The sequence below is a fragment of the Psychrobacter sp. KFRI-CH2-11 genome (assembly GCF_038239325.1).
In the GTDB taxonomy this organism is placed as follows: Bacteria; Pseudomonadota; Gammaproteobacteria; order Pseudomonadales; family Moraxellaceae; genus Psychrobacter; species Psychrobacter celer.
This window is the reverse complement of sequence record NZ_CP151283.1, coordinates 1,153,428-1,268,770: the sequence shown is the minus strand read 5'-3', so window position 1 is coordinate 1,268,770 and position 115,343 is coordinate 1,153,428. Positions and strand designations below refer to the sequence as shown.

Sequence of the window (115,343 nt, the reverse complement as noted above, 5' to 3'; positions counted from 1 at the left end):
ACGGTGATACTTTAGCTGAACTTGAAGAATTATTCCGCTATAACGACGCGATCATTCGTAGTCTAGTTATGCGCCGTGACGAAGCTGTCACTGAAGAGTCGCAGTTAGCCAAGAATGCCGATGAAAAACGCGCACGCAAAGCAACTACTCGTCGTCCAGACAATCGTGAAAACGACGACAACGACAACAGTGAAGACTAATTAAAGGAGAATACTCATGGCACGTTTCTATCGCCGTCGCAAATTCTGCCGTTTCACTGCTGAAGGCATCACTCACATCGACTATAAAGATGTTGAATTGCTAAAACAGTACATCAGTGATAATGGTAAAATCGTACCAAGCCGTATTACCGGTACGTCTACTAAGTATCAGCGTCAACTAGCCACTGCTATCAAGCAAGCTCGTTACCTTTCACTACTTCCGTATACTGACAACCATCAGTAATTTAACCGTTAACTAGGAATGACTCATGCAAATTATTTTGTTACAGCGTATCGTCAACCTTGGTAAACTCGGTGAAACTGTCGATGTAAAACCAGGTTACGGTCGTAACTTTCTTATCCCTCAGGGCAAAGCGCTACCTGCGACCAAAGCTAACATTGAAAAGTTCGAAGCACGTCGTGCTGAGCTTGAAGCTGAAGAAGCAAAAGAAATCGCTACTGCTCAAGAGCGTGCTGACGCATTAACTGACGTTAATGTCATCATGCGTGCTAAATCAGGTGACGAAGGCAAGCTATTTGGCTCTATCGGTACTCGCGATATCGCTGAAGCATTGACTAACTCAGGTCTAGAAGTAGACCGTGCTGAAATCAAGCTACCTGAAGGCACTCTACGTCAAGTGGGCGAATACAATGTTGATATTCAGCTACACCATGACGTGACTGCTAGCATCTTGGTTACTATCTTATCTGAAGATGGCGACAATGAAGACGCAGCTGACGATGTAGCAGACGACAACGAAGATTACTCAGAAGAGTAAGCCTTTGTAGCAGTCTAAAGAAGCCAGTGACATCATGTCGCTGGCTTTTTTTATTGCTGATCGCTGCTAATCTCGCTTGACTTGTTTGTTGCGACCCGATGATATACTCTAGCAACTATCTGCAATAAAACCTTAAATATCTTATACTTAATGATAAGATAACCTCTATAAAACCCTCTATATATTTAATTATCTGACTGTTATGCTATAACCCTCTCATTTGTTGATAGGGTATGACGAATAGTATGCCAAATAACAATACGTTGAATGATAAAACATTAGACAGTCGTGTGATAAATACCAATGATAAATTGTTATGTATCCAAGGTAATAAGTTTTATGCAGAAGGTGAGATTTATACTGTCGGTAGAATTGTAAATAATAGGTATTTTCAACTGCTGACTGGCAGTAATGACGATCACTGGTATGCCACACTAGATGAAAGAGGTATTTATGTCAGCTTCGATTCTATGACGCCTGATAATAACAAAGCATGGTTTGATAAGATTGCTTAAATGATGCAAAAGCCCTTGTCCATCGCTGCAGAAGATAAAATAAACTGGTCATTACACATGGCCAGTTTTTTGCTATGAGCCTTTTTATTAGAGCATGTCATTAGGATATATTTTCAAATGTATTATCGTGGAAGCTGGCATTGAAAACACACTCAAAAAAGAAAAGGCAAGTCTTGGCGCTCCCCGTACGCCACTGAAGCTGGCCAATCTGCTGCTATCTTCGGTATATTTTGTCCAGCATCAATCATCTTGGCAGCAGTTATCCAGCCTGCATGACCGACTGCTAATATTGGTTTTTGATTACTATTTTGCGCAGCCATGTCATTTAACCAGTTCTCCACACGCTCAAATAACTGCTGCAAGCTCTCGCCACCATCAGACGCAAAGTGAGCAAAGTGAGTAAGCAAGGAAAATTTATACCAGTAGCGCGTCATAATACTTGTACTCTTTTCATTTAGGACTGACTATATACTTCAGACAAAAGGTATAGAAGCAGCCAGCCCCACATATATGGCGATTTCACTTACCTGCTGCGTCGCCCCTAGCCCATCGCCCGTATAGCCATCTAAACGCCTACGTAATAAGCGGCGCATATAGTCTGTCGCCAGCAGCGCCAATATCAGCGCTACTATCCATTGGCTCAGACCAATCTGCGGCACAGTGCTCGGAAACAAGTAAACAACGAGCGCGCCTGCCACCAATAGCCAACCACTACTAAACAGCACTTGGTATAAGAGAGTGGTTTTGTCGTTCTGGTAAAACGACCCATAATAGAGATGTTAATGGAGCAAAAAACATTCTCGCGGTCGGGCTTGACCGTCTTTAGTAGGAATTCCCGTCCTTTAGGTCGGGGAGGAAGTCAAAACGGATATTCAAAACAGGTCAGCTGTTATATCACTGATAAGCCATGCTATCATTTGGGTTTATGTCCCATTATCAAGGAAGATAAATGTACAACACCCATACGCCTGAGACCAATGAGCCGTTCGTTATCAGAGAAAACCATAAAGAGGCAAAAGGCGTCGTCACGCTTACTCTCAATCGCCCCAAACAATTCAATGCGCTATCAAGCGATATGCTCACCGCCATGCAGACAGAGCTGGACAATATCGCCCAAGACAGCAATATCCGTGTGGTCGTCATCGCGGCGGCTGGCAAAGCATTTTGTGCAGGTCACAATCTAAAAGAGATGCGCGCCCACTCGGATGAAGCATTTCACAGCGCTTTATTTAAACAATGCAGCCAAATGATGCTGACCATCAACCAGATGCCGCAAGTCGTGATTGCCAAGGTACAGGGCATTGCCACTGCCGCAGGCTGTCAACTGGTCGCCGCTTGCGATCTCGCCGTGGCGGCTGATGAAGCCAAGTTTGCCACCTCTGGCATCAACGTCGGGCTGTTTTGCTCGACGCCGGCTGTCGCTGTCAGTCGCAACCTCCCTCGCAAGCAAGCGTTTGAGATGCTCATCACCGGTGAATTTATCGATGCCCGTACCGCCTTGCAGCAAGGGCTTATTAACCGTGTCGCGCCAGCGGATCAGTTGGCGGCCAGCCTACACTCTTTAATCGATAGCATCACCGCCAAATCCTCTGTCGCGCTCAAAACTGGCAAGGATATGTTTTATCAGCAGTTGGAGATGGACTTGGCAGACGCCTATGACTATGCAGGCAAAGTGATGAGCTGCAATATGATGGCAGATGACGTGCGCGAGGGCATTGATGCGTTTATCGAAAAGCGCGATGCTGTATGGACGGGACGATAAGACTCACGCACCAGTGTGACTGGTCACCATAATGTGATTGAAAAGCATGACTAAACATGTGATTAAAAATCCACCTTGCCGCGTAACGCTTTTATTTTGCCGCGCTGCGTCTTTTGATCGACCCGTTTACGCTTAGCACTTTTGCTGGGTTTGGTCGGTTTACGTGTCGGCAGCGTTTTCGTAGATTGCAAAATAAAGGCTTTGAGGCGCTCAAGCGCATCTATCTTATTGCGCTCCTGCGTACGGTACTGCTGCGCTTTTAATACAAAGATACCATCTTTGGTGACACGGCTGTCTTTACTGTTTAATAAACGCTGTTTGTGCTCCTCGCTTAAGCTTGAGGCATTGATATCAAAGCGTAGGTGAATGGCCGAGGCGACTTTATTGACGTTTTGTCCGCCTGCCCCTTGCGCACGAATGGCATGCATCTCCACGTCGCTATCGCTCAGACGCATGGTATGGCTGATAAAAATCATAAGACTCTTTTTTGTTGTATATGATTTTTATGATATGGGGCTTAATTTAGCATTTATAAACCGCAGTAGAGTAATGACAAAAAAGCTAACAGCAAGAAGCCAAAGGACAATACTAATAAAAAATACCAATGAAAAAGGACACGATATCGCTATCATGTCCTTTTTGTTTGGCTCTGACTGCTTACTAATAGCAGCGCTACGCTCGTAGCAACGCTAAGTTACTCTGCGGCAGTGGCAATCATCTCGACGAGTAGCTCAGGACGCGCCAGTGCAGACTCGCCGCAAGCACGCGCTGGTGGCTGTATGCCTTCAAACCACTTATCCCATACTTCATTCATCGCGGCAAAGTCTGCCATGTCTTTAATCCAAACGGTCACTGAGAGTAGCTTTGATTTATCGCTACCAACCTCTTCGAGCAATGCTTGGATTTTTTCTAGGCAAGTGAGGGTTTGGGCTTTGATGTCGTCTTCTGCGTTACCCACCTGACCGCACAGATAAACGGTCTGGTTGTGTACCACGATTTTACTCATACGCTGATTGCTGTGTAGCTTTTTCATCGTATTTTATCCTTAATATCTAATGAAAGTTAAGTTGCGTTTGTCCGGTAAGCAGCTCTAACGCCTAGCGAGAGAAACGCTGAGCGCTAAATGGGGTGATATCGACCAATAGCGGCTTATCATGAATCATCTCTTCTACGATGCGCCCTGTCATCGGCCCCAAAGTAAAGCCTTGATGGCTGTGACCAAAGGCAAACCAGAGCTTGTCATGCTTAGGTGCAGGACCAATGACCGGCTTCATATCTGGCATACAAGGGCGCGAGCCTGCCCACGCTTCGCTCTCGACAGCGTCATCTAGCGGTAGAATTTTGCGCGCGAATTTTAGGACGGTCTGTAATTGACCGAAGTTTTTTGGCGCGTTCATAGTGGTCATCTCAGCACCGGTAGTGATGCGAATACCTTGCTGCATTGGCCCCATGACAAAGCCTTTGTCCATATCAAACATACTGTGATGGATGGTGTTTTTGTCCGTCACTTTAAAGTGCTGATGGTAACCGCGCATCGGGAACAACGGCAGGTTATAACCCAGTGGTTTGATCAAGTCGTTTGACCAAGGGCCGGCAGCGATGACCAGCTTATCACTATAGTAGGTCTCTTTATCCGTGATGATTTTCCAGCCTTCACCTTCTTTGACGATTTCTTTTACGTCACTTTCTTTGATCGTCCCTTGCATCTCTTCAAAGTTTTTGGCGTAAGCTTTGACCAAGGCGCTTGGGTTTGAAACTTGCCACGAGTTGAGCCAATGAATCGCGCCCACAAACCCATCAAAGTTGGCACTCGGCTCCATCGCTTTCAACTCTGCAAGACTCAGTACGTTGTGCTCGACGCCCTGCTCGCGAGCCGCAATGGCTGATTCGATTGCCTCTTTAAAGGTGTCTTCAGAGCGATGCAGCTGCAACCATCCATCACGCGTGATCAGCTCATCTGCACCAGATGCCGAAATCATGGTTTGATGCTCGCTGGTACAATGCGCAATCAGCGTCTGCCATTCAGCTTCGATTTTTTTAACCGTGGCTGGCGCCGAGTACTTCCAGTATTGCAGCAAGGCTTGATGATAACGCAAAAGAGCCGGTATCCGATAACGGATATCGGTACCTTGGTTGGGCAGTACGCGAATCATCTCTGTCAGCTGACGCGGGAAAGGATGAGTGTGGATGGCTTCACGCTGGATCAAGCCAGCATTTCCATAAGAGGTCTCTGACCCTGGGAGTTTTTTATCTAGTAACAGTACTTGCGAATTATTTTTTTGTAGATGCCACGCAATTGAGGTGCCAACCATGCCAGCACCAATAACAATAACCTCATAGCGCATAGAATATCCTTTCCTAACAGGTAGTAGAGTCTTGCATATCAGGGGGTGATAATAACGCGAACCTGATAATTAATAAACCCATATTTAACGGATTTTTTCGCCGAAAAATACTTTTGGTTATACGTTTTTAATAAAGGTATTTTTTTCAGGAATAACAGGCTATTTTATCAGACATAAAGCCCGCAAGCACCCCACTCGCCTGATATAGCGGCGCGCCTGCGCGCAAATCATACATGTGATATATCATAAGAGCGCCCATAACAAGGGCATCGTCATATGTGTATTTTAATGTCAGTACTAAGCACAGTCTTGCGATAGATATTTGAGTCCAAATACACCGCAACAACCTCACCCTTATCCTCGGAAAATTTGCTACAATATGCCCAATTTTGGCTGGCGCTTTCATCGAGCATCGGCCGACCTTATTTTATAATACTATCGAGAGAGCATTATGGGTTTTAATTGCGGCATCGTCGGCCTACCAAACGTGGGCAAATCCACCTTATTTAATGCGTTGACCAAAGCGGGCATCGCTGCTGAAAACTTTCCGTTTTGTACCAAAGACCCCAATACCGGCATCGTGCCTGTACCAGATCCTCGTCTCAAAAAACTGGCCGATATCGTCAATCCGGAGCGCGTGCTACCCACGACCATGGAGTTTGTCGATATCGCAGGTTTGGTCGCAGGCGCATCAAAAGGTGAAGGCATGGGTAACCAGTTTTTGGCCAATATCCGTGAGACCGACGCGATTGCACATGTGGTACGCTGTTTTGACGATGACAACGTCGTCCACGTCGACGGCCGCGTCAGCCCTATCGATGACATCGAAACCATCAATACAGAGCTGGCGCTCGCAGACTTAGAAGCAGTCGAGCGCGCTATTCAAAACCAAAGCAAAAAAGCCAAAGGCGGTGACAAAGACGCGCAGGCCATGCTTGAGGTATTCAAAAAAATCGAACCTTTACTAGCAGAAGGCAAAGCAGCACGCGCAGCAGGTCTGGATAAAGATGAGCAAAAACTGATCCGCAGCTATGGTCTGATCACTTTGAAACCGACCATGTATATCGCCAACGTGAGCGAGGATGGTTTTGAAAACAACCCTTATCTTGATGCGGTGCGCGACTACGCCACAGGCGAAGACTCGATCGTTATCGCTTTGTGCAACCAAATCGAATCTGAAATCGCGCAGCTCGACGAAGACGACAAAAAAGACTTTTTAGAAGACATGGGCATGGAAGAAGCTGGTCTTGATCAAGTGATTCGTGCAGGTTACGACTTACTTGATATGCAGACTTACTTTACTGCTGGGGTCAAAGAAGTGCGCGCATGGACGGTCGCTATCGGCGCTACCGCGCCGCAAGCTGCTGGCGTTATTCATACCGATTTTGAGCGCGGCTTTATTCGTGCTGAGGTCATCGCTTATGATGACTTTATCGAGTATAACGGCGAAAAAGGCGCTGCAGCCGCTGGCAAATCTCGCCTAGAAGGCAAAACCTATATCGTCCAAGACGGCGATGTGATGCACTTTAGATTTAACGTGTAACTTTCAATAGTATCGCTTGTTTAAAGTTAATTAGCCGATGTTGGATATTCTCCATCATCGGCTTTATTTTATCACTACATTGTTATACTATAACATATCTTTATTTTACTTATTTGAGGACTCATACTGTGAATAATTATTTTTCTAGACTTGCAGGTATTACTATATTAGGAAGTGTGATGGCAGGCTCTTTATTGGGCTGTCAGCCAAACAACGATACCGATACAGCGGTATCTGAAGAAGCACCAGTAGATAATCACGCCGATCATGAACAAGGTCATGAAATTCATGACAATAAAGAGCATGAAGAGCACGGCTACGAAGAGCATAGTGATATGGAACACGGTCATGAAGGGCCTAATAATCATGAAGATCACAGTCATGAGAGTCATAGTCATGAGGAACATGCGCACGCAGGTCACGATCATGCCGCTCATACCAGCAACAGCACTACTTTCTCTTGTGAGCCTGCGACGACTATTGAGGCTTTTTATCATCATGATGCCACCCCGCAGACAGCGCATTTGCTCATCGATGGTATCGAATACGACTTGACCGCCAGCGCTGAGCGCAATGACCAACAAACCTATATGAGCGATATCGGTCTTGATGACCGCCACGGCATCATCTGGCAAGTCAGTGATGATGAGGCGATACTACTGAGCAAAACCTTAGATGATGAGGTCGCCATCAGCGATGAGCAGATACTTTTTAACTGCCATACAGCCTAGCAATCATCACGCTGAGCGGTGGTATGAAATACGAAAGCGGTACTAAGTAGCAGCTGTGCCAAGGATGCTATTTTGCTATGCTAGAGGCTCCCTTGGTTTCGGATATTTTTATATGCTAGGCACCTCTATGTCTTTGTCGTCTGCCACCACCCAATGGTCTCATCTTCTAAACGCTCAGCGCCTCGGCGCTCATAAAAAACACCATGCCAATACCAGCACTCGCTCTCAGTTTCATAAAGACTATGACAGGCTGGTATTTTCGCACTCTTTTCGTCAGCTCAATCAAAAGACTCAAGTACATCCCTTGACCAATCAGCTGGGTATTCATACCCGTCTGACTCACTCTCTTGAAGTCTCTTGTATCGGGCGCTCTTTGGGTATGATGGCAGCAGAAAAGCTCCATGATAAGCTGTCCCACGGTCTGCCCGCTGGGGTCTCGCCTGCTGATGTCGGCGTCATCGTGCAAGCGGCATGTTTGGCCCACGATATCGGCAACCCGCCATTTGGGCACGCAGGTGAGTACGCCATTCGCGACTGGTTTGCCCATCCTGAGCGGCAGGCGGTTTTGCAGCATTTATCCTCCTCTGAGCAGTTGGATTTATTGGCCTACGAAGGTAACGCGCAAGGGTTTCGTTTGCTCGCACGTAACGAGCATCATCCTGATAAAGGCGGCATGCGTTTGACTTGCGCAACCTTGGGCGCTTTTATGAAATATCCTTGGCTGGCCACCCACAGCAATGACAGCTCGCAACTTACCTATCCGCAGCGCCCTGCTGCCACCTTACAAGCCTGTCCATCGCAAGCCAAAAAAGTACAAAAATTTGGCTGCTTTTATAGTGAAGCGGCGCAGCTAGAAACCTTAGCATCGTGTTTGAATCTGCCGCGCTCCAAGCAGCATGACGGTTTTGCCCGTCATCCACTGGCGTATCTATTAGAGGCGGCGGATGATATTTGTTACGCATTGATTGATTTAGAAGACGGCATCAATCTAAATATGCTGACCTATCAAGATGTGGCGGCGATATTTTATGAGCTGATCGGTGAGCGACCTTGTACCATCGAGTTACCTGCTCATATGTCTGTAAGGCAAAGTCTGGCATCACTGCGCGCGCGGGCGATGATGCGTTTGGTCAATACCGTAACGGATGCTTTTATTGCCAATGATGACGCGTTACTGGCCGGAACCCTCAGCGGTAGCCTGTTTGCCCACTGTGATACCAGCGTACAAAGCGGCATCCATCAAGCCAAACAGCTGGCGCGTGAGCAGATATTTAACCATCCAAGTAAAGTACGTATGGAGCTGATGGCCAATCAATGCCTGCATCGTCTTTTAGATGCCTTTATGCCGCTGGCGTGGACGGGGAGTACGATCATAAGCGCCGCGCAGCCTATGTCTTTTGAGCAGGAGCGTTTGCTAAAGCTGCTACAGCCGCACTTAGATGAGCAGCGCCGTACGTTATCAGACAATATTTATCATAATATTTTAAGCATTCTAGACTTTATTACGGGTATGAATGATCATGAGGCCTATCGACTGGCGCAAGAGTTGCAGGGGCATTGGGGGACGGTGGTATAAGACGCGTCCATTTGAAAAACCGCGATAAACAAAATGAGTGGGTGCGATATGGCGACTATTGAGTTAACAGTCGTTGCGTATTTTGGTCGTATTTGTGCGCTAAAATGCGTATGATAACCCTTTACTGGATAACTTTTGAAATACTATGAGTAGTCGCGAACAAAAAAAACTTCAAACTCGGCACGCTTTTTTTAATGCGGTGCTCGATTTATGTATGACAGGGCAAGCCTTTAGCTCTATTAGCCTTCGGCAGGTCACCCGCGAGGTGGGCGTGGTGCCGACGGCATTTTATAGGCATTTTGACGATATGGAATCGCTTGGTCGAGCCTTAGTGATTGAGGAGCTAGGCAGTACACTCGCTATACTGAGTGATAGCCTGCAGATTGGCCGTAAGCGCAGTTTTGATCGGCAAATCGCCAAAAGTATCCAGCTGTTTTTGTATATGGTCAGCGATCAGCCATACTATTGGCAGTTTTTGGTCAGTGAGCGCTATGGCGGCTCTGATGCGGTGCGCAAAGCCATCAGCGATCTGGTCAAAAACCACACGCAAAACTTAGCAGATGACTTAGCGTTGCAGCCAGCCTTTACTCACATCAATGCTTATGATCGACGGCTACTGGCTGAAGCTGGCATCAATATGTTTTTTTCTTGGATCATCGATTGGTTGGAGCTGACTTACACCGAAGATCATGATGACGAGATCGATCTAAACGAAGTCGAAAAAAACAAACAACTGATGCTCCATAACTGTACTCGGCAAGCACAGATGCTGTTTTATGGTGCGTACAACTGGAAATCAAGCGAAGAGACTCGTTTAAAAGATTAGCGGCTCTACAGCTTAAAAGCTAGGTCTAAAGGCCCACAAGCGCTGTGCCACCACCTGAATATGCTTAGCGGTTTTATCAGTCTCACTCGCAACGCTTTCGTTGTTGCCGCCGCTACTGTTTGCGGCATTGGCAGGCGTTTTGCTGATCAGTATGGTGGCAAAGCGTTGTTTTGCGGCACCAGTATCAGCAGCGGCCGTGATCAGCGCCATAAATGCTTGGCTTTCGGTAGCAAGCAGCGGAGTCAACGCTCGGCGCTCGTCAGCGCTCACCGTACCAAGCGCTGGTAGTTGCCACAGCGCATCAATCGCCGCTAATGCTTGCTGGCCGCGCATATCGACCAGCGCCTGCATCTGCTGACGATCAGCCGTCTCTGTCAGGGCAGCGAGCAAAACTGGACTGGCAGTATTGATATTGATAGGCAAATAATAAGGCACTGCAGTGATATAAGGACGTAGTGCTGCTAAATCCTCAGCGCTGACCTTTTCGATATCTTGTAGCTGCTCCACACTGACAAATGGCTGATTGGGCAGTGTGCTGGCCGCGCCCCTCGATTGCTGTTCATAGACCACACCTTCATCACCGCCATCTTGATAAACCGTGCTGTCACTATCTTGGTAGTCAAGCACAGCTATAGCAATCTCTGGTGCCAAATTTAACTGTACCAGCAACCTCTGAAATACCGCCAATGCGGTGTTATCCACTGCGCCGTCATGATATAAGTTATTGATATTAAATCGACTGGCTTCATCACGCACCTCGATGCTAATACTGTGCCCATCCAAGGTATACGGCGGGATCGGCTGCGCCCAAATATCTTGCTCACTATCCGTCTCATTTAGCGTATCATCAGCGCGAATCAGCGTCACGGCCAGCTGTTGACCAGCATGGATGTCTTGTAAAAGCTGGTTTTGCTCAAACAATAACCCACTGCGTCTAATGGCAATCTTTTGACTGGCCAGCATAGCACCTGCCACGACGGTGATGCTGACCACCAGTAGCAATATCGTCAATAAGGCAACCCCGCGCTGTGAGTTCGCTGTCATCGACATAACTGCCCTCTAGTATCGAATAAAGAATGCATTTAGACACCGCCCCCTGCATCATCGTTTTGGGCACCGCCATTATCATCATTGTTACTGTTGTTATTGCTGTTACCATCATTAACTGTATTTGCTGTTTTAAAGCTATCAACAGCTAGCGACTTAGGGGCGAGCGCCCATTGCCACGTGATTGGCATGTCTTGATAAGTAAAGCTCACCGCCACACCTTTTGGCAAAAGAGTGATTTTGGCCTGAGTATTGGCTACGCGGCTCGTTTGATTTGCCAATGTGCCCAAGCGCCCACCCTCTGTATTAGGGAACTGATCGCTTGGCTCTGGCATTAATGCCTGCCAGCGTCCTGCACTCACGCCTTTTAATAGGACACTATCTAAGCTTGTGCTCTCGCCATTCATACTATGGATACTATGATATTGACGGCGAATTAGCTGATCGTTAGCAAACACATAGGCGATCCGCTGCACACTAGCGCTACTCTGATAGCGTGGATCAGGATCGGCAAATCGTACAAAACTGACAGACTCACCATCCACGCTCATAAACGGCTGAGGCGGCGGAAGTGTTGCTTGCGGATCTGTGCTGCTGTTATTGGTTAAGTCGTCAGTCGTTGACGCTTCATTGGCCTGATAAGCAATGACTTGCCCCATATCTTGTTGCAACTGCAAATACGCGTATTGTAATACTGCCAAATCATCTGCATGACGCTGGGCGCGCTCACGCGACTTGCTGACACTGTCAAACACTTGCCACCCTGCGACTGCGAGCATGGCAAATATCGCCATTGCTAGCAGTAGCTCTAGTAAAGTAAAGCCCCGCTGCTGCCTCATGGCGCACCGCCAGATGCGGCCAAACCTGCTAAATCTAGGCTGCCGATGTCTTGCTCACTATTGCTTAGCATCACACTGATATCGGTCACAACCGTACGTGCTTGGCCATCTACTATCGGCGCAACTGAGATATTTACTTCTTTTAGCGCAGGCGTGATCGCCTCATTGACCGTCATGACCACCTGCCAATCTCGGCCTTGGGCATTGATCGTTTGGGTGCGATTGGCCGTCAGCCACGTCTCTTGAATACGTAAATCCGCCGCCGCGTTTTGTGCCACAAAATGCGCCAGTGTACGGGTACGCAGTATGTCAACTGAGCTTAAATAAGCACTACTGGCGCGGCTGGCTGCAACAGCAACCACGGCCAAAATTGCTAGCGCCACCATCACCTCTATCAACGTAAAGCCGCGCTGGCTCTGCTCTAAATGTGATGAGGCAGCTTTATCATAAGCGTTGGTGTATTGGCTCATCACTTATTGTCCTTGTCCAATCATCATACTGCCGTCGGGCATAATCGTAATCACATCACCTACCAGCCGCGCCTCATGCAGCACCTCGATGGTCACCGGCGTGGCCTGCCCTGTACCAAACCAAACCACCTGCGGCACTATCTGACCGACAAACCAAGGCTGCAATGTCTGAGCCTGCTGAGCGCTTGATACCTCTACAGCCGCCAAGCTCTGCACCCTGATATGAACACCAGATGGCAGCTCGGGCAGCGTCACCTCCGTCTCAGGCTCCCAGCTTGGCGTTGGCAAGGCGTCATCAGAACCACCGCTCATGGTAGACAATTCTGCCGACAGCTCCATGGCATTTTTGGGCGTACTATCATTGCTATCTGCTGAGACGCTCGCTGCCTGATACGCGGCATAGGGATTGGACAAGGTCACGATCACAGGCGTCACCTGACCGCGCTTATCGGCCTGCAGACTAAGACCCATCGGCTGCATACGCTCAGCGGACAATAACCGTACATAGCTGAGTAAGTCGGTCAAATGCTCATAAAACGCGCGGTTTTTACGCGCTTCACTACTGCCCACAGATAGGCTCATCATACCAGCGAATATTGACAAGATGACCACCACTACCACGATTTCGACCAATGTAAAGCCTGTTTGAGATTTAGAAGACATGAAGTGCGAGTGTGCCGAAGCAGAAGTATGAACACAAGACGTACGGGCGTTTTTTATGAAAGGAAGTGTAGGATCATCAATATTAGGCATAAGCGTCTTATCATACAGCCTATACTGACTAAATTCTGATTGAATCAACCTTAGAGAGCTAGTCGCTGAGCGAGTCTGAGTCTTGACAGTGACCGGCATATTGCACCTATAAGCTCATGATTGTATTAAGGTAAGTACAAAAACTCTCTGTGCTGCCTGCCAAGAGGCCACAGCACAGAGCGATGTGACTGCCTACATTGGGCACTGTTTTTATCTGTTGGGATATGTGCTCTTAACTCATGTAAGTCATCATTTTTAACACGAGAAACGCGCTAATAATTGGTGTTACGGTGTTCTTCTGATTCTGTATCGATTTGCTCTACCAACTCTTGCATATCCTCATCCATCAAGTCATCGTCAGCAGCTGGGTAGTGACTTGGCAACTCCAGCATTTGCTGCACAAAAGCATAACGCAAGGTGTCGCGGCGACCCAAATAACGCTGATAAAAACTTGAGTTTAATAACCCCGCCCCGCCTTGACCCATCGCCCAAATCGACGACAAATAATCACGAGTGCTCAAACTACTGTGCTCGTCTTTTAGATACGCGCTGATGATGTCGATCAAACGCTTCATACGCTGACGGCGAATGTCGTACAGCTCGCCAAATAAGCGGTTAAGACCTGTCACCGAGGCCGCCAGACGCTCTTCTATCTGGTTGAGCAGCATGGCTTTTTGGGGATTAAATAGTTGCTGCAAAATCATACGAGCCACCCCCGCTGATGGGCAGTCATCAATACGGTTGATCTCAAACAACTGCTCTTCATAACGAATAATAATACGCAGATACAGCTCATCTTTACTGGAGAAATGCTTATATAACGTGCCTTTGGCCAAATCCAGCTGATCTGCCAAACTGTCCAAAGTGATATCACCATCGCCGGACTCAAGTAACAGTTGCTCTGCCATCGCTAAGATATTCTCTTCTCGTGCTTTGAACTGATGCTGACGACTCATAATCTCTCCTAAAACTTGACAAGATTAAGCATATAACCATCGTTTATACGGATGTATCGGCAACAAGCGGATGCAACTATATGAAGACTGCTCGAGAACTGCCAAAGGGAATATGCTCGTGTTTGCTAAATAGTCATGGGTAACTGCCTGATTACGCTCGATATTAGAAATAAAAAAGAGACAAAACCCTCACATTACCCGATAAATGACTGAGTGGTCATAGCATAACCATTTTAGCAGTACTGTGCCAGCAAATTTTCAAAGTTTTTTGCTGTCAGTGCTCCAACCTCCTCACTGTCACACTCATACATCTGAGCCAGATAACGGGCGACATACGGCACATAGGCAGGCTCATTGGGTTTGCCGCGCTTGGGGACAGGAGCCAGATAAGGGCTGTCGGTTTCGATGAGAATTCTATCTTTGGGCATCTTGCGCGCCGCATCTTGAATCATCTGTGCGCTCTTAAAACTGACGATGCCTGAAAACGAAATATAAAACCCTAGATCCAGCGCTCGTTTGGCCGTCTCCCAATCTTCAGTAAAACAATGAATGATGCCATGCTCGGCGCCTTCTGCTTTTAAGATATCAAGGGTATCTTCTTTGGCATCGCGCATGTGCACCACCAAAGGTTTTTTGAGCTGCTGGCTGGCATAGATATGACGAGCAAGACTGGCTTGCTGCTCTTTTTTATTTTCTGTTGACCAGTAGTAATCCAGTCCCGTCTCCCCGATGGCCCAGACATGCTCAGCATCAGCGGTTTGTATCAGCCGCTCGGTTGTCGCAGATTGCAACACTGTGATATCTTCACAAGGATGAATGCCGACACTCATGCCCAGCTCTAACACCTCATCGCTATGAGTGCTGACAATATGAGCGATGTCATCATATTCAGCAAAATCACACATAATCGCCATCGCGCGCGTGACATTGGCCGCTCTCATCGCGTCAATTGCGCCGGACAGTTGACCATCATATTTGGTTAAATCCAGGCGGTTTAGATGGCAATGCGTATCAGTAAACATAAACACTCTCGTTAATTAAATACATAAGTGGTAAATTTTAAAATAAGACATGACACTTGAGAAATGACAGTTAAAAAATGACCTTAACAGTATAAAATGCCTCGTCTTTGTGCTATTTATTGCTCTGACTTGCACTGTTTTCAAGGCATAATCCATAAAGCCCCATAGAGCGCTGCGACCAGCGGCCTATCACGCCTAACATTCATCCACATAAGCCCTGCTATTATGACGCCAAAAAAGACAGTGACCCTGCCCCCTATCCTCAAAACTCTGCTACCCAAACAACTCTACAGACAGCGGTTTTTATTGACAGATAACGGACAGGACAATCATATCGATATCGCCTATGATGCGCGTATCATCGGCGGCCCAGCCATTACCATACGTAAAGGTCATGACAATCAAATCAGTATCGGCAAGCACGGGAAGTTTAACAAGCTCAATATCGATATCAATGGCAGTCATAATCATATTGCCATCGGTAAGCACGTCAAATTTTCAGGCCATCTGCTGATTGTGGGCGATCATTTGCACATTGATATCGGCGATCGGACCACAGCGATTGACTGCTATGTGTTGGCACGTGACAAAAGCGTGCGCATCGGCAAAGCATGCATGATATCGCGCGGGATAGAAATCCGTGCAACCGATGTCCACAAAGTCTACGATACCGAGTCCAACGAGCGCCTAAACCAGGCCCGCGCTGATGTGGTATTGGAAGATCATATCTGGATCGCAGCCAACGTCACTATCTCCAAAAATGTCACCATCGCTAGCGGCTGTATCATTGCCGCAGGGTCTTTTGTCAACAAACCCATTACCACCCCAAACTGCATGGTCGCAGGCACGCCCGCGAAAATCATGCGCCAAAATGTACGCTGGGAGCGCTAAGACGGTATGCAAACATGAAGGACAGCGGTCTATTTGCCGCATACGCTTAATGCAGCGGTACCACGCGCATCACCTCTTCTATGGTCGTCACCCCTTCACTGATACGCTTGGCACCCGATAATCGCAGCGGCTGCACCCCTTCGCGGTAGGCTTGTTTTTTTAGTGCCTCTACATTGGCATCGGTTGCGACCAACTTTTTTAACTCATTGGATAGCGGCATGATTTCATACAGGCCCACACGGCCTTGATAACCCGTTTGGCGGCAATGCTCACAGCCTGTTGCGCGGTAGATTTGCGCAGGCAAGGGCGCGCGCCAAGGCTGCACCAACTCCTGCCATTGAATGGCAACCTCACTCTCGGGGCGCACCTCTAACGCTTGCTTGCAGTGTGGACATAAGGTACGCAATAAACGCTGTGCCATGACTCCGAGTATGGTCGCTGAGGTCAAAAACGGCTGCACCCCCAAATCATGCAGACGTGTCAGTGAGCTTGGTGCATCATTGGTATGCAGTGTTGAGAGTACCAAGTGACCAGTCAGCGACGCTTGTACCGCCATATTGGCCGTCTCAGTATCGCGAATCTCCCCAACCATGATGATATCTGGATCCTGACGCATCAATGAGCGGATACCATCAGCGAAATGCAAATCCACTCCCGCATTGACCTGCATCTGATTAAAGCTTGGCTCAATCATCTCGATAGGGTCTTCGATGGTACACACGTTGACCTGCTCGGTCGCCAACTGTTTGAGTGTGCTATATAAAGTGGTGGTCTTACCAGATCCTGTCGGGCCGGTGACCAAAATAATACCGTTTGGATGGGCCGTCAGCTCATGCCATGTCTCGAGCTGCTTACCCGACAAACCAAGCTGAGCAAACGAGCGTACCAACACTTCAGGGTCAAAGACGCGCATCACCAGCTTTTCGCCAAAGGCGGTCGGCATGGTAGAGAGTCGCAGCTCGGTTTCTAGCCCCTTTGGCGTACGAGTCTTTAGACGGCCATCTTGCGGCTTGCGCTTTTCGGCGACATTTAGCCGCCCCAGGATTTTGATACGCGCAGTCACTGCGACGATGATGGCCAGCGGCATCTCATATACTGTGTGCAGCACCCCATCGATACGAAAACGCACCCTCCCCATCTCGCGCCGCGGCTCTAAATGAATATCGCTGGCACGCTGCTCAAAGGCATACTGCAGCAGCCAGTCGACGACTTTGACAATATGTTGATCATTGGCATCGGGGTTGGTGTTGTCCCCAAGCTGCAATAACGCCTCAACATTAGTCACATCAGCGGCAGCACGTTTATGTAAAGAGTTGGCACCCGCAATCGCTTGTGTCACTTGATAAAACTCTTGACGATAACGCTTGAGCTGATCGGGACTGATATAGACGGTGCGATAGGTTTTGGATTTGATCAGCTTTTCGATATTGGCGTGCCAATCGGTAAAAAACGGCTGGTCTGTACCAATGACGACCTCATCTAATGTGACCTCAATCGGCAAAATATGCTGCGAGCGAGCATATTCAAAAGACATCAGCTGCGTGACTGCTGGCACATCAACCTTTAGCGGATCAATACGCACCATCGCCATACCTGCTTTTGCCGCCAGCCATTGGTTGAGCCATGACAGCGTTAGTTTGGCTTCAGAGGTGCTGTCTAGCGCATGAGCATTGGGCAAACCAAACTCGCTAATGGTCAGTAGTGGGTGCTGCTCCTTGGCTCGGCGGCTGGTGATGACCAAATTATAGCTGCGTTGATCAATGACTCTATCCGCCAGTAACTCATCTAGACACCACCGTAAATCTATGACTATCGAATACTTCTGCTCAGACATATTTTTCTTCTTTTTTGGTCAGTACATGTGAGGCCATCGTCTAGATTGGCCAAGCTCAGCTGCAGCATTATATAAGCTCTTTAGCGTGATACTATGTTAGCGTTATACTATATAACGTTATGCTATGCTGGTAATCGCTGTGATCTGTAGCGCCCCTGATGCAAGCCGCCAAAACGCTACATCGACAGACTTGTAGCGCATCGTAAAGGTTTTGTGCACTTCCTTGCGGCGATAGGCAGGTCGCGGATCTTGAGCGATGAGTGCTTGAATGATGGCCATATCCGTATCGACAAGTTGCCAGCGCGCCTGATCGATTAACACTTGCCTGCCAGCACCTTGCGCAGTTTCTCTAGTAAGCGCATCAGACATTAGCTGCAAAAACTGCTGATAAGCGGCGTCAGTGACTGTGACCTCTAGCAGCTCAGGTGCCGTAGGAGCAAAGCCACTACGAGCATCGATCAGCGCATCGCTATACGCCACATAGGGCTTGATATCGATGATGGGCGTACCATCTATCATATCAGCGCCACTGATGATAAGAAACGCGCGACCTTGTACTACCTCGACGCGCTCAAGCTTGACCACAGACAGCCCCAGCGCTGATGGGCGATACATACTACGACTGGCAAACACGCCTATTTTTTGATTGCCGCCCAATCTTGGTGGCCGCACTTGCGGACGAAAATACCCTTTTGCTGTCGTGCGCGCCGCTGTCGCATCCTCTTCGCCGGCAGGTGCGGCTGCACTCACTCTGCCAGCTTTGGCCGTATCATTATGATGAAACTGCCAGCTCAGCCAGATATGACTAAACGCCTCTAAACCAACAAAAGCGGCGGGCGTATCATAAGGCGCAATCATCTCAACTACGCTCATCAGCGCCACCAAGTTTGGTTGTCTTGGCGCCCCAAACTTTTGCGAGAGCGGCGCCCGATGATAGCCAATAATAGGCGCCCGATGACAATCGGCGAGCACATCGTCACCTGATACAGGCATAAATTCTCCAAAAACACGCTTATTGCATGATACAAAATTATTTACTAACGATATTCTATTTTATCATGCCACATAGTCGCTGCCAGACGGATTTTTATTTTAAAGTTTGGTATTATGAGCGAGAGTTTGATGACCGCCCCTATTTTTATAAAAACAGTTTTATAGAAACGGCTTGATAAAAGCAATTTGATATGGGCAGATCAATAGAGGCGACTTGATAGGCTAGGCACGCTGACGAAACCGCTTTTGATGAAAATAATGATACCTTGTCGTGTTTTGCCTTATCTTAGCGGACAGATTTGGCTGAATGAACTGATTTTTACGGCTTGACGCCACAGGCATTCGCTGTCATTTATAACATTATATAAAATGATAAAATATATAAGTTAAAGTATATAAAAGGCTAAGATAGCGCTTTATATCGCCTATAAAAACCAGTACCTTATTAGCGCCGAAACGGTCATTGAAAAATTTTATCTTAATACCTATTTAACCCATACGATACCGATAATCACTTATTAACGAGGACTTTATGTCAAAACTTCGCACCGAAACGGTTACAGAGGTTCATCATTGGAATGACTCTCTATTTAGCATCAAAACCACTCGTGACGATGGCTTACGCTTCCGTAATGGCGAGTTTGCGATGATTGGAATCGTGGTCGATGGCAGACCGCTGCTGCGCGCTTACTCTATTGCCAGTCCCAACTACGAAGAGCATTTAGAGTTCTTTTCGATCAAAGTACAAGACGGCCCACTGACTTCACGCTTGCAACACATCAAAGTTGGCGATGAGTTATTGGTCAGTAAAAAACCCACAGGCACGTTAGTGTTGGATGACCTGTTACCAGGTAAGCACCTTTACATGCTATCGACTGGTACTGGACTTGCGCCCTTCTTGGCATTGTCACGTGACCCTGAGGTTTATGAGCGCTTTGACAAGATAGTCCTCGTGCATGGCGTGCGTAACGTCGAAGATTTAGCGTACCGTGAGATGTTCGAAAATGAGCTGCCCAACGATGAAATCTTCGGCGACTGGTACAAAGAGAAGTTTGTTTATTACCCAACGACGACGCGCGAAGAGTTTAGAAATATGGGCCGTATCACTGACTTGATGGAATCAGGCAAACTGTTTGAAGATGTCGGACTGCCACAAATGAATAAGGACGATGACCGTGTAATGATTTGCGGTAGCATGCCGTTCAACGCTGATGTCTCGAAAATATTAGATGGTTTTGGTCTTACCGTGTCGCCACGTATGGGCGTGCAAGCCGATTACGTTATTGAGCGTGCCTTTGTAGGCTAGGTCTGCATTTTTTGCTATATCGTCAAATAACTGCAAATTATTTAAAATAATTCTTGACGACAAAAAATAGGCTGCTATAATACGCAGCCTATACGGCGAACACCGTAGCCCAATTCGATAACTGTTGTTTTTATAAACGTTATCTACTTACATGCCAGTGTGATGGAATTGGTAGACATGACGGATTCAAAATCCGTTGCCTTTAAAAGCGTGTCGGTTCGAGTCCGACCACTGGTACCAATACTTCAAGCTAAGTGCTTGATAGCTAAAAGATTAATCACTAATTAGCTTTTAGCGTGTACACCACAGTGTACACTTTGATAAGATTTCGCACTTAACTTGATAAATCAGCCTCCTTAACTGGGGGCTTTTTTATGTCTGTAGAAAGTAGCTTAGTCATGCCAGCCATCAATCACGATTTGATACGCCCAATAGTGGACTGACTGCCTATTACTGAGCCGCTACAAAATATCGCTTGCCATCGGCGTGCATGGGGTTGAATTGTGAATAGCCGCACGCGCGCGATATTGGCGCTTAAAACCGCCAACATTTTCAACACCATTTTATATATTTAGCAGCAGTTTGCCATCCTGTTCACATAAAAAACCTTCGTCAACCAAAGACGCTATATCCCTGTAAAAAGTCCTGTCCGTGCGGTTGCTATATAACGCCTTAATCTGCGCGTTACGCAACAATGCCGCTGGCGTATAAACCTTATCTAGCCCCATCATGACCATAATCATATTAAACTGTCTCTCAGAGATCGTTTTTTCAAATTTTGCATTGTTTAGACTGCCTTGATAAAGCAAAAAACCAATCAGCTGATTACATTGGTCATGTAGATCATTAATCGTCTGTAGCATGCCATTCATCACAAAATCAATAAATGAGCTATGCTGAAGAAACCGTACAAGTAAACTTGGTAAACTAAGCATATTAATCGGAGTTTATCATGGTCAAGAAAATAAGAACCTATAGCACAGAATTTAAAGCTGAAGCCGTTAAGAAGATATCAGACAATAATGGCAATATCTCAGCAACCGCAAAGCAGCTTGGCATTGCCATGCAAACGCTATCGAATTGGCATAACAAAGCCAACCAAGGCAAGCTCAAAGGCACAGAACAATACGACCCTGATCTTATGACAGCTCTTCAAGAAATAAAGCAGCTCAAACGACAGCTCAAAGTTGCCGAAGAGGAGCGAGAGATATTAAATGAGGAGGGATAAAGCGAAGCACTGCTTCGCCCCGACGCAAGGGGAGAGCTATGCTCGAGTGGGCGACGGCGTACTTCGCGAAAAACAGCTAGTCAGGTACGCCTTCATCAAAGATAACCAGCACTTCTTTACCATCACCACTATAGTCAGTTTAAAATAAAAGTGTTATATCTTGGACACACATCATAAAACAATTTGGATAAGTCATTTTCCATCCAGCCTTGGCGTAGAAACTTCACTTGAGCCCATTTCTTTTCGATAGGGTTTAGGTCTGGGCTGTACGGCGGCAACCAAAGAATACGATGCCCGTGCCTGTTTAGTAGCTTTTGAATGCGTTTGCTCTTATGAAATCTGGCGTTATCCATCACAATCACGCATTTTGTTTTAAGACTTGGGATTAGTTTGTGTTTGCACCAGTGATAGAAGACGATGCTGTTGATGTTTGTCTCAAAGTAATCAAGCGCAAACAGCATCTTTTCATACAGAGCACCAATAACGTTGGTTCGCTTTTTACCTTGCCAGTTGTAGCTATCGATACAAGGCTTACCAATCGGTGCATAACCATGAGAGCGAGTGGTCTGACTCTCAAAGCCGCGCGCGTATATATAAACGATGGGATAGCCTTGCTGCCTAAAGCTATTAAGTTTGCTCTGATACTGTGCTCTTTTTATTGGGCAAGCTTTTGGATGCTCTAATGTCTTTTTTTTGACTGATACCAAGCCGCTTTAGGGCATGATGAATGCCTGTTTTACTACAGTTTAGACGACGGGCTCGCTCATACTGGTAATCATCAGGATGTTCTTTAACATAATTAAGTAGCACGTCATCTGGTATTTTATAGGGTTTGGTTTGCCTGGTTGTTTTACTATGAACACGCCGCTTCCAGTTTTGTATGGTGGTTGGGCTGAGATTGTAAAACTCAGCTGCCTCGGCAAAGGTCATACCATCATCTAAGCTTTTTAGCACTTGTTTGCGAAAATCTAGCGAGTAAGTCATGGTCTTTATAATAACAGTTGAATTTGATAATTAGTTTATAACATTTTTAAGTGGGATTTACTATAATATTTGATTTCTTATCTAAAAATTATTTGGCTATTTTATAGAATCATCAGACTCATCGTCTGTTAAAGAATCAGTAAAAATAGGTTGTTTATTTTTAATCCGCTTAAAAAACTTTTTATTACTATTACTAACAAAAATAGCAGCATTAAACATATTGTATATTATTACAACCATTGTTAGATAGAGAGTATATTTACCTATATCAGCGTAACCTATAAAATCGAAAAATATAGATAATAAAAATAATGTAAGTGCTAACAGTATACCTTTCTGGGCTTTTCTCAATCTTAACTTACTCATTGACTGACCTTTAATTATTTAGTGCATTGCGTCGAAACTTTTTTTGAACATATCATTGCGGCAGCACCACCTGCTGCACCTGCAGTGCCTTCAAGACTTCCTGTAATTGAACCATCAGCCCCTACAGCTCCACCCAAACCAGCACCCGTACCAATAGTTCCAGTTCCAGTTCCTGATAAACTCCAAGTGCGACTACCTGGTGTTAATGTTCCTGTAGTCACAGACCCTCCAGCATGGCTATAAGCACCAATCATAGGACCAATTAATGCACAAGTTGTAACAGTTGGACATGTTCTTCCTTGGGAATCTTTAGCAGCGCCAAATGTTTGTCTAACCCCTAATACTGCTATAGTCAGTCTTTTATAAATAAGATACAATGCTTTTAAAATAAAGAGAAAGATATAATCATTATGACTTACTCAGCAGACTTTCGAACGCAAGTTATAAAAAGCGTCAAAGACAAAGACATGAGCATTCGTCAAGCTTGTGTTTTCTATGACATCAGCAAAACCACTTTACAGCGTTGGCTGAAAAATCCAAGTATCAAACAAACTCGGGATAAGCCACCCAGTAAAATACCAAATGAAGCACTTCTCAAAGACGTCGCGCAGTATCCAGACGATTACATGTACGAGCGAGCTCAACGTTTAGGCTGTAGCAAGTCAGGCATTGATATTGCCCTAAAGCGCCTTGGTATCAGTCAAAAAAAAGACCTTAGAGCATCCAAAAGCGTGTCCAATAAAAAGAGCAGCGTATCAGAGTAAGTGTACCTATCCCCTAAAATAGCACAGCTCAAACGTAGAATTTCTTATAAAATACACATAAGGAGTTTTAATATGAGCAAACGAATGACTGAGACCCAAATCGTATCGATATTAAAAGAAGCAGATGCTGGGATACCTGCTAAAGCGCTGTGTCGTAAATACGGGATTGCTAGCTCGACTTTCTATAAATGGCGTTCCAAGTATGGTGGTATGGAAGCCTCTGATGTCAAACGCTTAAAAGAGCTTGAAGAAGAAAACCGTAGGCTTAAACAGATGTATGCTGATTTAAGCCTTAAAGCGCAAATGCAGGAAGATATCATAAAAAAGCTATAGCGCCTGCCCTTGAGCGCAAAGTCTGGGCGCAAGAATTGCAGGCGCAGTATGGTGTCAGTATTGCATTGAGCTGTCAGGTGGTCTGTATGAGTCGAACTGCTTACTACTATAAGCCTAAGCTATCTGATGATAGTGAGATTATTGATGTCTTAAATGAGCTAACAGATAAGCACAATCGTTGGGGTTTCCCAAAGTGTTTTAAGCGTATACGCAAGCTTGGCTATTCATGGAATCATAAGCGAGTACACCGTGTTTATACAGCGTTAAACTTAAACCTACGCCGTAAGTCTAAAAGACGGCTACCAGCACGTAACCCTCAGCCGCTAAGTGTGCCAGACGCATTGGGTCATACCTGGTCTATGGACTTTATGAGCGATAAGCTGCACAACAATATTCGCTTTCGAACCTTTAATGTGATTGATGATTATAACCGCGAAGTACTCGGCATTGATATTGGTACTAGTATTCCCTCACTCCGAGTAATTCGCTACCTTGATCAACTAGCTGAGTGGCATGGCTATCCTAAGCAAATTCGTGTGGATAATGGCAGTGAGTTTACATCTAGCACATTCACTGATTGGGCATCAGCTCATGGTGTCTATGTTGATTATATTGAGCCTGGCTGTCCTTATCAGAACGCTTACATTGAAAGGTTTAATCGCAGTTATCGCAATGAGGTTTTAGATTGCTACCTTTTCAACAATTTAAACGAGGTCAATATGCTGACTGAAGACTGGATCAAGGTTTATAACACCGAAAGACCTCATGATTCACTTAATGATATGACACCTGCTGAATACAGACAGGTGGCTTAACTATTCTACGATGATGTTGTGTTAAGAATGGGGTATTTACATAAGCTCAATAGTTTTATTCAGCAAGGCTATCCCATTGTGTACATGGATGAAAGCGGCTTTGAGGCTGAAACCATTCGTTCTCATGGCTATGCACCGATAGGTAAACCCTGTATCGACAGCTATAACTGGCAAGCAAGAAAGCGCACTAACGTTATTGGTGCGCTCTATGAAAAAATGTTATTTGCCTTAGATTACTTTGAGCAAAATATTAACAGCAGCATATTCTACCACTGGTGCAAACACACGCTAATACCAAGTCTTAAAACAAAATGTGTGATCGTGATGGACAATGCTAGATTTCATAAGAACAAATGCATTCAAAAACTACTGAACAGACATGGCCATCGTATTCTTTGGTTGCCACCCTACAGCCCTGATCTAAATCCCATTGAAAAGAAGTGGGCACAGGCAAAATTTCTACGTCAAGGCTGGATGGAGAATAATCTACCTAAGCTGTTTCATGATATGGGTTGTATCTCTTTTATTCTAGACTGACTATACTAATGTACCACCAGCTTCAGCTTCTACATTACCGCCTTTAGAGATATTATATCCAATATCCTTTATAAATTTATTTACTCTACTATTATTTGGGACACGCGATGGTGGGTTGCTAGCCATATAATTCATACTAGCTGCTGATTGGCCTGTTATCGCCCCTAAACCTGCCATACTATAATCAAGACCAAATGGATCAATCCAATTAACGGAATTAGGCGCATACTGAAAGACATTGAATCCGCCCTGTAACTGAATCGGATCTCTTGTAGTAAACATCCCCATATCAGGATCATAGTAGCGAAAACGGTTATAGCTCAATCCTGTTTCCTCATCAAAGTGCTGACCTTGAAACCTAATAGGCTGTAGCTCATTTTGACTGACTTGTATCTGACCAATCACCTGCTCATTCCAAACTAATTTCGCAGTATTGCCCCACGCCTCATAATCCGCCAACCATACCACCTCACCCTTCTCATTGGTCAGCTCATTCGGCGTACCGAGTTGGTCGTTATGATAATGATAGACCTGTATTGCGTTACTTTCATTATCTAAACTTTCTATATCATCATTAGCCACTTTTGGCAGATCATCACGTAGCCAAGCTAAGCGCGCAATAGGGACAAAGCTGCCTTGATCGTAGATGGTGGTATAGACATGCGTGTCCGTATATTCCTGAATAGGCAAATCACTGTCCCATAGCATATGGGTGTGCTGATGCTGGGTCTGACGGCTTTGTGTGAGCCGCTCTTTACTCTGAATAAAGTTACGAGTTTCACTGTGCTTAGCAATACGTCGACCAAAGGCGTCGTAGTGATACTCGGTGAAGGTTTTAACAATGCTGTTGTCTTGATATTGTGTCCTCAGGCTTTTCTCAAGCTCGTTGTTGGCGTTGTATTAATCTTTCCATATGGCTACAATTCATATAAAATATATTTATCTTAAATATCAAATATACTATGTTGGAAATATCACTCTTTTTTCAGTTTTCTTATTAATGACAAAACTCATTTTTTTAGTCTTATTTTCTATAATATATGTGACTTCAACATGCATCTGATTACTTCCATCAAAAAACCTCTCTAAATTTTTTCCATCTATATTGGTAAATCTCAATAAATTATTACGTGACTCGTATATTTTTTCACTTCCCTTTACTTTATTATTCAAAATAAACATTTTTTTTATTTCTATCTTCTTACTCAAACTATTACCAAAAATATATACATTACTAATATAAATCTTCTTCGTTGGATCCTTAGTATAGAACTCTACTCCTATATCATATACGTCATGATTAACACCCATAATATAAAGTGTGATTAATATCCCACTATCAACAAAAGGATTCAGTACTGAATTATTAATATCTAAATCTTTATAAAAGATTTCTGAAGGTCTATGTTCATATCTGATAGATTCAGATACACCACATCCTGTGATTGCAGTGCTAGCTACAATAGCCATGACAACACTTTTCATTTTATTAAACATTATGTGGCCTATTTCATGTAGTCAAAATTAAATTTTATAATATTACTTTTTAATAAATATCTTTATCGTATAGGTGGACCAGATACTGATTTTTTGAATGAAGGAAACTCTTCACTTGGAGGTACATACCTTTCAGGCTCGTCTCCTCTCACATTACCACCTCCAAGATATGGAAGTACATCTACAACGCCATGTCCAATCATATCTTTAACATATTTATCCCATCCAGGAATGTTGTACCAATTTTCAGGTACAACGCCAGGGTTTATGTAGTTGTATGTAGCTTTGTACTGAGGTCTAATCTCTGGACATAGACAATCACCATTGAAAACAGCTTCTCGACCATCAGGATGTACATATTTCAATTCTTTCTTTCCAACACCATCGTCATGAAATATAGATTGTTCCTCTGATAGAGGTGACCATCCATTTCTTTTATTTCTGACTTCATTATAAGTAGGATGAAGACCATTTCTAGCATCTCGTCCTTCAAAATGCCAAGCGGTCAATGCTTGAGCAACCTTTTTATCTATACCATTTTGTCTGAGAGTATTAGATTGGCTATATGGACCACTACCTAATCCATATGGTTCCAACCCCAACGGATCAACCCAATTAACAGGATTCGGTGCATACTGGAACACATTATCACCACCTCTTAACCCTATCGGATCTCTTGAGGTAAACATCCCCATATCAGGATCATAGTAACGGAAGCGGTTATAGTGCAATCCTGTTTCTTCATCGCAGTGTTGACCTTGAAACCTAATAGGCTGTAGCTCATTTTGACTGACTTGTATCTGACCGATCAATTGCTCATTCCAAACTAATTTCGCAGTATTGCCCCATGCCTCATAATCCGCCAACCATACCACCTCACCCTTCTCATTGGTCAGCTCATTAGGCGTACCGAGTTGATCATTATGATAATGATAGACTTGTATACCAGTTATGGGTTTATCCCGCTCACCTCCATGCGTGTAGCTATCATCTATATTTGTTTCGTCGTTAGCAGCGGTAGTCAGGTTTTCTTTTAGCCATACTAGCCTCGCTACAGGCACAAAGTTATTTTGGTTATAGATAGTGGTGAAAATATGAGTATCGGTATATTCTTGCATTTGTTTATCACCATCCCATAGATAATGACTATGTTTGTGTTTGGATTTTTGTTGTTGAATATGATGATTAGTCAAATTTACTGAAATTTTATTTGCTATTTCACTGTGCTTAGCGATACGCCGTCCAAAGGCGTCATAGTGATAGACCGTTTGGGTTTTGATAATTTGATTGCCTTGGTACTTGGTCCGCAAGCTTTTCTCAAGCTCGTTGTTGGCGTTGTATTGTAGTTGTAGTGCACTACGTGGGGCGGTATTAGGATGTTTAATGGCTTCTGTAGTTTTATAGAGTACGCGTCCATGAGAGTCATAGGTATAGCGAATTCTTTTGCCGTCTTGGATCAGCTCACGCGGTCTGCCCTGATCTGTTGTTGATGAATCTATAGCAGCATCAGCCTTTACAGGCACACGATTACTGGCAGGATCAAAGGCAAACACTTCGGTGATGCCCGTATGGTTTTGATAGTCGGTGAGCTTGTGTTCGGTGAGACGACCTTGGGCGTCATACTGATATTGATGATTGCGCTTAAAGCTGGTTTGAGTGTTTAGGCTTGGTTGGGTGTTTTTATTGCCTTGATTGATGACACTATGACCGCTTAGGTGTGTCAGTTGTCCTAGGGCGTCATAGTGATAGTCACGCTGTATGGTGAGGTGATTTTGAGGTGGTTGCCAAGCGCGTCATAGTCATGAGTGAGAGCGTGCTCGCACCTTCGACACTGACTTGCTTGGGTGAGATGATTTGTTAGAGCTTTATTAAGCGATATTATTTGAATAATTGATATAATCAGACTGACATCAAAGCCATAGTATATATTATCATTACGAATGCAGCTACTATAGATACAGTTAACTGAATAAAGAAAAGAGAATATTGTTTAATATCAATTATCTTTTTTAAAAGAATATAAATTGTATATCCAGTAAAAACTCCAAAAGCATATGAATAGAATATTGCTTTGAGAACATACTCATTTAAAAAGTTACCAGACTTAATAGCGTCGATTGAATTGTCAAGACCAGGAATAATCATAACTATTAGAATGACGCTAATAAATATACATATTTGTTTGAACATTTAGATTCCTTACCACATTTCGTATATTGTGGGTCTAACATCATAATAATCAGTTTCTCGACCTAATTTTTCAGCTAATTTCCATGTTTCAACATCATGATCAATATGTCCATTGCAGAAAGGAGGATTCGGACAGGCTCTATAATCTGCAGTACCAGCAGCAGGAATTTGATTAATAATTAGTTGTCCTTGTTCATCATAAGTGCACTGATTAGTATGTCCTCCTGCAGTTGGAGTAGATCTCACTTCAAAGGTTGCTCCTCTATGAAACCACCATACCTTAGCTCGACCAATAGCTCCTCTATCAATCTCTGACCCCTGCCGTCAATCCCGTATATATAAACTTGGGAGATTTTGATTACGCAGCCTGACGATAATAATCAAACCACACCTGTCTTGGCGATTTATAGCCTAAACCCTTTTGAATCCTAGTCTGATTATAATATAACTCAATATATCCAATGATATCTCTGATAGCTGCAAACCTTGTTTTATAGTCTTGGTGATATACTAGCTCGTTCTTCAATATGCCCCAGAAGCTTTCTATGGGTGCGTTGTCAAAGCAGTTGCCTTTACCGCTCATTGAACCTGTAAACTGATGCTGCTTGATGATCTTGTGGTAAGCATGGCTACAGTACTGACTGCCTCTGTCAGAGTGAACGACTAGCCCTTTGCTTGGTTGTTTATTCTTGATGGCCATGTTCAATGCTTTGCATACTAGATCTGCGGTCATTCGCTTATTGATCGCATAGCCGACCAGCTCTTTGGTATATAAATCTTTGACTCCCGCTAAATACAACCAGCCCTCAAGCGTCCAAATATAGGTGATGTCACTGGCCCACGCTTGGTTAGGGCGACTGGCATCAAACTCTTGATCCAACACGTTTGGATAGACCAGTTTGTTGTGATTGGAGTCGGTGGTGACTTTAAAGCGTTTGTGGCGACGGCATTTGATGCTTTATTCCTCTTTGATGCTTCTGACCATGTAGGGACTGATGTTATGACCTTGCTCACTTAGATGCGCATGCAGACGCTCAACACCATAGCGCTCATGAGTTTCACTGTGAGCGGCTTTAACGAGTAGCTCACAATGGTTGCGATGTATCTGCTGCTCGCTGATATCGCGACTCAGCCAGTCGTAGTAACTTGAATGCTTAACCCTTAGCACGCGGCACATAGTGGTGATGGTAAAGAAGTGCTGGTTATCTTTGATGAAGGCGTACCTGACTAGCTGTCACTGCGGACATAGCCCTTCGCCTTGCGTCACTAAAACAGTCTCCCAGACTGTTTCTTAACGTTCCTCATTCGCAAAGTACGCCGTCGCCTTTTTTAATATCTCTCGCTCCTCTTCGGCAACTTTGAGCTGCCGCTTGAGCTGCTTTATTTCTTGAAGAGCTGTCATAAGATCAGGGTCGTATTGCTCTGTGCCTTTGAGCTTGCCTTGGTTGGCTTTGTTATGCCAATTCGATAGCGTTTGCATGGCAATGCCAAGCTGCTTTGCGGTTGCTGAGATATTGCCATTATTGTCTGATATCTTCTTAACGGCTTCAGCTTTAAATTCTGTGCTATAGGTTCTTATTTTCTTGACCATGATAAACTCCGATTAATACGCTTAGTTTACCAAGTTTACTTGTACGGTTTTGTCAGCATAGCTCATTTTTATTCAAACCTATCTGGGGAGCAATCAATAAGATTAAGGTTATGAATTGTTAAGTCCTCAAAAATACAGTCAAGCCATTGACAGTTTTCAAAATCACTACTAATAAATTTAGTACCTTTAAACATACATTTTCTAAAAACCACATCTTTTGCGTTTACAGCGATAAATTCACTATCACTAAAATCGCATTTAACAAAGCTTGATTTTTCAAACGTTGCGCTTCTAAAATTAGCATTACAGAATAAGGCATTCTCACTATGTAATTTATTAAACCAAATTCTATGTAAATTCATGTTTGATAAATCGTAACCATTTAAACTTTCAAGTTCTATTGAGTCATGTTCATTATCTTTAATATAATTTAGTACTATCATCTGTTGCCCCAGTCAAATGAATCTACATTAATGTTTCTAACAGGATATGCTTTACTAGCATCGCTCATTGACATATTCCACTGTGTTTTTGGTGCGTTCATTTTGCAAAGTTTAGCAGCAATAAATCTATGATTTCCATCGACAATTGTATTACCACTCATTTTAACTGGAGGCATGCTAGTTTGCCCGGTAATCTCCCCTATAAATAAGAACACTCATAAATAGAGATTAACTGTTAAAATATATCAGCAGGAGAATCCTATGAAAAAGACCCGTTTTAGCGACAATCAAATCGTCAACATCTTAAAGCAAGCCGAACAAGGTATTCCTATTACCGAGCTCTGCCGAGAGCACAATATCAGTCAAAGCACCTTTTACAACTGGCGCTCCAAGTATGGCGGCATGGATGCTTCCTTAATTGCCCGTCTCAAAGCACTTGAGACTGAAAACGCCCGTCTTAAGAAGATGTACGCAGATGAATGTCTTAAGTCCGACATACTACAGGATGCCATGACAAAAAAGTGGTAGCGCCGCAAAGGCGCAGACAGCTCGTTTGTCACTACATTGAAGCGCGCAGCATTAGCATACGCCTTGCTTGCCTGATCTTTAATATCAGCGTCACTTGCTACTATCACAAGTCCGTGGCAACGGATGAGAATAAGCAAATAGCAGACTTACTTATCAAACTGACTGATGAGAATAAGAACTGGGGCTTTGGGCTGTGCTTCTTAACCCTGCGCAATGTCATGGGACTGCCATACAACCACAAGCGTGTCTATCGTATCTACTGTGAGCTTGAATTAAACCTTAGAATCAAGCCCAAGCGTCGCATTAAACGTGCTAAACCCATACCACTGGCTGTACCTGACCAGATCAACCACAGCTGGAGCATGGACTTTATGCACGACGGCTTAACAGATGGTCGCGGCTTTAGACTGTTTAATGTGATTGATGACTATAACCGTGAAGCCTTAACGGTCGAGGTTGACTTCTCACTACCGGCTGGGAGGGTGATACGTAGCTTGAACCAGTTAATCGAGTGCCGAGGTAAACCTGTCCAAATCAGATGCGACAATGGCCCTGAATACATTAGTAATGCGCTTAAAGACTGGGCTGAGCAGCAAGGCATCACTATTAGTTATATTGAGCCTGGCAATCCACAGCAAAATGCTTATGTGGAGCGCTTTAACAGGACAATGCGTTATGATTGGTTAAATCAGGAGTTGTTTGATAATCTTGATCATGTCCGGGAGCAAGCGGAAGCTTGGTTATATCACTATAATAACGAGCGCCCAAACATGGGCAATGGTGGTTTTACGCCGATACAGAAACTCAATCAGGCAGCTTAATTCTATTTATTAGGTGTCTTAAATTTGGGAGGGTTACCGCCCCATTTCAATCATATTAACATAGGCCTGAATTACTGGTGAAGATACGCTTTTTTGTATGGTTTTCTCATTGGTAGGCGATAATACTTTCCTAATATTAACCTCAGTAGCTGGAAGGCACTTCTTTTTACAATTAGCTGAGGTACAAGATTGTTCTTCAGCACTTGCCACTTCCCCTGCCACTTTCCCTATGACTCTTCCACTAGTTTTAGCACCTGAGCCTATTAAAGCTCTTCCAGCAGCCGCGAGAGCAGATAGAGCTCCAGCAGCAGCTGGATGTAATCCCAATGAGTCTGTCCAACCCGTAGGATTCGGCGCATAAGCGAACACATTTAAGTCACCTAATAACCCGATTGGATCTCTCGTAGTAAACATCCCCATATCAGGATCATAGTAGCGGAAACGGTTATAGTGCAATCCTGTCTCTTCATCGAAGTGCTGACCTTGAAAACGGATAGGCTGTAGCTCATTTTGACTGACTTGTATCTGACCAATCACCTGCTCATTCCAAACTAATTTCGCAGTATTGCCCCACGCCTCATAATCAGCCAACCAAATTACCTCACCCTTCTCATTAGTCAGCTCATTTGGCGTACCAAGCTGGTCGTTATGATAGTGATAGCCCTGTATACCTGTTTTAACATTTGGTTTATCTTTACCATACCAACCTTGTGAAAGTTCTAATTCATCATTAGCCACTTTTGGCAGATCATCACGTAGCCAAGCTAAGCGCGCAATAGGGACAAAGCTGCCTTGATCATAGATGGTGGTATAGACATGAGTGTCTGTATATTCCTGAATAGGCAAATCACTGTCCCATAGCATATGCGTGTGCTGATGCTGGGTCTGACGGCTTTGTGTGAGCTGGTCTTTACTCTGAATAAAGTTACGAGTTTCACTGTGCTTGGTAATACGCCGTCCAAAGGCGTCGTAGTGATACTCGGTGAGGGTTTTAATAATGTTGTTGTCTTGATACTGAGTCCGCAGGCTTTTCTCAAGCTCGTTGTTGGCATTGTATTGCAGTTGTAGGGCAGTACGCGGGGCAGTATCAGGATTATTAGCCGCCTCTGTGGTTTTATAGAGTACGCGACCATGAGAGTCATAGGTGTATCTGATGCGCTGGTTGTTCTGGATCAGCTCACGCGGACGGCCTTGTTCACTCTTAGGCGTATCGGTTTGTGTTGTTTTATCTGCAGTATCCACAACTTTTACAGGCACACGGTTACTCGCAGGATCAAAGGTAAACATTTCGGTGATGCCTGTCTGGTTTTGATAGTCAGTGAGCTTATGCTCGGTCAGACGACCTTGCGCGTCATACTGATATTGATGGTTGCGGGTGAAGTTATCCTTAAACTTCACGCTTAATTTTTAAATTCTTTTTAAAATCTAAACTTTCATGTATTTACTTTAATTTTATTCTTCCTATAAATTCTAATATCAACGAACATCATAAAACAAATATCATAGAAAATAATATTCTTATAATCTAGAAAATACTCTTTTGAAAATAATTCTGTAGGAAAAAATATTAATATGATAAGAATGTAAGTAACCAGTCTCAAAAAAAATAGGAACTTTTCATATTTTTTAAATATAGGTTTGTAGAAAGGGATTATAAATAATAGTATTAGACCTATAATTTGCCACCATTTATCTCCTAAAAACCAGACTATGCCTAAGTATAGTATCGGCAATAATAATATATGTAGAGTGCGAGAAATATGATATATGGCTTTATTTGATACAGTCATTACAACAACCTGCTTTGGATTGAGCATCTTTATATGCTTTAGTAGAATCTTTCTTGAACACTGTTTGTAAAGCTATTGATTGAAGTGGTGCCCCTGACCTGAAAAAAGCGCCGTCACACTGATATTTTGTCTTACTGCAATCTGAGTAACACCTGTCGTGCTCCGCACACTCATTTGTCCATACTGCATCTGGAACCCATGTTGCTGCTGTAGTTCCTTCGGCTCCACAAATACCTCCAAAAGGACCATGAGGATTTTTTCGCCAGTTTGAGATAGATTTTGATACCCCCCAATCAATTTTATTTCGTTTGATTGTATTATGCTGACTATAAGGGCCACCTCCTAATCCGTATGGACCTTTCTCTAACCCTAGCGGATCAATAAATCCTGTAGGATTAGGTGCATAAGCAAAGACATTATCGCCACCTCTTAACCCTATCGGATCACGAGTCGTAAACATCCCCATATCAGGATCATAGTAGCGAAAACGGTTATAGTGCAACCCCGTCTCTTCATCGAAGTGCTGACCTTGAAAACGGATAGGCTGTAGCTCATTTTGACTGACTTGGATCTGATCAATGACTTGTTCACGCCATAGCACTTCGCCTCCCACTCGAGCACAGCTCTCGTCTTGCGGCACTAACTTCACTGCACTATCGTTACGTCTTGCGCCGCTAAAACAGTTCCCCAAACTGTTTTTTACGCGACTCACCCAGCACATTTCTACACGCGCCTCACCCCAAGCTTCATAATCCGCGAGCCAAACCACCTCACCCTTCTCATTAGTCAGCTCATTAGGCGTACCGAGTTGATCATTATGATAGTGATAGACCTGTATTAAATTGCCGTCTTGCTCATTTTCATTATCTAAACTTTCTATATCATCATTAGCCACTCTTGGCAGATCATCACGTAGCCAAGATAAGCGCGCGACAGGGACAAAGCTGCCTTGATCATAGATGGTGGTATAGACATGAGTGTCTGTATATTCCTGAATAGGCAAATCACTGTCCCATAGCATATGCGTGTGCTGATGCTGGGTCTGACGGCTTTGTGTGAGCCGCTCTTTACTTTGAATGAGGTTACGCGTCTCACTGTACTTGGTGATACGTCGTCCAAAGGTGTCATAATGATATTCAGTGAGGGTTTTAATAATGCTGTTGTCTTTATATTGCGTCCGCAGGCTTTTCTCAAGCTCGTTGTTGGCGTTAAATCTACTATCTGATTTAAGACTAGCACTTATGTGCTTTAACAATAGATATTTATATCTTTCATAATAATTAAATATTATCACATAACTAGGAAAGATAAAAAATTAAAAGTAATTATATGTATAAAAACAAAAGCAGCGGTTAATATTATAATACTATACTTCATAAAAAAGTAATTTTTAGATTTATATATTTTATATATAAATAGCACATATAATATAGGAATAAACAAAAAAATAGGAAGTATGAAAAACATTTTTATAGAAGTGATTATACTACTATAAAAAGTCTCTGTAACTTTATATATAAAAGTAAAATTCAATTTAGTATCATAATTAATTCTACTTTCAGCCACATATGTATTAGATATATGAATAATCAGAGATATTATAGATCCTAATAAGAATGATACCAATATTCTAAATACCTTTAAATCAATAAATTTTTCTTTATCCATAGACACCCACCTTATTATTTAAATAAATAATTTTTGCATATTAGATCTCTTGTAAAAACACCAATTCGTTAACTTCCACCAACGGAATAGCGATAACTTATGCAAGAGGTTTATTAAAAACTTATAAGACATACTATAGTCGATCCTAAATAAAACAGATACATTATATATCAACGTGCAACTGGTCTAAATTTTCCTTGCGTGCTGTGCCTACGCAGATAGAGGCTGCGTAAAATTTATCCCAGTCCCACTGTATCGTTTTTATACTGAACTCACTATATCTAATTGGTGGAGTAGAAACTATCTTCGTGAAAATCATATTGTGATATCTCGCTGACTCTGCAAGAGACTCAACGGCTAAATTGGTATGAGATTTGCTAGGACCTAAAGTTCCGCCTGCATCTATTGTCGCATGTGGATTTCTTCGAGCATTATCCGCATCAGTACCTGTTCCAAAGAAAGGAAAGTAATCTGGTGTTCCCCTACAACCACCATACTCATGGCTTTCAGTAACTAAACTTCCACTATTATCATAGAAACATTCATTAGCTGGAGCAGGGTTGCAAACAGTTAAATAGAATATATACAAACCTACCTATTTATTACTATAATAGATAGATTGTATCTATAATATAGAGAGCAAGTTATGGGGAAACTGGTTAGTATTGGGGAGGCTGCCAAACATTTCGGGGTTGCTCAATCCACATTAAGACGTTGGGATGAGGATGGTACGTTAGTCGCCAAGCGAACCGAAAACGGGCATAGGCGATATGATTTAAGTGAAATCAGACCGCATTCCTTGAATACACCACCTAAATTGGACCGAAAAACCATTGCTTATGCTCGTGTGTCGAGTCGTGATCAAAAAGACGACTTACTTCTCCAGTCTCAAGTTTTGGAACTTTATTGTGCCAGGCAAGGCTGGACTTTTGAGACGATTACCGATCTTGGTAGTGGAATGGATTATAAAAAGAAAGGCTTAAAAAACCTGCTTGATGACATACTGAGCAATAAAGTTGAACGGCTGGTAATTACCCATAAAGACAGGCTTTTACGATTTGGTGCAGAACTGGTTTTCATGTTGTGTGAGGCTCGTGACGTTGAAGTGGTAATAATCAATCAAGGTGAAGAGTTGAGTTTTGAGCAAGAATTAGCCCAAGATGTATTGGAGATTATCACCGTATTTTCAGCGAGGCTATACGGCTCTCGCAGCAAGAAAAACCAACAATTAATAGAGGCGGTTAAAAAAGCATTATGATCCGTGGACACATTATCGAACTCAAGCCAAACAACGTACAGGCAAATCACCTTGCTCGTGCTTGTGGCGTGGCGAGAAAAGCCTACAACTGGGCTTTGCATGAGTGGCAGCGGCAGTATGCGCTTGACAAAGCGTACCGAGATGCGTGTTTGGCCGCAGGCGTTGAGGTTGATACTAAAAATCTAAACAAGCCCTCACAGGCGAAGCTCAGACGCGAATTGAACGCCATTAAGCGTGAATTATTCCCCTATATGCTGGAAGTGACCAAATGCGCTCCGCAGGCGGCAATCATGCAGTTGGGTGATGCTTATAACAACTTCTTTAAAGGCTTAGCGAAATACCCAACCGCTCGTAAAAAAGGCCGTGACGATAGATTCAGTTTATCCAACGACCAATTTGCCATTAAAGGTAAATCCATTCGTATCCCAAACTTGGGCTGGGTTCGCTTAAAAGAAGCTTTACGTTTTGACGGCAAGATCATGTCAGCCACCATCTCTAAACGTGGCGGTAAGTGGTTTGTTAGTGTGGCTGTTGAAATACAAAAAGCTGTAATTCCTACTAAAAAGACAGGTAAAAGCGTTGGTGTTGATCTTGGTATTACCGACTTACTGGTTTTATCAGACGGCACTAAAATTAAAGCGCCAAAACCACTTCAAGCAAACCTTAAAAAACTAAGAACGCTAAACAAAGCGCTCAGTCGCACTAAAAAAGGCAGTAAAAACAGAGAAAAAGCGAAAACCAAGCTCTCTCGTTTGCACTATAAGATCAGGTGTATTAGGCAAGATTCTCTCCATCAAATCACAACAAGTCTGGTTAATGAGTTCGATGTGATTGCGATTGAGGATTTGAATGTCAAAGGTATGGTTAAGAACAGGCGGCTATCAAGAGCTATCAGTGACTTGGGTTTCTTTGAGTTTAAGCGACAGCTTATCTACAAAGCCACTGAGCAAGGCAAGGTTGTGAAATCAGTCGGACCCTTCTACCCAAGCTCAAAAACCTGTTCAAACTGCAATCATATCCTTGGTAAATATGAGCTAACATTGAAAATGCGTGAGTGGTTGTGCCCTAACTGTCAGGTTTCTCATGACCGTGACCTCAACGCCAGCATCAATATTTTAAATAACGCGACTGTTATTTTAACAGCTGCATAATCCTGTTTATTGGACGGTGAGTTCCATCGCCAATTAAAAAAGTCTGTGGAGTCGTGGTCAGTCTAAATCTCAAATGAGAAATAGCGCGTGACAATGAAGCAGAAAGAAAACGTCAAACCTATCTAATAGTCAATATTGGCTAGGTTTGAGTAAGATTTTTGGAACGGTTACGTTTATTAGGAACTCTATTTTCTAGATAACCATCAAACCCACAATGAAACGCATTAGGATTGCCACCATACTTCTTCCATCCACCTGAGCCAATATTACAGCTTGTACAAACATTAGGAGCCGATGAAGGACAAGACGGCATTCTGCCAGCTCTGATGTGTCTTGCTATATCTTTTTGGTACATATCAGACCATCGCTCATTTATTTGTTGCGCAGAATACTCCTCTGGTCTGCTTGGGTTCCGACCATGTCTTGCTCTAGCTGGAATCTTAGGCTGTACCGTTGAATCATTTGCTAAACTTTTAATGGCGGCCTCTCTGGTAACTAGTCCCAACGGATCAACCCACCCCGTAGGATTCAGCGCATACTGGAACACATTGCCACCACCCATCAGCCCTATCGGATCTCTTGTAGTAAACATCCCCACATCAGGATCATAGTAGCGGAAACGGTTATAGTGTAGCCCTGTCTCTTCATCAAAGTGCTGACCTTGAAAACGGATAGGCTGTAGCTCATTTTGACTGACTTGTATCTGACCAATCACCTGCTCATTCCAAACTAATTTCGCAGTATTGCCCCACGCCTCATAATCAGCCAACCAAATTACCTCACCCTTCTCATTAGTCAGCTCATTTGGCGTACCAAGCTGGTCGTTATGATAGTGATAGCCCTGTATACCTGTTTTAACATTTGGTTTATCTTTACCATACCAACCTTGTGAAAGTTCTAATTCATCATTAGCCACTTTTGGCAGATCATCACGTAGCCAAGCTAAGCGCGCAATAGGGACAAAGCTGCCTTGATCATAGATGGTGGTATAGACATGAGTGTCTGTATATTCCTGAATAGGCAAATCACTGTCCCATAGCATATGCGTGTGCTGATGCTGGGTCTGACGGCTTTGTGTGAGCTGGTCTTTACTCTGAATAAAGTTACGAGTTTCACTGTGCTTGGTAATACGCCGTCCAAAGGCGTCGTAGTGATACTCGGTGAGGGTTTTAATAATGTTGTTGTCTTGATACTGAGTCCGCAGGCTTTTCTCAAGCTCGTTGTTGGCGTTGTATTGTAGTTGTAGTGCACTACGCGGGGCGGTATTAGGATGTTTAATGGCTTCTGTAGTTTTATAGAGTACGCGTCCATGAGAGTCATAGGTATAGCGAATTCTTTTGCCGTCTTGGATCAGCTCACGCGGTCTGCCCTGATCTGTTGTTGATGAATCTATAGCAGCATCAGCCTTTACAGGCACACGATTACTGGCAGGATCAAAGGCAAACACTTCGGTGATGCCCGTATGGTTTTGATAGTCGGTGAGCTTGTGTTCGGTGAGACGACCTTGGGCGTCATACTGGTATTGATGATTGCGCTTAAAGCTGGTTTGATTGTTTAGGCTTGGTTGGGTGTTTTTATTGCCTTGATTGATGACGCTATGGCCGCTTAGGTGTGTCAGTTGTCCTAGGGCGTCATAGTGATAGTCACGCTGTATGGTGAGGTGCTGATCTCTGTTGCTTTGCTGCGTGGTCAAGCGTCCCATCGGGTCATAATGGTAGCGGCTGCTGAGTGCGCCTTGCTCGCGACTGATCTCAAGATGCAGCTTGTTGCGCTCGCTATGACGCAACTCGATATGCTCATCAGTGCTAGGATCGTATAGGCTTTGGTTATACAGGTGTCCTGAGCCATAGTAGATCTGGTTGATGACTTTGCCATCGGGTAAGACGTTATTTCTGATAACTGCTACAGTCGGTTTGGATTAATAGGTTTTCTTATATATTAATGTTATACCTTTGACCCAAACCGATCAGTCTACTGCTCCGCTTCTTCTGATAAGACATTCAAGTAATATTGAGCATCAATATAACCTTGAGCAGCAGCTTTTTTGAACCAATATTTTGCTTTTTCTTTATCTTTTTTGACAGAAATTCCATTGTAATACATGTATCCCAAATTGTATTCCGCTTCTGAATATTCCAAATCTGCTGCTTTGACAATATTTTTGTGAGCTTCTTCATAATTTTCTTGATCAATATATAAATTTGCTATACCACTATAAGCTCGAGCAGGTGTATCTTCAATCGCCAACTGATACCAATACATCGCTTTATCAGGATCTTCTTTAAGACCATAACCACCTTCATGGTATAAATCACCAAGATTAGCCATGGCATTTCTACTACCTCTCTCGTTTGCTAATAGATAGTACTTTTCTGCCTTTTTAAAATCCCTATCAACACCACATCCTGTGAAGTATAAACCACCTAGACCGTCTAAAGATTTAGCATTTCCTTTCTTAGCAGCCTTTTCAAACCAATATTTTGCTTTACTACAATCTTGAGGTACACCTGTATTAGGAAAAAAATTGACAAAACCCATATGATGCTCTTTTTCATCTTCAGTCCAGTCGTTCATTGACGCGATCTTGCAAGGCTCGCTATTGCTATCTTCAGATATTTCACATTCTTTCTCTATGGACGGATATTCATTTTGACTCACTAAACCTGCACAACTTGTCAAAAGTATAGTTGAACATAATACTATATATTTCATAATTAACCCTCTTGAAATTAACGACAATAAGTAAAAGCCTGACAAGCTTTACCTGTTACCCCACCACCACCACCAATAGCCATACCAGCTGATCCTGTAGTACTACCATCTGCGCCTTGACATAGACTACTTGTAGCACCAATGCCTGCCGTACCTGCACCATCAATACAAGCCTGACTAGTTGATCCGAAACCTGGTGAAGTAGAAGCATTTGCAACACTCCCTGTTATACCTCCTGTTATTTCAGCTGATGCACCACCAGCTATACATGGCGTTATAGCATAACATTGTGATGGTCTTCCATTCTTATCATAGCTCTTACCAGCACCAAAAGTAACATCTCCTCCCAAACCTAATTGTCCAGCAATAGTAAGATTTGCCATAATAGTTTTATTTGCATGTATAGGTGGCTTAGATACAGACACCTTTCCGTTCTGAATATTTTCATACTTGGTTTTTGCATCATGAATCGATGATTTCATACCAGGAGAATTGCCATAGTTTTGTAGCATACTCCAATTCTCCAACCCCAACGGATCAACCCAACCTATCGGATTCGGCGCATACTGGAACACATTATCTCCACCCATCAGCCCTATCGGATCTCTTGAGGTAAACATCCCCATATCAGGATCATAGTAGCGGAAACGGTTATAGTGTAATCCCGTTTCTTCATCGAAGTGCTGACCCTGAAAACGGATAGGCTGTAGTTCATTGCTTGATACTTGTATCTGACCGATCAATTGCTCATGACATAGCACTTCGCCTCCCACTCGAGCACAGCTCTCGCCTTGCGGCACTAACTTCACTGCACTATCGTTACGTCTTGCGCCGCTAAAACAGTTCCCCAAACTGTTTTTTACGCGACTCACCCAGCACATTTTTACACGCGCCTCACCCCACGCCTCATAATCAGCCAACCACACCACCTCACCCTTCTCATTAGTCAGCTCATTCGGTGTACCGAGTTGATCATTATGGTAGTGATAGACCTGTATTGCATTACTTTCATTATCTATGCTTTCTAGATCATCATTAGCCACTTTTGGTAGATCATCACGTAGCCAAGTTAAGCGCGCGATAGGGACAAAGCTGCCTTGATCGTAGATGGTGGTATAGACATGAGTGTTCGTATATTCCTGAATAGGTAGGTCACTGTCCCATAGCATATGGGTGTGCTGATATTGGGTCTGACGGCTTTGTGTGAGCTGGTCTTTACTCTGAATAAAGTTACGCGTCTCACTGTGCTTGGCAATACGCCGTCCAAAGGCGTCGTAGTGATACTCGGTGAGGGTTTTAACAATGCTGTTGTCTTGATATTGAGTCCGCAGGCTTTTCTCAAGCTCGTTGTTGGCATTGTATTGCAGTTGTAGTGCAGTACGCGGGGCAGTATCAGGATTATTAGCCGCCTCTGTGGTTTTATAGAGTACGCGACCATGAGAGTCATAGGTGTATCTGATGCGCTGGTTGTTCTGGATCAGCTCACGCGGACGGCCTTGTTCACTCTTAGGCGTATCGGTTTGTGTTGTTTTATCTGTGACTTTTACAGGCACGCGATTACTGGCAGGATCAAAGGCAAACACTTCGGTGATGCCGGTATGGTTTTGATAGTCAGTGAGCTTATGCTCGGTGAGACGACCTTGGGCGTCATACTGGTATTGATGATTGCGCTTAAAGCTGGTTTGATTATTTAGGCTTGGTTGAGTGTTTTTATTACCTTGATTGATGACGCTATGACCGCTTAGGTGTGTCAGTTGTCCTAGGGCGTCATAGTGATAGTCACGCTGTATGGTGAGGTGCTGATCTCTGTTGCTTTGCTGCGTGGTCAAGCGTCCCATCGGGTCATAATGGTAGTGGTTACTGAGTGCGCCTTGCTCGCGACTGATCTCAAGATGCAGCTTATTGCGCTCGCTATGACGCAACTCGATATGCTCATCAGTGCTAGGATCGTATAGGCTTTGGTTATACAGGTGTCCTGAGCCATAGTAGAGCTGATTGATGACTTTGCCATCAGGTAAGGTAGTGCTAGTGCGGTTGCCAAGCGCGTCATAGTCATGAGTGAGGGTGTGCTCGCGTGCTTGGTATGCTCCGTCTTGAGTTAAATGACTGATAAGGGTTTCTGTTATCAGTCTGCCGCCTGCATCATAGGCAAGGGTTGTACGGCTATTGGGGTTGACGGCGCTGGTCAGTTGTCCGATCTCGTCGTATTCATAACGCACTCGGTGATACTGCGGACGCACAGGTTTGCTCGATTCTTGACCGATGATTTCAGGATAGTGACTGCTGTGACGGGCGGTCAGTTGTCCAATAAGATCATAGTCCATCATGATATGATGCTGTTTGTGTCTGGGCAGTTGCGGGTTGTCTATTTGCTGGGTAAGTTGTCCAACTTCATTGTATACGTAGCGGCTTTGATGAGCGTCAAAGCGGGTTTCGGCCCTAAATTTTAATATACAGAAGCTAAGTAACTTAGACAAAAATAACCAAAAAACTGCCATAGTACCAATAGAAAGGTTAATAAAATATTCTGATTTCTTTCTAAAAATTTAATTTTTGAAAATAACACCAAAAGAAATGCGCCCCAGAATAGAACTACTATTAATATTATTTTCTTAAAAAAGCAATGAAATAAATAATGGATAAATAAATCTATAGAATGGCAGTATAAATGAATATAAAAACTCCTTATGTGATGGACAATACGAATTCGAAGAGTAGGAATATAAGTTCATAAATTCTTTTATCAATAAAAAAGAAACATAAATTAAATAACTATAAGCTATTGACAGATATATTTTTTAAAAAAAATCCTTATTATTCATATTGCACTTCTTCTTATATATCAATTAGTTTTTTTGGATTTATAGTTAATCCCACCAAGAATTGATACAATAACTCTAAACTCCAGCTTACTGATTACTATGACATATCCCATCATCCTTCGTAAAAAGGTACTAAAAGCTCTTGAACAGGGCATGAGCGTACGCACCGCAGCCAAGCTTTATGATATAAGTCCTACCACCATTATTAACTGGAAAAAAGACATCAGTATCAAGCCCATCGTCAGAACACCACGCAAAATATCTAATGATGCCCTAAAACAAGACATTACAGACTATCCTGATGCTTACTACTATGAAAGAGCCGCTCGTTTGAGTTGCAGTAAATCGGGTATAGAAGCCGCCATGAAGCGACTGGGTTATACTCGTAAAAAAAAGTCTTAAACATCCTAAAGCAAGTTGGCTTAAGCGTTTAGAATACGCCATAAAACTCAAACATTATCAATGCCAAGGTTACCTATTCCAAAGCTTAGTCACAAATGTTTCATCGTCATGGATATGAGCGAGGATAAAGCAAAGCACTGCTTTGCCCGAATGCAAGGGGAGAGCTATGCTCGAGTACCAGATTTCATAAGAACAAACGTATTAAAAAGCTATTAAACCGACATGGTCACCGTATTCTATGGCTACCGCCTTACAGTCCTGATTTAAATCCTATTGAGAAGAAATGGGCTGAGGTAAAAAAGCTTAGGCAAGGCTGGGGTGAGAATAATCTAAATCATTTATTCAACAATGTTTGCTGTTACAACTTTAAATTGGATTGATTATATTGGTAGCGTGTTTTACTTATTTTGTAAGAAAATCCATAAATCTACTATAAATAAAAAGCATATATCATAAAAAATAATAACTCTATAATCTACACCATATTCTGCAGTAAAAAAGTTTGTCGGAAAGAATAAAATTACAGTTACTAAGTATGAAAAAAACCTTACTATGAATAACGTTTTTGGTTTTTTTTTAAAGAGTAAAGGATAAAAACAAATACTCAAAAGCAACCCAAGCCCTATTATTTCCCACCATCTTCCAGTCGGATACCAAAGAGTCGCCGAATATAATATAGGTAGAAGTATTATATGTATAGATCTTGATATATAGTATAAAATTTTACTTAGCGTTGACGCAATCATTACAACACCCCGCTTTTTGTTGTGCACTATTATAGGCTTCTTTAGAATCATTACTTGCCATAACTGCGCCAGCATATGCAACTGCGCCACGTTTCAAAAACTGAATATCGCAGAAGTTCTTAGTATTGCCGCATTTTGAATAACACTCGTCATGTTCTTGACAGGCCTTTTTATAAAACCACCAATAACCATCAGGAATCCAAGTAGCCAGTGTTGACCCTTCCGCGCCACAAACTCCACCAAAAGGGCCATTATAATATCCTGAATTTGGATCTGCGCGACGAGCATTATTAGCCTTTTCCATATCACCGAGCCATGATGCTCGAGTAGATGCTAACCCCAACGGATCAACCCAATTAACAGGATTCGGTGCATACTGGAACACATTATCACCACCTCTTAACCCTATCGGATCTCTTGAGGTAAACATCCCCATATCAGGATCATAGTAGCGAAAACGGTTATAGTGCAACCCCGTCTCTTCATCGAAGTGCTGACCTTGAAAACGGATAGGCTGTAGCTCATTTTGACTGACTTGGATCTGATCAATGACTTGTTCACGCCATAGCACTTCGCCTCCCACTCGAGCACAGCTCTCGTCTTGCGGCACTAAAATGTGCTCCCAGCACATTTCTACACGCGCCTCACCCCAAGCTTCATAATCCGCGAGCCAAACCACCTCGCCCTTTTCATTGGTCAGCTCATTCGGCGTACCGAGTTGATCATTATGATAATGATAGACTTGTATTGCGTTATTTTCATCATCTAAACTTTCTAGATCATCATTAGCCACTTTTGGTAGATCATCACGTAGCCACATCAATCTAGCAATAGGGACAAAGCTGCCTTGATCGTAGATGGTGGTATAGACATGAGTGTCCGTATACTCCTGAATAGGTAGGTCACTGTCCCATAGCATGTGCATATGGGCGTGCTGGGTCTTATTGGTTTGTCTAAGTTGGTCTTTACTCTGAATGAAATTGCGAGTTTCACTCTGTTTGGCAATACGCCGTCCAAAGGCGTCGTAGTGATACCCGGTTAATGTCTTAATGACTTTATTGCCTTGGTACTGAGTACGCAGACTTTTCTCAAGCTCGTTGTTGGCGTTGTATTCTAACTGCAAGAATTCTGCTTAAATTTGACCTCATATTTTATAAAACAGCAAGAGGCAATATGTTATCAAGACTATACAAGCCAAACATATTCCAAATAACAAATAACAATGTTATATAAATAACATTCCTATGGTTTGATATATTTTTCTTTTTAAGAACCATATAATTAATAAAGATATAAAAAATTATGTAGAGAAAAAATATTGGTTTATAGAACATTGCAATTATAGGAGAGATGAACAATATCAATGGAAAGAAAATCATACCGATATCAAAAGAAATAATATCTGACACTTCTAGCGCAATAAACTCAGAGTCACCTAAATAGAAATTTATATAAGTATATTTTAAATAGTCATAAAATATACTTATAATTAAGGTGATAATATAACTATATAAAAAACTATAAAAATACAGATTTTTCTTATTAAAACGACTTAATTTTTTCATTAATGAAAACACCTAATACTGTTAATAATATAATGCAAATCAATAAGTATATTTAGAGCAAAATTAATGTGTCAGGGTCCAGATCCAGAACTGTATATTGGATTTGTCTTGGCAGGATCAATCCACCCTTTCGGTCGCCTGCTAGGGTTCTCTCTGAAATATCTATTCGTTTCTAGCTTACTCTCATAATGAAGATTAAGATAATTTTCACTTTTGCTAGTTGGTCCTCCAGATTCAAATGGTGTTAAATGTAAAGCACCCCTGTAGTAATCTTTAATATCACCATTGCCATAAAATGGGTAGTCATCAGGTGTTCCTCTACAACCCTTATATTTATGATTATTATCGACTAATTTGCCACTATGGTCGTAGAAACACTCATTAGTAGGTGCCTTGTTTTTCGTATTAGGTATTCTGTTCTCTAAATAACCGTCAAACCCACAATGATACAGATTGGAATCACCACCATACTTGCGCCATTTATCACTTTTATTACAATTCGTACACGCTGATGGAGCCGCTTGAGGACATGATCTCATTTGATGCTTTAAGCTTGCTTCATGTTTACCGATACTCTGATTGACCCACGAACCTCCAAATGCATCTCCGAAAGCATTCCAGTTGTTCAACCCCAACGGATCAACCCAATTAACAGGATTCGGCGCATACTGGAATACATTATCACCCCCTCTCAACCCTATCAGATCACGGCTAGTAAACATCCCCATATCAGGATCGTAATAGCGAAAGCGATTATAATGTAGCCCCGTTTCAGTATCGAAATATTGACCTTGAAAGCGTATAGGCTGCACGTGCTCTTGTGATACCGTTAGTTGATTTATTTTTATCTCATTGTAGATAACTTTCGCAGTATTGCCCCATGCCTCATAATCCGCCAACCAAACCACTTCACCCTTATCGTCAGTAAGCTCATTCGGTGTACCGAGCTGATCATTATGATAGTGGTAAACTTGTATTATGCTGCTGTCTTGCTCACGATCTATATTTTCAATATCGTCATTAGCAACCTCTGGCAGATCATCACGCAGCCAGATCAGTCTCGCTACAGGTTTAAAGCTACCTTGATCGTAGATAGTCGTATAGACATGAGTATCTGAGTATTCTTGAATATGCAGATCACCATCCCACAGCATATGGGTATGCTTATGCTGGATTTTGTTGGTTTGCCCAAGTTTGCCATTATTTTGAGTGAGATGGCGAGTCTCACTGTGCTTGGCAATACGCCGTCCAAAGGCGTCGTAGTGATAGACCGTTTGGGTTTTGATAATTTGATTGCCTTGGTACTTGGTCCGCAAGCTTTTCTCAAGCTCGTTGTTGGCGTTGTATTGTAGTTGTAGTGCACTACGCGGGGCGGTATTAGGATGTTTAATGGCTTCTGTAGTTTTATAGAGTACGCGTCCATGAGAGTCATAGGTATAGCGAATTCTTTTGCCGTCTTGGATCAGCTCACGCGGTCTGCCCTGATCTGTTGTTGATGAATCTATAGCAGCATCAGCCTTTACAGGCACACGATTACTGGCAGGATCAAAGGCAAACACTTCGGTGATGCCCGTATGGTTTTGATAGTCGGTGAGCTTGTGTTCGGTGAGACGACCTTGGGCGTCATACTGGTATTGATGGTTACGTTTAAAGCTGGTTTGATTGTTTAGGCTTGGTTGGGTGTTTTTATTGCCTTGATTGATGACGCTATGGCCGCTTAGGTGTGTCAGTTGTCCTAGGGCGTCATAGTGATAGTCACGCTGTATGGTGAGGTGCTGATCTCTGTTGCTTTGCTGCGTGGTCAAGCGTCCCATCGGGTCATAATGGTAGCGGCTGCTGAGTGCGCCTTGCTCGCGGCTGATCTCAAGATGCAGCTTATTGCGCTCGCTATGACGCAACTCGATATGCTCATCAGTGCTAGGATCGTATAGGCTTTGGTTGTATAGATGTCCTGAGCCATAGTAAAGCTGGTTGATGATTTTGCCATCGGGTAAGGTGGTGCTAGTGCGGTTGCCAAGCGCGTCATAGTCATGAGTGAGGGTGTGCTCGCGTGCTTGGTATGCTCCGTCTTGAGTTAAATGACTGATAAGGGTTTCTGTTATCAGTCTGCCGCCTGCATCATAGGTAAGGGTTGTACGGCTATTGGGGTTGACGGCGCTGGTCAGTTGTCCGATCTCGTCGTATTCATAACGCACTCGGTGATACTGCGGACGCACAGGTTTGCTCGACTCTTGACCGATGATTTCAGGATAGTGACTGCTGTGACGGGTGGTCAGTTGTCCAATAAGATCATAGTCCATCATGACATGATGCTGCTTATGTCTGGGCAGCTGCGGGTTGTCTATTTGCTGGGTAAGTTGTCCAACTTCATTGTATACGTAGCGGCTTTGATGAGCGTCAAAGCGGGTCTCATGAATTAGGTTGTCATTGGCATCATACGCAAATGTCCACTCCTCTGCGTTTTCATTGATGAGTGTGGTCAGACGTCCAAGCGCGTCATAGCGGTAGGCGATGCTGTTGCCTTTGGCGTTGAAGCGTTTTACGGTATTCGCGGCGTCTACTCCAGATTTTTCCTGCTGTTCTGTGCGTTGGCTTGGGTTGCCTTCACTATCGTACTGATACCTGACTTGTTGACCTAGTGCATCAGTGTAGCTCGTTAGGCGTCCAAGCTGGTCATAGTCCATTTGTATGCGACTGCCATCAGGATACTGCACTTGGCTAAGCAGATGCTCTAAGTGGGGCGCGGGGTTGTTATAGCGGTAACGGGTGATGTTACCTTCGGCATCGGTAATTTCACATAGGCGCTGTTTGTCATCGTATTGGTAGTGCGTTTGATAGCCACTACAGTCGGTTTGACTGATTAGGTTGCCGTAGTCATCGTATTCAAAGGTGAATTGGCTACCATTGGCTAGGGTTTGAGCGCTTAGGTTACCATGCTGATCATACTGGAACTGGGTGTCATTACCCAATGCATCACGGTAAACAATTGGGTTGCCTTGAGCGTTATAGCGATACTGCTGCTGATTGCCCAGCGCATCTGTACCGACAATCAACTGCCCTGCTTGATTGTATTCATAGCTAACTTCCCGATACTCTGGTAGCTGGGTAATTGGATCCACCCCTGTCTGTACTTGTACGCTCGCCAGATGACGGTCTTGATAGTTAAAATTGGTATGGCTATCGTCGGCTCTGATGAGCTTGATCATACGATTGTTGTCATCATACTCATAACGGGTGGTATTACCATTGGGGTCTGTGAGGCTTGTCATGTTATACCAGTCATCATAGGTGTAATGACGGGTACGCTCAAGCTCAGTGCCTGGCTGTTCGATGACAGTGGTGGTGCCGATACTCTCGATACCGCTGGTATCACGACCGTATTCAAACAGGTAGTGTCTGCCACTACTTATCGCCTGCTCAATGACACGAGCCGCTTTAGGATTGTCATAATGGTCATACTCGTAAGCGACTTGCTGCCCATTCACTTGTGACTGCCAGACCATGAGGTGTTCTTTATAGGCAAACTCTCGGGTAGTACGTCCTTGGGCGATGACTTTGATCAGATCACCCTCAGGGCTATAGGTGTAGTCTGCCAGTACTTTTTTATTTTTTAGACTATCTAGTTTATACAAGGTAGTGAGTCTATGCTGCTCATTATATAGAGTGAATTCAAACTCATAGCAATTGCCCGCATCGTCAGTGAGATACTGCGGTAGATAGGCGGTACCTTGCAGCGCGCTACGCGTATAGTGCAGTTGGTTCTGATGACCGTATTTATCAACGTATTTGCTCAAAAGTACGGTGGCTTCGGTGCCATGATGGCGACGACTGGCGACATAGCTATAATGCTGAGCAATACCGTTAAAAGCCTCGATCTTAGGCATCTGGTCATTATGCGCTTTCGGCTGATAGTCGCCTGAATAGATCACAAACTCTAGCGGTTCATGATCTCCAATACGACTACCATTGGTTGCACCCGCTACTATCGGACGGCTAATGGCGGTGGTGTGTGTTTTATCCTCAGGCAAATGCTTACGGTATAGGGTAATGCCCTCTGTAGGCTGATAGCAGCTCTGCCCAGGAGCTAGATAGGTAAAAGGCACTCGCCGACCTGAGTTGTCTACCAGATAGATGCGGTTGTGCTGCGGGGCCAGCTCCAAGCACTGCTCATAGCCTTGGGTCGTCCACCCTTGTCCAAACCAGCCAGCGTCTGGATTTTGGCTATTGTAGATGCGACTCATGACAAACGGTAAATAGCCACTACCGCGATAGTCGATGTCATCGCCGCCAACCAGTATTTTACTACCATACAGGGCATTGACTGGCGCACCAATCATCGCCTCTTGATTGCCAAGGGCGCAGGTGGCACATTTAATGCCTTCGCCTTTGATACGAGCGCCAGGTGGACCGCTGGTAATATTCACAGATTGGCTAGCAGGTGTCACTGGATTAAGCGGTATGACTGATTTGATAAAATCTGTCGGGTTAACATCAGGGTTTAGAATAGATAAGCCTTGCTTGAGCATATCGGTGGCTTGTGATATCTGGCCGAGTGTCTGAGCAATAGGACTATCAGGGGCAATACCTGATAGTGACATAAGAGATCCCATCGGCGAGCCTTGGTTGGCGGCTGAGATAGCACTAGATACAGCGCTTACTTTGCCCATCGCATCAGAGAAATTACTACCTGGCACAGCACCTGCTAGTGCCATACCCACCCCGAGCATTGAGCCTTGATTAGCAGCTTGAGCAGCTTTGGATATCGTGCTGATTGCACCGACAGCTTGCGAGATATCTTTATTGGGAATAGCGCCGGCGATATTCATACCCATATCAAAGGCAGAGCCTTGGCTACCAGTCGCTACAAGGTTTGAGAGAGTAAGGGCGGTGACACCAGACTCAGGCTTACCCAATTCTATCGTGGGCGGCGTAGGCTGCGCTTGAGCATTATCTAACATAGTGATATGTATTTCCCTTCAACGTTTTCGTTATTCATGGTACAGGTGTCATCTGCTCGTATCGACAAGTAGCCACAATACATGATGCTGGGTGCACCTGAGGTTGCTCTGATCTCTTTACCAACCGTACCCGATTTCACACCGCCGCCCACACCTGCCTCATCACCCATACAGGTAGGCTGAATGGTTTTGCCCATGACATAGACGGTAAAGCCGTTCATGGTTGAGTTTGATATGGTGTCTTCTGCATTATCGAGCATCTGATAGAGGTTGTACCCTGCGACGCTGTCTTTTTTATGAGAGGTATAGTTAAAAGAAGGCGTTTTGCTAATAGCCATAAGCTGGTTCTGTTGCGAGCCGCTTATTTCTGGAAGATCGTACTGCTTATCGAAATATTTTGGTGAGGCATTATTGTCAGGATCTAAAATACTGAGGATACGCCTAGAGGCTGCTGTACCTATATTTCCTAAACCATTAACTATAGCATCGTTAGCGCTGATGTCACCCACGACCATACTTGCACCCCAAAGTGCAAATGACGCTCCTCCTAAAGCTACAATAACAGGTGCTCCTACTACGGTTACCCCCAACCCTGCCGCTACAGCTGCACCGCCAGCTAGACCACCAGCTACATTTGAACCAAGGCTTAGAACACTAGAAGCTTTTACATCAGCGTCTGCATCACTATAGTCACGTTTAATAGTAGCTATGTCGTTACCAGCGCCCCAAGTAGTCAATCCAATATTTGACTTACCCAATAAAGGCGTTACTTTTGTTAAAGCTTCGGGTGCGACTACAGCTGCTGTCTCAGCTCCTGTCACAACAGTGCTTGCTAATGACTGACTAGCTACACTTTTATCCAAACCCGTTGCATCACCATCAAAAACCCCATCCGCTGCATTTATATTGTTAACAGTATTTTTAGCATTAGAAGATACAGTAGTAATATCTTCTGCATCCTTAACCTTAAAAACCTTCAGACCAGCCATATTACTCTCTCACTATTCTGATAAATATTTTATCTAATAATCTATTATTGGGTATCATTATCCTTACTTTTTTTAGGTCGACTCAACCAGCCAAATAACCAGTAATAAAAAGGAAATGATAGAATGCTAATTGGCAAGAATATATATAAATTAAAATCATTCATTGACTTAATGTATTTTTTTTTCTTATCATAACTGCTCATAATTTCATTGTTCATCTCAATAGTAACCAACTGAGGAACATCATTCTTGAACCCTAAAAATTCTTTTTGCTTATACCAGCCAACAGTGACTACATTTCCAACATACTGAACTAAATACTTTTTATCTCCGCAAGAGCTCAAGTCACCATTACCAAACACACTATAAGAGCAAGTAAATAACTGACTATCACTTTTACCATTTATTTTATTGAGTATAACGTGATTCACATATTCAGGTTGCTCAACTATACTAAAGACGCCAGTAGTATACTTAAGCTCATTCTCCTTAGGAAAACCTATTCCCACATGATCTGTTATAGACATATATACAAGACCTAATGCAATGATCAAAGATAAAAAGAAATCAAACTTTCTTAAGGGTTTAAAACTAATCATTTCCACTCTCTTTTTCTATTTATTTTTAGCAACTCTGCGATAATATCTGTTTATCCATTCATCTGACGCACTTTATCTATAAACCAATAGAATATCAAAGTAATAAAAAATAAAATTGGCATAAGCACATATAACCTACCACTTCTAGTTCTATTAAAATCTGCATATGTATCGCTATAATTGCGCACTATCTTATCATTTATTTCAATAGTTACTAACTGCGGCATATTATTTTTAAACCATAACAATAGTTGTTATCGATACTAACCTATCGACACTTCTCTATCCACATGAGACTGCTAGAACTTTGTATCGTCGCATGAGCTTTGTCCCCCATTACTAATTGCGTTGTATGGACAAGAGAACACTTTGGAATCATTGCTATCACTAATACGGTTTAACTCGATATAGCTCACAAACTTCGCTGGTGTCACGATACGAAAAACGCCTTTTGAATACTGTATTTTTTCTATAGCTTGTTAATTATTAATCAAAAAATCTGTAAATTTATTGTTTGCCATAGGATTCCCTCAGTTTATACAAGCCACTACTTATTAGTAATTAATCACTGATTGATAACATTTATTCAGACTTCTTCTTAGCAAATTTCTTATCGATACGACCATCGACCCAATATAAAATAGCTGATAGTATAAATAGAAACACATAAAGGCCGATATTAACGTATTTGAGCCCATCATTCGTTTTAGCAGTTTGCTCATAGCTACGCATGATCTCGCCATCCATCTCGATAGATACAAGCTGCGGCATATCGTTTTTAAAACCTAAAAATGGCTGTTGTCGATACCAGCCTATCGTTACTTCTTTACCCACATACGGCTGCAAGAACTTTGTATCGCCGCACGTGCTTTGTCTACCATTACTAATTGCGTTGTATGCACAAGAGAACACTTTAGACTCATTGCTACCACCAATACGGCTTAAATCCACATGATTCACAAATTTCGCAGGTGTCACAATATGAAAAATACCTGTCGAATATTGGATTTCAGTCTTCTCTGGTACATCTGTCGCAGGAAATTGGACGGCACAGATGGCTGACATGACTATAAAAAAAGCAATACTAAATATAAAGTTACCTTTGCTTTTTATTTTGAACATCTATTAACTCTCTCAGTGTATTTATAAAAATTTTATTGCTTCCATTTTTAAGTTAAACGACTACTAAAATACGCTTACCTTTTAAAACCCAATAGCGTTTCCCTAACCACGTGCTCTATCTGTTGCCAATCTTTTAACACATAACGCGAATAGCTCACCCTAACATACAGCTCCATCTCAGGCTCTAGATCAAAATAATGAGTACAAGGAGGTCGTTCAACATCCCTATTACTGCATTTAATATAAGTAGTAATAATGCTATTCTCATCTCGTTTTATAAAAATATCTTTAGAAAATCTATTTTCACGCCAAGGGGTATTAGTCTTATTATCTATTCCAGGTGGTGCATAGACTTCTAGACCATATTTTGATTGAGGTAATTTCTCGTAATAATGATTTGGCGTAACTTCATAAGTTGGATTTATCGTACCATCACCGATGCTATGGACACTGCCTTTGCCGTGATAACGATTACCAGAATGAACACTCACAGACACCCACGGGCTGTCTGATAAGTTCTTTTGCGCCTCATACTCATCAGCCAGTTCACCAATAATGCCATCATATAACGCCCCATCGGTATAGCGCACATCAAAGCCAAAGCTGCTGATCTTCGACTCATAGGTACGCTTAGGGACTCCGCCTTTAAAGTCCTCACCCCAGTCAGGATCACCGTTGTATTCAACCAAACGCACTGAGTCTGCTGGTATCTCGACTGGTACGCCGCCCAAGTCTCCGATTACAGTGTTTTGTTTTATCGTGCTATCGTCCACAGTGGTATCTGCTTGATTAGCAGTAGGCAAACAGCCTGTCAATACAGCAATGCTTATCAATAAACATAAAGGTAGATATGTCATAAAATATCACCTAGCAAGTTGAGATTATTGTTAACCAATCTCATAAGGCCGAATCACTTTAGTAGCTTCAGTAAAGTACTGCGCCGCAAGAGTTTGTTGCTCATCTCTATTAAGCACGAACAAAGTTGCGTTTCTAGGCTTATAGTCGTCGATGATGATGGCACGCCATACTAGATTTACTTTTTGATTATCAGGTGAAATGATGACGGTATCTAAGCGCAGTGGTAACTCTGTCGCCATTGTTTGCGCGTTCTTGGACGCTAACGCGACATATGCGATGGTTTCTGGCAAATATAGCGTAAGCTGACTATCGCCATTTTTATCGATGCTAGCGGCTTTAGTATCAGGCTTGCACAGATTGGTGAGTGTTAACCACTCATTACCCATTAGCAATGACGTTTGCTGATCCGGATAAGCGCCATTCCACATGGCAAAGTCAAAACCTTTAGGATACGCCTCACCACTCTCAATGAATGCTTCATTGATCTCTCCTATCAGCTTTGTTCGCTCTGGATGACTTTTTGCACGCACACCAAAACCTGTGACAAGTCTATTATGACGGTCATAATCCAGCTTGTGCTTGACGACTTGATTGACTATGCTTTCACTGATGAGTAAATCTGAATGGTGAATTTGGGAGAGTTTAATGTGTTGTGGTTGTACATATTTGTAATAGATGGGTGAGCAGTAGCCTGTACCTGCCGCGTTAAAGCTATCGTCTTGTAAATAAGCAATCACGCCATGGTGCGGATTGAGCTTTATGCCATGGCGCTTATTTTCTGGTATCAGCTCATTTTTATTAATATAATTAAGTGCATTATTATTGTCTTCAATCAGACTATAACCACCAAAACTACTGTTAGGGTTAAGACTCACCTTACTTGGCATTGGCTCTATATGTAGTCTGTAATGTGCGTTTCCCTTGATGCTATCATTGAGTAGATATCTTGGGCTTAGTATCGTCAAGGTTTTATCGATAAGCGTTTGACCGGCTTGGTAATGATCTTGAGCAGTGTTTCTAGAGCTTTGCTCAACAAAAGCGTATTTGGTAGCAGCATTTGGTTCAGCCAAAATTATATAATCAGGCGTTTGTAACCGTATACTGGCATTAAAACTATCTTGGTCTTTCCTTCCCGTAGGTACATAAGCATGGCCCTTAATGATGACGTCACATTTTGGCTTGTAGTGTGCCAAGTCTGACTCTTCTACTATCCCGCTCATTAGGTCATTAGGATCAGTAAGCTCGTCTTCTAAACGTAGCGGATCTTGCTCATCAGCGAGTATTAAAACCCCTTGTTCGTTCCAAGTATAAGTTTGTCGCATTACCACCACATGAAAGCTTTGACCCAATTGATCAAGACCTTCAAATGCCAGTGCAGGATGCGAGGTAGCATTAGTAAATTTCATAGACAATCCTGCATTGATGTTTTGGTTGATGTATACGGAATATCTAAATGATATGAGGTAAATTATTGATCCAAAATAAGTAGGCAATCATAACGTATTTATGGACTTTTGTGTATGAAAAAAGTGATATTCATTGCTGACGTAAGTTTTTTTGGGGAACTAACGTTCTGTTTTTTACATCTAAAGGAACTGTAAGATAGCTCATGTCGTTAAACATGAGCTCATTAAGATTTTCAAATGACGAGTTGAAACTTTTGGATTTGATAACTGACGGTTTAGAGGCTTGTGGATAGCCCCATGGTGGCGGATTGGCGCTGTTGTAGAGACGGCCGATGACGATGGATTAATAGATTGATACTAAATTAAGTACAGCAGTCTAGGCCACTCATTCTATTGATAGATTGCTCTTATCTATCAACAGAATGATTACAGGCATCAGGATGGCCATTGTCACAAGATTTCTGAAACCACTTTTGTGCTAATACCATATTTTTTTCTATACCATTACCCAGTGTATACCTGACTGCCAGACTGTATTGTGCTTGCGCGGCAAGTCTAGGATCAACCTCTTGTAACAATGACATAGCAGTATCATAATTCTGAGTCACGCCCTCACCTTCGTAATACATCATGGCCAGATTATTCTGAGCATAAATATCACCCAGATCAGCCGCTTTTCTATACCATTTGGCCGCTTTTTTATAATCCTGAGTGACGCCATTGCCATGATAATAAAGAACGCCTATTTGGGTCATTGCATTCGTACTTCCTTGCTTGGCAGCCTTTTGAAACCATTCAAGCCCTTTAGCGTAATTTTGCGGTACACCTTGGCCTTTAACATATCGTACACCGATACTTGTTTGCGCATCCACAAAACCTTGTTCAGCAGATTTCTGGAACCAGCCAGTTGATTTATTGTAATCTTGCGGTACACCCATGCCATCTTCATAAACCCATCCCAAATTATATTGAGCCAAAGGATGACCTTGATTGGCAGCTTTTAGAAGCCACTTTAAAGCTTTATCGTAGTCCTTCTCGACAATCTCGCCTTCTAGATAGATTGCACCAATATCGTACTGAGCTTGAACATTACCTTGCAAAGCCATGGTTTCAATATCTAGAACTGGCAGGCTAGCAGCTTGTGTATATTGTGCTGACAGCGTTAATCCTAACGCCACAGCAAAGCTCATGAGTTTATGCTTGATGGTTGTTTTTGCACGCATAGTTTTTTCTCATTTATATAACTAATAAAATTAGACTTGTATAGATTAAATAAAGGGGATTTTTCATCATCTATTAGCCCCACATATAATGATGATACTGCCATCGGCATTCATCACCAGCGATGATTTACCGACGGTTATCTTAAACTCATCGCCTGCGGTAATACTATAGCTTTTACCCACAAAGGTTTTTTTGATGCGGCCCACTTGTTCAGTCTGCATGATGCCAACAGCGGTGTTCATGATGGTGCCGACTTGGGTGGCATACCCTAAGCCTACGGTGACAGATTTACCCAGTTTGACAAATTCGCTGTTGGTTTTGTCAACAGTGAGAGAGCGGCTTTTGTTGATGGTCTCTTTGCGGTCTTTGTTGACGGTGAGGCTGTCATTACCGTTGACGGTTTTGTCTCTGTTGCCTTTGATGAGGATCTGTTCACTCTTGTGTACGGTCTCGGTGCGGTTGCCGCCGATGTCGATGGTTTCATCTAAGTCGACGCGTTCCTTACGGTTTTGATGGATAGTAATCGTCTCATTCTGATCCACCGTCTCCGTGCGGTTTTGATGAATGGTGATGGTTTCATCCAAATCCACCGTCTCAGTACGCTTACCGTGTACTGTCACCGTCTCATCTTTATCAATGGTGGTGGTACGGTCACGGTTGACTCTGCGAGTCTCATCATTCTTCACTAGGGAGTTTAAATCACGCTGCGCCTGCAAGTTGACTAGCTCAAAGCCGGCATCATCATTGAACATGAGCTCATTGTAGTTCTCAAGGGGCGAGTTAAAGCTTTTGGATTTGATGCCAGACTTCTTGGCTGCTTGCGGGTAGCCCCATGGGGGCGGGTTGGCGCTGTTGTATAGAACGTCAAACTGTTTAATCAATGGGTACGCCACTAAAAATACCTGTTATTAAACTCTCTCGCATATCGTTAATTAGCTCTATCTCCTCCTCTCCTAAAAGTTCTCTCTCCTTAGCAGTAGTCATCTCATATCTTTTTATTGACTGCTTAATGCCTTTTCTATAAGAAACGTTTATAGGATACTGGATACCATAGTCATTGATCATATGTTGTTTGTATTTCAGGGCGGTTTCACGTTTTTTATTGTTATCTAAATCTAGCTGTATAAAGCTAGCAAAACTATGTCCATTAGAATTAACCTTTGTAGGGTCAGCTCCTTTATTCAGAAAGTAATCAACAGCTTCGAGATTATCTATGTCGTAGGCAGTCATAAGCGGAGTATTACCACTTATATAATGTGGATGATCAATATTTGCGCCATGCTCAATCAGTAGATCAAACAGCTCCTCGCTATAGCAATCGTTTAACATTGCATATTCAAAGGGGGACGTTGCTATCGTATGATTCATTTTAACGTTATGATTTAGTAATAGTTCGACCATGGCATGATCGCAATGACCTGCTGCTAAGTTTAAGTTGCTATCTGCATAAGCAACCATAAGCAGCTTATTAATGTCAGCTCCTAGATCAAGTAAAGCTATGACTGATTTACGCTTACCCTTGGTCACAGCATAGTTGAGATATGTCCACTGGTACGTCCAGAAGCCACGCCTTATAATATCGCGAGTATCAACATCATAGCCTTCTTCTTTAACTAATCGGGTAATCTCATTGGTATCTTCGTTAAATATGGCTTTCGCCATAGCCACGTTGTCTCCTTGAAAATATTTTTCGATATTTGCTTCTATATAATCTTTATGCTTATTCATATTATGTAACCTACTATTATTAATGCTATAAATAAAAGTGTACATTTTTCAAGTTTTAATTTTATCGTTGTACTAATAGCTGATTGTATAGCGTACAGTTTCAAGAAAGTCTATCTACTTCTAATTCGAATAATTAAGGAAATCAAAACTTCGACTATAATTACGACCATAATTGCAATAACCACACCTGTTAAAAAGTAAAGATTTCTCCACGTATCATGATCTAACGCCCCAGAATAAACAGCGAACTCAGGCGGCAGTTTTGGTGCGTCGGGCTCCCTACTAAACATAAAACCACCAAAGTGTGCATAAGAATCAACTTTATCGCCTAACCAGTCGTCGTATAAACGTACAAAAGTTAATGAAAATGTATAAGCAAACAACCAAGTAGGTAATATTCTATATAATAATGAAAGGTAATTACGTAGATAAAAATTAACAATCATAGTCATTATGATCGTAATAAATAAAATCCATAAAGAATCATTGGCAACGAAATATAGTATTAATGGTTCAAAATTAATCATGCTATTTCTTACCAGTAAAGTTATCAGGATATATTTCTTGCCAAACATAAGGTTTGTAGTCATAAGGTGTTCCACCCACCTCAATACCAATATCGATAGGGTCAACGAAAGCATCTGGATAAATACGTCCAGTAGTCTTATCTTTTTGTTGAAAACCCTTAAAAGTAGTTGTACATATTCCATTATTGCATTGTGTATCATACTCTACGCCAGTTCTACCAACATGAAACATACTGTTGCTCCCCCGTGTCATGTCAACTCTATAAAATCCATCCATATCAGTAACGCCAGATTTCAATCTCGCTAGAGCAGCCTTTTGTCTATCGTGATTGCGTAAACGCGATTTGGTTGTTGCACCCAATTCAACCGCTTCACCATTTCCATTAAAATATTGATATACCGCCGCTTGATTGCTATCAATTATTATAGGGGGTTTTCCAGGCATCATTTTTTGTTCGTCTGGATCCCAATGCTCATTAGGATTTCGAGGGTTATAATTGCCAAAACCATCTAACCCCCCACCCCCTTGATCAGGCTCACCATAAGTAGCCATATAGCCTGCATTCTCAGGATAAGGATCTCTATCTCCCCCCGCACTCGCTCCTGGCGGATTGATCAGCACATCCTTGCCAATCACCTTATTCTCCCCCTCAGCTTGGGTGATGATGCTTGATCCTGTGATGATGATACTGCCATCGGCGTTCATGACCAGTGAGGATTTGCCGACGGTGATCTTAAACTCATCTCCTGCGGTGATACTATAGCTTTTACCCACAAAGGTTTTTTTGATGCGGCCCACTTGTTCAGTCTGCATGATGCCTACCGCGGTGTTCATGATGGTGCCGACTTGGGTGGCATACCCTAAGCCTACGGTGACAGATTTACCCAGTTTGACAAATTCGGTGTTGGTTTTGTCAACATTGAGCGAGCGGCTTTTGTTGATGGAACGAAGATGATGAGCTGAGACTATTGTGAGATTGATTGATAGCTATAAGTTGATAGCTTCATACTGAATTGAGTGTCGTAGTGTTAATGATTGATGATGCCTTCTTGGATCAATACCTGAATAATGTCTTTAGCTCGTTGATGACCTTTAGTAGCAGCGTCTCGATATAACTCAAGCGCTTTATCGAGATCTTTTTCAACCCCGTGCCCAAAATGGTATAGACCACCAAGATTGGTTTGAGCCTCTAAGTCTCCTTGAGCAGCAGATTTGCTATACCATTGAAAAGCTTGATCATAACTTTGTTCAACCCCGTCACCTATATAATACAAAGCGGCTAAATTGTTTTGAGCAGCGGCATAACCCTGTTCTGCCGATTTGTAATACCACTTGGCGGCTAGTGCGTCATGTTGTTTGACACCTAAACCGTTAGCATACATAACACCTAGATTGTATTGGGCTTCCATGTCGTCTTGTTCTGCTGCCTTGCGAGTCCATTTGTAGGCCTCATTATAATCTTGCTCTACCCAATCTCCTTCAGAGTATATTATACCTAGCCAAAATTGAGCTATAGCAAAGCCATTCTCGGCTGATTTTCGATACCATTTTAGAGATTGATCATAGTTTACTTGCCTATCACCACTTTGCTCATAGAAAAAACCGATGTAGTACTGCGATTCTGGTTGACCTTGAGTAGCCGCCTTTTCAAACCAAGCAATTGACTCATTAAAGACTGGTTCAAGCTCCATATTGAAGTAATACAGTTTGGCTAACGCATTCTGACCATCAGCAAATCCCTGCTCTGCCGCTTTTCGATACCAGTCTGCCGCTTTATTTTTATCTTGACTGACTCCCTCACCGCTTTCATACATACTACCTAGTTGAAACTGGGCTTGTGGGTCGCCTTGGTTGGCTTCGGCATAAACTGACTCAAAGTCTCTACTGTCACTATTTTCGATTGATTGTACTGAGTATTGAGTAGCTTCATTAGCAGATTCGGCTGAACAGGCAGAAATGGCTAGTCCAGTTGATAGGGCTAGGACTGTTGTTAATGACAGATTTAATTTCTTTAGTTTTGTAATGCTCATTGAGTTCATGTCTATACAATATTAGTATTGGATTCTACCTTTACTAGATGGATACCGCCAATACTATAAGCAATATGATAAGGAATATCTTGACCATCCAAATATAGCTTACTATTCTCTAGGCTTACTATTCTTTGATCAACTAAAAAGCCATACTTACTGTCACTGAGATATTTTGAATATAATGTTTCAATCACCTCAACATAGTTGATAACATTCGCTCTATACAAATCCAATAACGGAATCATTTCATGATCTATTACAGCCACGTGTTTTTCTCCAAGCCCTGGCTGATCAAACCAGGGTGTGGCTAAAGAAACTTCTATCGTGATAGTTTTATTTAGTACAAAAAATCTTTTTTCAAAGTTCTCAAACGTGGGTGGTAATGCTTTATTAGGAAAAGGCTCTTCAGCTTTCCAAAAATACAACGAGGTGTTTTGCCACACTGGATCCTCTTCGTTATGCTCAATATCATCTGCCCAATAATGCATAAATAATTGATCATTGATAAAATCTAGAGAATGATTATCAATTTCTTTTTTCTGGTTTTCTGACATCTCTCGTATTACAGGATATCCATTAATACCATCAACTGATAAGACTTTTGAATCACCTTTTTTCCAATACTCGATATTTGACATATATTTTCCCTATAATTAGATTTATAATACAGCGAAATAAAAATTTAATAAATAATAATAGACATATTTTATATCATAAAAGGTAATTATAGCTTTTCCATTTCCCTTTTCGATATGCATTAGCTCCCAAAAACCTTCGCTATTCAACCTGAACTTATACCCATCATATTGATGGATATCACCAAAATACCACTCTTCAAGATTTTCACCAAAAGAAGAAGACTTTATATACTGAGCACCTACTAAATTTCTGGAACCTACTACTAGGTTAACCATCTGACTATATGAGGAGATATCGTTATCGCGTAGTATGGATAAGGCGTCTTGATACATACTATTATCATAGTTCAGTTCAATTAAGCTTGTTTGATATTGCCGTATGAATTCTTTAGAAGGCAGACTAGGAAGCGGCTTATTAGAATCTCTATACTGATCTTTGAATACCATCAGATTGAATATATCATCATCAAATGTGCTGACATATTCTTTAATTAATGATGTCCTCTGAAAAATAATATATTGCTTCTTATACTTTTCAACTCCCACACCTTCTGATGTGATAGTGTTTGTGAGTGTACCAACTCTATTCATATCGATATCGAAATGTTCAAAAAAGTGCTTATCGTATTTTGTCATTACATCACTCCAAATATTTAATATATCCGTCTTTAATTAGATCTTTGATCGGCATAGGTAGTTGATCTTGCATACCCATACCACGTTGGTCAAACCATGGAGTGGCTTGACTCCTATTAGCAGCAGGAATGTCCTTAAGCACTTCAAACTGTCTTTCAATATAGTCTGACTCTTTGCCGTACATCGCTCTTTCAGAAAAAGTAGTCCCTTTAGGAGAAACGTAAGCACCTCTATCATCCTTAGGTGCATAGTCAGAGTACCTACTAAAGCCTTGCCCTTTACGATAATTATGTGTTGTTAAAGTACCTGGAACTTTGTCAAAACCCTTTGTATTATCTGGCCACCAAATACTACCGTCTGGCTTTTTCCAATTAGCTTTCTGTGCAAGCGCTCTTTCCTTATTTATTGCATTAAGTAGTTTTAAATTAGCAGCTTTAGTAGCTCTAGCCGCCTTCAAAACTTTAGAACCTTTATGAACGGTTTGACCTACTCTACCAATAGGTACAACACTGGCAGCGGTCATTACTGCATCAGCAGTTTTTTGATTTTGTTGTTGCTGATACGCGGGCATAGAGCCGCTATGTATAGATCCATTATTATTCATGACATTTTTGTTTATATTACTAGCTTGTCTCTCCCATTGTTCAGCTGTCCATGTGTCACCCCCACCGCCTTCGACAGGATCACCAACAGTAGTATTAGTACCCGGTATTATACTTCCTTCTTCATAATCATATTCATCATCCCCACCCCCCGCACCACCCCCCGGCGGATTAATCAGCACATCCTTACCAATGACCTTATTCTCTTTTTCTGCTTGCGTGATGATGCTGGAACCGGTAATGATGATACTGCCGTCCGCATTCATCACCAGCGATGATTTACCCACGGTGATCTTAAACTCATCCTCTGCGGTGATACTATAGCTTTTACCCACAAAGGTTTTTTTGATGCGGCCCACTTGTTCAGTCTGCATGATGCCGACAGCGGTGTTCATGATGGTGCCGACTTGGGTGGCATACCCTAAGCCTACGGTGACAGATTTACCCAGTTTGACAAATTCGCTGTTGGTTTTGTCAACAGTGAGAGAGCGGCTTTTGTTGATGGTCTCTTTGCGGTCTTTGTTGACGGTGAGGCTGTCATTACCGTTGACGGTTTTGTCTCTGTTGCCTTTGATGAGGATCTGTTCACTCTTGTGTACGGTCTCGGTGCGGTTGCCGCCGATGTCGATGGTTTCATCTAAGTCGACGCGTTCCTTACGGTTTTGATGGATAGTAATCGTCTCATTCTGATCCACCGTCTCCGTGCGGTTTTGATGAATGGTGATGGTTTCATCCAAATCCACCGTCTCAGTACGCTTACCGTGTACTGTCACCGTCTCATCTTTATCAATGGTGGTGGTACGGTCACGGTTGACTCTGCGAGTCTCATCATTCTTCACTAGGGAGTTTAAATCACGCTGCGCCTGCAAGTTGACTAGCTCAAAGCCGGCATCATCATTGAACATGAGCTCATTGTAGTTCTCAAGGGGCGAGTTAAAGCTTTTAGACTTGATACCAGACTTCTTTGCTGCTTGCGGGTAGCCCCATGGGGGCGGGTTGGCACTGTTGTAGAGTCGGCCGATGACGATGGGAGCTTAAATACAAGAAAGCATTAGAAATAATTACCGATTAATTTTGCCTTCATTTCTCAATTGATCAATACGATCCTGAGACTCTTGATAGCCTTGATCAGCCGCTTTTTGATACCACTCATAGGCTTTGTTATAATCTTGCGGTACACTATCACCATGGTAATACATCTCGCCAAGATTAAATTGTGCGATAGCTTCTTCTTGAGCAGCGGCTTCACTATAGAGCTCAAAAGCTTTATCGTAATCTTCTTCAACCCCTCTACCTGAATAATAGAGTGAGCCTAAATCATTCTGAGAAAGGGAGTAACCTTGCTCTGCCGCTTTTTGATACCATTGAGCAGCTTTCTCATAATCTTGTTTAACACCTTCACCTTTTTCATACATGACACCAAGATTGTGCTGAGCTGATGCATAACCTTGACCTTCTAGTATTTGAAACAACTCAAATGCTTTCCTATAGTCCTGCTTAACTCCTAAGCCGTCATAATACATAACAGCAATTTGAAACTGAGCTGGTGTATACCCTTTAATAGCTACTCTTTTGTACCATTTGAATGCTTCAGGATAATTCGGCTTCGCACCTACACCTTTATAGTAAAGCGAAGCTAAGTTAAATTCAGCAGGATAAAAACCTTGTTTTGCTGACTTTTTGTACCATTTAATAGCTTGACTATAATCTATTGGGCTATCTTCGATATTTGTATAATACTCTCCAAGATGGAACTGTGCTTCTGGCTGACCTTGAGCTGCTGCTTTCTTAAACCATTTAATAGCTTTATCGTAGTCTCTGTCTATATCTTCGCTATAAAGGTACTTTACGCCAACACTATTTTGCGCGTCAGCTAATCCTTGCTCTGCCGCTTTCTTATACCATTGTAAGGCTTTGGCTTTGTTTTCACTGATGCCTTCACCATTGTCGTACATCACACCTAATTGAAACTGAGCTTGGGGATCGCCTTGATTAGCAGCTTTCTGAAATAGCTCAAAGGCTTTATTGTAGTCCTGCTTAACTGAGTTACCTTTGTAATAATTCAAACCGAGCTGGTATGCTTTTGAAATATCGATTTGCTCTGTTGGTGATACTTTATCTGTAGGCTCAAATGAGCAAGCTGAAACCGGTAATCCAGTTAGTAGTACTAAAAAACAAACTCTTACATTTTTTTTAGTGTTGGAAATATTCATGAGGTTCTACTCGTTTAATTGGTAACAAGGCAGAGTATAATCATACTTGAGATGTACTAGTGTACGCACTTTGAATAAATCAATAATATATTCATTTTGCATATCATTCATATACATAAATATAGTCGCTTTGTTATTACATAAAATACGAACATTTTTCGTATTTTTATTTGATCGACTGGCTGTTTTTAATATGTATTCTTCTTTATCAACTCTACTGGTTATATCAACCCATCCTTTTCTATTAAGAAACTCATAAAGCCCTTCTAGTTTCATGTAATTATATTCAGGGCTAGCGTATCGAGAATTGAATAACACTTTCCTATTTGAATACCTATGATCGCTTTCTTTAAAATTCATAAATTTTGCAATATCATCAAGCTCTGATATAAGCCAACTTTCTTTTTTTACTAACTCTCTTTCAAATAGTTCAACCTCTTTGTCAGGTTTAAAGTTTACAAATGAAATAAACATAATAAATACTAAAGCAGTAAAAAAAATATCTATTTTCTTCATTCAAGTTCTCTTAGGGTGTGTTGACAATTACCGTAAAAGGATAATCGTCGCTGCTAAATAGATATTAGCAGCAAACGACTCATCCGTTTTTTCAGCACGCATGGCAATTTTCTTGAAATCTTTCAGCTTACAGAAGAAGTTCTCGACTAAATGACGCCACTTGTACATTTCTTTATCGAAATCTCGTTGCTTTAAACAAGAGCGTTTAGGGGGTATGACCGCTTTGCTACCACGCTCTTTTCAGTCTAGCAGTCGCCAATCCGTGTTAAAGGCTCTATCAGCAAGCAATGCACCAAACTCTTTGTCTTTCATTAAAGGTTTAACGCCAGCCATGTCATGCTGTTGTCCTTTCAATAAAGTAAAATCAACAAGGTTGCCTAATGCATCAACCATTGCCATGATTTTAGTGGTCATACCGCCTCTTGATTTGCCAATTGCCTGATGACAAGCCCCTTTTTTGAGCCTTGTCCATGACGATGTACCTTAACAATCGTGCCATCAATCACGGCATACTCTAAATCTGAGTCATTCAGAGCATTAAATAGCTTGCTGAATCTATCGCTTTTTACCCATCGACGGTAGCGCTTATAAACACTGTTCCAGTTACCAAATTCAGGGGGTAAATCTCGCCACGGACTACCTGTACGGACAATCCATAGAACAGCTTCAATAAATAGTCGATTATTTACGGCTGTTCTACCAGCATCGGTCTCTTTACCTGTACAATACGGGTCTATCTTTGCCCACTGGGCATCATTTAGTGTTAATCTAGTCATAACACTATGATTGTCAATTATTCTATATATGTCAACACACCCTAGTAGATTTACACTATAGTCAACCTTAAATAAAACCGATACAATATTCATAACTCATTCATTTAATGAAATAAACGATGACCTATTCAATCGACTTTCGCAAGCAAGTACTGCGTAGCATTAAAGACGGCATGACCATTCGAGAAGCCGCTGTTTTTTACCAGCTTAGCACAAGCTCGATCCACAGCTGGCAGCAGAGCTTAGTTCCTAAAACTACCAGAAATAAAGCACCGACTAAAATATCAAATGAAGCCTTATTGAAAGATGTTGAGCAGCATCCAGACGATTATATGTATGAGCGAGCACGGCGTTTAGGCTGTAGTAAAACAGGTATAGAAGCTGCATTAAAACGGTTGAGTATCACTCAAAAAAAAGACCTTAGAGCATCCAAAAGCATGTCCGATAAAAAGAGCGATATATCTAAGTAAGCTTGATCGCTTTACACAGCAAGGCTATCCCATTGTCTATATGGATGAAAGCGGCTTTGAGCACGAGACCATTCGTTCTCATGGCTATGCACCGGTTGGTAAACCTTGTATCGATAGCTACAATTGGCAAGCAAAAAAGCGTACGAATGTTATCGGTGCTCTGTATGAAAAGATGCTGTTTGCCATAGATTACTTCGAGCAGAACATTAACAGCACCATATTCTATGACTGGTGCAAATACACACTAATTCCAAGTCTCAAAACTAAATGCGTGATTGTGATGGATAATGCTCGGTTTCATAAAAACAAACGTATTCAAAAACTACTGAACAGGCACGGCCATCGTATTTTATGGCTGCCACCCTACAGTCCTGATCTGAATCCTATTGAGAAAAAATGGGCACAGGCTAAGTTTCTGCGCCAAGGGTGGATGCAGAATAATCTACCTAAACTGTTTTACGATATGGGATGTTCCAGTTTTATTGTGGATTGACTATATTTACCCACATAAGTAAAAACACCCGTATTTTTATCATACTTATACTCAGTAGATTTTTTCATATTTGAAGAGCCTTTACTAACACCAACGCTATTTTTATTCTTTTTAGACCCTATTGATCCACTAATACCTCCAGATACTCCTGTGACTTTACCATCATCAGTTGTATCATAAGAACCATAAAATGGTCCTGCGTCTGCAGAAACAGCATGACCTTGACCGGATAATATATCATTAGTTGCTTCTGCATCACTTTTGCCATTGTTATTCAAAATAGATCCAAATCCTACCTGAGCGCTAGCATTAGGATACTTACTATTATTAACAGAAGCATTTACATTTTTAGGAACGTATACTTCTCCATTATGCGCATTTACTGACATTGCACCTTCCATGCTACCATTCATAAAGCCTCCACCAGCTGAAACAGCTACATAGTCAACTCCTGCTTTTTTTCCTTGCTGAATCATTGCTGTTAGCATTGAAGCTTTTGTTCTACCTGGAAATTTTTGAACCCCATCTTTAATGATATGGGTAATTCCCAGTGCATCTTTTCCTGCTTCAATAGCCTGATCTAAAAACGCCTTGCCAGGATTATCCTGATTAAACCAGTAATCATCATCACTACCTAAAATAGGCAAACCATCAGCCCCTACTTGAGCAGGCGCATCATTTAGATAATCAGGTTCAAGCTCTTCCCTTGCACCCCCCGCACTCGCCCCCGGCGGATTGATCAGCACATCCTTGCCAATCACCTTATTCTCTTTCTCCGCTTGCGTGATGATGGTTGAGCCCGTAATGATGATACTGCCATCGGCATTCATCACCAGTGAGGACTTACCGACCGTGATCTTAAACTCATCCCCTGCGGTGATACTATAGCTTTTACCCACAAAGGTTTTTTTGATGCGGCCCACTTGTTCAGTCTGCATGATGCCAACAGCGGTGTTCATGATGGTGCCCACTTGGGTGGCATACCCTAAGCCTACGGTGACAGACTTACCCAGTTTGACAAATTCGCTGTTGGTTTTGTCAACAGTGAGAGAGCGGCTTTTGTTGATGGTTTCTTTACGGTCTTTGTTGACGGTGAGGCTGTCATTACCGTTGACGGTTTTGTCTCTGTTGCCTTTGATACGGACGTGCTCACTCTTGTGTACGGTCTCGGTACGGTTGCCGCCGATGTCGATGGTTTCGTCTAAGTCGACGCGTTCCTTACGGTTTTGATGGATAGTAATCGTCTCATTCTGATCCACCGTCTCCGTGCGGTTTTGATGAATGGTGATGGTTTCATCCAAGTCTACGGTTTCAGTACGCTTGCCATGTACCGTCACCGTCTCATCTTTATCAATGGTGGTGGTACGGTCACGGTTGACTCTGCGAGTCTCATCATTCTTCACTAGGGAGTTTAAATCACGCTGCGCCTGCAAGTTGACTAGCTCAAAGACGGCATCCTCGTTAAACATGAGCTCGTTGTAGTTCTCAAGCGGGGAGTTAAAGCTTTTGGATTTGATGCCAGACTTCTTGGCCGCTTGCGGGTAGCCAGTTATCATGAAATAGTATTATTTATCATTGTAGTTTTGCTTGATAGCAATAAGGCGGCTACAAATGTTTGAACAACCACTTCATTTATAATAGTATGGAAGACTATCATTTTTATTCTACTGATGAGCATCATTCATCTGAGCCATCATCTCCAAGTAAAGTGCCTTTGCTTGCTTTAACGTTTCGGGACGTAGCTCTTTCTCCATCGCTGCAATAAATCGCTTGTCCACACTGTTGAGCTCTTCTTCGTGACGTCCAGCGCGTAGCTCATTGGTGATATAAGCATAGGCTAAGACTTTAGCAATATCATCATCTAAGCTAGCCCCATATTCATCTGGGCTTAAATATATAGAAAAAAGCGCCATGGATGACTCCCAATTTTTTTCTAGCATTAAGTCTTCATTCAATAGTGTTATGCTTTGATTTATCTTTGATTTATCTTTGATATGATCTATGTATAGATATGCTAGTAAGACCCTAGACTTCCTAACATTCTGCTCGATAGCGATTTTGTTATAGTATTCGGCTTTGTCATAGTCCGTAAGGTTCAGCTCTGGGTCACGGTAGATCATCATTAAAAATCTAGTGGCATCTGGAGAGCCAGCTTCAAATGCCTGTTCAAGATAATCAATACTCTCATCTGTACTAAGCCGATTTTCAGCAGAGAATCGTTCTGGATAATTTATTTGCAGTGCGCCGACAAAGTAGCCAGCTTGCTTAATACCTAAATCAAAGGCTTTTTTATAATATAGATATGACTTTTTATGATCCTCTACTATCAAGTCATAATAAGAAGCATAATGATAGCAAGACTGAGCGATATACTCGTTATCACACTCGTTTTGAAAGCGTTCAATATCCTCAGTCTTTAAAAACCTTATCAGCTTCGTTATTTCTTTTTCCGAGTCTAAAGTACCAAATTGAGCAATAGACACTGGCTCAGATCGGGCAACAGACTCTATAGCGATAGTATGAGAAAACGCATAAGCTATAGTTACGTTGAATAGTAATAAAAAGGTTATTGGAGCAAACGTAACGATTTTATTTGTCATGGTATGGAAGACTATCATTTTTATTCTACTGATGAGCATCATTCATCTGAGCCATCATCTCCAAGTAAAGTGCCTTTGCTTGCTTTAACGTTTCGGGAGGTAACTCTGTTTGCATGGCTGCAGCAAATCTAGTATCTACATTATTAAACCCATTCTCATTACGCCCATCACGCAAGTCGCTGCTGACATAAGCATAAGCCAAGGTTTTGACAAGGTCAGGCTCAAACTTAGCACCATATTCTTCGGGATATAAATAAATAGTCATTAGTGCTAATGCTGATTGCCAGTTCTTCTCAATCATCAAGTCATCTTGGTATAAGTTAATACTTTCATTTATTTTAGATTTGTCTTTCATCTCATAAGTGTATAAAGAAGCTAAAAGAAATCGGGACATCTTAACGTTTTGCTCTATAGCGATCTTGTTATAGTATTCCGACTTTTTTAAATCAACACGGTTAAATTTAGGTTCGCGATATATAACTGTTAATAATCTGGTTGCATCTGGAAAGTCTGTTTTAAAAGCTTGTTCTGCATAACGGATACTTTCGCCTATAGTCAAGCGATTACTATCGTTAAAAAGCTCTGGCTGGTTCAATTGAAAACCAGCTATATAGACACCAGACTGCTCCAATCCTAAATCAAACGCTTTTATGAAATAATCATATGACTGCTTATATTCTCCTAATACTAGATTCATATATCCTGCATAGATGTAGCATGAGTCAGCATTATTTTTTGTATCGCATTCTAACTGGAGTCGTTTTGGGTTCTTTAGGTTTTTCAAATATTTTTCAAATTCAGCATCTTTTAGTTTTAGCTCTGCGTAGTCACTATTAGACTCATCATAGTTCATGTAAGCATTAGAGTTGACAGAAGCTCTATTAACAGTAGAAAACAATGAGATAGTTAAAAGTGTTAATATAAAAAAGATTTTAATCATTTCTTTTTCAACTCCTCATTTACTTGATCAAATCTATCCTTAAGGTCTTGACCAGTTTGATAGTCTTCATAAGCATTATTAGCTTTATCGATAATTGGAAATCTATTCGTAAAGGCATCTGTTGCCACTTCTTGAGCTTTGCTTTTAGCTTTATCTTGAGCAGCATTAACCCCCATTTCCCCCAATTCTTGAAAATCTTTATCAGTCGCTAAATCGAACACTGTCTTCCCCACTGCAACTCCTTTGTTGACTTGTGCAGCTGCATCAATTCCTGCACCAATAGATTGTTTAATACCATCAGCAGCCTCCCCCTTCCACCCATCTCGGACGTTTGCCATTGGGTTTTCATAACCAATGTCATCATATAGAGAAGGAGGCTGTCCTGATTTTATATCTAGTGGTCGTTGTGATACTGCATTGTTTTGCGTTGCATTGCTACGTGCACGCGCTGCTTGTGCCGCTATGTTATTCGCTCGATTTCTCTCGATTTGCGCTTTCTGAGCATTATAGTCGTTCAAATCACTATTTTTCTTCAACGCATCTACAGCAAATTGGCCTGTTTCCGAGTTTTCACCGTAAGCCCTTGCCATTGATGCGTACTTCTCTTTATCATAATTAATTTCTGGTTCATAGCCCACAATATCAACATTATTGCGACCTAGTCCCCCCATTTTTGCAGTTGCTGCTCGATACTCAGCTTTTCTTCTGGCTTCTTTAGCTTTCTCTTTATCAAGCGTCTCAGAACGTATTGGTCTTGTCAGGTCATCTAACCCTCCACCCCCTTGATCAGGATCGCCCACAGTAGTATTGGTGCCTGGTATTACACTGCCTTCTTCATAATCATAGTCATCTGGAATGCTCCCCGCACTCGCCCCTGGCGGATTGATCAGCACATCCTTGCCAATCACCTTATTCTCCCCCTCAGCTTGGGTGATGATGCTTGATCCTGTGATGATGATACTGCCATCGGCGTTCATGACCAGTGAGGATTTGCCGACGGTGATCTTAAACTCATCTCCTGCGGTGATACTATAGCTTTTACCCACAAAGGTTTTTTTGATGCGGCCCACTTGTTCAGTCTGCATGATGCCTACCGCGGTGTTCATGATGGTGCCGACTTGGGTGGCATACCCTAAGCCTACGGTGACAGATTTACCCAGTTTGACAAATTCGCTGTTGGTTTTGTCAACGTTAAGCGAGCGGCTTTTGTTGATGGTCTCTTTGCGGTCTTTGTTGACGGTGAGGCGCTGTTGTAGAGACGGCCAATGACGATGGAAGCTTAAATAAAAGAAAGCATTAGAAATAATTACCGATTAATTTTGCCTTCATTTCTCAACTGATCAATACGATCCTGAGCCTCTTGATAGCCTTGAGCAGCCGCTTTTTGATACCACTCGTAGGCTTTATTATAATCTTGCGGTACACTATCGCCATAATAATACATCTCGCCAAGATTAAATTGTGCGATAGCTTCTTCTTGAGCAGCGGCTTTACTATAGAGCTCAAAGGCTTTATCGTAATCTTCTTCAACCCCTCTACCTGAATAATAGAGTGAGCCTAGATTGTTTTGAGCTGGAACATAATTTCGGTCAACTGCTCTTTGATACCAATACGCTGCTTTTCCATAATCCTTTTTCATACCCAAACCTTTTTCATACATGACACCAAGATTGTGTTGAGCAGGAGAAAATCCTAAATCAGCTGCTTTCTGATACCATTGTTGTGCTTTAGTATAGTTTTTCTCGGTACCTTTTCCATCAAGATATAAGGTGCCAAGGTTATACTGGGCAGGCGCAAACCCTTGTTCTGCTGAGCTCTTATACCACTTAATAGCTTTTTTATAATTTATTGGTCTGTCATATCCGTTTTCGTAAAATAAACCCAAATGGTACTGCGATTCTGGCTGACCTTGTTCTGCTGCTTTCTTAAACCATCTAACTGACTTTTCAAAATTGGGTTCTACTTTCTGATTATAAAAGTATGACATACCAATACTATTTTGTGCATCAGGCAACTCTTGTTCTGCTGCTTTTTTATACCATCCCAAGGCTTTAGCTTTATCCTCATCAACGCCTTGACCATGCTCATACATATTACCTAGTTGAAACTGAGCCTTAGGACTACCTTGGTTGGCAGCTTCTTGAAAGAGCTCAAAGGCTTCCTTATAGTCCTGTTTGACTGAATTGCCTTTATAGTAGTTAAGACCAAGTTGGTATGATTGTGAAGTATAATTTTTCTCTATTGAGGACGCTGTGTCTACAGGCTCGGCTGAGCAGGCGGAGACAGTTAATCCAGTTGATAGGGCTACAAATAAGAAGAAATTTAATTTGTTTAGACTTTGAGTGCTCATGGAGTGCTTATCTTCTATATTTCAAAAATCCATCAGTGAATTCAATTTTATTTTTTTCAAATAGATCAAGCATCAGCATTGCTAAACGGCAACCTATAATTAAGCTTGTTTTAATAGACTCGAAAAAGAATCTAGCAAATCTCATTACGATAAAGGTCGTGACAGTAATTACGATTGCTTTCACTAATGCGGTCAAAAAAAGTCGACCTGGTATGTTGAAAAACAACATTATATGTTCGACAATGCCTTTCAAGATATCAAACATCGCGATTCACCCTACACAAATGTCAATGTTTTTTTTCAAATAGATCAAATATAAGCATCAGAATTGCTAAGCCGCAACCTATAATTAAACTTGTTTTAATATCTTCAATTAAATAACCTGATTTAATTGATTCGAAAAAAAATCTAGCTGATCTCATTACAGTGAAGGTCAAAAGAGTAATCACGATTGCTTTCACTAATGCTGTCAAAAAAGGTCGATCAGATATGTTAAAAAACAGCATGATATGTTCAACAATGCCTTCCAATATATCAAACATTAAGATTCACCTCTATTTAGTCTTTACTCGTTATCAGACTCATCAATAGCCGCTTTTCCTGCTGTTTTACCTACAGTTTCCGCTGCTTTTTGTTGCTTCAAGATTTTCATACTTGTAGAATTTTTTATCGTTTTTGGTATATTTAACGCAGTTGCATAAGGTACTTTAGCCGCATTAGCTATAGTAGAGCCACCCGCTCCACCAAGCGCTCCTATACCAGCGCTTACAGCCGTTTTTCTAGGGTCATAAGGAATATCGGGACTTAAGAGCTTTTGACTTCCAAAATCAAAAGCCGCAGAACCCCCAGCACCTCCAGCCATAGCCTTAGGAATAGAAGTTTTATTAGGCACTGCTTTTTTAGCATTTCTGATTAAAGCGCTTACAGATTGCTTACCTTGTTTGGCTAGATCAAGTGCCTTCTTACTGACTACAAGCCTAGATCCTTTATAAAGAATCGTTGCTGAACCGCCTCCAGCTGCTACACCAATCACTGTCACTGCTGCGTTAAATGTCTTTTGGTTTTGCTGTTGTTGATAAGCTGGCATAGAGCCACTATGTATACTTCCGTTATTATTCATGACGCTGCTATTGATATTTCCAGCTTGTCGATTCATAAACTGTTCAGTCTGAAGGTTTCCATACTTACTACTCGCTACCATACTACCATCTGCAATAGCATCCTCTATCATCTGATCGTTCATCGCAAATAGCTCTTCATCGGTCATTTCATCAGAGTCACTACCTTGAACAGGTAATCCATCAGCACCTATTTGAGCAGGCTCTTCTACTTGCCTATTGGAAGCCCCCGGCGGATTAATCAGCACATCCTTGCCAATCACCTTGTTCTCCCCCTCAGCTTGCGTGATGATGCTTGAGCCTGTGATGATGATACTGCCGTCTGCATTCATGACCAGTGAGGATTTGCCGACGGTGATCTTAAACTCATCCTCTGCGGTGATACTATAGCTTTTACCCACAAAGGTTTTTTTGATGCGGCCCACTTGTTCAGTCTGCATGATGCCAACAGCGGTGTTCATGATGGTGCCGACTTGGGTGGCATACCCTAAGCCTACGGTGACAGATTTACCCAGTTTGACAAATTCGGTGTTGGTTTTGTCAACATTGAGCGAGCGGCTTTTGTTGATGGTCTCTTTGCGGTCTTTGTTGACGGTGAGGCTGTCATTACCGTTGACGGTTTTGTCTCTGTTGCCTTTGATACGGACGTGCTCACTCTTGTGTACGGTCTCGGTACGGTTGCCGCCGATGTCAATGGTTTCATCTAAGTCGACGCGTTCCTTACGGTTTTGATGGATAGTAATCGTCTCATTCTGATCCACCGTCTCCGTGCGGTTTTGATGAATGGTGATGGTTTCATCCAAGTCTACGGTTTCAGTACGCTTGCCATGTACCGTCACGGTCTCGTCTTTGTCGATGGTGGTGGTACGGTCTCTATTGACTCTGCGTCGCTCGTCGTTCTTCACTAAGGAGTTGAGATCACGCTGGGCTTGCAGATTGACCAGCTCAAAGCCGGCATCGTCATTGAACATGAGCTCGTTGTAGTTATCAAGGGGGGAGTTGAAGCTTTTAGACTTAATGCCTGATTGCTTGGCGGCTTGCGGGTAGCCCCACGGTGGCGAGTTGGCGCTGTTGTATAGTCTGCCGATGACGATAGATAATGATGCACGTTTAAGTGAAAACTGAATTAAATAAAGCGCTATTACTGAGTTATGATACCTTCTTGAATTAGCACTTCAATAATATCTTTCGCTCTTTGATTGCCTTTAGCCGCAGCATCTCGATATAATTCAAGTGCTTTGTTTAGATCTTTTTCAACACCATGTCCAAAATAATATAGACCGCCAAGATTGGTTTGTGCTTCTAAGTCTCCTTGAGCGGTAGATTTGCTATACCATTTGAAAGCATTATCGTAACTTTGTACAACCCCATCACCTGTATAATATAATGCAGCTAGGTTGTTTTGCGCAGCAGCATAACCCTGATCTGCTGATTTGTTATACCACATGGCGGCTAGTGCGTAATGCTGTTTGACACCAAAGCCGTTAGCATACATAACACCTAGATTATATTGGGCTTCCATGTCTCCTTGCTCTGCTGCCCTTCGAGTCCATCTATAGGCTTTATTGTAATCTTGTTCTATCCAATCTCCCTCAGAATACATGATACCAAGCTGCAGTTGAGCGGTTGCAAAACCATTCTCGGCTGATTTTTTATACCACTTTAAAGCTTGCTCGTTATCTATTGCTCTATCATAACCATTCTGATAAAAAGTACCAAGATAGAGCTGAGATTCTGGCTGACCCTGAGCGGCTGCCTTCTCAAACCAAGCAATTGACTCATTAAAGACAGGTTCAAGCTCCATATTAAAGTAATACAGTTTGGCTAACGCATTTTGCCCATCAGCAAACCCCTGCTCTGCAGATTTTCGATACCAGTCTGCAGCTTTAGTTTTATCTTGACTGACACCTTCACCGTTTTCATACATACTACCTAGTTGAAACTGGGCTTGTGGGTCGCCTTGGTTAGCTTCAGCATAGATTGATTCAAAATCTTTGCTATCACTTTTATTTATTGGTTGAGCTAAATGTTGGCTGGTTTCATTTGTAGCGTCTGTTGAGCAAGCAGAAAACAACAACCCAGTTGATAATGCAATAACAAGTCTTAAATGAAACATTAATTTTTTTGGTTTTTGAGCAATCATAAAACACTTCACTTTTATACTTTAGAACGTTAACATCTGTATATAAATACCTTACTATGTTAATTATCTATCGATCTAATGGCTTACGCTTTCTAGTAATTTAATAGTAATATCTTTAAACTCTTCTTTGTATGGTAAAAGATAAATCATCTCTTTGTCCTTTATACCAATATACTGGTAGTCATATTTTTTGTAAACTCTACCACCAAGTTGGTCTCTATTTATGTATTTTATTTTATTTTGATCCTCTATTATTTTAAAATCTTCTAATAGAATTTCTTTTCCACTAATTAGAGTTATCTTTAACTTTCTATCTATTTCTATATTCTTGATAAACCTTTTTGAAATTACAAATAAAATTCTATAAAACGAATATAAGACAGAATATAAGCATATTATAAACGGTAGCAAATAGTACAGTGATATTTTAAATTCAAAAAAATAAAAAATACTATTATCAGAATTAAACAATAATCTTGTAAAAAGCAACAGAAATATGAATAACACTATGGCCAGAAGTAAATACTTATAAACAAAAGTAATACCTTTCTCATTTATTAAATAACTATGATCTGTAAAGTTTTTATCGGATTTCAAATTTATTTCTACCCTTGAGTTATAATAATTTAAGGCTTCTTAGTCCAAAAAAGTCCTAGATCATCTGTTGAATCAGAATCTTTAAACTCTACTGACTTACCAAATTCACCAGCAGCAGATGTGGCAGCTGCTTGGGCTATATCTCCTATACCTCCCAAATTATAGGGCTTTAATGCTCCTCCAGCTAAACCATTTACTCCTGCAGTAAACAAATCTGCTTCGCCCTCTGCAATATCTTGCGTAGCATAAGTACCAGCAGTGCCAACTGCACCTGTCGCTAATATACCTGGCGCTATGGCGGCAGCCCCACCAGTTAAAGCTCCACCAGCCGTATAAATAAGAGCTTTGCTTGGATCCCATTCTTCAGAGGGTGTCGTAGCGACATATGACACACCACCAAGAGCACCGCCAGATGAAGCACCATTTATTGCAGTTTGTGGTAGTAAGGTTGCCGCTTCTTTTGCTGCAGCTCCAATATAAGGACCGTAACCCGCAATAGCAGCGCCTGCATAGGTAACGTTACGCATATCTTCTTGTAAATTAGCTTGTGCAATTACTTTGCGATCTGTAGCTGCAAGTCTCGCATGAGCAGGTAACACTACAGCTAAAGGATCCACTGCAAAATTTGACTTCTTATCTGGGATAGGCTCAAGAACCATATCCCGAATACTTTCATCCCAAACATACTTATAACCTTCTGGAGGCTTATCGTATGGATTGGGAGTGTAATTTCCAAAACCTGACAATCCCCCGCCCCCTTGATTAGGGTCATTAGAATGAGTATTGCCCGCTATCAAGCTCCCATCAGCTTCAGTATCATCTACACGACCAAAAGAGCCAGCTCTATCTAAAGGCCCTTGTTTTAATGCCGCTAACGCACTTGGCAAGCCATTAGGATTAGTAGCTTGGCTAGATGGAACAGGTGCAGCAACAGAGGTACTTGGCTCTTCCACCTGACTATTACTCGCCCCCGGCGGATTGATCAGCACATCCTTGCCAATCACCTTGTTCTCTTTCTCTGCTTGGGTGATGATGCTTGAGCCTGTGATGATGATACTGCCATCGGCGTTCATCACCAGCGATGATTTACCGACGGTTATCTTAAACTCATCGCCTGCGGTAATACTATAGCTTTTACCCACAAAGGTTTTTTTGATGCGGCCCACTTGTTCAGTCTGCATGATGCCAACAGCGGTGTTCATGATGGTGCCGACTTGGGTGGCATACCCTAAGCCTACGGTGACAGATTTACCCAGTTTGACAAATTCGCTGTTGGTTTTGTCAACAGTGAGAGAGCGGCTTTTGTTGATGGTCTCTTTGCGGTCTTTGTTGACGGTGAGGCTGTCATTACCGTTGACGGTTTTGTCTCTGTTGCCTTTGATGAGGATCTGTTCACTCTTGTGTACGGTCTCGGTGCGGTTGCCGCCGATGTCGATGGTTTCATCTAAGTCGACGCGTTCCTTACGGTTTTGATGGATGGTAATCGTCTCATTCTGATCCACCGTCTCCGTGCGGTTCTGATGAATGGTGATGGTTTCATCCAAGTCTACGGTTTCAGTACGCTTGCCATGTACCGTTACCGTCTCATCTTTATCAATGGTGGTGGTACGGTCACGGTTGACTCTGCGGGTCTCATCGTTCTTGACTAAAGAGTTTAGATCACGCTGCGCCTGCAAGTTCACCAACTCAAAGCCGGCATCATCGTTGAACATGAGCTCATTGTAGTTCTCAAGGGGCGAGTTAAAGCTTTTAGACTTGATGCCGGACTTTTTGGCCGCTTGCGGGTAGCCCCATGGGGGCGGGTTGGCGCTGTTGTAGAGACGGCCGATGACGATGGGACGATCAGAGTCGCCGTTGATAAAGTCAATAAGCACTTCTTCACCGATACGCGGGGTATTGATGGAACCAAAGCTACCCCCTGCGGAACCTTGTGCCACCCGTATCCAGTCTGAGCTTAGCTGGTTCTTGGGGCCGTATCGGTCCCAGTGGAACTGGACTTTGATGTCGCCATAATCGTTGGTGTGTACTTCTTCTCCTGCAGGGCCGGTGACGGTGGCGCCTTGGGTGCCGATGATTTGCGGCTTGGGAGTAACTCTAGGGGCACGGTACTGGTAAGTGAGGGGGATGGCACTAAAGCGAATACGGTAGTGCGATTGTTCGGTGCCACTGGCATAACCGGCCTCTTTGAGTTCGTACTCGGCATAGATAATGAGGTGTTCGGTGTTGGCGGCGTCATGCGGGTGACGGGTCAAGGCAAAGGTGTGACCGGGGGCGATGGTGAGGACGTTACCAGCAGCACTAATGCGTTTGCTTTGGGCGTTGTAGTCTTGGGCGCGGACTTGTTGGTAGTGCGGGGCATCCTCTTTGCTACTGAAGTTGGTATAGAAGTCGTAGTGTTCGGTGTTGATACCCCCTAAGCCATGGGTTTCGCCTTGGTAGCTGAGCTTACGGTTGGCGGTTTGGTAGTTGTGGTCGTTGACGTTGACGGTCTTGGTGGCGAGGCGGTCGGTTTGCTGCCATTCGTCGATGTAGTTCTGATCAGGGGTCCCTGGGGTGACGGCTGAGTGGTAAGGGATGAAGGGTTGACCCTGAATGGGAGGATGGGCGCTGTTGTCATCAACGATGATGAGGGTATGATTGCCGTCGGTATGGGCAAAATAGTAGTAGAGCCCTTCTTGTTCAAACAAACGGTTTAGGTAGGCAAAGCTGGTTTCTTGGTATTGGGTGCTGTGTCCGTATTTACGGTAGTGGTTCTGGCACTGTATCTCGTAGGGGAAGCCAAATTCGTCTAGGATGGTGCGGGTGATCTCAAGTATGTCTTTGTCAACAAAGACTCGGCTGTCATAACGCTGGGTGAGATACCACATGTTTGGACGCATGATGCAGGTGTAGAGATGGTAGCTTTGCTCGTCTTCATCTTCACTTAGGTAGCCAAAGTCGGTAACTAGGCCATTTAATACGCGCTCACCGCTCTTGGTGTCTATGGTGACGGCGATGGTTTGGCCGATGATGTCGGTGGCAGCGAGATTGGGGTTTTTGCTGGTGAGGGTTAGGCGATACTCATAGAGCATGCTGAGCCCTTCAAATCCATTGAGTTCGACAAAGGACAGCTCACGGCCAAAGGGGGTGTGGATGGCAATGGTGCGCATGAAGAGAGCCTTTTTAGAGGTTAGTTGATAAATATATGTCTGGCTAGAAGCACGACGTCAGCACTTATGATGGGTAGATAGTGCTGACTTGCTCATTATACTCTACAAATATCGGTAGATTATATCATCTTCGTCGGTGCTTAGATGAATAGAATTGATGGTTTTATTGTCGATAATGTAAGTCAGTAGGTCTTTGCTGATTTTAGGTAAGATAGTATTGGTCAAGATGGCATCAATCATGCGACCGCCAGACTCAACTTCGCTACATCGATCAGATATCAGGGCCAAAATATCATCAGAGTAGCTCAGTGTAATACCATGATTGTCTTTGATGCGCTTGACGATACGCTTAAGCTGCAAGTCTACGATCTTATTCAATGCCGCGTCGTTCAGTGGATAATAAGGAATAACCTGAATCCTACCCAACAATGCGGCTGGGAATACTTGCAGCATAGGTGCTCTTAGCTCTTTTTGTAGCGTTTCTATATCGATGACTTCATCGTTGTTATGGCAACGATTCATGATGAGCTCTGTACCGACATTGGTGGTCAAAATAATGATGGTGTTTTTAAAATCAATATGTCGCCCTTCTCCATCTTCCATCCATCCTTTATCAAATACTTGAAAGAATATCTCATGCACATCAGGATGGGCTTTTTCTACCTCATCAAGTAATACCACACTATAAGGCTTACGTCTGACGGCCTCCGTTAACACACCGCCTTCTCCGTACCCAACATAGCCTGGAGGTGCGCCCTTTAGGGTTGATACAGTATGTGCTTCTTGGTATTCACTCATATTGATCGTAATGACGTTATGCTCACCACCATATAATGAATCGGCTAACGCCAAGGCAGTTTCTGTCTTACCAACCCCTGATGGGCCCGCCAGCATAAAGACACCGATAGGCTTATTGGGATCATCAAGACTCGCTCTTGAGGTTTGTACTCTTCTAGCAATGGCCTCCATACCATGATCTTGGTCGATGACACGCTGACTCAGCGTTGAGCTAAGCGCCAGAATGGCCTGTAGCTCATCTTTCATCATTTTACCTACTGGTATGCCTGTCCAGTCTGAGACCACATTAGCCACTGCTCTGGAATCTACCAATGGCAATACTAGCGGATCATCATTTTGTTGCTGTTTCAGCTGCTCAATGATATTTTTTTGTGTCTCAAGTAGGCCCTCGATATCACTACTGGTATCGCTTATATTTGGCAGATGATTAGTGTCATCGTCATTATGGGCATTGTCTGCGGCAATAGCACCATTGCTATCTGTCTCATCATTGAGCGCTGTTTCATTATGACTATCAACTGTAGCATCAGTAACTTGCGTATGACTGCCTTCTGTTGTAGCGTCCTGATCCTCAACATCTGAAACATCTTCGTCTGTTACATACTGCAAAATTTGTTGACGAACATCAATTAGCGCATGAACCAGACGAGACTCTTCCTGCCATTTATTCTCAAGCTCGACTAATTGAGCTTCTAAATCAGCGATGTCGCTGTCAATCTCACTCAGTTTGTCTTGCTGATCATAATCAAGCTTCATTTCACGCTCCATATTATGCTTTTGTGTTTCTAAAGCAATAATTTTTCTATTGAGATACTCAATTCGACTTGGCGTTGAGTGCTGACTTAATGATACTCTCGCGCAGGCAGTATCCACTAAGCCAATGCCTTTATCTGGCAGCTTACGTGCAAGAATATAGCGATGGGACAGCTGCACGCTTGAGACTATGGCTTCATCAAGGATGATCACATTATGATGTGATTCCAGTGAAGGTACTAATGCTCTTAGCATCTCAATCGCCTCATCTTCTTCTGGCTCATCAACGTTGATGACCTGAAAGCGTCGTGTCAAAGCAGGATCTTTTTCAAAGTACTTTTTGTATTCTGCCCATGTGGTTGCCCCTATGGTTCTTAGCTGACCGCGAGCCAGCGCAGGCTTTAGCAGATTGGCAGCATCACCAGTACCAGCAGAACCGCCAGCACCTATCAAAGTATGTATTTCATCAATAAAAAGTACGATAGGCGTTGGACTTGATTCTACTTCCTCCATAACTGCGCGCAGACGCGTTTCAAACTCCCCACTGACGCTAGCACCTGCTTTTAAAGCACCAATATCAAGTAAGATAAGCTCAACGTTTTTCAGACTTGGCGGCACGTCACCTGAGGCAAGTTTGAGCGCCAACGCTTCAACGACTGCTGTTTTACCAACGCCGGCCTCTCCAGTCAAGATAGGGTTGTTTTGGCGGCGGCGCATCAGGATATCTATAATTTGTCGTATCTCATTATCACGGCCCACGATAGGATCAATCTTGCCAGCGGCCGCCATTTCGGTCAGATTGCTACCATATTTTGCCAAAGCCGTTTTTTCTGAATCCTCTACATTCGCGTTTGATGACACTGGCGACTCTTGTTGGACGTTTTCAGAAGAAGATTCAAATATAGTATCAAAATCATCGACCAGTTTATCGGCGTTAATCTTCTTAAATTGGCTTGATATTCTAAATAGAATATTAGACAGCTCTGAGCTTTTTAGTAACGTATAAAGCAGGTAAGCACTACGTATCTTTTGGCTATCAAACAATAACGAAGTATAGGTCCAGCTTTGTTCTACTGCCTCCTCTACATGTCTTGAGAAATCAGCAACATTACTAGCACCCGTCGGTAGACTCTCAACTGCAGCAAGAATATCCTTTTTCAAATTATTACTATTTATCTCAAAGTAGCGATTAATACAATCGAGATCGTTATCAGGTGTCTGTACTAGAACATGTAACCAGTGCACTAGCTCCACATAGCTGTTCTCTCTCAGACGACAATAGGTAAAAGCACTCTCTAAAGACTTATAAAGAGAGTCATTCAACTTGGCAAATAGTACACTTCGGCTAATATTAGACATGATTACTCCATTAAATTGTTTAATTATTATGTTAAAAGGCAGATTGCTTTATAGTCGGTGTTTAAGCACGCGGTACTAGCGTTACATTCATACTTAATATCGATGGTTTAGCGTTGATAGTTTAGTATTAGGCCGTCTTCATCTGTATCAATAGCGCCAAGCCAAGTAGTAAGACCAAGCTTATTACGTCCTCCTAAAACCAGCTGTGGTATATCTGGTTTTGCCAATACAAGCTGTACATCCCAATCATATTCTTCGCCTACGTAAAAACGCACCCACTCTATCATTCGTTTTGAGTTGAGACTTCCTTTAAAAAAAGACTCAAACTCATCCAGCTCCAAAGGTCCAATGATTATGCGAAACTTAGTTTGCACATCATAGATTTTGCTGCCGACGATCAAGCCATCACCAAGATTGTACTGTCCCTTTACGCCCAAACACGTCTGCTCCTCTTTGGGCAGCTCAAACCACTGGCCAATATTTTCTTCAATATGAATCGGTAAAGAAAAGTACTGTGATAATAGATCTTGGAAACTATCAGTAGAGCGGTTTCTTTGCAGACTGTACCCTGCAAAATACAATTTTGAGAAGTGTTCGACATATTGGTGAGGTCGTTGTTCATCGAAAACCGCAAAGCCTGCTAAACTGGCTATATACCTACTGAATTTATTAGCACCCTTGTTTTCAAGTGATAGGACACTTTGAGCATTCATCCAGCTACGATAAAACATCGTTAGCACTCTATGCTGTAGCATATTAACGAAGTCCGCCCATGCACCATCACCATACTGATGTTTTCTTTGAAAAATAAACTCAATCAAATGCGATGGCAGTGGTGAATTGGCTCCTAATAACCCTATTTCATTGATAGCAATTTGGAACTTATTACTTTTAAGTGAGATGCTATCGATATTCTTATATATAAAAGACATCGATGGGTTTTGATACAACCTAAATAGGTCTTGCGTAGGACTGCTCGTTTCACCGATTAAGGGTACAGAGGTATCTTGACTACCCTCCAAATGCCTCAAGATTGAAAAAAAGCTATATTTATGAAGATGGCTAGTAATCTCTTCAAGATCAAACTCATCATCTAATGTATTTAGGCCGTCTGGCAATCCCTTATGCCCGCTTGATAGCACATAGTCATTGATCTTGTTGTCACTCATAGTAAAGACTTCTCACCCTTTATGTCTTTCCATTTAATAATCTGACCTTTTTGTACCGTCAATACGGTCATTTCAACAAATGAATTGATAGAAATAATACGAGAGAAATAATGCCTTAAAATAGAAGCAAATAAGAAAGGATGCACGCCTGCCAACAAACTTTCATCAAAAGTTAGTTGAACGGCTATTCCTTTTATTAGACTTCCTGCGCCTTTGTGCCGAACTACTTTTGTCATTGGCGTAACTTTAAGCTGCGTAATGCTGTTGATCTCAGACTTATAAAATTCATTATTTTCATGGGGGAACGCTAAAAGCAGCTCTTTTAATAGCAATGTACTGTCTTTATCAGCGTAATCTGTTAATGAGATATAACTAAGATTAAGCTGATTGAGTAGCGACCAAAGCGTATGATCCTCGCTTACTGCTTCAACGGGCTTAGTGACTCCTGAGATGATATGTGCAGCACCTACAGGCAGTGCAGCATCAACCAAAAAATCCGACTCCACAGATCTGGTAAGAATCAATGGTAAATCACGATTGGTACACCACGCCTCTACGGCCAAATGATCAATATTGAAGCTAAAAACAGACTGACCTTCACTCATCATCGATAAATACACTTCACTGCCAAGATAAGACGTCCGACCACCATACAAATTCGCCGAGCTTGACTGTGCTCTCTTTTCTCTTCTCATTGAAAAAAAGGCATTATTGTGACGATTATTGAGAAACACCTCTTGATCAGTGGCTTTATAGATGGGGGTAAAATTCACTTGTTGATTATTAAACTTGTCAAATCCTTTGACTCGCTCTATGCTGTGCACCTCAAAATCCAGAGGATGTACACGATCGACGATGACGTGATGATCTGTGTTCTGCATAGTGACAGGAAAACGTACAGATTTCTTTTTGAAAAGGTTGACTATCGGTGCTGTATTGATAGTAATATCCTGCTCTTTTAGCAATTGCGTCAATTCAGGTATATAGCTGTCGAATAAAAACGAGACACTAAACCTGCGCTTCTCATGGCCTACCACTCTCTTGTTTACGCCGTTTTCGACTATAACGTCCTCAGTCTGTAATGCAGAAAGAGCAAAATCACCATTGATCTCTGCTTTTTTTATGGCTTGATTGATTCCTTGCTGACTGACAAATAAGAACTTCTCTGGTAGCTGAATATACTCTTGTATCAATCTTAAAGATGAAATAGATTTATTTAAATCAAATACTAACGCTTCGTCTTTAGCAAACCCTTTATGCTTAGGATGGTCATCTATAACATAATTCCATCTGCGCGCATCTTCAAAACTATGGCACACGACATTATTACAAGCGTTCATCAACAGGTTTAATAACTGAGAGGCGACGGGTAGCTCTGAGCCTAGATAAAGCACTAAATCTTCGGGTGTTAATTCAGAGCATTTAGTGGCCGATCTGATGGAAAAATCCAATCTGAGTGCTGATAAGCTCTTACCAGTTTTTACACTTTTCAAATCTGGGAGATAGTTCAGTGAGTTGGTATAATGTGATGCCTCAAGCTCAATCGGAGTCAACGCCGTATTTTGAGTCAAAGAAAAATGGCAGCTCAGCATATTGGCATCTATGTCAATAGGCAAAGACTCAAGCAGCTGACCGCGTTTCAATGTGTTCAAAACATTGACACTATAATGCTTTGAGGTATCAAACTTTATAATAGTGGACGCTGGCGTAGGATACAAAAACTGTGGATAAACCACTTCTAAAATGCGTTGAACAAAACGTGGGTATTCAGCGTCTATTTTTAGCTGAGTTCTTGCAGTAAGGTAAGCGACTCCTTCTAGGAGTCGCTCAATATAAGGATCTGGAATCTCGTTGTCACTCAGTTTGAGACGAGAGGCTATCTTAGGATATTGCTTAGCAAACTCCTGCCCCATCTCTCTAAGAAATCTTAATTCTTTGTTGTAATAAGACACAATTTTATTATTCATCTATACTGCCGTCCACTAACGAGAAAAATCCAGTTTCAACGTCTATAGTTGTTCTTAACCAAAACTCTTTGGGATATGGGTTAAGCTTGATCATGCCTTTGATTTCTATCAATAATTGATTGTGATTGGCATGCATGTCATTTTCGATATGCACTAAAACCTTTAAACCGTTTTCTACAAGTCTGGGTTCAAAGTTTATTAATGACTCTAAAATCAAATTTTGTACACCAGACCAGTCAATATCTGAGATATTTATCCCTGAAAATGCAGGGATACCATAGTTCATAGTGGAGCGCTTAACGTGAATGGGTAATAAGATCTCGAGCTGCTCACTATGCAAGCAAGTCGTATTCAATAAAAATAGAATATCTCTTAATATCGTCTCACGATACTCAGATATACTAATACCTCTATGGTATTTAGTATCATAGCTGCTTCTAGGATCTGTATCTGTTAGCCTATCCAATAAACAAGGGACTAAACCAATTTCATTCTTCATTGATAATCTACATAAGTTTTATGATTTACTTGTCTGATGATTTTGATATAAATATATTGCAAATCTCTAAAAAAAAGATCCAACTCAAACTTTTAAGTTAGATCTTAATATTACAAATAATAATCAAGCAAATTAAGCAGAACGATTCTCTTTTACATCAAACGCCATTTGCACTTCAGCACCTTTAGAACCTTTATCATTCTGTTCCCAGTACTGATTTTTAACTTTTGCTGCTTGGAATGAGTACTCCATCATTAGTGACTCATTTTCTTGAGCGCCAATGAATTTAACAGCAGTAATCAAAACATCTTCTAAAGTAGTGCGAGAATACTCAACTTGGTTGCCACCTGCTTTGCAGACAGATATTTCAACCTTGCCCAAATGCTGACCCACTGAACAGTTCTTTAGTACTGTTGGTGCTGCTTTATCAATGGCTGCAACGACTGTTAGATCATCAAAGTTTACTTTGCCTGCGCCACCGCCACCGCCAGAGCTCATAGAACCTGGCTGCTCAGCCCCCCAGCTAAAGCTGCGGATATCCGTCCAGTTTTTATGGTTAGAATCCTTAGATTCACCGCTTACACCTTCAATACGCATAAACATATCTAAAGCCATACTACTCTCCTAAATTAAATTAAATAATGATAAATAAAAAGACAGACGTCTTTATTCATCCCTTGCTGAAGGCAGTTTAGATACTAAGCGTAAAGAAACCGTTAATCCTTCTAGTTGATAATGAGGTCTTAAAAAGAACTTCGAGGTATAATAGCCAGGACTACCTTCAATCTCTTCAACAACGACCTCTGCCGATGCTAATGGCTTTCTTGCTTTTGTCTCTTGAGTAGAGTTAGCAGGGTCTCCATCCACATAGTTCATAATCCACTCATTGAGCCACCTTTCCATATCATCACGCTCTTTGAACGAACCCACTTTGTCTCTAACAATACATTTCAAATAGTGGGCAAATCGGCAACAAGCAAACAAGTAAGGCAGACGTGCTGCTAATTTAGCGTTTGCTGAGGCATCAGCATCATAATAGTCAGCCGGCTTGTTGAGTGACTGCGCTCCTATGAATGCAGCTAAGTCAGTGTTCTTTCTATGCACTAAAGACATAAACCCTAAGTTTGCCAATTCAGACTCTCGGCGATCACTGATAGCAATCTCCGTAGGACATTTCATGTCCACGCCGCCATCATCAGTGGGAAAAGTATGTGTTGGCAAGTTCTCTACTATACCGCCCGACTCTACACCTCTGATAGAGGTACACCAACCGTACTGTTTAAAAGAACGATTGATATTGACAGCCATAGCGTAAGCTGCGTTTGACCACGTGTAATTATCGTGGTTAGATCCATCCGTACTCTCTTCAAAATCAAACTCATCAACTGGATTCGAGGCTGCGCTATAAGGCAACCTTGATAAAAACTTAGGTAATGCTAGACCAATATAACGAGAGTCTTCTGACTCTCTTAAGCTACGCCAACTAGCGTACTCAGTGTTTTGGAAAATCTTGCTCAAATCTCTTGGATTTGCAAGCTCCTGCCAAGTTTCCATTTGCATAACATCAGGGGAAGCACCTGCGATGAAGGGGCAATGAGATGCCGCCGCAATTTTTTTCATGCCATTTAATAGCTCAACATCCTGCGGTGAATGATCAAAATAATAATCACCTACCATACAACCAAATGGTTCACCACCGAACTGACCGTATTCTTCTTCATATATTCTTTTGAATAAAGGACTCTGATCCCAAGCTACCCCTTTGTAGCGCTTAATATCGCGAGCGACTTCTTTTTTTGAAATCGGTAAGACCTTTATTTTTAGCAAGTCATCGGTTTCTGTATTAGTAACCAAATGATTAAGACCTCGCCATGCGCCTTCCAACTTTTGAAACTCTTGATGATGAATAATTTGGTTTATTTGCTCTGATAACTTTCGATCTATCTCAGCAATAATATATTCAATCGTTTGGTAAGCATCATCTGAAACGACGACTGTATTTTTTAATGCTTGTTGAGCCAATGTCGTTACTGCATGTTGCACGGCACTTTTTGCATCTTCAGTTTTAGGTCTAAACTCCTTTTGCAATAAGTCTGTAAACCCAGTCTTTTTTTCTTGTAAAAGCTCAGGGTTGGCATTTATTTCATTTAACTCTTGGACTTTATTCATAATAGTAGTCTCTAACCCTATAATTTTTAAATCATTTACTCATCAATACTATTTTTTGTAGAAGCCTTGTTACTACTAGCCAGTGCATTTAACAACTCACTGTCTGCTAGCACTTTAGAAATTAACTCTTCAGCGCCTGACTTACCATCCATATACGATAGTAAATTTGATAGCTCAGTTCGAGCTTGCAACAGCTCTCTCAAAGGCTCAACTTTATTCGCCACTGCGGTCGGTGAGAAATCATCCATACTTTCGAACTCTAACTCGACATTTAGGTTTCCCTCTCCCGTTAAGGTATTTTCAACCTGAAAGGCAGCTCTTGGTTTTAGAGCTTTCATTCTGTCATCGAAATTGTCTATATCAACTTCTAAAAACTTTCTTTCAGATAAGTCAGGAACGGGTACTTGTGACTTACCCACAAGATCAGCCATAACGCCCATGATAAAAGGTAGTTCGACTGTCGACTCTGAGCCGTATAACTCAACATCATATTCAATTTGAACACGAGGAGCTCGGTTACGTCCCACAAACTTTTGGCTTGATGAATATTTTCTATTGGGATTATCGTTAGACATTTATGCGTCCTTGTTAAATTGCATTTTAATTACTGACTAATAAAGAGTAACTCTCAAAAAATTTATATAATAGTGAATATTGGTTACTAATACTTATAATGACAGTAAACTTAATTACCATACTATAGTCTATTAAAATACTTAAATCCATTATTAAAATTTGTAGTTACATTATGTATATATTTAATTTACGAATGACATTAGTAATTTTAAAAATAGCTTTTGAAGATATTCAAAAAATAAAATATTAATTAACAGTTCTTACTATTTTAGTCCTCATCGTCTTTGCCAATGATCACATCTAAATCATTCAGACTATTTGGACTTATATTTTTTAACATCTCATAAAAACTCATATCCATGAGCTTTTGTAATCTTTCTATAAAAAGAGGAGCAGGATGGCTTGGTTCTTTCAGTCTAAAGTACAAGTTTAGTTTTTCCAGTACTACTTTTACATCGTTTCTATCTTTTATACTGATATCGTCTAATTTCTGGATACTCATTACTGATTTATTTGCTACATTATCTACAGCAGTTGAAACATCCTCATAAAGAGAGGCGTTTTCTTCTACTTCTTCTACAACATTAGACGATCTGACTATTAATCTGGCGATTACTTCGATAGGCTGTTTTATGGCGGAGAAATCCAAATGGGAATCTTCAATTTTTTCATCAAAAATAAATTCGATATTATTTATTAGACCCAAAGCATCTTTCAGCGCTACCAGCTCTTCTTGATCGTTTTGATAGGCAACTTTGATATCCTCTATCAACTTCTCTCTTCCCCCAGGATAAGAGTCATCATCATTATTTATCAAAATCGACACTACAGACTTGAGAGTAAAATAGCCCTTCTTGCTGGCAGAATATATAATGTTAGACTTGTTCAACTGTTGGATGATGCCGCTCTTATCAATTAATAAGCTTATAGATCCTGATCTATAAAAAGCATCAAACTCATTGTCCTCATCAACTAATTTTGGATACAACTCATCCCAGTACTTCTCTATATTGGTATGAATTATCTCACAACCTTTTTTAAAACCGATAACACCATGGTTGGCTGTAAGTGCTTGTGCATAGAAACAGAAAACTCTGATATCCTTTGATTCAGATAAAATCTGACGACAAAGCTTTTCAATTGTGCTCCAGTCAGGCTCTTCGGCTTCTATGATAACATCGCCATATTGTTGCTCAGGCTTACCTTCAACCAAAGTCTGTATATCGATAAAACGGGTATCATATTCAATGTCTATACCAGTTGGTTGCGCCACTGAAATAGGGTCAATAAAGTCTGAAAAAATTTTAGTCATAATTTAGCCATATATTTTATTGTAGAGCGTGCAAGTCAAATAGCCTTGGTGAGTAATAGTGATAAATTTTTCCAGATTAACCCAATAAGAACACATAATAGGATCAAACCCTCTTTCTAAAACTTCCAAAGCAATATCGTCTATGACTACTTTTAGTTGGTTCATTCCTTCATATTCTTGAGAATAAGAGCTGAAATAGTGTGTTTCCTCAATCTTAAGATCGCCATTAGCGACTATATTTACAAACCCTTCATACTTACCAGCCATAGATAGAATAAAAGTAGAAATTTTTTCTAAGTCGTTTAATTGCGTTTTTTCAGTATCAACATATACAAAAAAAGGATATTTACGCTCTGACATATCAGAACTCAAAGTAGTCAAACCGATCTTTAAAGTATCACCTTCACTCACAACAAATAGCCATACGGGTTTGGTTTTACTTGTAGTATTCAAAAAAGACAGCAAGGTGTTAGTATTAGAGCATTTATTGAACCAAACCTCCCAATCATAATAATAATCCCGAGTTAGACCAGCAGCTTTAATAAATTCTCGTCTTCTACGTAGTTTGCCAAAGTAATGGATTCGTTCAATGTTACACATCATCTATTCTCTTATACTCATTAATGTCTACTGAATAAAATTACATATTCAAGCACATGAGAACCGACGTAAATCAGCCAGATAAAAAGGGTTATTGCCAGTGCTGGCACTAAACTCAATAACGATATCCTTATTGTTAAGAGAGTACCTGACGACACTTCTATTTCGATTGTTAATAAGCATTTTTCCACTTTCCACCAGTCTCAATAACGCCCATGAACCTTTCATCTCAATGTCGTCTACTCTTTTTTCATTGATGTAAGCTGAGAACCCAACCTTTCCTGATGTAGCTTTTGGCCATACTGCTTCAAATTTTTCTAAAGGTCCATGACTATAGGAATAAGATTTACCACCGTAGTTGAAAATCAGCTTCTCAATTTCTGGATCGACGTTAATCACCTTAACCTCAAAGTCGAATCCTAACTGACCAGCATCTTTTTGAAAATAAGGGCTGCTCATCTGTTCAACTTTACGAACATCTCCAAACTCAGATCTAAATTTTGAGTTTGCACGCACCAGCTCATCAAAACTATAGACTTGCATATCACTAGCGATTTGTGGGTCAAGGTTCATAAAGGACTGGTATAGTCCTTTATGTCCAAATAGTTTTTTGAAGTTAGTCAGCACTACCTCATCGCTTGAGTCTTTGTTAAAAGGATAATTTGCTTGAGTGGCCCTTTTACAAACAGCAGTGATGGGAGCTAGTTCACGCTTCATGATATTGAAAGCTTCTATTTGCTGCTTTTTTTTTTGCTCTGCTGTAGCAATTTTCTGCTCTTCATCTAAAGCCTCTCTTCGCTCTTGTTCCTCTTGACGCAAAGCTTTTGCTTTATCTTCTGCCTCCTTTCTTAAGTCATCTTCTCTCTGTCGTTGCTCTTCCAATTGCCTTTTTGCATCAATATCTGCCTGTAGCAAACGATCATTCATCTCATCCAAGCTTTGATTAAGAATAAAAACTGAGAATTGATCAAACATCTGACGAAAAGGTGACGGCAACCTGTTTACTTCAGCTCTATAACCAAATAGCGAATCGTTTGAAGGAAGATCCACTCCTTTTTCTATTGCGACATCAAGGATATCTAAGAATTCATAAAGATCCTTAATAGAGATAATTACTTCATTAATTGCAGCTGCTTCAGACCCTTGTTTTTCAGTCAATACATTGAACTCTGAGAACTCTTCATCTACAGGAGTAGTGAACTTAAGATTGTCAATATAATTATCTTTGACGTAGCCAGCCTTGTTTTGCAGATTACCGAAACCGGCTCTAGACACAAGTCTATCTATAGTATCTTTGACAGTTCCATTATCATCACTACCTTGTATCTGTTTGCTAATGTCTAAAGTAGTATTTTCGCTTATTCCTTCAATCATGTTCTGCAATGGCGAATCTGAAGTATTGGAAAGAATTTTAGCAATATCTCTAGCTTCTTTTAGATTTCTAGGCTGTTTCAGTCTTATATCAGAGAGATATCTATTCCATACGTTGATGTATCTTTTAAAATAAGCACTTTTCGCTTCTTTCAAAGTATCTTTTTCACTCGATTTAAGAGACGCATAGTTCCCTAATACCCATTCTTCTTCTTCATACAGCTTGGCAGTTGATTTCAAAAGTTCAGGAAGGACAAATTCAATGTAAGCCTGCTTCGTATAAATAGGGTTAATCGTTTCAGTTAACGGTTTGCCACTCGCTCTAGTAAACACTAATCTACTCTGCTTACCTCCCATAGTATCAAAAGAGACTTGTGCTACTTTATTATTACCTCTAGATATCTCAGTAAAACTATCATTCAAAATCATAATTGAAATATCATTTTGGGCGATAAACTGCCTTCTTTGATCAACCAGCTCAGTATCAAGTGGAAGACTTGGCGTCAGTCCTTCTTCTTGAAGAATATATTGTAGTGATTCTTCAATTTTCTTTTTTTGTTCGGCATTCTTAATAGAAGAATCTTTTTCAAAATTGCGCATCAGCCAAGACAACATAAACTCTGCATCAAATTTAGTATCGTCGTATAGCATTAAATAAGCTTTAAGAGCATTATAATTATCTATCGAAGAATCCTCTGGGCTTTGTCTTAATAGCTCATCGATTTTATAGGATATTAGCGGCATTACACTTTCACTTAGCGCTCGTTTATAAGCAGCCTGCGAGATTTCATCTACCGCGTAACCTTGATAAAGTCCCATCCTGTGCTTGAGTGCGGGTGACTCAATCATTGTAAAAGGTGAAGTTTTTGACAGCATTCTAATCTTGTCAGCCATCTCTACCGCTTGTAGTAAATCTTTAGTTTCTGTGGTGCCCTTCAGCTCTTTATCTAGTTTAATGGTCTTTTCGTTGACATCTTTTAGATACTGACTGTTTGTTAAAAAACTATTAAATATAAGCGCAGATACTAATAGTCCGGTAGCTGCTACTGTACCAACACCTATCCATTTCAATATTTTATTCTTGGTAGACCACACCTTGTTATTGCTGGCGAGGTTAGCGTCATTAAATATAACCTCAGTAAAGAGATCATGGATAAAATAACTTTTGGTAAACTGTGAACCTGACTGATTTTCTTTTACATATTTAGGAGTAAGTTCAAAGTTGCTTCTGATAGTATTAAATACGGGATCCACACTCTCACCATCTTGGTAAGCACTGGTAAAAAATATGCCCCGCCACTGTATAGAGTCTTCAAATTTAGAAGATTTATACAACTCTCTAAACAATAGAACCAGTCTTTCATTGAGTATCGAAAACTCATTCGAAAATGTAAAGATCGCGTCTTTTTCGTTTTGATTAGTAGCATCATCTATTACTCTAAGATAAGAAGATTCTATATTATCTCTGATACTCTCAAGTTTTTTTGCAACAAAGCCAATAGTAGCCGCTCCATTGTCTTCCTCTGCATCATTAGCAGGTATCGTAAACCCTAAATATTTTTTTCTTTGATCCTCATCGAGTGCATTAAAAAAGTCTTCAAAGCCCTTCAAGATATCTAGCTTAGTAATCACTAAGTAGACTGGAAAGTTGATGCCCAGCTTAGCTCTCATTTCTTGAATTCGTTTACGTAGCTCTCGGGTAATATTTTTAAAATCGGTCTCAGCGTTTAGAATATCGTCTAAACCGATAGTGACAACTACACCATTAATAGGCTGTCTTGGTCTATATTTTTTTAACAGCCCCATAAACTCAAGCCAGTCGTACGAGTCTTCTTCATTATTATCTTGCAGTGACAGCCTACCAGCTGTATCTAACAACACAGCCTCATCTGACAAAAACCAATCACAATCTTTAGTACCGGCCAGACCACTGATAGAAGCACCGAAGGAACTTTCTAAAGGAAAGTTTAAACCAGACTCTCTTAATGCTGTTGTTTTACCGGTTCCAGCGGCCCCTAATACCACATACCAAGGCATTTGATATAAATACTGACCTGTAAAGAACTTATTTTTTATAAAACCATCAGAGTTTGAAAATTTTGCACTTTTTAGTACAGAATCTATTTCCTCAAACTGACGACTAAGAGCACTGTCTTTGTTGACATGCTTTAATATAGGTTGTTGTGATGTTTTAATATTTTCAACCAACTCTCTATTTCTTCTCGCCTGTAAATATTGTTTCAAGAAACTATTGATTAACCAGACTAAAAATATGAACAGAATAATAATTGCTCTTACGACTTTACTTTCAAGAGGTTTGTAGCTACCAATAGCTACAATACCGCCAAAGAACCAAATCAATAAAGATATTCCAAGTAGTCCTAAAAACACCCAAAAAACTTTTGAACTTGTAAAAGATAATAACCTTCTCATCTTATAGAACCTTCTTGTAATATCTCAAATAATTTAATAATAAAATCAGTCATTATTATTCTGGGTTTAGATGTTTAAGGCTCAACTGGGAGATTGTTACCCAAGCTATAAACTGTTATTTCAACGCGTCTATTTTTCGCTTTATTTTCGGCCGTGTCATTAGCAACGACAGGGTTGGTAGAGCCTCGGCCCTCTGATCGAATTCTATTTTTATTCTCAATATAGTCCGTCAAAATGTCCTTTACAGCATCTGCACGTGCTTGAGATAGGTGCCAATTAGAAGGGAAAGTGATGCTTTGTATAGGCGTGTTATCGGTGTATCCAGTTACTACTACTTGACCGTTAATGCCTTGTAGTGCTTGTCCAATGGTTGCTAATACAGGAAAAAATTGATTTTGAACATTTTCTGATCCAGACTCAAACAACCCATCGCCCAAGATAGTAATAACGCTACGATCGGCGAAATCATTAACCTCGACTAAGTCTCGACTGATTTCGCTTTGTAAAGCTGGGGTTAGTGGTTTAGTTTGAGTGGTATCACGTCCAACAACTGTATATTGAGCATTTTTAGGCAAAGATAAATTATTAATTTTGGCACTGGTATCATCCATCGTAGAGCCAAGGAAAAATCTCAAAAGAATATAAAAAAAGGCAACAATAAGACTGGCTAAAACAGCGATTACCCATAATGGTATATGCCAACGCCGCTTAACCTCTTCGTCCTGCTTGCTACTAATGCTCTCATGAAAAAGCAGACTAAAAGTTTCTGGTCTTTTTGATTTGATCAACTCAATGAGTTTGCTTTTTTCTTGCTCTAAAATAGTCTCGCCGTTATTTGCTATCTGATACTTACCCTTATAACCGAACTGCAAACACAGATAGATGAATTCAATCAGATATAAGTTCTTGTCAACATCCAACTTTGCTTTTTCTAAGATTTCAAAAAATCGCTCTCCGCCCCATGTTTCATCAAAGAAAGATACTAATAAGCTTCTTTGTGACCACTCTTCATCTGACCAACCAGATCTGACGGCGGACTCATCAACAAACGTGCATAGACAGTATTGAGCTGCTTTTACCATCTCATATGGCGCACCTTCTTGTTCAGCTTCCGCCTCGAAATCCTCAATCATCTTAGTAAATCTAAATAACACCTTCTCGGTTGAAAGCTGTGTTGTGGAGTTTTTCATTGCATTAGATAACACAAACACAGGCTTTGCCGCTGAAATTATTGGATTATAAATATCTGAAAACTGCAGGTTTGATCTTGAGTCACTTTTCATTTTTTTTCCGTCTATTCGGCATGAAGTCTATTTTATGTTAGGTTTAATTGCCCAAAACTCTAAATCAATATTTGGGAAGTCGCCTGCAATATGGAACGCCATACCAGACGAGTCATCGAAACGCTCCCATAACTCTGTGTCTTTATCTAGCTCAAAGTAAACATAACCATTGTGATAAGGTAGCTCTCTAGGTGCTACTGATAGAGCATTAAGTTTCACGCCAGGCAAGTGATAAGCAACTAGCTCTTTGATTTGCTCTACAGTACTAATTTTCATGGTACTTGGTAGATTATTTCTTAAAGTTTCGTTCGGCATATCTGCTTTTACAGCTAGCACGAAGTCAGCAACTTCAAGAATCTGAGCATTCGGTGTTTGAGCTACGTAAGTTGCACTGTCTTTTTTGCTTAAATCTATCCTTATCACTCTTTGCTCTAAGACTGTAGATAAGCTAATTCTTAGATTTGATACTAAGTGTTGATAGCACTCTCTTAGATTTTTATGGTCATAAACTGGCATATCACCCATTTTACGAGTGGGCAAAAAAGTCATCAAATCACTGCACAGTTTAGATAAATTTACAAAAAGTGTTTCTGGATGTGTGTGATTGGTCATCTGTTTTTGGTGTAGCATATAAGCCAGATCTCTATTGACTGTCTGTAGCATCAGAAAATCTGTAATCTCGAGTGACCCGCCTCGATTGGGGTCATTCACTGCATTGGCTAAACTTTTACTTTTCTGTGCAAGAAGACCATAAATCTCATTTATATAGCTATAAAGTTTATCGTTTTTTTGGGCAACTAACGTTGGTGGGATATAGCTTTTTTGAATAACAATTTCGGAATTTTCATTACTTGAAACAGTAGCTATAGGAATTTTAACGAGACTGGAATGAATGTCATCTTCTAACATTAGGCGTGCGTTCAATCTGGCTAAAGTCACTACTCTTGGCTCTGAATTAGTATCAGCGGTATCCACTAAAGATTTCTCAAAAGCACTATAACGGGTGTTTTTTATATCATCTGACTCATATGATATTTCCTTAGCGTTTGCTGAGCCTCTAGCAATAACTAGATATAACTTAGTCTCGGCTGTTTTTGCGGATATACTACATTTTAAAAGGCTAGTTTCAAACGGCGTAGGTATAAAGATAGTACCATCCTCAAAAACCACCTCCAGTTTAGACAGACCTATCACGCCTTGTTTGAGTAACGATTCATTGATGACTAACTCCGATACTCCATAATAATGCGCTTGTGCAAAGCTCACAATATTGTGGATATTACGCTCAGTGTATCTATCATTTTGCTGGAAATGCTGCGGTGAAAGATAAGTTCCTTCAGCCCACACAACTTTTGAATACTCGTCCATCACTAACACCTATTATTTTTATAATTTATTAGTAAATATACCTTTACTGTAGTCATACTTTGGCTTTTTGAAGACTCCACTCTTTGTCACTGACTTATCATTTGGATGTCTTTTTGCATACTTTTTCAGCTCTTCTTTCATTTGCCTCTTCGAGATTTGAAAAATACCTGAGCTATCAACTTTTAGATATAAATAACTATTTTGACTCCACCATTGAGGAGGTTGCTTTTGAAGTACAATCTTCCATGAAGTGTTTTCAATGTCGCGGAATCCTGTTGTGATTCCTAGATAGTTAGTGTCTTTTTCCAAACTCAGCGGTATTGACTTAATAGTATCAGGTATGATCATATGTTGATCTTTTACTAGCAGATCACCTTTTAAGTCATTGTCTTCGTCAATTAAATCTAAATATTCTTCATAAATAAAAGTTGGTTTTTTAGTCAGCTGAAATATATCTAGTCTCGCTGGAGCAGCCCTATCCATAACGTCAAGATTGACTGAAGGAGCAGTTAAAACCAAAAAATCCACTTGCTGATTATAGTCTTTTTCTTTAGCGTTGCTGAATACTGTACAACTTGATGTTACAAGACTTGACAGTACAATAGTGTACTTGAGATTTTGAAGCATATCATATCTACTTTATCAATGGTTATGGCACAGAACCCACAAGGTATAGTGCATCAATATAGACCAATCAAACGTCGTGAATTTTTGTAAACTCATTTAAGTATCGCGCCAACTTTCTGCTAGAAACAGAAAAATAAATATCAATACTAGTAAATTTATGTCCACTAAAAGTCGTGATTTTAACACAAGATAATTACAGTGGAAAACCTTTAACTCTTCTAAATAAAAATTTATTGGTGATTGGCTATGTGAATTTTTGGTAAGTACATAAAAATACAGAAGATTTGATCCAAAACAGGACAGAAAATTCGTTAGCTTGTTCGGTAGACTCCCTGCACTCGAAGCAACAAAATGAACCTGTGAACCACCCCGGGATTGTCGGAGACTCAACGCTCCAAGAGAATACGACAATGAAAACACGAAATTATACCCCTGAAATGAAAGAGAGCGCCGTCCGTATGCTGATTGCAGCTAAAGACAACTACCCATCCACCTGGTCATCCATCAAAGCCATAGCACCAAAGATAGGTTGCACGCCTGAGACCCTACGATCATGGCATAAAAAGCACATTGACAAAACCATTCCTGCAAATATTCAAGCTCAAAGCCAAACGGAGCGTATCAAAGAGCTTGAACGTGAGAACAGAGAGTTAAAGCAAGCCAATGAGATTATAAAGAAAGCAGCTGGACTTGAAGCCCAGGCGGAGAAGGGTCGCAAACCCAAGTAATGGTTGATTTTATTGAAGATCATAAACAACAATATGGAGTCGAGCCAATCTGTAGAGTATTACCGATTGCTCCATCCACATACTATCGTGCTAAAGAACTAGAAGAAAATCCTGAAAAGCGTTCACAGCGTAGTCAGCATGACGATTTCTACCTTAATGAGATTAAACGTATCTGGAAGAACAGCAAATGCCGATACGGTGCTCGTAAAGTTTGGCAACAGTTGAAAGCAAAGGGTATACATTCTGCACGCTGCACTATAGAGCGGTTAATGCGTCAGCATGGTATGCAAGGTGTTTGGCGAGGTATGGGTAAGATAACGACTAAGTCTCGTGATGATCAAAAGCGTGCTGATGATTTAGTTAATCGTAACTTTAACGCCCATCGCCCTAACCAACTATGGGTAGCTGATTTTACCTATATAAAGACATTGAGTGGTTGGGTATATACTGCTTTTATCATTGATGTGTTTGCTCGCGCTATCGTTGGTTGGAAAGTATCAGATCGTATGAACACGGATATGGTGATGGCAGCGTTAAATCAAGCCATTGCAGACAGAAATAACCCAAAAGATGTGATTCATCATAGTGATCGCGGCGTTCAGTACTTATCCATTCGCTATATTGATAAGATGGCTGTTTCTGGCGTTATTGCATCTGTTGGTACAACCGGTGATTCATACGATAATGCATTGGCTGAAACGGTTAACGGGCTTTATAAAACAGAGGTGATTGAATATTTAAAACAGCAGTGGCGGGATGCGTATGATGTTGAATTAGCAACCCTTGAATGGGTCGTCACTCGAGCATAGCTCTCGCCTTGCAAAGCTAAATCGATACTTAATCGATTTTTAACGCTTCTCAGGTTTAACAAAACTCGCATTCATAGTACGATTGGTTATGTGTCGCCTTTTGAGTTTGAGAGACGATACTATGATAGTCTTACTGAGTCAGACAAAGCTGCCTGACTCAAGCAATCCACTCTCCGATATAGTCGGGGCGGTTCAAGTCATAGATTAAGCTCGAAATTAATGATACCAGCGAATAGTTTCATTCTAAGATCGTAGCGCTGACGACGGTTGCGATATTTATGAGCCACGATTTTAAACAACTTGATTAAGCCTATTTTGTGCTCAACCACAATACGGAACTTAGCGAGATAGTGATTGGCCTGTTTGCATATCTCCAATAACTGACCACCACGAGGTTTCTTAAATGGTGTGAAAGTTTGGTTATGTAGCTTTGCTAACCCTTGATAACCACTGTCTGCTAGATAGTTAGTATTCTCAGGTAACCAATCAGGACAAGTATCTTTATACAGCTTAAAATCGTGGATTGACCCTTTACAGGTTTGCACATCAAGTATCAAACCAGTTTGCCAATGAACGATAACCTGCGCTTTTAAGGTGTGTTGTTTTTTCTTACCGCTGTAGTAGTCTCTTTGGTTTTTTTTGGACGCTCAATAGGGGTTTCGGTAGCATCGACAATGACGACTGACCAATTGATGTCCTCATCGACACGATTAGGCAGCTTTTTAGGTAATTCAAACTTACCTGAATCGATAAGTACGTCTTCTACTTTACGAATGATACGGCTAGCAGAAGACTCATGAATACCAAAGTCCATACTGATATGATAAAGCGTGCGGTATTCACGCCAATAAGTCAGGGCTAGTAGTATCTGCTCCTTAAGACTGAGCACACTTGGTCTACCTGATTTGGTCTTAGATGCTTCATGCTTTTGCATGGCCTCAAGCATGTCATAAAAGGTGGCTTTATGAATGCCAGTGTAGCGTTTAAAACCAGCGTCACTTTGTTTGAGTAGCTTATCTATGTTTGGCATATCTATTAAGTAAGTAGAGTTCAATAATATACGTTGTGTCTTACAATTACTTTTGCAAGAGGTCTAATGATTAAGAATTAACGATTGGGCCAAGGTTTGATTGTTACAATTTATATAACTCAATATTATGCATAATCTGCTGATAACTTTTTTGGTACTCTTAACTGAATCACAGTCCGTTATACAAATGCGCTTCGTTATATTGAAATTAATGACAAGATCTAAAACTAGATAAACAAACCAGTTGTATAAAGTATATTTTGATACTTATTTGATACTAGAAAAATATTGTTACATCTTTTTAGTTATAGCTAAATATAGTTAGCCTCACCCTAAGTCATTGTTTATAATTACTTTTTATTCTTACTTATAGCTTATTGTTGTCAAGTATATCTAGTTATTTAAGATACTAAAAGGATTCAAAATCCGTTGCCTTTAAAAGCGTGTCGGTTCGAGTCCGACCACTGGTACCATTTTTAACAAAAAAGCCTCCTATATGGGAGGTTTTTTTGTGTTTATAAGATTTATGGCATCATTTGGCTATCAATGTCTTCTTGCGTGATGGCTGCGATCTTTATAGGTACTGCACAGGCCCAAGATGTACCGCCACGACAGTAAAAATATCCGTCACGATAATCGACAATATAGACGGTAAAGTCATTGCCATACAGATCCATCATCGCCAGCTCATCACTCTCATCACAAACTGCACACCAGATATCCTTATCTCCTCGTGCTAGCATTGCGCGTGTCAATTCGCTCCCTGTTAGTTTATTCATCATCAGCTCCTTAGTCCCTCATGCACCCCTAAGTATGCTCCCTTAGGCGGCGAGTTTACCAATACTCTATAGGCGAGTGTGATGCGAGCCATAAACAGCTTCTTTATTCGCTGTAGACTAAGACGTATAAAGAAGTTGTTTATCCTTTTAACAATCGTCTACTCCGATACTTACTCTAGTGTAGAACGTCAGAAGCAAAAGCGTAACATCTAAATGCATCATTCATGATAGACGGCAAGTCCTTTAGGATAAACGGTAGATAAAAGGTATGAGCCCAGAGGGTTTGAAGGGTTTAACCCACTGATATTCTTTAAATTGTTTTAATAGCTTATTTATTTATAAAATCAAGCCATATTTATGGTTGCTGCTAAAATAGTTTCGCTAATTGGGGTAAAATAGCGGTCATGACTGCTTCTACTCCTCTTTCACCCCGCAAAATCATTCATATCGATATGGATGCTTTTTATGCCAGTGTCGAACAACGTGACTTCCCAGAGTTACGAGGTCTACCTTTGGTGGTCGGCGGTGACCCAAGCGGGCGCGGGGTTGTCGCAGCAGCCAGTTATGAGGTGCGCAAGTTTGGCGTGCGCTCAGCGATGTCATGCTATGAAGCGCGTAAACGCTGTCCTGAGGCGATATTTGTTCAGCCGCGCTTTGAAGTTTATCGAGCGGTCAGTCGCGATATACGCCAAATCATGCATCAATTGACGCCTCATGTCGAACCGCTGTCATTGGATGAGGCCTATCTGGATGTCACCGGCTTATCTATACATAAGGGCTCAGCGACGTTGATGGCCAATTGGCTACGAGCGCAGATTTTGGCCCATACAGGGTTGACCGCTTCTGCTGGCGTCTCATTTAATAAGATGCTGGCCAAGATTGCCTCTGACATCAACAAACCCAATGGTATCGCCGTTATTACCCCAGCCGACGCCGATGCGTTTATTAGCACCCTTCCCATCGAGCGCTTTCATGGTATTGGCAAAGCCACTGCCAAGCGTCTCCATGCCATGGGCGTGCGCACGGGTGCTGATTTGCGGTGCTTGCCAGCGGCGGCATTGGTACAGGAGTTTGGAAAACGTGGTCAGTTCTATCATGATATCGCTCATGGCCGCGATGAGCGTACGGTCAAGTCGCAGCGCACGCACAAATCCGTAGGCTCTGAGACCACCTTTCGGGACAATCTTGACGACGATGCTGAGTTAAAAGTACAAATTTATGCACAAAATGAAGATGCGTTTTATCAAATGCAAAAAAAACAACTGGTCGCGCATACCATCACTTTAAAAGTTAAATACGCGGATTTTACTCAAGTCACACGCTCTCACACATTATCGACGGCCTTTGATAGCGCCGAATCCGCCCATTATTGGCTAGATAAGCTGTTTTTGGACATCCCGCGTCAGCTGCCCATACGTCTGGTCGGTGTGACCTTCTCTTCATTGGTGCCCGCCGCCCTACTTTTGCCTCAATTAAAACTATTTGAATAGATAAGTCTGATTGATGTCTGATTGATATCTGAGCGATGGTTACCTCAAACCATCAGTATCGTTGTCAGGTTTTTGTGGCAGCGCGCGGTCATGACGACATGGCCGTAATAACGTGGTCGTTATGACACATTATGCCCGTGAGTCACTCAATGAGACATGCGTTTATCCTGTCATTTCTGCTACAATTACGCTCATATCATTCTTCATCACTCTTCACTGAAAGACCCATTATGACCCACTCCCACGCTGTAGATTTAGATCGTAATACCATGACTGATACTCATAAAAACAATAATGACTCAGACTATCTGAGCGTTAATGACTATGACTATGAGCTCCCAGATGACTTAATCGCCCGCTACCCGCTAGCGCAGCGCTCGGCCTCAAGATTATTGTATTTACCCGCCAGCAATCCCGCCACTGTGACAGATAGCCGTGCCGAAGACCGCATGTTTTCTGAGTTGCCAGATTTACTAAATGCGGGGGATTTGATCGTGTTTAACGACACCAAGGTAATGAAAGCGCGCCTGTTTGGACAAAAAGACACAGGCGGTAAGATCGAGGTGCTAATCGAGCGTTTGGTCGATATTGCAGACTTGGCGCCCGCCGCCCTGCATTTGACGACCGCGGATGATCAGCCGGTCTGCACTGACCATATCGCGCTTGGTCACATAAAAGCCAGCAAAGCGCCCAAGCTTGGACAGCGCTTGCAGCTCGGTGATGGTCATATACATGCGGTCATGATTGGCCGTCAGGATAATTTATTTATCCTAGCCTTCGATGCTCCTATCCTGCCGCAGCTAGAGCAATACGGCGAGCTACCTATCCCGCCATATTTTGAGCGTCATGCAGACGCCACGGACAATACCCGCTATCAAACCGTTTTTCATGATCCAGCCAAACTCGCTAGCGTGGCGGCACCGACTGCCAGCTTACATTTCGATGAAGCAGTTTTGGATAAACTGGCGGCCAAAGGCATTCACACCGCCTTTGTGACGTTGCACGTGGGCGCGGGCACCTTTGCCCCTGTCAAAACCGACAACTTGCTCAATCACACCATGCACAGTGAATATGCGCATTTACCTCAGGCAACCGCGGATCTGATCAATCAAACCCATGCAAACGGCAAGCAAGTGATCGCGATTGGCACGACGGTCACGCGCGTGCTCGAAACTGCCTACCAAAAGACCGCGAGCACGGGCAAACCACTTGCTGGCTGGTCAGGCGACACAGATATTTTTATTTATCCAGGCTTTAAATTCGCTGTCATCGATAAGCTACTAACCAACTTTCATTTGCCAAAGTCCACCCTATTGATGCTGGTCTCGGCGTTTTCGGGAAAACAAGCGATTGAACAAGCGTACAAACATGCCGTCGAGCAGCAATACCGCTTCTTTAGTTATGGAGATGCCATGCTACTTGAGAAGCAGGTAACCGCTGAATAAAAGGGCATTTTATACAGTAAATTAACATTTGATACATTGGACACAACAGTTGTGAAATAAACTGGTAAACTAAACCAGATTTTGTTATAAAAGCAAAGATAACCTATATTCTAAGGGCTGCATATGTCTTGTCGTTTATCTCATCGTTTATCTCATCGTTTGACTCGCGTACACCGTGCGGTATCGATGGCATTACTGTGTTCGGTAAGCTATGCCGCCTTTGTCTCTAGCGCCCAAGCGGCCACGATTGGCAAGACTGTTGTGACCTCAGCACAGCATGAGCCTCTAAGAGCCAGCATCAGTGTCTCGGACATTCGGGCGGCTGACTTTTCAGCCAGCTTAGCCAACCCCGCTATCTATCAGCAAATGGGATTGACGCCAACTGATTCAATGATGGTACACTTTCAGCCGACCTCAGAAACCAGCGGCCAAGTCTATATCAGTACAGCAGAGCCTGTTTCTAAACCCTTTGCCGATATTGTATTAACCATCAATGATCAAGGTCAGCGTAATGTCGTGCCCAAAACATTATTGATGCCGCTCGATGCCAGCTTACCCATCGATACCACCAAAAACATCGTAACAGGCGCAAAAAAGCCCAGTTTACCTGCCGTATCCGCCAATAATGCCAAGCCCTTGACCCTTAGAAAAGGCGCTCCGCCACCACTGATATCGGCATCAGCCGCACGCTCATCGACAAGCGCTGCTACTACCGTCAAACGGTCCGCGCCCAATGTGCAACCACCGAATACGCAAGGGGCCAATACGCAAAGCGCAAGTATTCAAACGCAAGCTGCTTCAGCCAGCACGCCTGCCAAGACATCTGTATCAGCAACTGACCATCTAGCCTATACGCCTAGCCGTTTAGACAATGGGCGTTTGGCTAATGACTTTGAGCTCACGGCCGCCAGTCCAGCGAAGAGCAATGCTGGCCGAACCAACCCTGCCAGCCGCTTGGACAATGGCCGTTTGGCTCAAGAGCAGACCGCCTCAAGTGTTAGCATCGTGAGCGAAGCATCACCTGCTACGCAACACACGCTCGGCACAGCGCAAGCAGACAACGCGCTAGATACGCTAAATATTCAAGTCACGCGTCAGATACAGCCGAGTCAGCAAAAAAACACGGATATGAGTGCCAGCATCGTAGCTGCCGCCTCAAAAAACGATGCAGCTCAGGATAACCAAACCGCCGAGCAAACGGCTTTGAGCACGGCACATACGGCAGCGGCAACGGTTGTCGGTAGCAACATACCGGCTGATACTGCCGCGCCCTCTCAGCCAAGCACCAACAATCAAACTGCACCTACAAATCACGTGGCGGCAGACTCTATAGTAGACGCCCAAACGCAAAGCACGACAAGCGTTCAATATCAAGTACAGCGCAATGATAGCTTATGGATCATTGCTCAACAGATTGCCCAAGAAAACAATGTCGATATTCAGACCGTGATGAAACAGATCCAATCACAAAACCCCAATGCTTTTATTAATAAAAACGCAGACCAGCTCAAAGCCGACGCCAAGCTAAATCTGCCAAATTATGATGTATTGCCATCACAGCAAGCGCTAGAGGCCGCTATCAGCGCCCAAAAACAGAAATATCGTCGGCGGATAAATACTCCTGTCGCACAGCCAGCGCCTAAAGCAAAGCCCCATACAGCTAAAGTGCAAAACAACTCAGCACCTGCAGCCAAGCCACAAAAAAAACCAACCATTACCAAGACCTTGCCAAGAGCGCAGTTTTCTGTATTGGCTCCAGGACATAATGGCAATGCCGATGGCACCCAAACCAAATCAGCGGCGGCCACAGGCAATGGACTTAGCACAGACATACTAGCTACTTTAAAAGCATCACGGCAAGCGGCAGCCTCTCAGGCCCAAAGCTTGTCCAAGACCAGCAGTGCACTTGACAGTTATACGCGAAAAATTCAATTACAGAATCAAAAATTGGCAGAGCTGCAAGCTCGTCTCAAAAAACTACGCAACCAATAATTGCCTGATACAGCAGCGTATTATGCTGTGATCATAGGCGTGGGAGTAACAATGGACAATATGCTATACATCATCGCCGGCTTGGTACTGATTGTATTAATAGCGGTTTTAGTGATACGTAAAACCAAAGCGCAAAAACCTTCGGCGCAGCCTTATGTCAAATCAAATAGAAATGCCGCGGCACAGACACCAGCGCCAAAAGCAAGTGCGCCCGTACAAACTGACGTCAGCAGCGAAAACAAGTTTGACCCCATCACCATTGCCCAGCGCTTTATAGATCAGCAGCGTTATGACAAAGCGATTGAAACACTCAATCGCGGCTTGCGCGAAAAGCCTAATGACAGTCCGCTTTCTTTAAAGCTGCTAAGCATCTATGCGACGATCAATCAATCAGAGAACTTCAACAAAGTCTATGACACCATCAGCTCGCAAAACGACCCAAAAAGCCTTGCCCTAGCAGATGAGCTAAAGACGCTGTTTTTTGAAGAGCAAAATCAAGTCGCCGCGCAAACCGCGCCCGCTGAGCAAGCTGCTGACTTTGAAAGCATAGATTTTGATCTGCCAACGACACAGACCAGTCCCACCCATGATAGGAAAACTGATGATATCAGCGAGAGCGATGCCTCCTTAGCCGCTTCTGTTGAGACCCCAGCATTATCAGAACAAGTGCTGGCAGATGACAATACCGACACAGATTTTGCTTTGACGCTCAGTGATTTAGAAGCGGGTTTAGATGCGCCGGCACCGGCAGCAATGCCTACCACGGCAGCTGACAAGAGTACTACGGCCACAGAAACGACTGAAGAGGTAGATTTTAGCGAATTTGACTTTGGTCTTGAGGACATTGAAACAGCGCAGCCAGAGTCACCTGACATCTCAACCCAAGCGGACAGTGTCGACGCGGATACTACTGAAGCGCTAACGCTAGATGAAGAGGATTTCGTCTTAGATTTTGATGATTTAGTGACAGATATGGATTCAGAAGATGCTGCTGATAAAGCGAGCACGACTGACCACATGACTGATGCGACCGTCCAAAGCCGCGACGACGACTTTGTCTTGTCCTTAGACGATTTGGATGACGCAGAGGACTTAAACGCTGCATCAGAGACGGCACTCGCAATTGAGACAGAGTCTGACTTAGCTGACTTAGATGTTGAAACAAACACTGAGGAGCCTGTGCTTGATCTGAGCGATGAAGTAAGTGACGAATTAAGTGACGAATTAAGTGATGACAGTATCGATATTGATGACTTAACATTAGACAGTGACTTTGCAGACAGCAGTGATGACGCTACTCCTACTTTGACAGCAGCCTCTGAGCTGACTTCGAGTAGTCCCACATCGTTTGATGATAATACATTGATCGATGATGACTTTGATTTTGATTCATTATCAGATGGATCGGATACAGCAGCGAGCTCGGCTGCCCCAGTAGCAGCTCAACCTGCCGAGAGTATTGAAGAAGATAACGCTGAGGACTTCTCAGCACGCTTTGCCGCTGATTTTGACTTTGTCAAATCATTAGACAGCAATCAGGTAACACTAGACTTGGCAGGTCAGTACCTGCAGCTAGGCGAGTACGATAGTGCCAAACGCTTGCTCAATGAAGTCATTTCTCAAGGCAATAGTACGCAGCAGCAGCAAGCGCAGTCGCTACTCGAGCGCACAGCGTAATTAAAAAATCGGCTTTTTTATCAGCAAGTATTCTTGTGCCTTAAGGATACTTGCTTTTTTTTGCATTGAGCCTTTATAGTAGGGTCTGATTTAGATGACTATTGATGCAGTTGCGCAACTCATTGAGCAATTCATTTGAGCGATTGAGCTGGGGCACCCTAGTTCTTATTCTTATTTACTTTTTATGACGGCGCCGACTATGCCCTCTTCTGTTATGACCAAGACGCTTACTGATCCCATCCAGCTGATTTATGCAGGCGGCACTTTTGGCAGTTATGGCCGGCCATTAGCACCGCTACCAGCAGAAGTGTTTTTACCGACGTTACAGACACTGCTAGCAGAGCCAGACCATGCCCACCATCTGCCGCCAATCTCTTGGCTAGGCAACACTTTGATCAAAGACAGTAGCCAATTGACGCCTGTCGATTTTGTGCATTTTTATCAGCTGTTGCTAGCCGCCTATACGCAGGGGCACAGACGTTTTGTGCTGCTCACGGGTACCGACACGCTCAGTTATCTCGGGGCATTTTTGGCAGAGGCCTTTGCAGGGAGTGATATCTGTGTGGCAGTCACTGGCAGTATGCGCCCGCTATTAGACAGCGACATGCTACATACCTATCGTGTCGATACGCATAGCGATGCGTGGGGCAACCTAAACGATGCGTTGAAACTGGCAGCGGCGGGTGAGTCAGGAGTAAAAATTGCCTTTGGCGGCGAATCTTGGCCTGCGCAAACGGTACAAAAAATTCATAGTCATGATCTCATGGCGTTTACTGGTCACTCTCGGGCAGCCTATCCTGCCAATAGTTATATAAAGCACTTGCCAGATGCCCGCCGCCAACACTGGGTCGAGGACCAACAAGAAGTCAGCAAAAGCATCGGTGCTCGTGCCAAGCAAGCACGTATTCATGCTCTGTATTGCCTCCCCAACGATACTGAGGTTATGAGCAATCAGCTACAAGCCCTACTTTCTCAGCCGCCATGTGGCATTATCTTATTAGGGTTTGGTGCAGGCAACGTGCCCTATTCAGCTGATTTGGCGCAGGCATTGACCCTTGCGCATCAACATGGGCATATGGTGGTTTGTGCCAGTCAATCGCCTTTTGGCGGCGTAAGTGATAACTATGCGGCTGGTAGTTGGCAATATGATTATCATGTCATCGCTGGCGGCCGGTTAACCATTCCAGCCATCTATGCGCGATTATTGTGGCTGCTGCTACGGTACGACAGCCCTACCAGACGCCGTCAGCGCTGGACAAACAATGTCAGCCAAGCCAGCATCACCATCAAAAAACGCTGATTTGATCGGCCCTATTACGACCATAAGAAGCCCTTACCATTTACTTTATAAGCCACACATTATCATGTCTGAGATACTCCCTATCGAAACCGCCAGCAAAAAACCCACTTACACCCTAGCAATCGCTATTGAGTTTTTGGGTACACATTATCACGGCTGGCAGCGGCAACAAGAAGTGCTGGGTGTCCAAGAAGCCCTCGAAACCGCTATCGGCAAAGTCGCCAATGAGACCGTAGAAGTCGTCGCCGCAGGGCGTACCGATGCCAGCGTCCATGCCAGCAATATGATTGCCCACTTTACCACTCACGCCTATCGCCCGACTCATAACTGGCTTCGCGGTGTAAACAGCCTACTCCCTGACGACATTGCGCTGCGCTGGATACAGCCCATGCCGAACGACTTTCATGCACGGTTTGGCGCTATCGCCCGTCGTTATCGTTATATCACCCTCAATCAACCCCAGCGCCCTGCTATCTTAAACCATCAAGTCACTCATATTTATGAACCACTTGACCTGGCCGCCATGCAGCAGGCAGCAGCGGATATCGTCGGTACGCACAACTTTAGTAGTTTCCGCGCTGCCGCTTGTCAGTCCAATCAGCCAGTGCGCTCAGTCAGTCATGCCAGATTGTTTGCCCATGGCCAGTTTATCGTGTTTGACATTCAAGCAGATGGCTTCTTGCATCATATGGTACGCAACCTAATGGGCACCTTGTACGCTATCGGTAAGCACGAGCTAGAGCCGTCTGATTTTTTGACTATTTTGGCCAAAAAAGACCGTACTATTGCACCACCGACCGCCTCTGGTGACGGCCTATACTTTATCAATGCTTACTATCCCGAGCATTGGCAAAAACTATTGCCCACCGTGCCTCTTACGCCCCTTTGGCTAAACCTGCCTGACTGATATACATATCGATTACAAGCTGTCAAGCCAAAACCAGGTTCTGTATTGCTTTAATACGCTAGCTTGCGTATAATATGGGCTTATTTTTAACTGATTGATACAAAATTATGGCAAAAGACGATATTATCGAATTTGAAGGCGAAGTCATCGACACCCTTCCAAACACATTGTTTAAAGTTCGTTTAGAAAACGGACATGAAATCATCGCGCATATCTCTGGTAAAATGCGTAAACACTATATCCGTATCTTGACTGGCGATAAAGTTAAAGTTGAGATGACCCCCTATGACTTATCAAAGGGTCGTATCACCTATCGTGGTAAAAACTAATTACGATAAAAACCGGCTTTGATGAAATCGACTGTATTGTAATCGGTTTTATTAAGAAATGATGACGATTACGCGGTTATGACAAATCTCATCATTAACAAATGATGCAGTACTTGCTAAGACATTTTTAAGAGCATTTTTGTGAATGCTTGGGTGGTTTAACAGATAATAATAATGAAAATGCAAACCGACTCATTATTGGCTATCAATGTTTTGTCTTACAAGTTAGTCAGGTCAATATAGAAAAGATATGGCGAGACTCGGATCATTTTTTTGCGGCATCGAGCGGCGCAGGCACAGCACGCAAGAAAAACTTGTACCAATCTCACGAATTTATACTGTGTATCTTTTTTATTTAGTAATGACTATATCCGTCATACCCGCATAAAAATACCGCTAACTGATGGTTAGCGGTATTTTTTTGGCGCGTTCATAAAACCCGCCTTTATAAGCAGAAAACCCTGATGGTTTCTTGCTCTTTGTCTTTTGTCTGAAGCTATTTGAACTCTACCGTAGCCCCATCTTGTATGACACCTAATAGTGCCAAGGCATCCCAGTTGGTCAGACGCACACAGCCTGCGGATGCTTGACGGCTGATACGAGCAGGGTCTGGCGAGCCATGAATACCATAAGAGGGTTTACTCAGGCCAATCCACACAGAGCCGACTGGGTTGTTAGGGCCTGGCGGTAATATTTCTTGGCTCCCATCATTGGCAGTATAAGTATAGTTGGGCTCATGTACCTTGACCTCTACTGTATGCGTGCCTGATGGCGACGGGGTGGCCGTACTCCCTACTGTCGTCGGATAACTGGCAACCAATGTCCCTTTATCATCGTACGCATATAGCGTCTGAGTGGTTTTGTCGGCGACCACACGGCTGACGGGCGCGGTGTTAGGGTTTCCTGGATTATAGACCGTTATGGTCTCACCCGCTGAAAATCTGGCATTGGGATTTAGGGTTTTAAGATATTTTTCACTCATGTGAAACTTCTCTGCCAACGCCTCTATCACACTCTCATAATACAGACCCTCTAGCTCAGCTTTTGCGGTAGCACCCGCTGGGATAGTAGTGGTTTTGATATCGACGTCCGCGTCTGTCAATTGGTAGCTGACCAATGCAGGCTGTGTCATAAGTGCCTTATCACTCGTGAGAGCTTGCCAAGTCTCGGTATTTAGAGCCTCTGTGACACTTAGGCCATTGGCTTTTTGAAAGGCTTGCATGGCTTTTTTGGTGTTTTTTCCCCAGTATCCATCGACCGCACCCACGCCACTGTGATGCCAGTTTAATAATGCTTGTAACTTGGTGCCAATCGTCCGATCGATATTAGTACCTGGCGTCCAGCTGGCATCGTTTACTTTTTTTGCCATCGCTGGCAAATCGTCGGTGCTGTACTTAATGGTAGGAAGCAGTTTATTAAGCGACATCGACGTTTTGCTATCACCAGTCAGCTTTTGACTGACACCGTTGGTAACTGGGCTAACGTCTTTAGTGGCGGCGGATTTGCTCATCGTTGCCTGAGCATCGCCCCTGGTATTGTCTGTATCGGCGATAACGCTTTGTCCTATCAATACGGCAGCTGAAAAACCAACCGCGGCGAGCGCTGCACTGACTTTATTTAAATGATACATGTGTGCTCCTAGCATTTTTATCAGGTTTTATTGTTATATCGATTATTTTTATCAGATCGTTTTTTTATCAGTTGTATACGTGAAATATGGTGCCATATCGGTCTGTGAGCATATAACACCTTTATGTTAATAAGACTGGCCTTCTGCACAAGCTGTGTTAACAAAAGTACTTTTTTGCGGATAACAGGTTGGTTATGTTACCCAGCGCAGCCAAACTAATGTAAGACAAGTATAAAAAAACCCATAAACTGCATAGCAATTTATGGGTGCTAAATTTATAAAATATGACGATTTAACAGTCAAAAAACGAGCAGTCAGACGTTAAATGAGTCGTCAAACTTTGTATATGGCTTTTTATAGGCCGCGATATCGCAGAGCCTTATACCAATTTTGCCAAAACGGCTTGTCCCATTTGCTGACAGCCAACTTGAGTCAATCCAGCTTCACTAGGATCTAAAATATCGAGCGTACGAAGTCCATCATCCAGCACGTCGCTGACTGCTTGTTCAATGGCTTGGGCGGCCGCTTCTTGCTTAAAGGTGTAGCGCAGCATCATGGCAACAGATAATATCGTCGCTAATGGGTTGGCCTTGTCTTGCCCTGCGATATCCGGTGCCGAGCCATGACAAGGCTCGTACATACCCTTTCCTGACACATCAAGACTGGCTGATGGCAACATACCAATAGACCCTGTCAGCATCGCAGCTTCGTCAGATAAGATGTCACCAAACATATTGCCCGTCACCATGACGTCAAACTGTTTTGGGTCTTTGATTAGCTGCATGCACGCATTATCAGCATACATATGTGATAACGCCACATCACCATACTCAGCCTGCTGCATATCAATCATCGTCTGCTTCCACAGCTCAGTGACCTCTAAGACATTGGCCTTATCCACTGAGCAGACTTTGGCAGCACTACCTGTCGCGGCTGCCCGCGTTTTTGCCAACTCAAATGCCACCTTGCCGATACGCTGAATTTCGCTTGTGCTATATACCATGGTGTTATAGCCTTGCTGCTCACCATTATCTAGCGTACGAATACCGCGCGGCTCTCCAAAATAGATACCGCCTGTCAGCTCACGCACGATTAGCAGGTCGAGACCTGAGATGATTTCAGGCTTGATACTCGAGGCATTGGCCAACTGAGGATAGAGCTTTGCCACACGTAGATTGGCAAACAAGCCAAGCTCACCGCGAATCTTCAGAAGACCACGCTCAGGACGCTTGCTGCGCTCGATACCATCCCATTTTGGACCACCGACCGCGCCTAGCAATACTGCATCGGCGGCACGGGCACGAGCCAAGGTCTCATCTGGTAAAGGCTCGCCAGTCGCATCGATGGCGACGCCGCCGATCAGCCCAGATTCGAGGGTCAAATTTAACGCAAACTTGTCATTGACGGCATTTAATATATCAATGGCTTGAGTCATAATCTCAGGGCCGATGCCATCGCCCGCTAGTGTCAAAATCGTTGCCATACTGATCCTTTTTCATAGGTTTTTATTGAATAATACTGCGATGGATTTTTGCTAAAACATACCAAAATATACGCCTTCGCTACAGCGTGTTTCGCGGCTTTTAAGGCGTGTCTTTATCTCAAAAACTGCGTTAAACATGAGACAAACGACAGTGAAGCAGGCTATCTAGCACAAA

At 42.3% G+C, this 115,343-nt stretch carries 99 protein-coding genes, 1 tRNA gene, 8 pseudogenes and 1 other annotated feature (1 of these 109 only partly in view); of the genes and pseudogenes, 32 read left to right on the top strand and 76 right to left on the bottom strand.

Going from position 1 to position 115,343, the window contains the following annotated elements:
- The 4 genes from rpsF to AADH33_RS05325 all read left to right on the top strand — a co-directional run.
- On the top strand, positions 1 to 200 hold the 3' portion of the coding sequence (gene rpsF / locus AADH33_RS05340; RefSeq protein ID WP_075102154.1) for a 30S ribosomal protein S6. The gene continues 199 nt to the left of window position 1, outside the view; the window shows 200 of its 399 coding nt (coding positions 200-399); its start codon lies off the left edge, out of view; it ends in the stop codon at positions 198 to 200.
- 16 nt (positions 201 to 216) lie between these two features.
- Entirely contained in the window at positions 217 to 444 is a 228-nt protein-coding gene (gene rpsR, locus AADH33_RS05335) for a 30S ribosomal protein S18 (protein WP_058368567.1), read from the top strand.
- Between the two features lie 25 nt (positions 445 to 469).
- Positions 470 to 979 (top strand): 50S ribosomal protein L9, encoded by a 510-nt coding sequence (gene rplI, locus AADH33_RS05330; RefSeq protein WP_348549809.1) that lies wholly within the window; start codon positions 470 to 472, stop codon positions 977 to 979.
- A 245-nt stretch (positions 980 to 1,224) separates the two neighbouring features.
- The gene (locus tag AADH33_RS05325) at positions 1,225 to 1,494 is read left to right on the top strand and encodes a hypothetical protein (RefSeq protein ID WP_348549808.1); all 270 of its coding nucleotides are present in this window, start codon (positions 1,225 to 1,227) and stop codon (positions 1,492 to 1,494) included.
- 152 nt (positions 1,495 to 1,646) lie between these two features.
- On the opposite strand, the gene AADH33_RS05320 is transcribed toward AADH33_RS05325, so the two are convergent.
- Together AADH33_RS05320 and AADH33_RS05315 are read right to left on the bottom strand one after the other, a co-directional pair.
- Positions 1,647 to 1,928 carry a phosphoglycerate mutase family protein gene (locus AADH33_RS05320; protein WP_348549807.1) on the bottom strand — a complete coding sequence of 94 codons (282 nt, stop codon included), beginning with the start codon at positions 1,926 to 1,928 and terminating at the stop codon, positions 1,647 to 1,649.
- Between the two features lie 39 nt (positions 1,929 to 1,967).
- Positions 1,968 to 2,219, bottom strand: coding sequence for an adenosylcobinamide-GDP ribazoletransferase (locus AADH33_RS05315; RefSeq protein WP_348549806.1), 252 nt, complete (start codon positions 2,217 to 2,219; stop codon positions 1,968 to 1,970).
- Here AADH33_RS05315 and AADH33_RS05310 point away from each other — a divergent pair.
- Positions 2,219 to 2,320, top strand: a pseudogene (locus AADH33_RS05310) (zinc ribbon domain-containing protein); the annotation flags it as partial. The gene AADH33_RS05315 and the pseudogene AADH33_RS05310 sit on opposite strands and share 1 nt — an antisense overlap.
- A gap of 123 nt (positions 2,321 to 2,443) precedes the next feature.
- Positions 2,444 to 3,256 (top strand): enoyl-CoA hydratase, encoded by an 813-nt coding sequence (locus tag AADH33_RS05305; RefSeq protein WP_348549805.1) that lies wholly within the window; start codon positions 2,444 to 2,446, stop codon positions 3,254 to 3,256.
- 62 nt (positions 3,257 to 3,318) lie between these two features.
- Here the strand turns inward: AADH33_RS05305 and arfB are convergent, their stop codons facing one another.
- The 3 genes from arfB to AADH33_RS05290 all read right to left on the bottom strand — a co-directional run bounded on the left by arfB (position 3,319) and on the right by AADH33_RS05290 (position 5,601).
- On the bottom strand, positions 3,319 to 3,732 hold the full coding sequence (arfB, locus tag AADH33_RS05300) for an alternative ribosome rescue aminoacyl-tRNA hydrolase ArfB (protein WP_075101581.1): 414 nt from the start codon (positions 3,730 to 3,732) through the stop codon (positions 3,319 to 3,321).
- 218 nt (positions 3,733 to 3,950) lie between these two features.
- Entirely contained in the window at positions 3,951 to 4,289 is a 339-nt protein-coding gene (locus AADH33_RS05295; protein ID WP_075101582.1) for a RidA family protein, read from the bottom strand.
- 64 nt (positions 4,290 to 4,353) lie between these two features.
- Positions 4,354 to 5,601 (bottom strand): NAD(P)/FAD-dependent oxidoreductase, encoded by a 1,248-nt coding sequence (locus AADH33_RS05290; RefSeq protein ID WP_075101583.1) that lies wholly within the window; start codon positions 5,599 to 5,601, stop codon positions 4,354 to 4,356.
- A gap of 451 nt (positions 5,602 to 6,052) precedes the next feature.
- Here AADH33_RS05290 and ychF point away from each other — a divergent pair, with 451 nt between their 5' ends.
- The 4 genes from ychF to AADH33_RS05270 all read left to right on the top strand — a co-directional run bounded on the left by ychF (position 6,053) and on the right by AADH33_RS05270 (position 10,277).
- Positions 6,053 to 7,144, top strand: a complete 1,092-nt coding sequence (gene ychF, locus AADH33_RS05285) for a redox-regulated ATPase YchF (RefSeq protein ID WP_075101584.1) — start codon at positions 6,053 to 6,055, stop codon at positions 7,142 to 7,144.
- A gap of 179 nt (positions 7,145 to 7,323) precedes the next feature.
- A complete protein-coding gene (locus tag AADH33_RS05280; RefSeq protein ID WP_348549804.1) occupies positions 7,324 to 7,875 on the top strand; it encodes a hypothetical protein in 552 nt (183 codons plus the stop codon).
- Between the two features lie 127 nt (positions 7,876 to 8,002).
- Entirely contained in the window at positions 8,003 to 9,451 is a 1,449-nt protein-coding gene (locus tag AADH33_RS05275) for a deoxyguanosinetriphosphate triphosphohydrolase (protein WP_348549803.1), read from the top strand.
- Positions 9,452 to 9,596: 145 nt separating this feature from the next.
- Positions 9,597 to 10,277 (top strand): TetR family transcriptional regulator, encoded by a 681-nt coding sequence (locus AADH33_RS05270; RefSeq protein WP_198336324.1) that lies wholly within the window; start codon positions 9,597 to 9,599, stop codon positions 10,275 to 10,277.
- 12 nt (positions 10,278 to 10,289) lie between these two features.
- Here the strand turns inward: AADH33_RS05270 and gspK are convergent, their stop codons facing one another.
- From gspK to AADH33_RS05240, 6 genes are all read right to left on the bottom strand, one after another.
- Positions 10,290 to 11,327, bottom strand: a complete 1,038-nt coding sequence (gene gspK / locus AADH33_RS05265) for a type II secretion system minor pseudopilin GspK (protein WP_348549802.1) — start codon at positions 11,325 to 11,327, stop codon at positions 10,290 to 10,292.
- Between the two features lie 32 nt (positions 11,328 to 11,359).
- Entirely contained in the window at positions 11,360 to 12,163 is an 804-nt protein-coding gene (gspJ, locus tag AADH33_RS05260) for a type II secretion system minor pseudopilin GspJ (RefSeq protein ID WP_348549801.1), read from the bottom strand.
- Positions 12,160 to 12,633: a type II secretion system minor pseudopilin GspI gene (gspI, locus tag AADH33_RS05255; protein WP_348549800.1), complete on the bottom strand. Its 474-nt coding sequence runs from the start codon at positions 12,631 to 12,633 to the stop codon at positions 12,160 to 12,162. Before gspI ends, gspJ begins: the two co-directional genes overlap by 4 nt.
- A gap of 3 nt (positions 12,634 to 12,636) precedes the next feature.
- Positions 12,637 to 13,296, bottom strand: coding sequence for a prepilin-type N-terminal cleavage/methylation domain-containing protein (locus AADH33_RS05250; protein WP_348549799.1), 660 nt, complete (start codon positions 13,294 to 13,296; stop codon positions 12,637 to 12,639).
- 362 nt (positions 13,297 to 13,658) lie between these two features.
- Positions 13,659 to 14,342: a TetR/AcrR family transcriptional regulator gene (locus tag AADH33_RS05245; protein WP_201585498.1), complete on the bottom strand. Its 684-nt coding sequence runs from the start codon at positions 14,340 to 14,342 to the stop codon at positions 13,659 to 13,661.
- 233 nt (positions 14,343 to 14,575) lie between these two features.
- Positions 14,576 to 15,364: a TatD family hydrolase gene (locus AADH33_RS05240; RefSeq protein WP_348549798.1), complete on the bottom strand. Its 789-nt coding sequence runs from the start codon at positions 15,362 to 15,364 to the stop codon at positions 14,576 to 14,578.
- A 225-nt stretch (positions 15,365 to 15,589) separates the two neighbouring features.
- Between AADH33_RS05240 and AADH33_RS05235 the strand changes: the two genes are divergently transcribed.
- On the top strand, positions 15,590 to 16,255 hold the full coding sequence (locus tag AADH33_RS05235) for an acyltransferase (RefSeq protein WP_348549797.1): 666 nt from the start codon (positions 15,590 to 15,592) through the stop codon (positions 16,253 to 16,255).
- Between the two features lie 46 nt (positions 16,256 to 16,301).
- Here the strand turns inward: AADH33_RS05235 and AADH33_RS05230 are convergent, their stop codons facing one another.
- Both AADH33_RS05230 and AADH33_RS05225 read right to left on the bottom strand, forming a co-directional pair.
- Positions 16,302 to 18,089 carry a GspE/PulE family protein gene (locus AADH33_RS05230; protein ID WP_348549796.1) on the bottom strand — a complete coding sequence of 596 codons (1,788 nt, stop codon included), beginning with the start codon at positions 18,087 to 18,089 and terminating at the stop codon, positions 16,302 to 16,304.
- A 117-nt stretch (positions 18,090 to 18,206) separates the two neighbouring features.
- The gene (locus tag AADH33_RS05225) at positions 18,207 to 19,082 is read right to left on the bottom strand and encodes an SAM-dependent methyltransferase (protein WP_348549795.1); all 876 of its coding nucleotides are present in this window, start codon (positions 19,080 to 19,082) and stop codon (positions 18,207 to 18,209) included.
- Between the two features lie 532 nt (positions 19,083 to 19,614).
- On the opposite strand from AADH33_RS05225, the gene AADH33_RS05220 reads away from it, so the two are divergent.
- Positions 19,615 to 20,388, top strand: coding sequence for a ferredoxin--NADP reductase (locus AADH33_RS05220; RefSeq protein ID WP_201585494.1), 774 nt, complete (start codon positions 19,615 to 19,617; stop codon positions 20,386 to 20,388).
- 153 nt (positions 20,389 to 20,541) lie between these two features.
- Positions 20,542 to 20,628: transfer RNA gene (locus AADH33_RS05215), tRNA-Leu, on the top strand.
- A gap of 323 nt (positions 20,629 to 20,951) precedes the next feature.
- Here the strand turns inward: AADH33_RS05215 and AADH33_RS05210 are convergent.
- Positions 20,952 to 21,260, bottom strand: coding sequence for a hypothetical protein (locus tag AADH33_RS05210; protein WP_348549794.1), 309 nt, complete (start codon positions 21,258 to 21,260; stop codon positions 20,952 to 20,954).
- A gap of 80 nt (positions 21,261 to 21,340) precedes the next feature.
- Here AADH33_RS05210 and AADH33_RS05205 point away from each other — a divergent pair.
- A pseudogene (locus tag AADH33_RS05205) lies at positions 21,341 to 21,749 on the top strand (transposase); the annotation flags it as partial.
- Between the two features lies 1 nt (position 21,750).
- On the opposite strand, the gene AADH33_RS05200 reads toward AADH33_RS05205, so the two are convergent.
- The 4 genes from AADH33_RS05200 to AADH33_RS05185 form a co-directional block, all read right to left on the bottom strand.
- Positions 21,751 to 22,323, bottom strand: coding sequence for an IS630 family transposase (locus tag AADH33_RS05200; protein ID WP_348549793.1), 573 nt, complete (start codon positions 22,321 to 22,323; stop codon positions 21,751 to 21,753).
- Positions 22,244 to 22,600, bottom strand: a complete 357-nt coding sequence (locus AADH33_RS05195; RefSeq protein ID WP_348549792.1) for an IS630 transposase-related protein — start codon at positions 22,598 to 22,600, stop codon at positions 22,244 to 22,246. The genes AADH33_RS05200 and AADH33_RS05195 overlap by 80 nt, the downstream gene beginning before the upstream one ends.
- 96 nt (positions 22,601 to 22,696) lie before the next feature.
- Positions 22,697 to 22,966, bottom strand: a complete 270-nt coding sequence (locus AADH33_RS05190; RefSeq protein WP_201587342.1) for a hypothetical protein — start codon at positions 22,964 to 22,966, stop codon at positions 22,697 to 22,699.
- Between the two features lie 14 nt (positions 22,967 to 22,980).
- A complete protein-coding gene (locus tag AADH33_RS05185; RefSeq protein ID WP_348549791.1) occupies positions 22,981 to 23,187 on the bottom strand; it encodes a hypothetical protein in 207 nt (68 codons plus the stop codon).
- A 189-nt stretch (positions 23,188 to 23,376) separates the two neighbouring features.
- Between AADH33_RS05185 and AADH33_RS05180 the strand changes: the two genes are divergently transcribed.
- The 3 genes and pseudogenes from AADH33_RS05180 (at position 23,377) to AADH33_RS05170 (ending at position 25,415) form a co-directional block, all read left to right on the top strand.
- Positions 23,377 to 23,730, top strand: a complete 354-nt coding sequence (locus AADH33_RS05180; protein ID WP_348548343.1) for an IS630 transposase-related protein — start codon at positions 23,377 to 23,379, stop codon at positions 23,728 to 23,730.
- 72 nt (positions 23,731 to 23,802) lie between these two features.
- A pseudogene (locus AADH33_RS05175) lies at positions 23,803 to 24,878 on the top strand (IS3 family transposase).
- A gap of 27 nt (positions 24,879 to 24,905) precedes the next feature.
- A complete protein-coding gene (locus AADH33_RS05170) occupies positions 24,906 to 25,415 on the top strand; it encodes an IS630 family transposase (RefSeq protein WP_348549790.1) in 510 nt (169 codons plus the stop codon).
- On the opposite strand, the gene AADH33_RS05165 is transcribed toward AADH33_RS05170, so the two are convergent.
- The 7 genes and pseudogenes from AADH33_RS05165 to AADH33_RS05140 form a co-directional block, all read right to left on the bottom strand.
- Positions 25,416 to 26,123, bottom strand: a complete 708-nt coding sequence (locus AADH33_RS05165; RefSeq protein WP_348549789.1) for an RHS repeat domain-containing protein — start codon at positions 26,121 to 26,123, stop codon at positions 25,416 to 25,418.
- 252 nt (positions 26,124 to 26,375) lie between these two features.
- Positions 26,376 to 26,885, bottom strand: coding sequence for a hypothetical protein (locus AADH33_RS05160; RefSeq protein ID WP_201587339.1), 510 nt, complete (start codon positions 26,883 to 26,885; stop codon positions 26,376 to 26,378).
- A gap of 89 nt (positions 26,886 to 26,974) precedes the next feature.
- Positions 26,975 to 28,465 carry an RHS repeat domain-containing protein gene (locus tag AADH33_RS05155; protein WP_348549788.1) on the bottom strand — a complete coding sequence of 497 codons (1,491 nt, stop codon included), beginning with the start codon at positions 28,463 to 28,465 and terminating at the stop codon, positions 26,975 to 26,977.
- A 30-nt stretch (positions 28,466 to 28,495) separates the two neighbouring features.
- Positions 28,496 to 28,609: pseudogene (locus AADH33_RS13180) on the bottom strand (hypothetical protein); the annotation flags it as partial.
- Positions 28,610 to 29,111: 502 nt separating this feature from the next.
- Positions 29,112 to 29,348 carry a hypothetical protein gene (locus AADH33_RS05150; RefSeq protein WP_201587067.1) on the bottom strand — a complete coding sequence of 79 codons (237 nt, stop codon included), beginning with the start codon at positions 29,346 to 29,348 and terminating at the stop codon, positions 29,112 to 29,114.
- 112 nt (positions 29,349 to 29,460) lie between these two features.
- Positions 29,461 to 30,693, bottom strand: a pseudogene (locus AADH33_RS05145) (IS3 family transposase).
- Positions 30,694 to 30,761: 68 nt separating this feature from the next.
- A complete protein-coding gene (locus tag AADH33_RS05140) occupies positions 30,762 to 31,136 on the bottom strand; it encodes a pentapeptide repeat-containing protein (RefSeq protein ID WP_201587065.1) in 375 nt (124 codons plus the stop codon).
- Between the two features lie 261 nt (positions 31,137 to 31,397).
- On the opposite strand from AADH33_RS05140, the gene AADH33_RS05135 reads away from it, so the two are divergent.
- Positions 31,398 to 32,485, top strand: a protein-coding gene (locus AADH33_RS05135; protein WP_348548561.1) for an IS3 family transposase whose coding sequence is annotated in 2 segments (ribosomal slippage) — positions 31,398 to 31,650 and positions 31,650 to 32,485 — 1,089 coding nt in all. Because the reading frame shifts where the segments join, the coding sequence is not laid out codon by codon here.
- Positions 32,486 to 32,518: 33 nt separating this feature from the next.
- Here the strand turns inward: AADH33_RS05135 and AADH33_RS05130 are convergent.
- Both AADH33_RS05130 and AADH33_RS05125 read right to left on the bottom strand, forming a co-directional pair.
- The gene (locus tag AADH33_RS05130) at positions 32,519 to 33,883 is read right to left on the bottom strand and encodes an RHS repeat domain-containing protein (RefSeq protein WP_348549787.1); all 1,365 of its coding nucleotides are present in this window, start codon (positions 33,881 to 33,883) and stop codon (positions 32,519 to 32,521) included.
- Positions 33,884 to 34,258: 375 nt separating this feature from the next.
- Positions 34,259 to 35,530 (bottom strand): RHS repeat domain-containing protein, encoded by a 1,272-nt coding sequence (locus AADH33_RS05125; RefSeq protein ID WP_348549786.1) that lies wholly within the window; start codon positions 35,528 to 35,530, stop codon positions 34,259 to 34,261.
- 1,059 nt (positions 35,531 to 36,589) lie between these two features.
- Between AADH33_RS05125 and AADH33_RS05120 the strand changes: the two genes are divergently transcribed.
- Together AADH33_RS05120 and AADH33_RS05115 are read left to right on the top strand one after the other, a co-directional pair.
- Positions 36,590 to 37,201 carry an IS607 family transposase gene (locus AADH33_RS05120; protein WP_105246141.1) on the top strand — a complete coding sequence of 204 codons (612 nt, stop codon included), beginning with the start codon at positions 36,590 to 36,592 and terminating at the stop codon, positions 37,199 to 37,201.
- Entirely contained in the window at positions 37,198 to 38,352 is a 1,155-nt protein-coding gene (locus AADH33_RS05115) for an RNA-guided endonuclease InsQ/TnpB family protein (protein ID WP_348549785.1), read from the top strand. The genes AADH33_RS05120 and AADH33_RS05115 overlap by 4 nt, the downstream gene beginning before the upstream one ends.
- Positions 38,353 to 38,491: 139 nt before the next feature.
- Here AADH33_RS05115 and AADH33_RS05110 read toward each other — a convergent pair whose 3' ends face one another.
- From AADH33_RS05110 to AADH33_RS05100, 3 genes are all read right to left on the bottom strand, one after another.
- Positions 38,492 to 40,138 (bottom strand): RHS repeat-associated core domain-containing protein, encoded by a 1,647-nt coding sequence (locus AADH33_RS05110; RefSeq protein ID WP_348549784.1) that lies wholly within the window; start codon positions 40,136 to 40,138, stop codon positions 38,492 to 38,494.
- A 185-nt stretch (positions 40,139 to 40,323) separates the two neighbouring features.
- On the bottom strand, positions 40,324 to 41,064 hold the full coding sequence (locus AADH33_RS05105) for a tetratricopeptide repeat protein (protein ID WP_201587060.1): 741 nt from the start codon (positions 41,062 to 41,064) through the stop codon (positions 40,324 to 40,326).
- Positions 41,065 to 41,081: 17 nt separating this feature from the next.
- Positions 41,082 to 43,391, bottom strand: a complete 2,310-nt coding sequence (locus AADH33_RS05100; protein ID WP_348549783.1) for an RHS repeat-associated core domain-containing protein — start codon at positions 43,389 to 43,391, stop codon at positions 41,082 to 41,084.
- 594 nt (positions 43,392 to 43,985) lie between these two features.
- On the opposite strand from AADH33_RS05100, the gene AADH33_RS05095 reads away from it, so the two are divergent.
- Both AADH33_RS05095 and AADH33_RS05090 read left to right on the top strand, forming a co-directional pair.
- Positions 43,986 to 44,288, top strand: a complete 303-nt coding sequence (locus AADH33_RS05095) for an IS630 transposase-related protein (protein ID WP_201587056.1) — start codon at positions 43,986 to 43,988, stop codon at positions 44,286 to 44,288.
- A gap of 137 nt (positions 44,289 to 44,425) precedes the next feature.
- Entirely contained in the window at positions 44,426 to 44,668 is a 243-nt protein-coding gene (locus AADH33_RS05090) for a transposase (protein WP_265089388.1), read from the top strand.
- Positions 44,669 to 45,011: 343 nt separating this feature from the next.
- Here AADH33_RS05090 and AADH33_RS05085 read toward each other — a convergent pair whose 3' ends face one another.
- The 19 genes and pseudogenes from AADH33_RS05085 to AADH33_RS04995 all read right to left on the bottom strand — a co-directional run bounded on the left by AADH33_RS05085 (position 45,012) and on the right by AADH33_RS04995 (position 67,425).
- A complete protein-coding gene (locus AADH33_RS05085; RefSeq protein ID WP_348549782.1) occupies positions 45,012 to 46,157 on the bottom strand; it encodes an RHS repeat-associated core domain-containing protein in 1,146 nt (381 codons plus the stop codon).
- A 513-nt stretch (positions 46,158 to 46,670) separates the two neighbouring features.
- Positions 46,671 to 51,557, bottom strand: a complete 4,887-nt coding sequence (locus tag AADH33_RS05080) for an RHS repeat-associated core domain-containing protein (protein ID WP_348549781.1) — start codon at positions 51,555 to 51,557, stop codon at positions 46,671 to 46,673.
- The gene (locus AADH33_RS05075; RefSeq protein WP_348549780.1) at positions 51,551 to 52,546 is read right to left on the bottom strand and encodes a PAAR-like domain-containing protein; all 996 of its coding nucleotides are present in this window, start codon (positions 52,544 to 52,546) and stop codon (positions 51,551 to 51,553) included. The genes AADH33_RS05080 and AADH33_RS05075 overlap by 7 nt, the downstream gene beginning before the upstream one ends.
- A gap of 44 nt (positions 52,547 to 52,590) precedes the next feature.
- Positions 52,591 to 53,145 carry a hypothetical protein gene (locus AADH33_RS05070; RefSeq protein ID WP_289057442.1) on the bottom strand — a complete coding sequence of 185 codons (555 nt, stop codon included), beginning with the start codon at positions 53,143 to 53,145 and terminating at the stop codon, positions 52,591 to 52,593.
- Positions 53,146 to 53,727: 582 nt separating this feature from the next.
- Complete coding sequence (locus AADH33_RS05065; protein WP_348549779.1) at positions 53,728 to 54,267, bottom strand: hypothetical protein; 540 nt, start codon at positions 54,265 to 54,267, stop codon at positions 53,728 to 53,730.
- A 74-nt stretch (positions 54,268 to 54,341) separates the two neighbouring features.
- Positions 54,342 to 55,124, bottom strand: coding sequence for a hypothetical protein (locus AADH33_RS05060; RefSeq protein ID WP_348549778.1), 783 nt, complete (start codon positions 55,122 to 55,124; stop codon positions 54,342 to 54,344).
- A gap of 30 nt (positions 55,125 to 55,154) precedes the next feature.
- Positions 55,155 to 56,531 (bottom strand): DUF2169 domain-containing protein, encoded by a 1,377-nt coding sequence (locus AADH33_RS05055; protein WP_348549777.1) that lies wholly within the window; start codon positions 56,529 to 56,531, stop codon positions 55,155 to 55,157.
- Between the two features lie 407 nt (positions 56,532 to 56,938).
- Complete coding sequence (locus AADH33_RS05050; protein ID WP_289057447.1) at positions 56,939 to 57,754, bottom strand: SEL1-like repeat protein; 816 nt, start codon at positions 57,752 to 57,754, stop codon at positions 56,939 to 56,941.
- A gap of 66 nt (positions 57,755 to 57,820) precedes the next feature.
- Positions 57,821 to 58,636 (bottom strand): bacteriophage T4 gp5 trimerisation domain-containing protein, encoded by an 816-nt coding sequence (locus AADH33_RS05045; RefSeq protein WP_348549776.1) that lies wholly within the window; start codon positions 58,634 to 58,636, stop codon positions 57,821 to 57,823.
- The gene (locus AADH33_RS05040) at positions 58,629 to 59,483 is read right to left on the bottom strand and encodes an ankyrin repeat domain-containing protein (RefSeq protein WP_348549775.1); all 855 of its coding nucleotides are present in this window, start codon (positions 59,481 to 59,483) and stop codon (positions 58,629 to 58,631) included. Before AADH33_RS05040 ends, AADH33_RS05045 begins: the two co-directional genes overlap by 8 nt.
- Before the next feature lie 110 nt (positions 59,484 to 59,593).
- On the bottom strand, positions 59,594 to 60,010 hold the full coding sequence (locus tag AADH33_RS05035; protein WP_201587216.1) for a hypothetical protein: 417 nt from the start codon (positions 60,008 to 60,010) through the stop codon (positions 59,594 to 59,596).
- A gap of 1 nt (position 60,011) precedes the next feature.
- Entirely contained in the window at positions 60,012 to 60,845 is an 834-nt protein-coding gene (locus tag AADH33_RS05030) for a hypothetical protein (protein WP_348549774.1), read from the bottom strand.
- Between the two features lie 194 nt (positions 60,846 to 61,039).
- A complete protein-coding gene (locus AADH33_RS05025; RefSeq protein WP_348549773.1) occupies positions 61,040 to 62,041 on the bottom strand; it encodes a tetratricopeptide repeat protein in 1,002 nt (333 codons plus the stop codon).
- An 11-nt stretch (positions 62,042 to 62,052) separates the two neighbouring features.
- Positions 62,053 to 62,682, bottom strand: a complete 630-nt coding sequence (locus AADH33_RS05020) for a glycohydrolase toxin TNT-related protein (RefSeq protein ID WP_201587373.1) — start codon at positions 62,680 to 62,682, stop codon at positions 62,053 to 62,055.
- 21 nt (positions 62,683 to 62,703) lie between these two features.
- On the bottom strand, positions 62,704 to 63,318 hold the full coding sequence (locus AADH33_RS05015; protein ID WP_201587370.1) for a hypothetical protein: 615 nt from the start codon (positions 63,316 to 63,318) through the stop codon (positions 62,704 to 62,706).
- Between the two features lie 4 nt (positions 63,319 to 63,322).
- The gene (locus AADH33_RS05010; protein ID WP_348549772.1) at positions 63,323 to 64,825 is read right to left on the bottom strand and encodes a bacteriophage T4 gp5 trimerisation domain-containing protein; all 1,503 of its coding nucleotides are present in this window, start codon (positions 64,823 to 64,825) and stop codon (positions 63,323 to 63,325) included.
- A gap of 156 nt (positions 64,826 to 64,981) precedes the next feature.
- Positions 64,982 to 66,133, bottom strand: a complete 1,152-nt coding sequence (locus AADH33_RS05005) for a tetratricopeptide repeat protein (protein WP_348549771.1) — start codon at positions 66,131 to 66,133, stop codon at positions 64,982 to 64,984.
- Between the two features lie 6 nt (positions 66,134 to 66,139).
- Positions 66,140 to 66,649: a hypothetical protein gene (locus AADH33_RS05000; protein ID WP_348549770.1), complete on the bottom strand. Its 510-nt coding sequence runs from the start codon at positions 66,647 to 66,649 to the stop codon at positions 66,140 to 66,142.
- 27 nt (positions 66,650 to 66,676) lie between these two features.
- Positions 66,677 to 67,425, bottom strand: a pseudogene (locus tag AADH33_RS04995) (IS5 family transposase).
- Between the two features lie 173 nt (positions 67,426 to 67,598).
- Between AADH33_RS04995 and AADH33_RS04990 the strand changes: the two are divergent.
- Together AADH33_RS04990 and AADH33_RS04985 are read left to right on the top strand one after the other, a co-directional pair.
- A complete protein-coding gene (locus AADH33_RS04990) occupies positions 67,599 to 67,895 on the top strand; it encodes an IS630 transposase-related protein (RefSeq protein ID WP_348549769.1) in 297 nt (98 codons plus the stop codon).
- Entirely contained in the window at positions 67,870 to 68,388 is a 519-nt protein-coding gene (locus AADH33_RS04985; RefSeq protein WP_227501958.1) for an IS630 family transposase, read from the top strand. Before AADH33_RS04990 ends, AADH33_RS04985 begins: the two co-directional genes overlap by 26 nt.
- On the opposite strand, the gene AADH33_RS04980 is transcribed toward AADH33_RS04985, so the two are convergent.
- The 22 genes from AADH33_RS04980 to tssJ form a co-directional block, all read right to left on the bottom strand.
- Complete coding sequence (locus AADH33_RS04980) at positions 68,352 to 69,944, bottom strand: bacteriophage T4 gp5 trimerisation domain-containing protein (protein WP_348549768.1); 1,593 nt, start codon at positions 69,942 to 69,944, stop codon at positions 68,352 to 68,354. The two genes, AADH33_RS04985 and AADH33_RS04980, sit on opposite strands and share 37 nt — an antisense overlap.
- Before the next feature lie 108 nt (positions 69,945 to 70,052).
- The gene (locus tag AADH33_RS04975; protein WP_348549767.1) at positions 70,053 to 70,988 is read right to left on the bottom strand and encodes a hypothetical protein; all 936 of its coding nucleotides are present in this window, start codon (positions 70,986 to 70,988) and stop codon (positions 70,053 to 70,055) included.
- A 25-nt stretch (positions 70,989 to 71,013) separates the two neighbouring features.
- Positions 71,014 to 71,928, bottom strand: coding sequence for a hypothetical protein (locus tag AADH33_RS04970; protein ID WP_348549766.1), 915 nt, complete (start codon positions 71,926 to 71,928; stop codon positions 71,014 to 71,016).
- Positions 71,925 to 73,034 (bottom strand): hypothetical protein, encoded by a 1,110-nt coding sequence (locus tag AADH33_RS04965; protein ID WP_348549765.1) that lies wholly within the window; start codon positions 73,032 to 73,034, stop codon positions 71,925 to 71,927. The genes AADH33_RS04970 and AADH33_RS04965 overlap by 4 nt, the downstream gene beginning before the upstream one ends.
- Before the next feature lie 200 nt (positions 73,035 to 73,234).
- Positions 73,235 to 74,278, bottom strand: a complete 1,044-nt coding sequence (locus AADH33_RS04960) for an SEL1-like repeat protein (protein WP_201587208.1) — start codon at positions 74,276 to 74,278, stop codon at positions 73,235 to 73,237.
- A 565-nt stretch (positions 74,279 to 74,843) separates the two neighbouring features.
- Positions 74,844 to 76,367 carry a bacteriophage T4 gp5 trimerisation domain-containing protein gene (locus AADH33_RS04955; RefSeq protein ID WP_348549764.1) on the bottom strand — a complete coding sequence of 508 codons (1,524 nt, stop codon included), beginning with the start codon at positions 76,365 to 76,367 and terminating at the stop codon, positions 74,844 to 74,846.
- Between the two features lie 170 nt (positions 76,368 to 76,537).
- The gene (locus AADH33_RS04950; protein ID WP_348549763.1) at positions 76,538 to 77,539 is read right to left on the bottom strand and encodes an SEL1-like repeat protein; all 1,002 of its coding nucleotides are present in this window, start codon (positions 77,537 to 77,539) and stop codon (positions 76,538 to 76,540) included.
- Positions 77,540 to 77,614: 75 nt separating this feature from the next.
- Complete coding sequence (locus tag AADH33_RS04945) at positions 77,615 to 78,136, bottom strand: hypothetical protein (protein WP_348549762.1); 522 nt, start codon at positions 78,134 to 78,136, stop codon at positions 77,615 to 77,617.
- A 29-nt stretch (positions 78,137 to 78,165) separates the two neighbouring features.
- Entirely contained in the window at positions 78,166 to 81,285 is a 3,120-nt protein-coding gene (gene tssI, locus AADH33_RS04940; RefSeq protein WP_348549761.1) for a type VI secretion system Vgr family protein, read from the bottom strand.
- Between the two features lie 102 nt (positions 81,286 to 81,387).
- Positions 81,388 to 84,195, bottom strand: a complete 2,808-nt coding sequence (tssH, locus tag AADH33_RS04935; RefSeq protein WP_348549760.1) for a type VI secretion system ATPase TssH — start codon at positions 84,193 to 84,195, stop codon at positions 81,388 to 81,390.
- A gap of 107 nt (positions 84,196 to 84,302) precedes the next feature.
- Complete coding sequence (gene tssG / locus AADH33_RS04930) at positions 84,303 to 85,364, bottom strand: type VI secretion system baseplate subunit TssG (RefSeq protein WP_348549759.1); 1,062 nt, start codon at positions 85,362 to 85,364, stop codon at positions 84,303 to 84,305.
- Positions 85,361 to 87,331, bottom strand: coding sequence for a type VI secretion system baseplate subunit TssF (gene tssF / locus AADH33_RS04925; RefSeq protein WP_201586324.1), 1,971 nt, complete (start codon positions 87,329 to 87,331; stop codon positions 85,361 to 85,363). The genes tssG and tssF overlap by 4 nt, the downstream gene beginning before the upstream one ends.
- A complete protein-coding gene (tssE, locus tag AADH33_RS04920; RefSeq protein ID WP_201586323.1) occupies positions 87,324 to 87,830 on the bottom strand; it encodes a type VI secretion system baseplate subunit TssE in 507 nt (168 codons plus the stop codon). The genes tssF and tssE overlap by 8 nt, the downstream gene beginning before the upstream one ends.
- A gap of 132 nt (positions 87,831 to 87,962) precedes the next feature.
- Positions 87,963 to 88,445, bottom strand: a complete 483-nt coding sequence (locus AADH33_RS04915) for an Hcp family type VI secretion system effector (RefSeq protein ID WP_201586322.1) — start codon at positions 88,443 to 88,445, stop codon at positions 87,963 to 87,965.
- Positions 88,446 to 88,496: 51 nt separating this feature from the next.
- Positions 88,497 to 89,999 carry a type VI secretion system contractile sheath large subunit gene (gene tssC / locus AADH33_RS04910; RefSeq protein WP_348549758.1) on the bottom strand — a complete coding sequence of 501 codons (1,503 nt, stop codon included), beginning with the start codon at positions 89,997 to 89,999 and terminating at the stop codon, positions 88,497 to 88,499.
- 35 nt (positions 90,000 to 90,034) lie between these two features.
- A complete protein-coding gene (gene tssB / locus AADH33_RS04905; RefSeq protein ID WP_201586317.1) occupies positions 90,035 to 90,574 on the bottom strand; it encodes a type VI secretion system contractile sheath small subunit in 540 nt (179 codons plus the stop codon).
- A gap of 269 nt (positions 90,575 to 90,843) precedes the next feature.
- Positions 90,844 to 91,887, bottom strand: a complete 1,044-nt coding sequence (gene tssA, locus AADH33_RS04900; protein WP_201586315.1) for a type VI secretion system protein TssA — start codon at positions 91,885 to 91,887, stop codon at positions 90,844 to 90,846.
- A 3-nt stretch (positions 91,888 to 91,890) separates the two neighbouring features.
- Positions 91,891 to 92,490 carry a TagF domain-containing protein gene (locus tag AADH33_RS04895; protein ID WP_348549757.1) on the bottom strand — a complete coding sequence of 200 codons (600 nt, stop codon included), beginning with the start codon at positions 92,488 to 92,490 and terminating at the stop codon, positions 91,891 to 91,893.
- A 45-nt stretch (positions 92,491 to 92,535) separates the two neighbouring features.
- Positions 92,536 to 96,291, bottom strand: a complete 3,756-nt coding sequence (gene tssM / locus AADH33_RS04890; protein WP_348549756.1) for a type VI secretion system membrane subunit TssM — start codon at positions 96,289 to 96,291, stop codon at positions 92,536 to 92,538.
- Positions 96,292 to 96,365: 74 nt separating this feature from the next.
- Positions 96,366 to 97,574 (bottom strand): type VI secretion system protein TssL, long form, encoded by a 1,209-nt coding sequence (gene tssL / locus AADH33_RS04885; protein ID WP_348549755.1) that lies wholly within the window; start codon positions 97,572 to 97,574, stop codon positions 96,366 to 96,368.
- Between the two features lie 27 nt (positions 97,575 to 97,601).
- Positions 97,602 to 98,942 (bottom strand): type VI secretion system baseplate subunit TssK, encoded by a 1,341-nt coding sequence (gene tssK / locus AADH33_RS04880; RefSeq protein WP_348549754.1) that lies wholly within the window; start codon positions 98,940 to 98,942, stop codon positions 97,602 to 97,604.
- Between the two features lie 18 nt (positions 98,943 to 98,960).
- Positions 98,961 to 99,569 (bottom strand): type VI secretion system lipoprotein TssJ, encoded by a 609-nt coding sequence (gene tssJ, locus AADH33_RS04875; RefSeq protein ID WP_348549753.1) that lies wholly within the window; start codon positions 99,567 to 99,569, stop codon positions 98,961 to 98,963.
- A gap of 410 nt (positions 99,570 to 99,979) precedes the next feature.
- Between tssJ and AADH33_RS04870 the strand changes: the two are divergent.
- Positions 99,980 to 101,262 (top strand): annotated as a pseudogene (locus AADH33_RS04870) (IS3 family transposase).
- Positions 100,255 to 100,371 (top strand) — a sequence feature (AL1L pseudoknot). Its footprint overlaps the pseudogene before it by 117 nt.
- Positions 101,263 to 101,303: 41 nt before the next feature.
- On the opposite strand, the pseudogene AADH33_RS13175 reads toward AADH33_RS04870, so the two are convergent.
- The 3 genes and pseudogenes from AADH33_RS13175 to AADH33_RS04860 form a co-directional block, all read right to left on the bottom strand.
- Positions 101,304 to 101,687: pseudogene (locus AADH33_RS13175) on the bottom strand (transposase family protein); the annotation flags it as partial.
- A gap of 8 nt (positions 101,688 to 101,695) precedes the next feature.
- Entirely contained in the window at positions 101,696 to 102,136 is a 441-nt protein-coding gene (locus AADH33_RS04865) for a transposase family protein (protein WP_348549752.1), read from the bottom strand.
- Positions 102,137 to 102,660: 524 nt separating this feature from the next.
- Positions 102,661 to 102,918 (bottom strand): hypothetical protein, encoded by a 258-nt coding sequence (locus AADH33_RS04860; RefSeq protein WP_348549751.1) that lies wholly within the window; start codon positions 102,916 to 102,918, stop codon positions 102,661 to 102,663.
- A gap of 401 nt (positions 102,919 to 103,319) precedes the next feature.
- Between AADH33_RS04860 and dinB the strand changes: the two genes are divergently transcribed.
- From dinB to infA, 7 genes are all read left to right on the top strand, one after another.
- Positions 103,320 to 104,405, top strand: a complete 1,086-nt coding sequence (gene dinB / locus AADH33_RS04855; RefSeq protein ID WP_348549750.1) for a DNA polymerase IV — start codon at positions 103,320 to 103,322, stop codon at positions 104,403 to 104,405.
- Positions 104,406 to 104,674: 269 nt separating this feature from the next.
- Positions 104,675 to 105,850, top strand: a complete 1,176-nt coding sequence (gene queA, locus AADH33_RS04850) for a tRNA preQ1(34) S-adenosylmethionine ribosyltransferase-isomerase QueA (protein WP_348549953.1) — start codon at positions 104,675 to 104,677, stop codon at positions 105,848 to 105,850.
- Positions 105,851 to 105,973: 123 nt separating this feature from the next.
- On the top strand, positions 105,974 to 107,842 hold the full coding sequence (locus AADH33_RS04845; protein WP_348549749.1) for a type IV pilus assembly protein FimV: 1,869 nt from the start codon (positions 105,974 to 105,976) through the stop codon (positions 107,840 to 107,842).
- A 51-nt stretch (positions 107,843 to 107,893) separates the two neighbouring features.
- The gene (locus tag AADH33_RS04840) at positions 107,894 to 109,519 is read left to right on the top strand and encodes a FimV/HubP family polar landmark protein (RefSeq protein ID WP_348549748.1); all 1,626 of its coding nucleotides are present in this window, start codon (positions 107,894 to 107,896) and stop codon (positions 109,517 to 109,519) included.
- A 214-nt stretch (positions 109,520 to 109,733) separates the two neighbouring features.
- Positions 109,734 to 110,819: an asparaginase gene (locus AADH33_RS04835; protein ID WP_348549952.1), complete on the top strand. Its 1,086-nt coding sequence runs from the start codon at positions 109,734 to 109,736 to the stop codon at positions 110,817 to 110,819.
- Between the two features lie 64 nt (positions 110,820 to 110,883).
- Complete coding sequence (truA, locus tag AADH33_RS04830; RefSeq protein WP_348549747.1) at positions 110,884 to 111,726, top strand: tRNA pseudouridine(38-40) synthase TruA; 843 nt, start codon at positions 110,884 to 110,886, stop codon at positions 111,724 to 111,726.
- 107 nt (positions 111,727 to 111,833) lie between these two features.
- Complete coding sequence (gene infA, locus AADH33_RS04825) at positions 111,834 to 112,055, top strand: translation initiation factor IF-1 (RefSeq protein WP_021814850.1); 222 nt, start codon at positions 111,834 to 111,836, stop codon at positions 112,053 to 112,055.
- 496 nt (positions 112,056 to 112,551) lie between these two features.
- Here infA and AADH33_RS04820 read toward each other — a convergent pair whose 3' ends face one another.
- Positions 112,552 to 113,685, bottom strand: coding sequence for a L,D-transpeptidase family protein (locus AADH33_RS04820; protein ID WP_348549746.1), 1,134 nt, complete (start codon positions 113,683 to 113,685; stop codon positions 112,552 to 112,554).
- Positions 113,686 to 114,064: 379 nt separating this feature from the next.
- The gene (leuB, locus tag AADH33_RS04815; RefSeq protein WP_348549745.1) at positions 114,065 to 115,168 is read right to left on the bottom strand and encodes a 3-isopropylmalate dehydrogenase; all 1,104 of its coding nucleotides are present in this window, start codon (positions 115,166 to 115,168) and stop codon (positions 114,065 to 114,067) included.
- Positions 115,169 to 115,343 lie beyond the last annotated feature (175 nt).

Bases quoted from the DNA above. Each gene is read 5' to 3' on its own strand.
- rpsR (WP_058368567.1), top strand. From the start codon at position 217: ATGGCACGTTTCTATCGCCGTCGCAAATTCTGCCGTTTCACTGCTGAA.
- rplI (WP_348549809.1), top strand. From the start codon at position 470: ATGCAAATTATTTTGTTACAGCGTATCGTCAACCTTGGTAAACTCGGT.
- AADH33_RS05325 (WP_348549808.1), top strand. From the start codon at position 1,225: ATGCCAAATAACAATACGTTGAATGATAAAACATTAGACAGTCGTGTG.
- AADH33_RS05320 (WP_348549807.1), bottom strand. From the start codon at position 1,928: ATGACGCGCTACTGGTATAAATTTTCCTTGCTTACTCACTTTGCTCAC.
- AADH33_RS05305 (WP_348549805.1), top strand. From the start codon at position 2,444: ATGTACAACACCCATACGCCTGAGACCAATGAGCCGTTCGTTATCAGA.
- arfB (WP_075101581.1), bottom strand. From the start codon at position 3,732: ATGATTTTTATCAGCCATACCATGCGTCTGAGCGATAGCGACGTGGAG.
- AADH33_RS05295 (WP_075101582.1), bottom strand. From the start codon at position 4,289: ATGAAAAAGCTACACAGCAATCAGCGTATGAGTAAAATCGTGGTACAC.
- AADH33_RS05290 (WP_075101583.1), bottom strand. From the start codon at position 5,601: ATGCGCTATGAGGTTATTGTTATTGGTGCTGGCATGGTTGGCACCTCA.
- ychF (WP_075101584.1), top strand. From the start codon at position 6,053: ATGGGTTTTAATTGCGGCATCGTCGGCCTACCAAACGTGGGCAAATCC.
- AADH33_RS05280 (WP_348549804.1), top strand. From the start codon at position 7,324: ATGGCAGGCTCTTTATTGGGCTGTCAGCCAAACAACGATACCGATACA.
- AADH33_RS05275 (WP_348549803.1), top strand. From the start codon at position 8,003: ATGTCTTTGTCGTCTGCCACCACCCAATGGTCTCATCTTCTAAACGCT.
- AADH33_RS05270 (WP_198336324.1), top strand. From the start codon at position 9,597: ATGAGTAGTCGCGAACAAAAAAAACTTCAAACTCGGCACGCTTTTTTT.
- gspK (WP_348549802.1), bottom strand. From the start codon at position 11,327: ATGTCGATGACAGCGAACTCACAGCGCGGGGTTGCCTTATTGACGATA.
- gspJ (WP_348549801.1), bottom strand. From the start codon at position 12,163: ATGAGGCAGCAGCGGGGCTTTACTTTACTAGAGCTACTGCTAGCAATG.
- gspI (WP_348549800.1), bottom strand. From the start codon at position 12,633: ATGAGCCAATACACCAACGCTTATGATAAAGCTGCCTCATCACATTTA.
- AADH33_RS05250 (WP_348549799.1), bottom strand. From the start codon at position 13,296: ATGTCTTCTAAATCTCAAACAGGCTTTACATTGGTCGAAATCGTGGTA.
- AADH33_RS05245 (WP_201585498.1), bottom strand. From the start codon at position 14,342: ATGAGTCGTCAGCATCAGTTCAAAGCACGAGAAGAGAATATCTTAGCG.
- AADH33_RS05240 (WP_348549798.1), bottom strand. From the start codon at position 15,364: ATGTTTACTGATACGCATTGCCATCTAAACCGCCTGGATTTAACCAAA.
- AADH33_RS05235 (WP_348549797.1), top strand. From the start codon at position 15,590: ATGACGCCAAAAAAGACAGTGACCCTGCCCCCTATCCTCAAAACTCTG.
- AADH33_RS05230 (WP_348549796.1), bottom strand. From the start codon at position 18,089: ATGTCTGAGCAGAAGTATTCGATAGTCATAGATTTACGGTGGTGTCTA.
- AADH33_RS05225 (WP_348549795.1), bottom strand. From the start codon at position 19,082: ATGCCTGTATCAGGTGACGATGTGCTCGCCGATTGTCATCGGGCGCCT.
- AADH33_RS05220 (WP_201585494.1), top strand. From the start codon at position 19,615: ATGTCAAAACTTCGCACCGAAACGGTTACAGAGGTTCATCATTGGAAT.
- AADH33_RS05210 (WP_348549794.1), bottom strand. From the start codon at position 21,260: ATGAATGGCATGCTACAGACGATTAATGATCTACATGACCAATGTAAT.
- AADH33_RS05195 (WP_348549792.1), bottom strand. From the start codon at position 22,600: ATGACTTACTCGCTAGATTTTCGCAAACAAGTGCTAAAAAGCTTAGAT.
- AADH33_RS05190 (WP_201587342.1), bottom strand. From the start codon at position 22,966: ATGAGTAAGTTAAGATTGAGAAAAGCCCAGAAAGGTATACTGTTAGCA.
- AADH33_RS05180 (WP_348548343.1), top strand. From the start codon at position 23,377: ATGACTTACTCAGCAGACTTTCGAACGCAAGTTATAAAAAGCGTCAAA.
- AADH33_RS05170 (WP_348549790.1), top strand. From the start codon at position 24,906: ATGGGGTATTTACATAAGCTCAATAGTTTTATTCAGCAAGGCTATCCC.
- AADH33_RS05165 (WP_348549789.1), bottom strand. From the start codon at position 26,123: ATGCTATGGGACAGTGATTTGCCTATTCAGGAATATACGGACACGCAT.
- AADH33_RS05160 (WP_201587339.1), bottom strand. From the start codon at position 26,885: ATGGCTATTGTAGCTAGCACTGCAATCACAGGATGTGGTGTATCTGAA.
- AADH33_RS05140 (WP_201587065.1), bottom strand. From the start codon at position 31,136: ATGATAGTACTAAATTATATTAAAGATAATGAACATGACTCAATAGAA.
- AADH33_RS05120 (WP_105246141.1), top strand. From the start codon at position 36,590: ATGGGGAAACTGGTTAGTATTGGGGAGGCTGCCAAACATTTCGGGGTT.
- AADH33_RS05115 (WP_348549785.1), top strand. From the start codon at position 37,198: ATGATCCGTGGACACATTATCGAACTCAAGCCAAACAACGTACAGGCA.
- AADH33_RS05105 (WP_201587060.1), bottom strand. From the start codon at position 41,064: ATGAAATATATAGTATTATGTTCAACTATACTTTTGACAAGTTGTGCA.
- AADH33_RS05100 (WP_348549783.1), bottom strand. From the start codon at position 43,391: ATGATGGACTATGATCTTATTGGACAACTGACCGCCCGTCACAGCAGT.
- AADH33_RS05095 (WP_201587056.1), top strand. From the start codon at position 43,986: ATGACATATCCCATCATCCTTCGTAAAAAGGTACTAAAAGCTCTTGAA.
- AADH33_RS05080 (WP_348549781.1), bottom strand. From the start codon at position 51,557: ATGTTAGATAATGCTCAAGCGCAGCCTACGCCGCCCACGATAGAATTG.
- AADH33_RS05075 (WP_348549780.1), bottom strand. From the start codon at position 52,546: ATGGCTGGTCTGAAGGTTTTTAAGGTTAAGGATGCAGAAGATATTACT.
- AADH33_RS05070 (WP_289057442.1), bottom strand. From the start codon at position 53,145: ATGATTAGTTTTAAACCCTTAAGAAAGTTTGATTTCTTTTTATCTTTG.
- AADH33_RS05065 (WP_348549779.1), bottom strand. From the start codon at position 54,267: ATGTTCAAAATAAAAAGCAAAGGTAACTTTATATTTAGTATTGCTTTT.
- AADH33_RS05060 (WP_348549778.1), bottom strand. From the start codon at position 55,124: ATGACATATCTACCTTTATGTTTATTGATAAGCATTGCTGTATTGACA.
- AADH33_RS05055 (WP_348549777.1), bottom strand. From the start codon at position 56,531: ATGAAATTTACTAATGCTACCTCGCATCCTGCACTGGCATTTGAAGGT.
- AADH33_RS05050 (WP_289057447.1), bottom strand. From the start codon at position 57,754: ATGCGTGCAAAAACAACCATCAAGCATAAACTCATGAGCTTTGCTGTG.
- AADH33_RS05040 (WP_348549775.1), bottom strand. From the start codon at position 59,483: ATGAATAAGCATAAAGATTATATAGAAGCAAATATCGAAAAATATTTT.
- AADH33_RS05035 (WP_201587216.1), bottom strand. From the start codon at position 60,010: ATGATTAATTTTGAACCATTAATACTATATTTCGTTGCCAATGATTCT.
- AADH33_RS05030 (WP_348549774.1), bottom strand. From the start codon at position 60,845: ATGAACACCGCGGTAGGCATCATGCAGACTGAACAAGTGGGCCGCATC.
- AADH33_RS05025 (WP_348549773.1), bottom strand. From the start codon at position 62,041: ATGAGCATTACAAAACTAAAGAAATTAAATCTGTCATTAACAACAGTC.
- AADH33_RS05020 (WP_201587373.1), bottom strand. From the start codon at position 62,682: ATGTCAAATATCGAGTATTGGAAAAAAGGTGATTCAAAAGTCTTATCA.
- AADH33_RS05015 (WP_201587370.1), bottom strand. From the start codon at position 63,318: ATGACAAAATACGATAAGCACTTTTTTGAACATTTCGATATCGATATG.
- AADH33_RS05010 (WP_348549772.1), bottom strand. From the start codon at position 64,825: ATGTTCAATGATGATGCCGGCTTTGAGCTAGTCAACTTGCAGGCGCAG.
- AADH33_RS05005 (WP_348549771.1), bottom strand. From the start codon at position 66,133: ATGAATATTTCCAACACTAAAAAAAATGTAAGAGTTTGTTTTTTAGTA.
- AADH33_RS05000 (WP_348549770.1), bottom strand. From the start codon at position 66,649: ATGAAGAAAATAGATATTTTTTTTACTGCTTTAGTATTTATTATGTTT.
- AADH33_RS04990 (WP_348549769.1), top strand. From the start codon at position 67,599: ATGACCATTCGAGAAGCCGCTGTTTTTTACCAGCTTAGCACAAGCTCG.
- AADH33_RS04980 (WP_348549768.1), bottom strand. From the start codon at position 69,944: ATGATAACTGGCTACCCGCAAGCGGCCAAGAAGTCTGGCATCAAATCC.
- AADH33_RS04975 (WP_348549767.1), bottom strand. From the start codon at position 70,988: ATGACAAATAAAATCGTTACGTTTGCTCCAATAACCTTTTTATTACTA.
- AADH33_RS04970 (WP_348549766.1), bottom strand. From the start codon at position 71,928: ATGATTAAAATCTTTTTTATATTAACACTTTTAACTATCTCATTGTTT.
- AADH33_RS04965 (WP_348549765.1), bottom strand. From the start codon at position 73,034: ATGAACACCGCGGTAGGCATCATGCAGACTGAACAAGTGGGCCGCATC.
- AADH33_RS04960 (WP_201587208.1), bottom strand. From the start codon at position 74,278: ATGAGCACTCAAAGTCTAAACAAATTAAATTTCTTCTTATTTGTAGCC.
- AADH33_RS04955 (WP_348549764.1), bottom strand. From the start codon at position 76,367: ATGTTCAATGACGATGCCGGCTTTGAGCTGGTCAATCTGCAAGCCCAG.
- AADH33_RS04950 (WP_348549763.1), bottom strand. From the start codon at position 77,539: ATGATTGCTCAAAAACCAAAAAAATTAATGTTTCATTTAAGACTTGTT.
- tssI (WP_348549761.1), bottom strand. From the start codon at position 81,285: ATGCGCACCATTGCCATCCACACCCCCTTTGGCCGTGAGCTGTCCTTT.
- tssH (WP_348549760.1), bottom strand. From the start codon at position 84,195: ATGTCTAATATTAGCCGAAGTGTACTATTTGCCAAGTTGAATGACTCT.
- tssG (WP_348549759.1), bottom strand. From the start codon at position 85,364: ATGAGTGACAACAAGATCAATGACTATGTGCTATCAAGCGGGCATAAG.
- tssF (WP_201586324.1), bottom strand. From the start codon at position 87,331: ATGAATAATAAAATTGTGTCTTATTACAACAAAGAATTAAGATTTCTT.
- tssE (WP_201586323.1), bottom strand. From the start codon at position 87,830: ATGAAGAATGAAATTGGTTTAGTCCCTTGTTTATTGGATAGGCTAACA.
- AADH33_RS04915 (WP_201586322.1), bottom strand. From the start codon at position 88,445: ATGGCTTTAGATATGTTTATGCGTATTGAAGGTGTAAGCGGTGAATCT.
- tssC (WP_348549758.1), bottom strand. From the start codon at position 89,999: ATGAATAAAGTCCAAGAGTTAAATGAAATAAATGCCAACCCTGAGCTT.
- tssB (WP_201586317.1), bottom strand. From the start codon at position 90,574: ATGTCTAACGATAATCCCAATAGAAAATATTCATCAAGCCAAAAGTTT.
- tssA (WP_201586315.1), bottom strand. From the start codon at position 91,887: ATGACTAAAATTTTTTCAGACTTTATTGACCCTATTTCAGTGGCGCAA.
- AADH33_RS04895 (WP_348549757.1), bottom strand. From the start codon at position 92,490: ATGATGTGTAACATTGAACGAATCCATTACTTTGGCAAACTACGTAGA.
- tssM (WP_348549756.1), bottom strand. From the start codon at position 96,291: ATGAGAAGGTTATTATCTTTTACAAGTTCAAAAGTTTTTTGGGTGTTT.
- tssL (WP_348549755.1), bottom strand. From the start codon at position 97,574: ATGAAAAGTGACTCAAGATCAAACCTGCAGTTTTCAGATATTTATAAT.
- tssK (WP_348549754.1), bottom strand. From the start codon at position 98,942: ATGGACGAGTATTCAAAAGTTGTGTGGGCTGAAGGAACTTATCTTTCA.
- tssJ (WP_348549753.1), bottom strand. From the start codon at position 99,569: ATGCTTCAAAATCTCAAGTACACTATTGTACTGTCAAGTCTTGTAACA.
- AADH33_RS04865 (WP_348549752.1), bottom strand. From the start codon at position 102,136: ATGCCAAACATAGATAAGCTACTCAAACAAAGTGACGCTGGTTTTAAA.
- AADH33_RS04860 (WP_348549751.1), bottom strand. From the start codon at position 102,918: ATGATGAATAAACTAACAGGGAGCGAATTGACACGCGCAATGCTAGCA.
- dinB (WP_348549750.1), top strand. From the start codon at position 103,320: ATGACTGCTTCTACTCCTCTTTCACCCCGCAAAATCATTCATATCGAT.
- queA (WP_348549953.1), top strand. From the start codon at position 104,675: ATGACTGATACTCATAAAAACAATAATGACTCAGACTATCTGAGCGTT.
- AADH33_RS04845 (WP_348549749.1), top strand. From the start codon at position 105,974: ATGTCTTGTCGTTTATCTCATCGTTTATCTCATCGTTTGACTCGCGTA.
- AADH33_RS04840 (WP_348549748.1), top strand. From the start codon at position 107,894: ATGGACAATATGCTATACATCATCGCCGGCTTGGTACTGATTGTATTA.
- AADH33_RS04835 (WP_348549952.1), top strand. From the start codon at position 109,734: ATGACCAAGACGCTTACTGATCCCATCCAGCTGATTTATGCAGGCGGC.
- truA (WP_348549747.1), top strand. From the start codon at position 110,884: ATGTCTGAGATACTCCCTATCGAAACCGCCAGCAAAAAACCCACTTAC.
- infA (WP_021814850.1), top strand. From the start codon at position 111,834: ATGGCAAAAGACGATATTATCGAATTTGAAGGCGAAGTCATCGACACC.
- AADH33_RS04820 (WP_348549746.1), bottom strand. From the start codon at position 113,685: ATGTATCATTTAAATAAAGTCAGTGCAGCGCTCGCCGCGGTTGGTTTT.
- leuB (WP_348549745.1), bottom strand. From the start codon at position 115,168: ATGGCAACGATTTTGACACTAGCGGGCGATGGCATCGGCCCTGAGATT.